Raw genomic sequence first — 114,522 nt, 5'->3', positions numbered from 1 at the left:
GCTCCTTCAGCGCCTCGACGGTGAGGCGGAGCTGCTGCTCCGTCTGGTTCATCGGCTGGTTGTAGAGATCGGCCACACGCGTGTGCAGGCGCAGCACGGTCTGGGCGATGCTCAGTTCGTACTCGCGCGGCGCCGCCTCGTAGTCCACGAAGGTGCCGGGGATGTCCTCCTCCCCGGTGTGGCCGGCCGCGAGGTCGATCTCCTTCTCGCCGTACTTGTTGGTGCGCTGCTCCGGAATCGCGCGCAACGACGTGAGGTGCTCGCGCAGGAAGTCGGAGCGCTCGGCGACCTGCTCGAGGTCCTGGCGGGCCAGCGCGAGCACGGTGACCGCGGTGACGGCGCGGGCCGTGTACTCCCAGATGGCGTCCGGGTCGATGAGCGCCTGCTCGCCGAAGTACGCGCCGTCGGCGAGGACGCCGAGGACCGCGTCGCCGCCGTACGGGCCGGTGCCGATCTTCTGCACCTTGCCGTGCGCGAGCAGGAACACCTCGTCGGACGGGCTGCCGAACGAGGCGAGCACTTCGCCCGGTGCGAACTCCCGCTGCTGGCACCGCCGGGCGAGCTCGCCGAGCACCTCCTGATCCTCGAACGAGCGGAGCACGGACAGCTCGCCGAGCTCCGCGGGGATGACCTGCACACGGTCACCGGTCTTCACGAACGTCACGCGGCCGTCGCCCACGGAGTAGCTGAGCCGCCGGTTCACGCGGTACGTGCCACCCTGCACGTTCACCCACGGCAGCATGCGCAGCAGCCACCGTGAGCTGATCTCCTGCATCTGGGGTGCGGACTTGGTGGTGGTGGCCAGGTTCCGCGCGGCCGATGTGCCGAGACTCTGCTGCGGCTTGCCCTGACCCGCACGGACCTCTTCGCCTACCGACATGAAAATTGCCCTCCCGGTCGTGCACTGATCTGCGCCGACCAGCCTTCCATCACGGAGCGTGCCGGTGCTATTACACAAATGAGCGGGAATGGATCACGGGGGATTGGGCAGAGGATCCGCTTTTGTCGATCGATCGAACAGACGGTGCCGTCGTCCTCGAACAGCCGCAGCCGTCGCCTTCGAACAGCGCGGAGCCGTTGCGAGCGGGAACTCCGAGATCAGGCCAACCGTTTGACGCGGTGACGGACGACGACAGGAGACGGCAATGGCAGGCTTCCTGGACCGCGCCAAGGAACAGGCGCAGCGAGGGCTCACTCAGGGCAAGCAGAAGCTCGACGAGGTGCAGGCGCAGCGTGCGGGCGGCGACCTCCTGAAGAAACTGGGCGCGGCGTACTACGCGGAGCGGCGCGGCAGCGGCTCCCCCGAGGCGACCCAGCAGGCCCTGCAGGCGCTGGAGAGCCACATCGCCGTGAACGGGGACGCGTTCCTGCGCTCCTGACGGGCCTCGCGGACGCCCCGCAGACACACTCGGGACGCCCCGCGAACGCGCCGTGCACGCGCCGGTCAGACGCGCCCGCGCCCCTGACCGGATCGACTCGCACGCCGTACGAACGGCTGGGCCGGAGCCCCGGGTTCCGGGTACAAGCTGCGGTACGAGACGGCCGCGACCGGTGGCCGCCGCGCAGTGCGAAGGGGGCGGTCATGGCCCCACCCATGTCCGCGGGCGGTTTCCTGAACCGGCTCAGGGAGGAAGGCGTCACCGTCGTCGAGGTCGGCGACTGGGAGCATCACAACCGCAACCACAAGGGGCCCTGGGGTCCGGTGTACGGCGTGATGATCCACCACTCGGTGACCTCGGGCAACGAGCACACCGTCGAGATCTGCCGTGCGGGCCGCCCGGACCTGCCCGGTCCGCTGTGCCACGGCGTCATCACCAAGGACGGTGTCCTGCACCTCGTGGGCTACGGCCGGGCCAACCACGCGGGTCTGGGTGACGACGACGTGCTGCGCGCCGTGATCGCGGAGAAGGCGCTCCCGCCGGACAACGAGGCGAACACCGACGGCAACCGCCACTTCTACGGCTTCGAGTGCGAGAACCTCGGCGACGGAAGGGATCCGTGGCCCGAGGTGCAGCTGGAGGCCATCGAGAAGGTCGCGGCCGCGATCTGCCGCCACCACGGCTGGACGGAGCGTTCGGTCATCGGCCACCTGGAGTGGCAGCCGGGCAAGGTCGACCCGCGCGGCTTCATGATGGCCACGATGAGAGAGCGCGTCCGCGACCGCCTCAAGTGACGGACGGGCACGGGGTGGCCGCCCGTATACCGGACAGGTGTCCGACAATGGTGGGGTGCCCAGCCCCACAACCCCGGACGGCCCGACCACCCCGGCCACTCCGGACGTCCCCGAAGCGCTCGACCCGACCATGCTGCGGCCGAGGCTGCCCTCGCCGCTGTGTCAGGTCGAGGACGAGCGCTTCACGCGCCGTGGCGTACGGCTGCTGCTCAAGCGGGACGATCTGATCCACCCGGAGCTGATCGGCAACAAGTGGCGCAAGCTCGCCCCGAACCTCCGCGCGGCGGCGGGCCGCACGGTGGTCACGTTCGGCGGCGCGTACTCCAACCATCTGCGCGCCACCGCCGCCGCGGGCCGCCTCCTAGGGCTGACGACCGTGGGGGTGGTCCGCGGCCAGGAGCTGGCCGACCGCCCCCTCAACCCCTCACTGACCCGCTGCGCGGCCGACGGCATGCGACTGCACTTCGTCGACAGATCGACGTATCGCCGCAAGGGCGAACCGGAGACGCTGGCCGCCCTGCTGCGCTCGGTGGACGCCGAGGACGCGTACGTCGTCCCGGAGGGCGGCAGCAATTCCCTTGCCGTACGCGGCTGCCGGGAACTCGGCGCGGAGCTGCGGGGCCATGACGGTGTCGACATGGCCGCCCTGGCCTGCGGCACCGGCGGCACCCTCGCCGGCCTGGCCGCCGGCCTCGCCCCCGACCAGCGGGCCCTGGGGATCCCCGTCCTCAAGGGCGGCTTCCTGGGGAGTGACATAAGCGCCTTCCAGGAAGCCGCCTTCGGTGGCCGGCGCGGCACCTGGTCACTCGACGACCGCTTCCACTTCGGCGGCTACGCCCGCACCACGCCCGAACTCGACACCTTCGCCGCGGACTTCGAACAGCGCCACGGCCTGCCCCTGGAACGTCTCTATGTCGCCAAGATGCTCTACGGACTTGTCACCCTGGTGGAAGAGGGGGCGTTCACACGGGGGACGACGGTGGCGGCGGTGATCACGGGGGCACCGCTCTGAGCCCTCGTCCGGCGCCTCACGCCGCTTCCCGGTAGGCCGCCGCCTCCTCCAGGTCGAGTCTGCGCAGGAGCGTGCGGAGCATTTCGTCGTCGATGTAGCGGTGGTCGCGGAGTTTCACGAACATCTCGCGTTCGGCGCTGATCATCTCGCGGGACAGGCGGCGGTAGGTGTCGTCGGCGGTCTCCCCGGTCACCGGGTTGACGGCGCCGAGCCGTTCCCAGACGGCGTTGCGGCGGCGTTCCAGGACCGAGCGGAGCCGGTCGGCGAGCGGCGGGGGCAGGGCGTTGCGCTCGTCGGTGAGGAGCGCGTCGAGGCGCTCCTCGGCGACCCGGGACGCCTGCGCCTGGGCGTTCGCCTCGGCGAGCGTCTCGGCCTGGACGTCGCGCCCCGGCAGCTTCAGTAGGCGGATGAGAGGGGGCAGGGTCAGCCCCTGGACGACCAGGGTCCCGATCACGGTGGTGAAGGTGAGGAAGAGGAGCAGGTTGCGATCGGGGAAGGAGGCGCCACCGTGCACGGTGAGCGGGATGGAGAAGGCGATGGCGAGCGAGACCACCCCGCGCATGCCGGCCCAGCCGATGACGAACGGGCCCTTCCAGGTGGGGGCCCCCTCGCGCGCCCGGATGCGCGCCGACAGGAGCCGGGGCAGGAAGGTGGCCGGATAGACCCACAGGAACCGGGCGGCGACCACGACCAGGAAGACGGCCACCGCGTACCAGGCGGCCTGGGCTCCCTGGTACTGGCCGAGGCCTTTGAGGACGACCGGCAGTTGCAGTCCGATCAGGGCGAACACCGCCGACTCCAGGACGAACGCGACCATCTTCCACACCGCCTCCTCCTGGAGCCGGGTCGCGAAGTCCACCTCCCAGGCACGGTGCCCGAGGTAGAGCGCGACGACGACCACCGCGAGCACTCCGGAGGCGTGCACCTGCTCGGCGATCCCGTAGGCGACGAAGGGGATCAACAAGGAGAGGGTGTTTTGGAGAAGCGCCTCATTCAGGTGCGTGCGCAACCAGTGGATCGGAACCATCAGGACGAGACCGACGACCACACCCCCGACCGCCGCGAGGAGGAACTCACGGATACCGCCCGCCCAGGTCGCGCCCTCGCCGACCGCGGCGGCGAGGGCCACCTTGTAGGCGGTGATCGCGGTCGCGTCGTTCACCAGGGACTCGCCCTGAAGGATCGTGGTGATCCGCGAGGGCAGCCCCACCCGGCGCGCCACCGCCGTGGCCGCCACCGCGTCCGGCGGCGCCACCACCGCTCCGAAGACCAGCGCCGCGGGCAGCGGCAGGCTCGGCACGATCAGATAGGCGGCCCAGCCGACGGCCAGCGTCGCGAAGAGCACGTACCCCACCGACAGCAGCGCGATGGGCCGCATGTGCGCCCGAAGATCGAGGTACGAGCTGTCGGTGGCCGCCGTGTACAGCAGCGGGGGCAGCACCAGCGGGAGCACGATCTCCGGGTCGAGTTCGTATCCGGGCACTCCAGGGACGTACGAGACGACCAGGCCCGCCGCGACGAGCAACAGCGGCGCCGGCACCGGGGTACGACGGGCGAGCCCGGCGACCGCGGCGCTCCCCGCGACCAGCAACAGCAGTGGCAATACGTCCATCGTCTTCCGCCCGCCCTCGTTTTCGCGCGACATGCCGCACGCCCGACGTAACCTGGCAATCATGAAACAGTGCACGCACGCCGACGAGCTGCCGCACCCCGAACCCGGACCGCTGAGCGAGACCTGCCTGGAGTGCCAGGCCGCCGGTACACATCCGGTGCAGTTGCGGCTGTGTCTGAGCTGCGGGCACCTCGGCTGCTGCGACTCCTCGCCGCTGCGGCACGCGACGGAGCATTTCAAGGAGACCGGACATCCCGTGATGCGGACCTTCGAACCCGGTGAGAGCTGGCGCTGGTGCTTCGTCGACCACGTACTGGCGTGACCCACGGCTCGGACGGTTCGACCGTCTGACGCCTGGGTACGTCAACCCGGCGCGCGCTCTTCCTATTTGGGCCCGCAGACCCCTAGCCACTGTGCGTACTCGTAGGCTTACTATGAGTGACAGCAAGGGGCGGGGTCCCCAGGACAGGAAAGTTGGGAGCGCGGTAGCGTCACCGCTGAACCACCTAGCGCGTTACCCCGGGGGGCGACCCTCGGCCCCCGAAAAGAGCTCGAAAGAGCTTGTACCACCTTGGAGGTGAGGGTGTCCCAGATCGCAGGCGAGCCCGCGACTAAGGACTTCGTGGAAGTCCGGCTGCCGGCCGCGGGTGCCTACCTGTCGGTGCTGCGTACGGCTACGGCCGGTCTCGCGGCCCGTTTGGACTTCACCCTCGACGAGATCGAGGACCTCCGCATCGCGGTGGACGAGGCCTGCGCGATTCTGCTGCAGCAGGCCGTCCCCGGATCGGTGCTCAGCTGTGTCTTCCGGCTCATCGACGACTCGCTCGAGGTGACGGTCTCCGCTCCGACCACCGATGGTCACGCTCCGTCACGGGACACGTTCGCGTGGACCGTCCTGTCGGCGCTCGCGGGCAAGGTCGACTCCACCGTCGCCGAGGACAAGACCGTTTCGATCAGCCTCTACAAACAGCGCGGCGCGGGACCCGGGCCGGCGTGAGGAACGGGGACGGGCCGGTGCGGGACGAAGAGCGCGGCACACGGGAGCTTCCCGCCGGACGCGTCGACGGCCTCGACGGGCCGCGGCGCGCGGTGGAAGGCGTCGACGGCATCCCCGAACAGGCCCGGCCGCACCCGGAGGACGCACAGGAGAGCCTCTCCGGCCAGGACGACGGGCAACGGGATCCGGAGGGTGCCGCGCCGAGCACGTCCTCGGAAGGGCGGCGGCTGGTGACGGGCGGGACTATGAGCGAGCACGAGCGACACGACAAGCCAGGGGTGCAGAGCGTGCAGGGCACGCAGCAAGGGCCGAGCGCCCAGCACATCCAGCACGACCCGCAGGACCGCAGCGGCGCGCGGGCGATGTTCATCGAGCTGCGCAAGCTGCAGGACGGCAGTGCGGAGTACGCGGAGCTGCGCAATCAGCTGGTCCGCATGCACCTCCCGCTCGTCGAGCACCTCGCGCGCCGCTTCCGCAACCGCGGTGAGCCGCTGGACGACCTCACCCAGGTCGCGACCATCGGCCTGATCAAGTCGGTCGACCGCTTCGACCCGGAGCGCGGCGTCGAGTTCTCCACGTACGCGACTCCGACGGTCGTCGGCGAGATCAAGCGGCACTTCCGCGACAAGGGCTGGGCGGTGCGGGTGCCGCGGCGCCTGCAGGAACTGCGCCTGGCCCTGACGACGGCTACGGCCGAGCTGTCGCAACAGCACGGGCGCTCTCCCACCGTCCACGAGCTGGCCGAGAAGCTGGCCATCTCGGAGGAGGAGGTCCTGGAGGGACTGGAGTCCGCCAACGCGTACTCCACGCTGTCGCTGGACGTCCCCGACACGGACGACGAGTCCCCGGCGGTCGCGGACACGCTGGGCGCGGAGGACGAGGCCCTGGAGGGCGTCGAGTACCGGGAGTCGTTGAAGCCCCTGCTCGAGGACCTCCCCCCGAGAGAGAAGCGGATCCTGCTCCTTCGCTTCTTCGGCAACATGACCCAGTCGCAGATCGCACAGGAGGTCGGCATCTCCCAGATGCACGTCTCCCGCCTGCTGGCCCGCACCCTCGCCCAGCTCCGCGAAAAGCTCCTGGTCGAGGAGTAGTCGAGGAGTAACCGGGCAACCGCCGAGCGGGGGCGTCGCCACGGAGTCCCCGATGGGCGGACGAGCCCGGCCCTCCGGGCGCGGATCCCGCCTTTTCAGCGGGCGCGCAACCGGTGCGGACCCCGCCGACAGGCCGAAGCTACTTGGTTTCCTCGGCGGCCCCGGGGCCGCGGATGCCCAGCGCCCGGGTGGTCTCGGAATTGACGAGCAGGACCAGCGCCGTGATCGCGACCGCCGCGAGGGCGATTCCGGCGGGGATCGCCACGCTGTCCGCCTGGAGCAGGCTGTAGGCGACGGGCAGCGCCATGATCTGGGTGATGACCGCGGGCCCCCGGCTCCAGCTGCGGCGCAGCAGCAGGCCCCGGGCGGCCAGCAGGGGCAGCAGCGCGAGCACGATCAGCGTCACACCCAGGGTCACGCCCTGCTGCCGGTCTCCCGAGTCACTCGTGGCCCCCAGGACGAGCATCCACACGCCCCCCACGGCGAGGACCAACCCCTCCAGCGCGGCCAGCGCGGCCGCGGCGGTCAGCCGTCCGGGACGGGGCTCTGCGGAGGGGGCGTCAGGGGTGGGGATCTGCTCAGCGCTCACCCCCGAAGGGTATCCCTCGGGCCCCGGCGCGCGGCCCGACCCCGCCCGCCACCCCACCGCGTCCCGCACCTGACCGTGTCGAGACTCACGTCCCTATCTCTTACCGGATCCCTAACTCTGTCTGGGACCAGTACCCCTCGGTAGGTACGCTGCATCGCATGCGTGCACTTCTCGTGGTCAATCCGGCAGCTACCACCACAAGTGCGCGCACGCGCGATGTCTTGATCCACGCGCTGGCGAGCGAGATGAAGCTCGAGGTGGTCACGACCGAGTACCGCGGGCACGCCCGGGACCTCGGCCGGCAGGCCGGGGAGAGCGACGACATAGAACTGGTGGTCGCACTCGGCGGCGACGGCACCGTCAACGAGGTCGTGAACGGTCTCCTGCACAACGGCCCCGACCTGGACCGCCTGCCCCGCCTCGCGGTGGTCCCCGGCGGCTCCACCAATGTCTTCGCCCGCGCCCTGGGCCTGCCCAACGACGCCGTGGAGGCCACCGGCGCCCTGCTGGACGCGCTCAGAGAGGACCGCGAGCGCGCGATCGGCCTCGGTCTCGCCGCGGGTACCCCGGGCACCGAGGACGAAGCCGTCCCCTCCCGCTGGTTCACCTTCTGCGCGGGACTCGGCTTCGACGCGGGGGTGATCGGTCGGGTCGAACAGCAGCGCGAGCGCGGCAAGCGTTCCACCCACGCCCTCTATTTGCGCCAAGTGGCACGTCAGTTTTTGGACGAACCTCACCGCAGGCACGGAACGATCACGCTGGAGCAGCCCGGCCAGGACCCGGTCACCGATCTTGTGATGTCCATAATCTGCAACACCTCGCCCTGGACGTTTCTCGGCAATCGTCCGGTGTACGCGTCACCTAAGGCTTCGTTCGATACCGGACTCGACGTACTCGCTCTCAACCGCATGTCGACGGCCTCGGCTGCCCGGTATGCCACCCAGTTGCTCACTTCGTCCCCCGAGCGCGGACCCCACGGCAAGCACGCCCTGTCCCTGCACGACCTGACCGACTTCACCTTGCATTCGAAGGCGCCACTCCCCCTCCAGATGGACGGCGACCACCTGGGACTGCGCACTAGCGTGACGTTCACAGGCGTACGCCGTGCACTGCGTGTGATTGTGTGAGCGGAAGGGCCCAAAGTCCTTTCACTCGAACGTTTAGACCAGGGTCCACCCCATGGAAGTACGGCTGTGACCTAGTCGACACCGAGGAATCAAAAAAAACTTTCCAGAAGGGGTTGTATCCGCCGCTGAGGTTTGCGAGTCTCTACGTGGCGATCGGGACGGCCCGCAACATCGGCCCCACAGAGAGCCAGAACCCCTCCTCAAATCACAGGACCACGTCAGGGAATCCTGGCAGTCGGCCCTTCACTTGTTGAGGGATTCGTGAAAGCGTTCACATTCACAAGCAACGTGCATGTAATACCAAGGAGAGGTAGCAGCCATGGACTGGCGTCACAACGCCGTTTGCCGCGAGGAAGACCCCGAGCTCTTCTTCCCCATCGGCAACACCGGTCCTGCGCTGCTGCAGATCGAGGAAGCCAAGGCCGTCTGCCGCCGCTGCCCCGTCATGGAGCAGTGCCTGCAGTGGGCGCTCGAGTCCGGCCAGGACTCCGGCGTCTGGGGTGGCCTCAGCGAGGACGAGCGCCGCGCGATGAAGCGCCGTGCCGCCCGCAACCGGGCCCGTCAGGCCACCGCCTGACACCCCACCCCGTAACGAGCCTGAGCCCGGCGGCGCGTACAGCGAGTACGCATCTCCCGCCCCCGAGCCGCAGCGCGCAGTACCCCCGATGCGCATAGCAACGTAAGCAGTGGCCCCGGACCTTCTGGTCCGGGGCCACTGTCATGCGCGATCTGTGGGTGCGTCAGATACTTCCGCTTGTACTTCCGCTTGTACTTCCGCTTGTACTTCCGCTTGTACTTCCGCTTGTACTTCTGCTCGCGCCCCTACGTGTACTCCTACTTGTGCGCCCGCACCGGAATGTCCAGGATGACCTGCGTGCCGCGCTCCGGGGCCGCCACCATGTCGAAGCTGCCCCCCAACTCGCCCTCCACCAGCGTCCGTACGATTTGCAGCCCGAGATTGCCCGAGCGGTGCGGGTCGAAACCCTCCGGGAGACCGACCCCGTCGTCCTGGACGGTGACCAGCAGGCGGGCCTCCTTGCTGGTGCCGCCGCGCACCGCCGAGACCTCGACCGTGCCCCGGTCGCCCTCGCGGAAGCCGTGCTCCAGCGCGTTCTGCAGGATCTCGGTGAGCACCATGGAGAGCGGGGTGGCGACCTCGGCGTCGAGTATGCCGAAGCGGCCGGTACGGCGGCCGGTGACCTTGCCGGGCGAGATCTCGGCGACCATGGCGAGCACCCGGTCGGCGATCTCGTCGAACTCCACCCGCTCGTCCAGGTTCTGAGACAGCGTCTCATGCACGATGGCGATCGAGCCGACCCGCCGGACGGCCTCCTCCAGGGCCTCACGGCCGCGCTCCGACTCGATGCGCCGGGCCTGGAGCCGCAGCAGCGCCGCCACCGTCTGGAGGTTGTTCTTGACCCGGTGGTGGATCTCCCGGATGGTCGCGTCCTTGGTGATCAACTCGCGTTCGCGGCGGCGCAGTTCGGTCACATCGCGCAGCAGGACGAGCGAACCCACCCGGGTGCCCTTGGGCTTGAGCGGGATCGCGCGCAGCTGGATCACCCCGTCGGCGCTCTCGATCTCGAACTCGCGGGGTGCCCAGCCGCTGGCGACCTTGGACAGGGCCTCGTCCACCGGACCGCGGGACGGGGCGAGTTCGGCGGTGGTCACTCCGAGGTGGTGGCCCACCAGGTCGGAGGCGAGGCCGAGGCGGTGGTACGCGGACAGTGCGTTCGGGGACGCGTACTGGACGATGCCGTCGGCGTCGAGGCGGATCAGTCCGTCGCCGACCCGCGGGGAGGCGTCCATGTCGACCTGCTGGCCGGAGAACGGGAAGGAGCCGGCGGCGATCATCTGGGCGAGGTCGGACGCGCTCTGGAGGTACGTGAGCTCCAGCCGGCTCGGGGTGCGCACGGTGAGGAGATTGGTGTTGCGCGCGATGACACCGAGGACGCGCCCCTCCCGCCGTACCGGAATGGACTCGACCCGTACCGGCACCTCCTCGCGCCACTCGGGATCGCCCTCGCGCACGATCCGGCCCTCGTCCAGCGCGGCGTCCAGCAGCGGACGGCGACCGCGTGGGACGAGGTGGCCGACCATGTCGTCCTGGTACGAGGTCGGGCCGGTGTTGGGCCGCATCTGCGCGACGGAGACATAGCGGGTGCCGTCGCGGGTGGGAACCCACAGCACGAGGTCGGCGAAGGAGAGGTCGGAGAGCAACTGCCACTCCGAGACCAGCAGATGCAACCACTCGAGATCGGAGTCACCGAGAGCGGTGTGCTGGCGGACGAGGTCGTTCATGGAGGGCACATCTGCGAGCGTACCTGGGGCTTTGGCCCGGCTCCGAAAACACCCGCGGGCCGCGGCGCCTGGGAGGGACCCTCAACCCTCCCGGCACCGCAGCCCGGAGCAGCAACGGCCGCGGGGTGTGCGGTCCCGGTCGGCCGAAGGAGAGGACCCGGAGCAGTCAGGGCAGAGAGCGCCGGTTCCTCGGTCCGCCTTCCTGTGCGGGGAAGACGGATGTTTTTGTGGATCAACGCCTCGCCGTAAGCGACGCTTCGTCGATCGAAGGCTTTACCTGCACATTGTGGACTAGACCACGTGCCGCGTCCATGCGCCGGCGGATGTTTGTTGTTGTCTCTTTTTCGAACTTCCAACAGCATCCACCACGCAGACTAGCCCGGTTCGGCCCCCGGTGGGGGCCGGATCGGCTCATGAACGGGGCCGGATCACCTCGGCCCCGTCCACCCGTCCGGGGGCGCGTCGGTCAGCGGGTCTCGGTCACCTTCGCCAGGGCGCGCGGCGCGTCCGGGTCCTGACCGCGGGCGATGGTGACCTCGTAGGCCAGGAGCTGGAGCGGAAGGATCTCAAGGATCGGCTGGAGCTCCTCGGCCACCCCCTCGGTGGGCAGGACGAACCCGGCCGAGGCCTGCTCCACCTGGGCCCGGGGGCCGATGACGACCAGGTCGGCGCCGCGCCCGCGCAGCCGGTCGAGCACGGGCTGGAGCGCCTCGCCGCCCTTGCCGTCGGTGACGACCGCGATGACCGGGGAGATGTTGTCGACCATGGCGAGGGGGCCGTGCAGCAGATCGGCGCCGGAGTACGAGAGGGCGGGGATGTAGCTGGTCTCCATCAGCTTCAGGGCGGCTTCCTTGGCCGTGGGGTAGCCGTAGCCGCGCGAGGTGATCACCATGCGCTCGGCGAAGCGGTAGCGGGAGGCGAGCGTGCGGATCTCGTCCTGGCGGGTGAGGAGGTGCGCGGCGAGATCGGGCAGCGCCTTGGCCGCGGCGCCGTCGCCGCCGCGCAGTCCTTCGACGAAGAGATAGAGGGTGAGGAGCGAGGCCGTGTAGGTCTTGGTGGCGGGCAGGGCCCTCTCGGGTCCGGCCATGACGTCGAGGTGGTACTCGGAGACGGCCGCCAGCGGTGAGTCCGGGTTGTTGGTCACCGCGAGCGTGATGGCGCCGGCCTCACGGGCGGCCCGGGTCGAGGCGACCAGGTCCGGGGAGCCGCCGGACTGGCTGACGGTGATGACCAGGACGTCGGTGAGATCGGGCCGCGCGCCGTACGCCGTGGTCGTCGACATCGAGGTGAGCCCGCACGGCAGGCCCAGCTGGATCTCCAGCAGGTACTTCGCGTACAGGGCGGCGTTGTCGGAGGTGCCGCGGGCGGTGAGCAGTACGAAGCGGGGCTCGCGGGCCGCGATCTGCCGGGCCACTTCCTGGATCCGCGGCGCGCCCGCCTCCAGGATCCGGCGCAGCACGTCGGGCTGCTCGGCCATCTCGCGGGCCATGATCCGGCCCGGGCGGTCGTCGTCGGTCCGGGGGTCCGGGGTAGGGGCGGACATGGGGCCTCCTGGGGACGTTCCGGTCGTACGCGTCGACCGTGGCCGATACGGGGTGGTGCGTGCGGTACGGGGTGGTACGTGCGGTTCGAGGTGGTGCGCGCGGTGCGGATCTCGAGGATCGATATCAGCATCTCATCGCCCGTGGGCAGGGTTTTGTCGGGTGTGCCGTTACTCATGGGGGTGTCGAGCGGGCGTCCGGGCGGCGGGCCTGGACGCGTCGTGAAACCGTGACGGGCCGCGGAGGGGACTCCTTTGCTAGATTGGTCTACACCACATGTGTTCCCTCGCGGTTCCCGGCGAGCCACTCTCCAGATCGGCAGGCCCAGCGTGGAAGTTGTCATCGTTCCCGGCGCCAAGGCGGGCGGCGAGCTGATCGCCGAGGCCATGGCGGAGCTGCTCCGGCGCAAGCCCGACGCTCTGCTCGGCGTGGCCACCGGCTCGACGCCGCTGCCCATCTACCAGGCGCTGGCGGCGAAGGTCGGCTCCGGTGCCGTGGACGCCTCGCGGGCGCGGGTCGCCCAACTCGACGAGTACGTGGGACTGCCGGCCGAGCACCCCGAGTCGTACCGGTCGGTGCTGCGACGCGAGGTGCTCGAACCGCTGGGGCTGGGCATGGACGCGTTCCTGGGCCCGGACGGCACCGCCGAGGACGTGCAGGCCGCGTGCCAGGCGTACGACAGGGCGCTGGCCACGGCCGGTGGCGTCGACCTCCAGCTGCTCGGGATCGGCACCGACGGGCACATCGGGTTCAACGAGCCCTGCTCCTCACTCGCCTCGCGAACCCGGATCAAGACGCTGACCGAGCAGACCAGGGTCGACAACGCGCGGTTCTTCGAGGGCGACATCGAGCAGGTGCCGCACCACGTCATCACCCAGGGCATCGGCACGATCCTGGAGGCGCGGCATCTCGTCCTGCTGGCCACGGGTGAGGGCAAGGCGGACGCGGTCGCGGCGACCGTGGAGGGGCCGGTGGCCGCGGTGTGCCCCGCCTCCGCGCTCCAGCTCCACCCGCACGCGACGGTCGTCGTGGACGAGGCCGCCGCGTCCAAGCTGAAGCTGGCGGACTACTTCCGGCACACGTTCGCGAACAAGCCGGACTGGCAGGGGATCTGACCCCGAGGGCGCGAAGAAGAGCACGCAAGGGAAGAAAGAAGGAAGGTGCCGGGCCCCTGGGGTCCGGCACCTTCCTTCTTGCCTGTGTGCTCCTCCTCGCGGGCCGTCACTCCCCCGCGATGACCTCCGCCGCCGCCCGGCCGCACACCCTCGCCGCGCCGTGCGTGGCGATGTGGAGGGCGCCCCGGGGCGGGGCCTGGGGGATGCCCATCTCGACCACGATCGTGTCGGGGCGTTCCCTCAACAGCGTGTCCAGGGCGGCCGCCATCCAGGGGTGCCGGTGTTCGTCGCGGACGACGGCGACGACGCGGCGGCTGCCCGCGGCGGCCAGGGCCGCCGTTGCCGCCCCCTCCCCCGCGAAGCTGCCCGTCTCCGTGCCGGGCAGCAGCCGGGCCAGTTCCGCGGCCACGCCCCAGGGGGTCTCGTCACCGACGGCGATGTTCGCCGCGGGGGTGAAGGCGGCGACGAACGGCGCCGCGCCCACCGGCTCGTACGACGGCGCGCGTGTCACCGTCAGCGCGCGCCGGGCGGCGACGAGCCCCACGTCGGCCGGCTCCCGCTCGACGGCGGGCGGAGCCGCGGAGGCCGCCGCCGTCCATCGGGCCAGCGCCCGTACCCGCTCCGCCGCGTCCGCGAGGCGCTCCTCGGGGAGTTCACCGGTGCGCACCGCCGTGACGAGGGCGTCGCGCAGGCGCCGTACCGTCTCGTCGTCCGCGAGGCCGCCGCCCACGCAGATCGCGTCCGCGCCGGCCGCGATGGCGAGGACGCTGCCCCGCTCGATGCCGTACGTCCCGGCGATGGCCTGCATCTCCATGCCGTCGGTCACGATGAGGCCGTCGTAGCCGAGTTCCTCGCGGAGCAGGCCGGTGAGGATGCGGCGGGAGAGGGTGGCCGGGCGGTCCGGGTCCAGCGCCGGGACCAGGATGTGCGCGCTCATCACGGCGCGTGTGCCCGCGGCGATCGCGGCGCGGAACGGGGTGAGTTCGCGGGCCTCGATGACCGACAGGTCGGCGTCGATGCGCGGCAGCGCGTGGTGCGAGTCGACCGCCGTGTCGCCGTGGCCGGGGAAGTGCTTGGTGCAGGCCGCGACGCCCGCGGACTGGAGCCCGGTGACGTAGGCGGCGGTGTGCCGGGCCACCAGGTCGGTGTCGGCGCCGAAGGACCGTACGCCGATGACCGGGTTGTCGGGATTGGAGTTCACGTCCGCGGAGGGGGCCCAGTTCAGGTTCACCCCGCAGGCCGCGAGGCGGTGGCCGAGTGCCGAGGCCACCTCGCGCGTCAGCTCCACGTCGTCGACCGCGCCCAGCGCGTGGTTGCCCGGGTAGGAGGAGCCGGCGCGGACCTCGAGGCGGGTGACGTCGCCGCCCTCCTCGTCGATGGCGACCAGGACGTCGTCGCGCTCCGCGCGCAACTGGGCGGTCAGGGCCGCGAGCTGTTCGGGGGAGGCGATGTTCCGGCCGAACAGGCCGACGGCGGCGAGCCCTTCGCCGAGGCGGCGCAGCAGCCAGTCGGGGGCGGTGGTTCCGGTGAAGCCGGGCTGGAGGACGGTGAGCGCGTCGCGTGCCAAGCCGTTCTGGCCGGAAGAGGACGCGGTCGTACCACTGGCGAGTGTCGTCATCGGGTGGCGTTATCCCTTCACGGCGCCCGCGGTCAGCCCCGCGGCCATCTTGCGCTGGACGATGAGGAAGAGCACGACGATCGGCACGGCCATCATCGTGGCGCCGGCCATCATCGGGGCGTACTCGGTGCCGTGCTTGGTGGTGAAGTTGCCGAGCCAGACGGTGGCGGTCTGGTGCTCCTGGCTCATGAGCATCAGGGCGTAGATGTACTCGTTCCAGGCCTGGATGAACGCGTACACGGACGTGGCGACCATGCCGGGCGCGAGCAGCGGGAAGACCACCCGTATGAAGGCTCCGGTGCGCGAGCAGCCGTCGACCATGGCCGCCTCCTCCAGCTCCTTCGGGATGTTGACGATGAAGCCGCGCAGCGTCCACACCGTGAAGGGGAGGATGAAGGTCAGGTACGTGATGATCAGGCCGGTGAGCTTGTCGTACTGGTTCAGGTCGTTGAGCAGCAGGAAGACCGGGATGATCATGGCGACCAGCGGGATCATCTGGACCGCGAGGATGCCGACGATCACGATCTTGCGGCCGCGGAAGGCGAAGCGGGAGATGGCCAGCGCGGCCAGCATCCCCACCACGACGCCGATCACGACGACCGACAGGGAGACGATCAGGCTGCGGCCGACGGGGCCCCAGAAGTCCGCGATGTCCAGCGCGCGACGGAAGTTGTCGAGCGTGAGCCCCGTGGGGAACAGGCTCGGGTCCGGGTCGATGGCGTCCTTCGCCGGCTTGAACGCCGTGTTCAGCATCCAGTAGACGGGGAAGCCCGCGGTGACGAAGACGAGGAGGCCGAGGAGGTTCCAGCCGAGCTTGGACTTCCCCCGGCGCCGGCCCGCCGTGGCGAGGGTGCTCATTCGACCTCTCCGATCTGCAGCATCTGACGCATGTACACGGCGACCACGCCCAGCAGCAACAGCACGGTCAGCAGGGCGATCGCCGACCCCTGCGCGTAGTCGTTGACGACGAAGGCGCGGTCGTAGGAGTACGTGGTGAGCAGTTGGAACTCCGCCTCCGGGTGGCCGCCCCGCATCACGAAGACCTGCGGGAAGACGCCCATGTCCCAGATGACGGAGAGCGTCGTGAGCATCACGACGATGGGCTTGAGGATCGGGAGCGTGACGTAACGGAAGACGCCCCAGGCGCCGGCGCCGTCCAGCCGGGCCGCCTCCTCCAGTTCGCTCGGCACCTGGGTCAGGCCCGCGCTGAGCGTGATGACGACGAAGGGCACCGCGCCCCACACCACCAGGAGCATGATCACGGCCAGCCCCTGGGGGCCGCTGGCGAACCAGTTGTGGCCGATCATGTCCACGCCCGGCAGCTTGCTCAGCAGCGCGTTGAAGACGCCGTAGTCGGAGTCGAAGAGCCACTTGAAGACGGTGGTGGCCACGATGATGGGCATGCCCCAGCTGGCCACCAGCGCGATGTTGATCAGCGTCTTCACCCAGCCCGAGACGCGCTGGAGGAGCAGCGCGATCAGCATGCCGATGACCATGGTGAAGACGACGGACCCGACGGCGAAGACGATCGTGCGGACGACGACCGCCCAGAACTCGCTGTCGCCCAGCACCTTGCCGAAGTTGTCGAAGCCGACCGACTCGGCCGGCTGGAAGCCCCACAGCTGGGACTGTCCGAACTTCTGGAAGGAGAGGGTGACCAGGCGGACCAGGGGATAGCCCATGACCAGCGCGAGGATCAGCAGACAGGGCGCGAGCAGGGCCCAGGGGACCGCCCCTCCGCCCGAGGTCCGCCTTCTGCGTGGCGCCTTGGGGACGGCCGGTGGCGGTGCCTGCCGCGGCGGCGGCACCTTGGCGGGGGTGGTCGTGTCTGCGGCACTCATCGCGCGCTCCTCAGCGGTCCCTCAGGTCGTACGTGGTCGAAGCCCCGCACGGGGTCGTACGCGGGGCAGGCCCCACACGGTCGAACACAGGCGAAACACGCCCGGGCCGTACGCGGCCGGCGCCTCGCACGGTCGTACGCGGCCCGGCTCCGCACGGTCTGCGCGGGGGCGGACCCTCGCGATCCCACACGGGGCGGACCTTCGCGGTCGTACAGGGTCCAAGACCCGGTGCGGTCGTATCCGGGCGAAAGCCGCCCGGGACGCACACGCCCCGAACCCCGGACGGTGGTGCACAGTCCGAGCCCCGCACGGTGGTGCGCAGTCCGAGCCTCGCGCGGGTCGCACGCGGCCCGCCCCGAGCAGGTCGCCCACCGGGGCCGACCCTCTCGGTCGTACGCGGCCCGAACCCCGCACGGTCGTGCACGGGGGCGGACCCCCGCGGTCGTACGCGGGCCGAGCCCGCGCAGGTCATGCATGGGGGCGGGCCCCCGCGGTCGTACGCGGGGCGCTCGCCGGGGCGGGCTCTCGGTCGTGCGTGAGGCGGCCCGGCCGGTCCTGCCCCGCCCTGTCCCGCCCTGGTCGGTCCAGTTCGGTCCGAGTCCGGGGCGGGTCGTGCGTGGTCCGAACCTGGTGCGGTCGGTTCCGGTCGGGGCCGCCCGGGTCGTGGACCGGCCGGACCCACCCGGCCGTACGCGGCCCGGCCTCGCACGGTCGTACGCGGCCTGGGCCCCGCGCGGTCGTACGTCTCCGGGTCCCGCGCGTCGTGCGGGAAGCGGCTGGAACCCGGGCCCGAAGAGGACCCCGGCAGGCGTGCCCAGGAACACCCCTGGAACGTCCCGGGATCGCCCCCGACGTACTCGGACGTACCCCCAGAGGCACACCCCGGGCGGACCCGGGGCGGACCCTGGGCGCGCCCCGGGTGAAGCCCCGGACGCGCCCCGGGGTCCCACCACGCCCCGCGCTCACGTCACTTGGTGTTGATGACCTTGTCGATCGCGGCGTCCGCATCCTTCGCGGCGGCCTCGACCGACTTCTTGCCGGTGCCGATGTTCTGCAGCATGGTCTGCAGGACCTGGGCCTTCTCGACCTGGCCCCAGCCGGGAGCCATCGGCACGAACCAGTTGGACTCGGCCGCGGTGGCCGGAACCACGGTCGCCGGGTCGTTCTTGAGGGTGGCGAGGTCGGTCTTGTTGTTGGGCAGGTTGCCCTTGGCCATCAGACCCTTCTGACCGGCGGAGCCCGTGAAGGCGTTGATCCACTCGGCGGCGAGCGCCTGCGCCTTGGACTTCACCGGGACGGCGAGGTCGGAACCGCCGAGGAAGACGGGGATGTTCTTGCCGGACGGGCCGGGCATCACGAAGTTCTCGAGGTTGCCCTTGAGCTTGCCGGTCTTGTCGTTCTTCGGGTCCTCGGAGGTCGCACCCTCCCACGCGGCGCCGAAGATCATGGCGGACTTGCCCTGGCCGTAGACGATGTAACGGTCGGACTCGTCCTTGGTCTTGTCGCCGTGCATGTACTTGTCGACGATGGTCTTCCAGTCGTTGAGTCCCTTGATGGACTCCGGAGACGACAGGTTGGCCTTCCACTGGCCGCCGTCCTGCTTGGCGATGGAGCCGCCGGCGTCGTAGACGAAGGACATCGCGGCGTACCAGTCACGCGTCGGCTGGTACCAGGCGCTGAACTTGCTCCCCTCCTTCTTCTGGATCTTGTCCAGGTCGGAGATGAGCTCCGTGTACGTCTTCGGGGGCGTCTTGACACCGACCGAAGCCGCCACGTCCTTGCGCCAGTTGCCGACGCGGCCACCGGCGTAGTACGGCACGCCGTAGGTCTTGCCGTCGTAGGTGACGGAGGCCTTCAGGCCGTCCAGCCACGCGGACGAGTTGTCGAGCTTCGACGCGTCGATGGGAGCGAAGGCGCCCTTGACCATGTAGCCGAGCATCTCGGTGTTGCCCATCTCGACCACGTCGGGCGCCTTGTCGGTGGCGAGGACCGCGTCGAGCTTGGTGTTCTTGTCCGGCCAGCCGTAGTACTCGTGGTTGATCTTGACGCCGGGGTGCGCCTTCTGCACCGCCGCGTCGGCGGCCTTGACCAGCTCGGGCCAGTTGTTCTGCGCGTCCACCGTGAGCCAGACGGTCAGTGCCTTCGCGTCCGCGCCCTTGTCCGACCCCCCGGACTTGTTGTCGCTGCTCCCGCACGCCGCGATGGAGACCATCATGCCCGCGATACCGATCGCGGCTGCCAGCTTCCGCTTCACGCCACCCTCCTCAGGGATGCCATAAACCCCCCTGCCCACCGCGGTGACACATGCCGAAGCGCTGCCGAGTACTGCCCGTGGGACTGGGACTGGACCAATGGTGTAGACCAGTACGGGGAGCTTGGCCTAGACCTAGAGGGGTGTCAAGGGTGTGTAAGCCCGACTGGTCGTCCGTTATGGGACCTACATATGCAAGGACCTTTAAGTAGGTAAGTGGCATAAACGGCGGGGCCGTTCACCGGCCCCACATGCCTCTCCACCGACCCGAGTCCACACTATGGACTAGACCAACGGGTACGCCGACGGTATATAGAGGGGATCACGGAGCGTGCGGGGGGACACTCGCACACGAAGCCGTGCCACGATGTGAGCCGTGGCCGACGGGATGTCGGTCGCTTCGGCACCCGGAGCCGGGAAGGCAGAGCATGAGCACCGACGTCAGCAGTGCGGAGAACGAGGGTGGGGCCCCCATCCGTACCGCGCGCGTGCCCAAGTACTACCGCCTCAAGAAGCACCTGCTCGACATGACGGAGACCTTGCCGCCCGGCACGCCCGTACCGCCCGAGCGCACCCTCGCCGCCGAGTTCGACACCTCGCGCACGACCGTGCGCCAGGCCCTCCAGGAACTGGTCGTCGAGGGCCGCCTCGAACGCATCCAGGGCAAGGGCACGTTCGTCGCGAAGCCCAAGGTCTCCCAGGCGCTCCAGCTCACCTCGTACACCGAGGACATGCGCGCCCAGGGCCTTGAACCCACCTCGCAGCTCCTGGACATCGGCTACATCACCGCCGACGACACCCTCGCCGAGCTGCTCGACATCTCGGCCGGCGGCCGGGTGCTGCGCATCGAGCGGCTGCGCCTCGCGAGCGGCGAGCCGATGGCCATCGAGACGACCCACCTCTCCGCGAAGCGCTTCCCCGCCCTGCGCCGCAGCCTGGTGAAGTACACGTCCCTCTACACCGCGCTCGCCGAGGTGTACGACGTCCATCTCGCCGAGGCCGAGGAGACCATCGAGACCTCGCTGGCCACCCCGCGCGAGGCCGGCCTGCTCGGCACCGACGTCGGTCTGCCCATGCTGATGCTCTCCCGGCACTCGCTGGACCGGCAGGGCGAGCCGGTGGAGTGGGTGCGGTCGGTGTACCGGGGCGACCGGTACAAGTTCGTGGCACGGCTCAAGCGCCCGCAGGAGTAGCGCACCTGCCGCGTTGCCCGGACCGAGATACGGACGAGGGGTTCCGCATGGCTGACGCCGTCGCCTAGATTGCCTGCGCATTGCACAGGTGAACAGCGAGGGGACGGAGTCGCCGTATGTCAGACGTGTCGGACGTGTCAGACGCGCCGAAGGTCGAGCCGCCGGTGGTGACACCGATCCGGGTGGTCATCGCCCTGTGCCTGATAGCCCCGTTCGTGGCGATGCTGTGGGTCGGTTCCTACGCCAAGACCGACCCGGCGTTCATCGGCATCCCCTTCTTCTACTGGTACCAGATGCTGTGGGTGCTCGTGTCCACGGCGCTCACCGTGACCGCGTACCAGCTGTGGCAGCGTGACCAGCGCGCCCGCGCGTCCCAGGTCGGGGGTGCGGCGAAGTGAAGGACGGCGTGAACGGCGTCGCGCTCGGCGTCTTCATCTTCTTCTTCCTGGCCGTCACGGTCATGGGCTTCCTGGCCGCGCGCTGGCGCAGGGCGGACGACGAGCACAGCCTCGACGAATGGGGCCTGGGCGGACGGTCGTTCGGCACCTGGGTCACCTGGTTCCTGCTCGGCGGCGACCTCTACACGGCGTACACCTTCGTCGCCGTACCGGCGGCGATCTACGCGGCGGGCGCGGCCGGCTTCTTCGCCGTTCCGTACACGATCCTCGTCTACCCGCTGATCTTCACGTTCCTCCCCCGCCTGTGGTCGGTCTCCCACAAGCACGGGTACGTGACGACCTCGGACTTCGTGCGCGGGCGCTTCGGTTCGAAGGGCCTGTCCCTCGCCGTGGCCGTGACCGGCATCCTCGCGACCATGCCGTACATCGCACTCCAGCTGGTCGGCATCCAGGCCGTCCTGGACGTGATGGGCGTGGGCGGCGGCGAGAACACCAACTGGTTCGTGAAGGACCTTCCGCTCCTCATCGCGTTCGGCGTGCTGGCCGCGTACACCTACTCCTCGGGGCTGCGGGCCCCCGCCCTGATCGCGTTCGTGAAGGACACCCTGATCTACATCGTGATCGCGGTGGCCATCATCTACATCCCGATCAAACTGGGCGGGTTCGACGAGATCTTCAAGGCGGCGAGCGACAAGTACACGGCGGCCGGGGCGGGCGGGCTCGTGCCCGCCGAAGCGGGCCAGTGGACGTACGCCACGCTCGCGCTCGGATCGGCGCTCGCGCTGTTCATGTACCCGCACTCGATCACGGCGACGCTCTCCAGCCGCAGCCGTGAGGTGATCCGCCGCAACACCACGATCCTTCCGCTCTACTCCCTGATGCTGGGGCTGCTCGCCCTGCTCGGGTTCATGGCGATCGCGGCCGGGGTCAAGGTCACCAACGGCCAGCTCGCCATACCCCAGCTCTTCGAGAACATGTTCCCGGACTGGTTCGCGGGGGTGGCCTTCGCGGCGATCGGCATCGGAGCGCTCGTACCGGCGGCCATCATGTCCATCGCGGCCGCGAACCTCTTCACCCGCAACATCTACAAGGACTTCATCAAGCCGGACGCGACCCCGCAGCAGGAGACCAGGGTCTCCAAGCTGGTGTCGCTCTTCGTGAAGGTGGGCGCGCTGGTATTCGTCCTGACGATGGACAAGACGGTCGCGATCAACTTCCAGCTCCTGGGCGGCATCTGGATCCTCCAGACCTTCCCGGCGCTGGTCGGTGGCCTGTTCACCCGCTGGTTCCACCGCTGGGCGCTGCTCGGGGGCTGGGCGGTGGGCATGCTGTACGGCACGTTCGCCGCGTACGGGGTCGCCTCTCCCACCCAGAAGCACTTCGGCGGCAGCTCGAAGGAGATCCCGGGCATCGGGGAGATCGGCTACATCGGTCTGACGGCCTTCGTCCTGAACGTCGTGGTCAGCGTGGTCCTCACCTTCGCCCTCCGCGCCTTCAACGCGCCGGACGGCGTCGACGAGACGTCTCCGGAGGACTACACGGCGGACGCGGGCGATCCGGGCGTCGAGACGGAGCTTCCCCCGGCCACGGCCGGTTCCACCCACTGACCCCGGGGGCTCCGCCCCCAGACCCCCGGGTGGATGCGTTGCCTGCGGGTGGGTGGGGGCTGGTCGCGCAGTTCCCCGCGCCCCTAAAAGGCTGGGGCACCGGGGCGCAGCCCCGTGCCCCAGGGGCGCGGGGAACTGCGCGCCAAGCCCCCACCCACCCGCAGCCGAAGAACCGCGCCAACAACCCCCACGGGCCGTCGGACATAAATCCGGCGGCCCGTTCGCGCGCCGTGTTGCACACTCACCGGCATGGACATCCGCATCCGACACGCCCACCCCCACGAATACGACCGCATCGGCGAGATCACCGCACAGGCCTACCTCGGCGACGGCCTGCTCGACTTCGGGGAGAGCGACGAGTACCTCGACGAACTGCGAGACGTGGCGAAACGGGCCACCGCCGCGGAGGTCCTCGTCGCCGTGGACCACGACCACGTCCTCGGCGCCGTGACCTTCGTACCGCGCGGCGGCCCCATGGCCGACATAGCCCGCCCCGGCGAAGCCGAGATCCGGATGCTCGCCGTCGCACACGAGTCCCGCGGCCGAGGCGTCGGCGAGACCCTCGTCCGCGCCTGCGTCGACCACGCACGCGCCACCCCCGGCTGCGTACGCGTCGTGCTCTCCACCCAGCGCACCATGCACGCCGCCCACCGCATCTACGAACGCCTCGGCTTCACCCGCACCCCCGACCGCGACTGGAACCCGCTCCCGGAACTCGACGACATCACTCTCCTCACCTATGAGTTGACACTCTGACACCGGCACGACACAACATGTGGGGGTGTCACCTCAGCCCGGCACAAGATGTATGCTCATGCTCGCTGTCGCCGCAGGGGAATCCGGTGCAAATCCGGAACTGTCCCGCAACGGTGTACTTGTACGTGTTCGCACACCCGTGCTCATGTACTCGCGTCAGTCCGAGGACCTGCCGACAGCGCGCCCGGCCATCCGGCCCGGGTGCATGACGTCCGGGCCTCGCGGAATGGGCCGGTGGACGCGACGCCGTGTGCGCTCGTGAGCTGCCCTGCCCTCCGCCAGGCCCCGTGCCGAGCGAGGGAGAGCCCCAAGTGACCATCGCGCCAGCCGATCCGGCTTCAGCTACCGCTTTCGCACAGCAGAAGCAGGAGCAGCAGCGGAAGCAGGCCCCGGTGGAGACGGACGGTCCCGGTACCACGCTGCTGCGTACCCTGACCGACCTCACCGCCGACCTCCCCGACGCCGACCCCGGCCGGGTCGCCGCCGCCGCGCTGCGCGGCCGGTCCACGCACGCGGACGACACGGAGCTGCGCGAACTGGCCACCGAGGCGGCCGCGGGCCTCATCTCCGAGGACCCCGTCTACTCCCGACTGGCGGCCAGGCTGCTGACGATCAGCATCGCGGCGGAGGCCGCCTCGCAGGGCGTCACGTCCTTCTCCGGGTCGATCGCCGCGGGTCACCGCGAGGGCCTGATCGCCGACCGCACGGCGGAGTTCGTCCGGCTGCACACGGCCCGGCTGGACGCGCTGATCGACACCGAAGGCGACGACCGCTTCGGCTACTTCGGCCTGCGCACCCTGCACAGCCGCTATCTGCTCCGGCACCCGATCACCCGCAAGGTCATCGAGACGCCCCAGCACTTCATGCTGCGCGTGGCGTCGGGCCTGGCCGAGGACGACACGAACCGTGCCCTGGACGAGGTCGCGGCGCTCTACGGGCTCATGAGCCGCCTCGACTACCTCCCCTCCTCCCCCACGCTGTTCAACTCCGGTACGCGGCACCCGCAGATGTCGTCCTGCTACCTCCTCGACTCCCCGCTGGACGAGCTGGACTCCATCTACGACCGCTACCACCAGGTGGCCCGCCTCTCGAAGCACGCGGGTGGCATCGGCCTTTCGTACTCCCGGATCCGTTCGCGCGGTTCGCTGATCCGCGGTACGAACGGGCACTCCAACGGGATCGTCCCGTTCCTGAAGACCCTCGACGCCTCGGTCGCCGCGGTGAACCAGGGCGGCCGGCGCAAGGGCGCGGCCGCGGTCTACCTGGAGACCTGGCACTCCGACATCGAGGAGTTCCTGGAGCTGCGCGACAACACCGGTGAGGACGCCCGCCGTACGCACAACCTGAACCTCGCGCACTGGATCCCGGACGAGTTCATGCGCCGGGTCGACACCGACGGGCAGTGGTCCCTCTTCTCGCCCTCCGACGTGCCCGAGCTGGTCGACCTGTGGGGCGACGAGTTCGACGCGGCGTACCGCAGGGCGGAGGCGGCCGGCCTCGCCAAGAAGACCATCCCGGCCCGTGACCTCTACGGCCGCATGATGCGTACCCTCGCGCAGACCGGCAACGGCTGGATGACCTTCAAGGACGCCGCCAACCGCACCGCCAACCAGACGGCGGAGCCGGGCCACACCGTCCACTCCTCGAACCTCTGCACCGAGATCCTGGAGGTCACGGACGACGGGGAGACGGCGGTCTGCAACCTCGGCTCGGTCAACCTCGGCGCCTTCGTGGTCGACGGGGACATCGACTGGGAGCGGCTGGACGAGACGGTCCGTACCGCCGTCACCTTCCTCGACCGTGTCGTCGACATCAACTTCTACCCGACCGAGCAGGCCGGCCGGTCGAACGCGAAGTGGCGGCCCGTCGGCCTCGGCGCGATGGGCCTGCAGGACGTCTTCTTCAAGCTGCGCGTCCCCTTCGACTCCCCGCGGGCCAAGGCCCTCTCCACCCGGATCGCCGAGCGGATCATGCTCGCCGCGTACGAGGCCTCGGCCGACCTCGCGGAGCGCAGCGGCCCGCTCCCGGCCTGGGAGAAGACCCGTACGGCCCGTGGCGTCCTGCACCCCGACCACTACGGCGTGGAGCTGACCTGGCCGGAGCGCTGGGCGGCGCTGCGGGAACGTATCGCCGCGGTCGGCATGCGCAACTCCCTCCTCCTCGCCATCGCCCCCACCGCCACCATCGCGTCCATCGCGGGTGTGTACGAGTGCATCGAGCCCCAGGTGTCCAACCTGTTCAAGCGCGAAACGCTCTCCGGTGAGTTCCTCCAGGTCAACTCCTACCTGGTGGACGAGCTGAAGAAGCTCGGCGTGTGGGACGCGCAGACCCGCGAGGCGCTGCGGGAGTCCAACGGTTCGGTGCAGGGCTTCACCTGGGTGCCGCAGGACGTCCGCGACCTGTACCGCACGGCCTGGGAGATCCCGCAGCGCGGCCTGATCGACATGGCCGCCGCCCGCACCCCGTTCCTGGACCAGGCGCAGTCCCTGAACCTCTTCCTGGAGACGCCGACCATCGGCAAGCTCTCCTCGATGTACGCGTACGCCTGGAAGTCGGGTCTGAAGACGACGTACTACCTGCGCTCGCGCCCGGCGACCCGTATCGCCCGTGCCGCCCAGGCGCAGGCCCAGCCCGAGAAGACCATCCCCGTGCAGGCGATCCCCGACGAGGACGCCGTCGCCTGCTCCCTTGAGAACCCCGAGTCCTGCGAGGCCTGCCAGTAATGAGCTCCACCGAAAAGAACCTGCTCGACCCGGGCTTCGAACTCACGCTCCGCCCCATGCGCTACCCCGATTTCTACGAGCGCTACCGGGACGCCATCAAGAACACCTGGACCGTGGAGGAGGTCGACCTCCACTCGGACGTGGCCGACCTGGCGAAGCTCTCGCAGGGCGAGCAGCACATGATCGGCCGGCTGGTCGCGTTCTTCGCGACGGGCGACTCGATCGTGTCGAACAACCTCGTGCTGACCCTCTACAAGCACATCAACTCCCCCGAGGCGCGCCTGTATCTCTCCAGGCAGCTGTTCGAGGAAGCGGTCCACGTCCAGTTCTATCTGACCCTGCTGGACACCTACCTTCCCGACCCGGAGGACCGCGCCGCGGCCTTCGACGCCGTCGAGAGCATCCCCTCGATCCGCGAGAAGGCCGAGTTCTGCTTCAAGTGGATGGACTCGGTGGAGAAGCTGGACCGTCTGGAGACCAAGGCGGACCGGCGTCGCTTCCTGCTCAACCTCATCTGCTTCGCCGCGTGCATCGAGGGCCTCTTCTTCTACGGCGCCTTCGCGTACGTCTACTGGTTCCGCAGCCGGGGTCTGCTGCACGGTCTCGCCACCGGCACCAACTGGGTGTTCCGCGACGAGACGATGCACATGTCCTTCGCCTTCGAGGTGGTGGACACCGTGCGCAAGGAGGAGCCGGAGCTCTTCGACGACCAGCTCCAGCAGCAGGTCACCGACATGCTGAGGGAGGCCGTCGAGGCCGAGCTGCAGTTCGCGCGCGACCTGTGCGGTGAGGGTCTGCCGGGCATGAACACCGACTCGATGCGCCAGTACCTGGAGTGCGTGGCCGACCAGCGTCTCCAGCGCCTCGGCTTCGCCCCGGTGTACGGCTCCGAGAATCCCTTCTCCTTCATGGAGCTCCAGGGCGTCCAGGAGCTGACCAACTTCTTCGAGCGCCGCCCCTCGGCGTACCAGGTGGCGGTGGAGGGCTCGGTCGGCTTCGACGAGGACTTCTGACGGACGGGAACTTCCGGCGGTACGAGGACTTCTGACGGTACGACACCGGTGATGCCGGGCCGCATGTCGCGGCCCGGCATCACCGCGTCTCGTCCATGGGCCGTCCATGCACCGTCCATGGACCCCCTATGGGGCGGCAAAGTTCTTCGGGCGTGGCTATCCGGGCGTCATCGGCCCCGGCTAGGTTCTGGCCGTCCTGACATGTCACGTACAGCGGCACGACAGGGCGATCAAATTGGCATGCCCATGGCACATCTGCACTTCTCTCACGCTACGCGCGTCACGGGCCTGCCACGCAACGCCGAGAACCCCCACTTCCGGCTGTGGAGCCGTGCGCGGCCCTACCCCGGCCCGCACGGCACCCGCCTCAAACCGATGGAGGCAGCACCCATGCGTGAGACACCCCCCAGCAGGCCCGCCCGGCGACTGCGAAGACTTCTGACCGCCGCCGCGCCCGCCCTCGCCCTCACGGTCGCCGGACTCATGGCGGCCCCGGCCGCGAACGCGCAGCCGGCGCCGACCACCGCCAAGCCCTCCCGGACTGCCCAGAACGCGAAGGCCCTGACCGCCCCGGCCGCGCAGGCCGTGCACTCCACGGGCAAGGCGGGCCAGAAGGTGCCGACCACGCACCTGTGCGGCGCCCCGACGGCCGGTCACGCGGCCTGTTTCGCGCAGCGCCGCACCGACATCAAGCAGAAGCTGGCCGCCGCGATCTCGCCGAACGCCGCCGCCGCGGTGTCCGGTCTGAGCCCGGCCAACCTGCACAGCGCCTACAACCTGCCCTCCACCGGCGGCTCCGGCCTGACCGTCGCCGTGGTCGACGCGTACAACGACCCCAACGCGGAGTCGGACCTCGCGACCTACCGTTCGCAGTTCGGCCTGTCGGCCTGCACCAAGGCCAACGGCTGCTTCAAGCAGGTCAGCCAGACCGGCTCGACCAGCTCCCTGCCGACCAACGACACCGGCTGGGCGGGTGAGGAAGCGCTCGACATCGACATGGTCAGCGCGGTCTGCCCGAACTGCAACATCGTCCTCGTCGAGGCCAACTCGGCCACCGACTCCGACCTCGGCACCGCCGAGAACGAGGCCGTGGCGCTGGGCGCGAAGTTCGTCTCCAACAGCTGGGGCGGCTCCGAGTCCTCCTCGCAGACCAGCGAGGACACCTCGTACTTCAAGCACCCGGGCGTCGCCATCACCGTCTCCTCCGGTGACTCCGCCTACGGTGCCGAGTACCCGGCCACGTCCCAGTACGTGACGGCCGTCGGCGGCACCGCGCTGTCCACCAGCTCCAACAGCCGCGGCTGGACCGAGTCCGTGTGGAAGACCAGCAGCACCGAGGGCACCGGCTCCGGCTGCTCCGCCTACGACGCGAAGCCGACCTGGCAGACCGACACCGGCTGCTCCAAGCGCATGGAGGCCGACGTCTCCGCGGTCGCCGACCCCGCCACCGGCGTGGCCGTCTACGACACCTACGGCGGCTCCGGCTGGGCGGTCTACGGCGGTACGAGTGCCTCCTCGCCGATCATCGCGGGTGTGTACGCCCTCGCGGGCACCCCGGGCTCCAGCGACTACCCGGCGAAGTACCCGTACTCCCACACCTCGAACCTGTACGACGTGACCAGCGGCAACAACGGCTCCTGCTCGCCCTCGTACTTCTGCACCGCGGCCACCGGCTACGACGGCCCGACCGGCTGGGGCACCCCGAACGGCACCACCGCCTTCGCCTCGGGCACCAGCACCGGCAACACGGTGACCGTCACCAACCCGGGCAGCCAGTCCACCACCACCGGCGGTTCGGTCAGCCTGCAGATCTCGGCGAGCGACAGCGCGGGCGCGACCCTCACCTACAGCGCGAGCGGTCTGCCGACCGGTCTTTCGATCAGCAGCTCCACCGGTCTGATCTCCGGCACCGCGAGCACGGCCGGTACGTACAGCGTCACCGTCTCCGCCTCCGACAGCACGGGCGCCTCCGGCTCCGCCTCCTTCACCTGGACCGTCAGCACCTCCGGCGGCGGCACCTGCACCTCGGCGCAGCTGCTCGGCAACCCGGGCTTCGAGTCGGGCAACACCACCTGGAGTGCCAGCAGTGGCGTGATCACCAACTCCAGCAGTGAGGCCGCGCACGCCGGTTCGTACAAGGCATGGCTGGACGGCTACGGCTCGACGCACACCGACACGCTCTCCCAGTCGGTGACGATCCCGTCCGGCTGCAAGGCCAGCTTCACCTTCTACCTGCACATCGACACCGCGGAGACCACCACGAGCAGCCAGTACGACAAGCTGACGGTCACCGCCGGATCGACCACCCTGGCGACGTACTCGAACCTCAACGCCGCCTCCGGCTACGCCCAGAAGACCTTCGACCTGTCCTCGTTCGCCGGGTCCACGGTCACCCTGAAGTTCAGCGGGGTCGAGGACTCCTCGCTCCAGACCAGCTTCGTCGTCGACGACACCGCCGTCACGACCAGCTGACCAGTGGGGCCCTGGCCGGCGTCGCGGCCAGGGCCCTGTGTCCCTGTGTGGATCCTGATGCGGGGGTGGCACGTCCAAGCGACAAGGAGGTGCCACCCCATGCGCCGTACGACCCACCATCGGATCCTCGCCCTCACGGCCCTGACACTGCTCCTCGCGGGCTGCGGCACACAGGGCGGCGGTGACGCGGGCGGCAGCCGCTCCGTGTCGCCGTCCCCCACGACGAGCCACCCGAGCTGCGACACGGCTCCCGCGGAACTCGGCGCCGCCGACACCGGCCACACGTACTGCCTCACGGCCGGCGGCGTACTCCGCCTCACCCTGGACGGCACCACCAGTCGGCCCTGGACACCCGTCAAGGTCAGCGGCACCGGGCTAGAGGCCACCAACAGCGGCATCGTCCTCCAGGCGGGCGACGCGAGCTCCGCCTTCAAGGCGGTCTCGGCGGGAACCGTCCACCTCACCTCGTCCCGGCCGCTCTGCGCGACCGCCCCGGGCAAGGTGTCGTGCAAGGGCATTCAGGAGTGGACGGTCACGGTGCTGGTCACGAAGTCCTAGCTGACGGTCGATGCGCCGCTCGTGGGCCGCGCCGATCAGCGCGGGCAGGGCCACGACCACGAAGAGCGCGAGGACGGTCAGGATTCCGGCGGTGGTGTCCGCGTTGTCGATGAGCATCTTCATGAACACCACTGTCGTACCGCTCACCCTTCGGCGTCAGTGGCAGGACTGCCGTACACCCTCGATTTCCTGCCACCGACGAGGCACACTGGCGGGCATGCTGAAAAACGTGGCCGCGGTCCTGCTCGACGGTGTGCACCCCTTCGAACTCGGGGTCGTCTGCGAGGTGTTCGGCATCGACCGCAGCGACGACGGCCTGCCCACTTACGACTTCGCGGTCGCCTCAGCCGAGGGCCCGACCCTGAGCACCCACGCGGGGTTCTCGCTGACCACGGAGCACGGCCTGGAGCGACTGGAGAGCGCCGACCTCATCGCTCTGCCCGCCGGGAACTCCTATGTGTCCCGGTCCTATCCGACCGAGCTGCTCGACGCCCTGCACCGCGCCACGGACCGCGGCGCCCGGGTGCTCAGCGTCTGCTCCGGAGTCTTCGTGCTCGGCGCGGCCGGGCTCCTCGACGGGCGGCGCTGCGCCGTGCACTGGCACCACGCCGAGGAGCTCACCCGGCAGTACCCGAAGGCGATCGTCGAACCGGACGTGCTGTACGTGGACGAGGACCCGGTGATCACCTCGGCCGGCACCGCCGCCGGAATCGACGCCTGCCTGCACATCGTCCGCAAGGAACAGGGCCCCGAGGTCGCCAACGCCATCGCCCGCCGCATGGTGGTGCCCCCGCACCGGGACGGCGGGCAGGCCCAGTACATCGAGCGCCCGCTGCCCCGCTCCACCTGCGACACGGTCGGCGAGGTGCTGGTGTGGATGGAGCGCCACCTCGACCGGGAGGTGACCGTCGAGCAGCTCGCGGCCCGCGCCCACATGTCACCGCGGACCTTCGCACGCCGCTTCCAGCAGGAGACCGGCACCACCCCGTACCGCTGGATCCTGCGCCAAAGGGTGCTGCTGGCACAGGAGTTGCTGGAGGCGTCGGACGAGACGATGGACGCGATCGCGGGCCGCACCGGTTTCGGCACCGCGGCCGCGCTGCGCCACCAGTTCGTCCGGAGCCTGGGGACGACCCCGCAGGCGTACCGGCGCACGTTCAGGGGCCCGCGGGCTGCCTGAACGCGCACCGGTACGGACACGGGGTCACCGCGGACGACACCGCGCGGTCACCGCGGCAGGGCCCTCAGCAGCAGCCGGTACGGACGCAGGGTGATGCCGACGCGGGTCGCGTCATTGGACCCGGAGACCTGCTCGAACCGCCACCGGGACGCCACCGTCGCCGTGATCAGGCTGAGCTGCGCCATCGAGAAGTGGTCGCTCGGGCACTTCCGGTTGCCCACACTGAAGGGGCTCATGGCGTGCTTCGGGACGTCCTTGGCGCGTTCCGGAAGCCAGCGGTCGGGGTCGAAATCCAGATGCCCGTCGTACGAGCGCGGATCACGCTGGATGGCGAACGGACTGTAGACGATGTCCGCACCGGCCGGTATCCGATAGCCGCCGAGTTCGGTTTCGGTCACCGCCCGCCGGGTCAAAATCCATACGGCAGGGCGCAGCCGCATCGACTCGACAACGACATGACTCTGTTGGTGATCTTCGGCGAGTGCTGACAGTCGCTTCGGTCGGTGCTTCAGTGGAGGCAGCGGGGTGGTGCCGAGGTCGGGGCGGGCCTGATGTCGTTGCAGCCGAGGGACTACCAGCGGATTCCGGCGCGGACGGTGCGCACGGCGTGGGCGGCGTGCCCGAAGGGAACCCCCGCGATGCTGGTGCGGGATCGCCTCGATGTGCTGTTCGAGGACGAGGAGTTCGTGGATCTCTATCCCGCTGATGGGCGGCCGGGGTTCTCGCCGGGGCAGCTCGCGCTGGTGTCGGTGCTCCAGTTCGCCGAGGACCTGTCGGACCGGGCGGCTGCTCAGGCGGTGCGCACTCGGATCGACTGGAAGTACGCCCTGGGGCTGGAGTTGGAGGACACCGGGTTCGACTACTCGCTGCTGAGCGATTTCCGAGCCCGCCTGGTGCAAGGCGACGCGGCGGACCGGATGTTGCGTGTGATGCTCAAGCGGTTGACCGAGGCGGGATTGCTGAGGGCTGGCGGGCGGCAGCGTACCGATGCGACGTATGTCCTGGCCGCCGTGCGACGGCTCAGCCGCCTGGAGCTGGCCGGGGAGAGTCTGCGGGCCGCCCTTGAGGGACTGGCTGAGATCGCGCCGGAGTGGCTGCAGCCACTGATCGAACCCGAGTGGGACAAGCGGTACGGGCGGAAGATCGAGATCAGGAAGGTGCCCGGTGGACCGGAGGCCGTGATCGCGCGGGCGGAGACTTTCGGACGGGACGGGCAGAAGGTGCTGGCCGCCCTGTGGTCCCCCGACGCACCGGGCCGGCTGCGAACTCTGCCCCAGGTGGAGGTTCTGCGGCAGGTGTGGGTTCACCACTACTACTGGGACGAACAAGGACAGCTCCGCTGGCGCGACGGGCACGCGCTGCCACCGGCGAGCCTGCGCTTCGATTCCCCCTACGACACCGACGCGCACTACTGCACCAAGAACGGCACCGAGTGGAGCGGCTACCGCGTGCACTACACCGAGACCTGCGAGGAACAGCGGCCCGAGATCGTGGTGCACGTGGCCACCACGATCGCCCCGGTCCAGGACGGCCAGCTCACCGAGCAGATCCACGACGACCTGGCCCAGGCCGCCCTGGTCCCGGCCGAGCACGTGGTCGATGCCGCCTACATCACCCCGGCCCGCGTCCAACGCGCCCAGCAGACCCATGGGATCACGCTGCTCGGCCCGATCGTCGCCGACCACAGCCAGCAGGCCAAGAGCGGCGAGGGCTTCGGAAAGTCCGCCTTCACGATCGACTGGGATCTACGGCAGGCAACGTGCCCCCGCGGAAAGACCAGCACCCCGGCGAGGACGCTCCGCATCAAGGGCCACGAATACCTCCAGTTCCGCTTCGCCAAGGCCGACTGCCTGGCCTGCCCGGACCGCCACCCGTGCACCGCCTCGGCCACCAGGCCCCGCTCGATCGCCCTGCTCCCACGGCCGCTGCACGAGATCCAGGTCCAAAACCGCCTCGACCAGCAGACCGAGCAATGGCAACGACGCTATGCCATCCGCGCCGGCATCGAGGCGACGCTCTCCCAGACCGTCCGGAGCAACGGCCTACGCCGCACCCGCTATCGAGGGCTCGCCAAGACGCACGTCCAGCACGTACTCACCGCCATAGCCTGCAACCTCACCCGCACCGCCGACTGGATCGCCGAAACACCCCGTGGACGCACACGATCAAGCCGATTCCACACCCTCTGCACCGCAGCCGCCGGATGACTCCTGAAGATCACCAACAGAGTCACGACATTGTTGGTGTACGACAGCTTCCGGACGTCGTCGAATGCGACGGGTCGGTCCCCGACGACGGATTTGACCTCCTCGGCCACCCGCGCGGCGTGTTCCGGGTGTTCGGTGAGGACTTGCAGCAGCCACATGATCGTGGACGCCACGGTTTCGCTGCCGGGCGTGAGTATCGCTACGACTTGGTCGTGGATCTCCTGTTCGCCGATCGGCTCGCCGTTCTCGTCCTTCGCTTCCAGCAATGCCGTCAGCAAATCGTCCGGCTTTTGACCGGATGCGCGGCGCTCGGCGACGATCTCGTCGACGAGGAGATGCAAATCGGCCAATGCGCGGTCGAATTTGCGGTTGGCCGGAAGCGGCAGCCGATAGAGCGGGCCCGCCGGGATCACCATGCGCCGGTACATGCCGCGGAACACGGTGGCGAGCGCGACGCTCAGCCGCTCGGCGCGCTCGTCCATGAACTCGCCGCGCAGCAGACAGCGGGCCGCGATGCGCACGGCGACACGGAACGACTCGGAGGTGCAGTCGACGGGCTCGCCCGACCCCATGCGCTCGGCGAGCGCACGCGCCTCCTCCTCCATGATCGGTCCGTACTCGGGGATGACGTCGAGCCGGAACGCGGGCTGGATGGTGCGGCGTTGGCGACGGTGCCTCGGCCCGTTCGCGGTGGCGACGCCCTCCTTGCCGAGCAGGCCTTCCAGGGACTCCCAGAGGGGTCCGTCGATCTTGAAGTCGGTGCTGAGCGCCATCGCTCCGGTGAGGGCCGGCGAGGTGAGCGCGTACACCGTCTTGGGGCCCAGCTTGAGCCGTACGACGTCGCCGTGGTCGCGGAGCCGGACGAGGAAGCCCAGCGGGTCGCGGACCAGTTTCCAGCCGTGGCCCAGGACGGGTACGCCGCCCCCGGCCAGGGGCGGGACGGGCAACTGTGGTGCCGCGGGTTGCGCGGGCTTCACGGACTCGACGGTCATGACTCACCTGCCGCTTCGTTGTTGACGTACGGGGGTGTGGAGCGGTCGTCCCAGCTGTCGACGGTGTACCGGCCGGACTCGTGGTGGAACCAGTACACGGAGCTGAACCAGTTCCTCATGTTGCCGAGGCACGCTTTCACGGCGAGACTCAATTCCTTGCCGTGCACGGTGCCGTCCGCGAGGGTGTCGGCGAACCGGTTGAGGTCGTTTTCCGCGTCGAGGAATTCGGTGATGCATTCCTCGATCCGCCGCCGGGTGTCCTGGACCGCTTCTTCGAGTGTCAGCCCCTCGTGATGAATGAGGCTGATTCCGAGATTGTGGACCTCGTCGCCCGCGATTTCTTTCGGGAGCGAGCAGAGATCGTTGTACCAGGCGGCGAATTCCTGGCTCAGCAGCGCCGCCCGCCGATATGCGAAATGGTTCCGCACGGCGGTGGGAAGTTCACAGCCCGCGCTCGGCTCCAGCAGGTCGGTCCAGATCCAGTGCGCGAAGGTGAGCCGCCGCAGTTCCAGATACTCCTCGACCGTGGGCACGGTGCCGTTGACACGGTTGCGGAATTCCCGGTCGTACGCCTCGATCACCGCGTGGAAATGCCGGGCGAAGCGCGCGTTCCACTTCTTGGTCAGGAACGAGTACAGGCGCACCATGCTGTCCGCGAACCCCGCGACCAGTGGATCCCGGTGGTGCAGGTGCTCCCTGGGGGAGTCCAGAGCCGCGTGCAGCTGGAACCTGAGCCTGCGCCAGGCGCCGGGCCTGGCGTGGATGACATCGCGGTCGTGGCGGTCGTCCCAGACGAAGAACCACGCGCTGTAGTCCGCTATCGCCTGCAGGACCTCGTCGGGAGCGCCAATGTAGTAGCCCGCCATCAGGTCCGTATAGCAAAGGCCGTCGGCATATTCGTCGACCTTGTCCGCCGGCATGAGGCGTTTTTCCCTCAGCCACGAACGTGTGTTCTCCTGAAGCCTCGGCCAATACGGGTGCAGTTGACGGGGAAACGCGGACTCGATCACCGGGAGAGAGAGCGCCGGTGGAACCGCGACCACGGTCGGTGTCGATGAAGTGCCGTGTGAGAATGCATGCACGAACAAACCCCTCTCAGCCGCCAGTTGACGCTGCGCCCCTCCCGCTGTGCCGGGCGTGCGCCGTTGCGTATCCCCGCACTTCCCATTCAGCACCACAACTGACCGTTCTGGGAACGGATTTACTCCACTCACTACCTCACAGTGCTGAGAATCTCCCCTTGTGTGACTGAATATGGATCACTTGAGGAGCACAGGGGATCGAACGTGCGACGCACATACGAACGGCGCCTGGTCAGGGAGTTCCCCCTGACCAGACGCCGCTCGGGCCGACCCGCGTGTGCGCGCGAGCCCCAACCGTCCTGCCGCGACTCAGTCGTTCGCGACGATCGGGTAGCGGGGCTCGTTCTCGGCCATCTGCCGCAGGGCTTCCTTGCGCTCGCGCTTGGAGAGCCGGTCGATGTAGAGGTAGCCGTACAGGTGGTCGGTCTCGTGCTGGAGGCAGCGCGCGAAGTAGCCGGTGCCGCGCACCTTGATCGGGTTGCCCTTCTCGTCCTGCCCGGTGACCTCCGCGTAGTCGGGGCGGGCCAGCGGCGCGTACGCGGTCGGCACCGAGAGGCAGCCCTCGTTGCTGTCGTCGAGGCGGCGCTGCTCGGCGGGCAGCTCGACGAGGACGGGGTTGCAGACGACACCGACGTGCCGCTTGCCCTCGTCGTCCTGGCAGTCGTAGACGAAGACCTTCAGGTCGACGCCGATCTGGTTGGCCGCCAGGCCCACGCCCTCGGCGGTGCGCTGGCTGGCGAACATGTCGGCGACCAGCTGGTCGAGCTCGGGCCCGAACTCGGTGACGTCCTTGCACTCCTTGTGCAGCACCGGGTTGCCGACGACCGTGATCGGCCGCGAGGTACCGCGCTCACGGTAGGCCGCCTCGCGCTCCTCACCGTCCTCGGTGTCGTTGACGAAGCCCTCGTCGTCCACGGGGAGCACTCCAGAGTGCTGCTGCTCGGTGTCCTGCTGCGCCATGACCGACGTACGCCTTCCTCGAAACCAGGGGTGTGGTGCTCATACAGGGTACGGGGGTGGCACCCCGCGAAGGCGCGGGACCGTGTTGATCTGCGGCTCCGCCGCGTGGGCGCGACAAGCCCCCACCGGCCCGCGGTGAACCCGCGGCACTCAGCAGACCTCTTCGAGATCCCGCCAGTCCCGGGAGTCGGGACTGTCCGCGACCCACCCGTCCAGCAGCCCCCTGACCAGCGGAGCCGGCGCAGCCACCCCGCACTCCCGCTCCGGCACCCACAGCTGCCCGTCGGTGCGGTGACCGAGCGGCCCCGGATGCCCGGGCTCGCTGTGGTCGTGCGGGTCGAGATGCTCACCGTCGCCCTCGTCGGACGGCATCCGCGACTCGGAACACATCCGGCACAGCAGCCGTACGGACGAGGACCAGTCCTCCGCGGCGAAGCCGGCGTCCGCCGCGAGCTGCTCCAGGGCGTCCCGGTCCTCCTCGGTGGCGGCCTCCAGGAGGACCACCCAGGTGGGCACCGGGGAGGGCGCCCACAGCTCGATCTCGTCGAAGACGGGATAGGCGTGCCCGGCGGCCGTCGTTCGCTCCCCGTGCGGCACACCGTCGTGCAGAACGACCTCGCCCCAGCGCCGCCCCGAGGACGGCAGCGGAATGGACAGGACCTCCACCCGGGCCGGATCGAGCCTGCGCCCCCACACGACCTCGGCCTCGCCCTCCGGCGACAGCCGTACGGCCGCACTGCCGAGGTCCATGCCCACCGGTTCCCCGGAGACGGCGGCCCCGCCGGGCACCCGCAGCCCGTACGCCTGCCAGGCGCGGCGGGCCAGCGGCCAGTCCTGCAGGGCGGTGGCGGCGATCCCGACGTTCCACCAGTCGGGGGCGCCCGCCTCCCGGTCGAGAAGAGCGACGGCCCTGAGGCCCGCGGCCCGCGCCTGCTCCCAGTCGTGCCGGAACTTGTGCAGCAGGGCCAGGTTGAACCAGGACTCCGACAGCCAGGGCTCCAGGTCCGCGGCGCGCGTCAGCAGCGCTCCCGCGTCCTCGTACCGGCCGTCGCCGATCAGCGTGAACGCGCGATCGGTGGCCTGCCGCCATGAGGCGGAGGGCCGGTGCCGTCCCTTGCCGAAGATCCTCACGATTCCCGCCTGCCAGTTCCTTGCGTTTCCCGCCTGCCGGTCCCTTGAAGAGTTTCTTGAAGACAGCGCGGCCCCGGGCCGGCCCGTGCCCCCGAACACCCTCTTCCTCGCATCCAACCACGGACCGTTGGACGGGCGCTCATTACCCATGGGTTACCCAGCCTGGGGCAGGGTAAGGGTGCCCCGCAACAGGACCCTGGCCAGCGACTCCACCACCTCGGGCTGATAGTCGCGGGCGGTGGCCAGGCGCAGCTTCTCCAGGGCGGTGAGGGGCCCTCCCGGGCCTGCTTCCCTGGCCATCTCCTCATACGCGTTGACGGCCCGCACGATCCGTGCCGTGACCGGCTGTTCCCGGTACGGATCGGCCTGCCGCTCCACGACCACGGCGACCTCGGCGTCCACGCCGGTCTGGCGTACGACGGCGCCGCCGAGGAGGGCGATGCGCCGCTGCTCGTCGGCGGAGAGCACGGAGGTGGCGCCGGCCGGCACCGGGTCGACGAGGCTGAGCTGTCCGATGTCGTGCATGAGCGCCGCGTACTCCAGGACGGTCAGATCGGGCTCGGACAGACCCAGCTCACGGCCGACGGCCCGGCTGAGCGCGGCGACCCGCCGGGCGTGCCCGGTGGGGGTGTACCCCGCGATCTCGGTGGCCCGCGCGAGTGAGGCGATCGTCTGCCGATAGGTGACGCGCACGGCGGCGTACCGCCGGACGGAGAGCTGGGTGAGCAGCAGGGGCAGCGAGAACACGGGCAGCGCCCACAGCCCGACGACCGCCACCGCGAGCGACATCACGGCCCCGGTCGCGCAGACCGCCGACCCGATGCCGAGCGTGGCCCGCAGCTCGTCCCGCAGCAGCGGTCCGAAGGGCCAGCGGGTCCGGGCGTGCGCCATCGCCGCCGCGAGCACGGCGTCGCACAGCGCGGTGAGCACCAGCAGGGAGACCAGCAGCAAGGCGTACGAGGGGCCGCCCCAGCCCATCAACCTTCCCTGGTTGTAGAGGGGTTGGAAGCAGACGGCGGCGAAGCCGACGGTGAGGACGCGCCGGGTGAGGTGGTCCGCGGTGGGCCCGCGGCCCCGGGCGACGTGCGGTACGCAGCCGATGAGGGCCGCGGCCACGACGACGGCGACGATCTCGAGGACGCCGTGATCGGTGCGGTGTCCGGCGTTCTCGCCGAGCAGCGCGTAGGCGAGGGCTCCGGCGGCGGCGAGGGGCGCCGGCTCCCGCTCCTCGGCCCCGCTCCAGCGGGTCAGCTCCCCCACGGCGATGAGGATCCCGAAGGCGAGCGCGACACCTCGTTCGTCGAGACCGTGCCAGAGGACGACGGCCAGCGAGACGACGGCGAGGAGCAGGGCGACCGCGTGAACGAGGGTGAGGGTGAACGGGGCTCGCCCGCCGATCCCGTACCCGGCACTCATGGACGCCTCCGCCCGACGACGCCGCTCGCCGAAGGATCGACACCGTCCGGGTCCCGCCCCGCGCCACACTCGTCGGCACCCGTCGGGGCCGGGTCTTTGTCTGTCGGGTTCCCCTCTGTCCGACTGGAAACGGCCGGAGTGGGTGGGTAAACCCCTGCCGTAACCGCAGGATGCCACCCGTGTCGGTTCAGCGCTCGCACCAGGGCCCGTACCATCCCCGGATCGAACTGCGCCCCCGCACACCGTTCCAGTTCCTCCAGCGCCACCGGCACCGGCCGGGCCCGCCGGTAGGACCGGGTCGACGTCATCGCGTCGAACGCGTCGGCGACCGCCACCACGCGCGCGAACTCCGGGATCTGGCGTCCCACCAGCCCGTACGGATACCCGCTGCCGTCGATCCGCTCATGGTGGTGCAGGATCGCCGAGCGCGCCTCCCCGAGGAAGCCGATGCCGCGCACCATCTCGTGCCCGTACTCGGGATGCAGCTCGATGATCCGCCGTTCCTCCGGCGTCAGCGGCCCGTCCTTGCGCAGGAGCCGCGTGGGCACGCCCAGCTTCCCCACGTCGTGCAGGATCCCGGCGAACCGCAGCACTTCGACGCGCTCGTCGTCCATGCCCAGCTCACGGGCGATCATCATGGACGCCTGCCCGACCCGCTCACTGTGCCCGCGCGTGTACCCGTCCTTGATGTCGACGGCCTGCACGAGGGCCCGGATGGTGGCCTGGTGGGCGGCCCGCTCCCGGTGGTACTGGGCGAACGCCCAGCAGGACACGTACATCGGCAGCAGCACGAGCAACGCGGCGACGGGACCGTACTGACTGCGCCACAGCACCGCCATCATCAGGCCGGCGAGCCCGTGCACGGCGACGGAGGCGAGGGAGCGCGAGAAGAGCCCGCGCCAGGCACCCCGCACCGGCACCCGCTCGGCGAGCGCCAGGATTCCGCCGTCGAGCGCGGTCAGGACCAGGCAGAAGGTGAGCACCGCGGCCCCGGCGGGCACGAGCGCGTACGGGAAGTGGGCCAGGGCGATCGCGTCCCGGCCGCCCAGCGCCCAGTGCACCCGGGACGCCGCCCAGACCGCGACGGCGAGCTGGGCCGCGCGCCAGACCCGGCGCAGCCACCGCGGCCGCTGCTCCACACGGGCGAGCAGCGCGCCCGGCAGCGCCACGAGCGCGGCGGCCGACGGCGGCAGCAGAAAGGCCCCGGCGAGCAGCACGGGCAGGAAGGTGCCCAGCCCTCTGGGGGCACCTCGCTCGGCTACGCGGGCGGCGGCACCCTTGGGGCTGTGCGGGAAGGGGATCCGCTCGCAGCCGGCGTACAGCGCGGCGAGGACGGCGACGATCCACCAGGGTGCGTGAACGACGGGCAGCGGAGCCAGGCAGGCCACGGCGGCCAGGACGACACAGACGACGTAGACACGGGCCCACGTCGGAATCGACCCCATCGCCTCGTTCCCTCCCCCGGACGTCCCCTGTCCCGGTCAGGATCCGGAGCCTAGGGCGGTGGGAACGGTACGGGGGCGGCAATGGCCGAATCCGCGGGCTCGGAGCCCGCGGATTAGCACGTTCGGGTGATAACCGGACGATCTCCCCGGGGAGTTCAGGACTCCTGGGGCGTCGCGGTGACGTCGTGCTCGGGCACGGTCTGACCGGACCGGATCAGGTCGATGCGACCCATGACCTTGGCGCGCAGATCGGTCGGCACGTCGTCCTGGCCGCAGCACCGCTTGACCAGCTTCTTCACGGCCTGCTCGAGTCCGTACTTCTCGAGACACGGGGAGCACTCCTCGAAGTGCACCTCGAACTTGGTGCAGTCCGAGTCCGGCATCTCATGGTCGAGGAACTCGTACAGGTGGTCGAGTACCTCACTGCAATCCGTCTCGTGCGGCTCTCCGCAGCTCATGAGCCCGAGCCTTTCGCTTCGTTCGACTCTCCGGCGCCGGCCGGGACCAGCCCGCGGTCACGGGCGTAGTCCTCGAGCATGCCGCGCAGTTGGCGACGGCCCCGGTGCAGCCGGGACATCACCGTACCGATGGGTGTCCCCATGATGTCCGCGATCTCCTTGTACGCAAAGCCTTCTACATCAGCGAGATAGACCGCGATGCGGAATTCCTCGGGGATCGCCTGCAGCGCAGCCTTGACGTCCGAGTCGGGCAGGTGGTCGAGCGCCTGCGACTCCGCGGAGCGCAGACCGGTCGACATGTGCGACTCGGCACGCGCGAGCTGCCAGTCCTCGATCTCCTCGGCCGCACTGCGCTGGGGTTCGCGCTGCTTCTTGCGGTACGAGTTGATGAAGGTGTTGGTGAGAATGCGATACAGCCAAGCCTTGAGGTTGGTGCCCTCGCGGAACTGGTGGAAGGACGCGTACGCCTTCGCGTACGTCTCCTGCACCAGGTCCTCGGCGTCGGCCGGGTTGCGCGTCATGCGCAGGGCGGCCGAGTACATCTGGTCGAGGAATTCGAGCGCGTCCCGCTCGAAGCGCGCGGTGCGCTCGGCGGACGACTCCGTGCTCGTGCCCTGGCCCTCGGGCTGCTCCGCCTGGCCGTGATCGGTCCCTGCGTCGGTCCCAGTGACCGGACCCACCTCCTCCAGCGACGTGGCAGGACCGAAACCGGTCCCACTCGAATCGGAGGATAGACGAACATCCACACCCGCCGCCGCTCGAACGGGGGCGGTCTTCGCCGCGTGCAGCACCGTCCAGTCCAGCTCAGGGCTACTGCTGCGGTTCGGGCAGATGGTCGAACCCATGCGGCGGACTTCCTCTCGTTCGAACGGTTCAGCACGCTCCGTGCTGTCTGCTCGACACAACAGTGGTCCACCGCCCGACATTCCCGTGCGTCACCCGAGTGACGCGATCCACCTCACGACGCCCTCGGTGATGATCCCCAGGGCCGCATCCTGGTCGATCGGTGCCCGTTTCGGGACGGCGAATCCATGATCGCCGTACGGCACCTCGATCAGCTCGTGCGAGCCGTTCGGGAACTCCGCGGGCTTGCCGAACGGGTCGTTGCCGCCCTGGACGACGAGGGTGGGCACCCCGGCGCCGAGGAGTTCTTCGGCGCGGGACTTCTCGGGCCTGCCGGGCGGATGCAGCGGGAAACTGAGGGCGAGGACGGCGGTGGCGCCGAGTTCCGTCGCCGTACGGCAGGCGACGCGGGCTCCGGCGCTGCGTCCGCCCGCGACCACCGGCAGTCCGGGCTTCGCGACCGTGGGCCACAGGCCCCGCCATCCCACGTCCAGGGTCTTGGGCGCGGGCGCCACCTTCTTTCCGGCCACCCGCCAGGGCTGCTCGACGAGCGCGACGCTCACGCCGTGCCCGGGCAGCACCGCGGCCAGCGCCTGGAGATCGCGCGCCTCGATACCGCCGCCCGCGCCGTGACTCACAGCGAGCACGAGGCGTGGCTTCTTGGCCCGGTGCCACGTGACGCGGGCTGGACCGGCGTCCGTCTCGACCGTCTCGATCGCGTCCATGATCTCCGTCACGTCGGACTTCCATGGTCTCTGTCACGGAAGGCTTCCATGGTCTGTGTCACGGAAGGCTTCCGTGCGTCTCTGTCACAGAAGGCTTCCATGACCTCCGTCACGTCAGAAGAGTGTGCCCTCTTCGGGGCCTTCCAGCTCCTTCAGCAGCTCCGGCCCGTTGTTGCGGACGTTGCTGACGGCCGTGGAGACGGGATAGGCGCGCATCAGCCCGGCGGGCGGCGGCGCGAGCAGCTCGCGCAGGCCGTCGACATCCGTACGGGCCGGGTCGAGCCAGGCGTCCCAGCGGTCCGGGGTGAGCATCAGGGGCATCCGGGGGTGGATGTCGGCGAGGGCGTACGGCCCCTCGGCGGGCGCGACCGCGAGCGGCGAGGTCTCCGCCTCGGTCGTGATCACCGAGCACGTCACCCACCAGGCCCGGGGGTGGTCGTCGGGGAGCGTCCGGTCGCGCCAGAACTCGTACAGCCCCGCCATCGCGAAGACCGAGCCGTCCGCGGGCAGCACGAAGTACGGCTGCTTGCGCGGCCGCTTCTTCTTGCCCTCGACCTCGAGATCGCGCTCGCCGGACCCGGTGACCCACTCGTAGTAGCCGTCGGCGGGGACGATGCAGCGCCGGGCGGCGAAGGCACGGCGGTACGAGGGCTTCTCGTGCACGGTCTCCGCGCGGGCGTTGATCATCCGGGCGCCGCCCTCGGGCGTCTTGGCCCAGGACGGGACGAGCCCCCACTTGAGTCTGCGCAGCTGGCGAACCGGCTTCGGGCTCTGGGCGTCCTTAAGGGGGCGGTCGAGGACGGCATAGACGTCCTTGGTCGGAGCCACGTTGTAGTCGGGGTCCAAGGTCTCCTCGGGCTCCCACTTCTCGACCTCAAAGATTCCTGCGAGATCCTCGGGCCTACGACTCGCTGCATACCGTCCGCACATACGTGCCACACTGCCAGATTCCGCGACACCAGAGGGAGCCACCGCAGACAATGGACAGCACCGCAGCCACCTCGCTGGCCTCGCTCTGGGACCAGGTCTCCGGCACCCAGCCGGACCCCGACCTGTGGGTGGTGATAGCCACCATGGTCGCCGCTCTCGCGGTGATCGTCCCGCACGGCGTCTGGCGTGTCTCCCGCAACGCCATCACCATCGCGCACGAGGGCGGCCACGGGCTGGTGGCGCTGCTGACCGGGCGGAGCCTCAGTGGTATCCGGCTGCACTCCGACACCAGCGGCCTCACCGTCAGTCGCGGCAAGCCCACCGGCCTCGGCATGATCCTCACCGCGTCGGCCGGCTACACCGCTCCCCCGCTGCTCGGCCTCGGCGGCGCCGCGCTGCTGGGCCTGGGCCGCATCACCCTGCTGCTGTGGCTGGCCACAGCCCTGCTCGTCGCGATGCTGGTGATGATCCGCAACGCCTACGGCGCGCTCACGGTGGTCCTCACCGGCGGCACGTTCCTGGTGGTGTCCTGGCTCGCCGGACCCCAGGTGCAGGCGGCGTTCGCGTACGCCGTGGTGTGGTTCCTGCTGCTCGGCGGCGTCCGTCCGGCCTTCGAGCTCCAGGCCAAGTGCAGCCGGGGCGGCGCCGGCGACTCCGACGCCGACCAGCTCTCCCGCCTCACCCACGTCCCGGCGGGGCTGTGGCTGTTCCTGTTCCACGCGGTGTCCCTGTGCTCTCTGCTGGGCGGCGGCCGCTGGCTGCTGGGGCGTTGAGGTACCCCTGAAACTTTCGCTCACATTGCGTCACTTTTGATCAAGATCTACCCCCACCCCCACCCACTAAAGTGGGCGCATGACCGCGAACCCCGCCCACACCGCCCTCTGGCCCGCCCCGCACGCGAGCGGAGCCGTCGACGCGACGGTCCACGTGCCGGGGTCCAAGTCGGTCACCAACCGCGCCCTGGTCCTCGCCGCGCTCGCCTCGGAGCCGGGCTGGCTGCGCCGCCCGCTGCGCTCCCGGGACACGCTGCTGATGGCGGGCGCGCTGCGCGCGATGGGCGTCGGCATCGAGGAAACGGTGGCGTCCAGCTCCACGGTCGCCGCCGGCCCGGACGCCTCCGGCGAGGCCTGGCGGGTCATCCCCTCGGGTCTCCAGGGTCCGGCCACGGTCGATGTCGGCAACGCCGGCACCGTGATGCGCTTCCTGCCCCCGGTCGCCGCCCTCGCGGACGGCCCCATCCGCTTCGACGGCGACCCCCGGTCGTACGAGCGCCCGCTGAACGGTGTGATCGACGCGCTGCGTCTGCTCGGCGCCCGCATCGACGACGACGGCCGCGGCGCGCTGCCGCTGACCGTGCACGGCGGCGGCGCCCTGGACGGCGGCCCGGTGGAGATCGACGCGTCCTCGTCGTCCCAGTTCGTGAGCGCCCTTCTCCTGTCCGGCCCCCGCTTCAACCAGGGGGTGGAGGTCCGCCACATCGGCTCGACGCTGCCCTCGATGCCGCACATCCGGATGACGGTCGACATGCTGCGCGCGGTCGGCGCGCAGGTGGACACCCCGGAGTCGGGCGGCGAGCCCAACGTCTGGCGGGTCACGCCCGGCGCGCTGCTCGGCCGCGACCTGATCATCGAGCCGGACCTGTCGAACGCCCAGCCGTTCCTGGCGGCGGCCCTGGTGACCGGCGGCACGGTCGTCGTCCCCGACTGGCCCGCGCACACCACCCAGCCCGGTGACCGGCTGCGGGAGATCTTCACCGAGATGGGCGGTTCCTGCGAACTGAACGACAGCGGTCTGGAGTTCACCGGTTCGGGTGCGATCCACGGCATCGACGTGGACCTGAGCGAGGTCGGCGAGCTGACCCCGGGCATCGCGGCGGTCGCGGCCCTCGCCGACTCCCCGTCCACCCTGCGGGGCGTGGCCCATCTGCGCCTGCACGAGACGGACCGGCTGGCCGCGCTCACCAAGGAGATCAACGAACTCGGCGGTGACGTCACCGAGACCGCCGACGGCCTGCACATCCGCCCGCGCCGACTGCACGGCGGCATCTTCCACACCTACGACGACCACCGCATGGCGACCGCCGGCGCGATCATCGGGCTGGCGGTGGAGGGCGTACAGATCGAGAACGTGGCGACGACGGCGAAGACCCTGCCGGACTTCCCCGATCTGTGGACCGGAATGCTCGGGAACTGACGGGCGGACCGGGATCATGCGCCGCTACGGCAAGCACACCGACGAGGACGACATCCGCCAGCGCCCCAACCGCAAGGGCAACCGTCCGCGTACGAACATCCGCCCCAAGCACGAGGAGGCGGTCGAGGGCATGGTCGTCACCGTCGACCGGGGCCGTCTGACCTGCCTCGTCGAGGACCGCCTCGTGATGGCGATGAAGGCCCGCGAGCTGGGCCGCAAGGCCGCCGTCGTCGGGGACCGCGTCGCGATCGTCGGTGACCTGTCCGGCGAGAAGGACACCCTCGCCCGCATCGTCCGCATCGAGCCGCGCAGCTCGGTGCTGCGCCGCACGGCCGACGACGACGATCCCTACGAGCGCGTGGTCGTCGCCAACGCCGACCAGCTCGCGATCGTCACCGCCCTCGCCGACCCCGAGCCGCGCCCCCGCCTGATCGACCGCTGCCTGGTCGCGGCGTACGACGCCGGCCTGGAGCCCCTGCTGGTGCTGACCAAGTCGGACCTCGCCCCGCCCGACGAACTCCTCGAGCTGTACGGGGCCTTGGGCGTCCCCTACGTCGTGACGAGCCGTGCGGAGCTGGAGAGCGGCGCGGCGGTGGACCGGGTGCGCAAACAGCTGGACGGCAAGATCACGGCGTTCGTCGGGCACTCCGGCGTCGGCAAGACGACCCTGGTCAACGCGCTGGTCTCGCTGGAGCGCCGGCGCAGCACCGGCCACGTGAACGCCGTCACGGGCCGCGGCCGGCACACCACGACCTCGGCGCGCGCGATCCCGCTGCCGGGCAGTGAGGGCTGGGTCATCGACACCCCCGGCGTCCGCTCCTTCGGCCTGCACCACGTCGACCCGTCCCGGGTCATCCACGCCTTCCCCGACCTCGAACCCGGTACCGAGGGCTGTCCGCGCGCGTGCAGCCACGACGAGCCGGACTGCGCGCTGGACCAGTGGGTGGCGGACGGACACGCGGACCCGCAGCGGCTCTACTCCCTGCGCCGGCTGCTGGCGACGCGGGAACGCACGGAGGGTGACTGAGTCCCCTGAGCCCCCTTGTGACCTCCGCGTTGTTTGCGTGGGCGGCCCGTCGGTAAGTGCTTAGCCGGTCGGCAAATGCATAATCGCACCAAGCCGGACCCAGGCCAGGCGAAGCAGTCGACGTGCTTACACGGGAGGACGAGACATGGCGTGGCTGCTGGTCGTTGTGGCGGGACTGCTCGAAACCGGCTTCGCCGTCTGTCTGAAACTCTCGCACGGCTTCAGCAGACTTTGGCCGACTGTCGCCTTCTGCGTCTTCGCGCTGGGCAGTTTCGGCCTGCTGACCCTCTCGCTGAAGAAGCTCGACGTCGGCCCGGCGTACGCGGTGTGGACCGGCATCGGCGCGGCGGGCACCGCCATCTACGGCATGATCTTCCTCGGCGACCTGGTGTCGACGCTCAAGATCGTCTCCATCAGCTTCGTCATCATCGGCGTCATCGGCCTCCAGCTCTCGGGCTCCGCCCACTGAAAGCGCCCCCAAGGGGCGCGGGGAACTGCGCGACAAGCCACAACGACGCCGCACCCGCCGACGCACGCTCCCCGGCGTCCCGGTGGGCGAGTCAGGTCCACTGCCGCGGCAGCGCACCTCGCACCAGCTCCGTCACTCCCCCCTCCCCCGGCGGAGCCGCCACGCACGACAACGACAACCGCACCACCAACTCGCACGCCCCCGCCAACTCCCCCAGGTCCCCCCGCATCGCCCCGGGCCCGGACAACGCCGCGACGGCCCGATCCCGTACGAGCGCCACGAAGTCCGCCGGCGAGGGCAACGGCCCGTCAGCCCTGCGCTGCGCGGGCACCGCGGACGACGACGGCACCGCCGAGAGCGTCGGCGACGGCAGTCGCTCACTCCAGCACCCGGTCAGCATGGCCCGTACGAGCGCGTTGCCCCGGGCCGCCAACGTGGTCCACTCGGCGGTCGCGACCAGCCGCTCGCGCGCGTCCGCGTGGGTGGCCAGCGCGCGCTCGACACCGGCGAGAAAGCCGTCGGCCTCCCTCCGCACGAGGGCGCGTGCGAGCCCCTCCTTGCTTCCGAACTCGTTGTAGAGCGTCTGGCGGGACACACCGGCCACGGCGGCGACGTCGACCATCCGCACCGTGGACCACGGGCGGTGTGCGAGCGCCGTATAGGCGGCATCCAGAAGGGATTCCCGCGCTGCAGGCATCTTTCGCCTCCCTGGGGGCGAGCGGGCGGCACTGCAGCTCAGATTTGACGCGCGCGGGGGCACTGTCAAGGGTTCGCGGCGGCGTCGAGGGGCGTACGTCGACCCCCGCACGCCGCGGTGATCAATCAGGCCGTGCGGCCCGCGCCCCGGAGGCGCCCCGAGCCCCATGACCGTGCCCGATGATCCCCCAGGCCGTATGGCTGTGGCCCGAGTGGGCCATATACGGTGCAGTCATGCCCGACTATCGCGATGACCTGCGCCTGGCCCATGTCCTGGCGGACGCCGCCGACGCGGCGACGATGGACCGGTTCAAGGCGCTCGACCTCAAGGTCGAGACCAAGCCGGACATGACACCGGTCAGCGAGGCGGACAAGGCCGCCGAGGAGCTGATCCGCGGCCACCTCCAGCGGGCACGGCCGCGCGACGCGATCCTCGGCGAGGAGTACGGCATCGAGGGCACCGGCCCGCGCCGCTGGGTGATCGACCCGATCGACGGCACCAAGAACTACGTCCGCGGGGTGCCCGTCTGGGCCACGCTGATCTCCCTGATGGAAGCCGCCGAGGGCGGCTACCAGCCGGTGGTCGGAGTGGTCTCCGCACCCGCGCTGGGCCGCCGCTGGTGGGCGGCGAAGGGGCACGGCGCGTTCACCGGTCGCAGCCTGTCCTCGGCCACGCGCCTGAAGGTCTCCCAGGTCTCACGGATGGCCGACGCGTCCTTCGCGTACTCCTCGCTGTCCGGCTGGGAGGACCAGGGCCGCCTCGACGGCTTCCTGGACCTGACGAAGGCGGTCTGGCGCACGCGCGGGTACGGCGACTTCTGGCCGTACATGATGGTGGCGGAAGGCTCGGTGGACATCTGCGCGGAGCCCGAGCTGTCGCTGTGGGACATGGCGGCGAACGCGATCGTGGTGACCGAGGCGGGCGGATCCTTCACGGGCCTCGACGGCCGCCCGGGCCCGCACAGTGGCAACGCGGCCGCGTCGAACGGCATCCTCCACGACGAGCTGCTGGGTTATCTGAACCAGCGCTACTGAGCCGACGGGCTGCCGGGACCAGCGGTACTGAAGAGCCGTTGGCGCGCCCTTGTGACCCATGGGCGCCCCCGAAACTCACCGCACGCCCCCTTGTTGACCCTCCCTTTAACTGCGACTCTGAGAGTCCCCCCACTTGTGAACTTGTGAATCGCTTCTCTTGGCGCTTCACCAAGGAGGTGGCTCCAGCCCATGCTCGTCCGCGACGCCATGAGCACGGTGGTCCTCACCATCGGCCCGGCACACACACTCCGCCAGGCGGCCTGCCTGATGTCCTCCCGCCGCGTAGGCGCGGCCGTCGTCCACGACGAGGACTCCTCCGGCCTCGGCATCCTCACCGAACGCGACATCCTCAACTCGATCGCCCTCGGTCAGAACCCGGACACCGAGACCGCGGGCACCCACACCACGACCGACGTCGTCTTCGCCGCCCCCGTCTGGACCCTGGAGGAAGCCGCGGCGGCGATGGCACACGGCGGTTTCCGACACCTGATCGTGCTCGACGACAACGGCCCGGTCGGCATCGTCTCGGTCCGCGACATCATCCGCTGCTGGGCCCCGACGCGGCAGCGGGTACCCGCGTAGACGCCCCGGCACCCCTCCCGGGCACCACTGCCGGGCCCGCTCATGCCGACGGGCCGGACCCCTCATCACTCAGAGGGATCCGGCCCACCGCCCACGACAAGCGATCCAGTGCTGGTTGTCAGCCGCGCAGGGCCTGGACCGCGGCCTCCAGCCGCTTGCCGAAGTCTTCGTCAGCCTGACGGAAGTTGTTGATCGCGCGCTCGGCGATGTCGTCACGGGAGACCTTGGCGATGAAACCCGCCAGATTCGCGATCAGACACCCCTGCTCGTCCTCCGACATCAGGCGGTACAGACTGCCCGCCTGCACGAAGTCGTCGTCCTCGGAGTGGGACGGCGCCTCGGTCTCACCGGTGTGGCCGGTCACCGCGATCGGCTGCCACAGCGGGCGGTCCGTCTGGAACGGACCGCCGAAGCTGTTCGGCTCGTAGTTCTTCGCCCCCTTGTGGCGACCGTCGTACAGGGAGCCGTCACGGGAGTTCGTGCGCGCCTCGGCGGCGTGCGGGCGGTTCACCGGCAGGTGGTCGGCGTTGATGCCGACGCGGTAGCGGTGCGCGTCGCCGTAGGCGAAGAGCCGCCCCTGAAGCATCTTGTCGGGCGAAGGCCCGATACCCGGCACGAAGTGTGCCGGCGAGAAGATCGACTGCTCGACCTCGGCGAAGATGTTCTCCGGGTTGCGGTTGAGCTCCAGCCTGCCGATCTCGATCGGCGGGTAGTCCTCGTGCGGCCACACCTTGGTGAGGTCGAACGGGTTGAACCGGTAGGTCGCCGCGTCGGCCGCCGGCATGATCTGCACCTGCACGGTCCAGGACGGGAACTCACCGCGCTCGATGGCCTCGCGCAGGTCGCGCTGGTGGGAGTCGGGGTCCTCACCGGCGAGCCTGTCGGCCTCCGCCTGGGTGAGGTTCTTGATGCCCTGGTCGGTCTTGAAGTGGTACTTGACCCAGAAGACCTCGCCGGCCTCGTTGTTCCACTGGTACGTGTGCGAGCCGTACCCGTTGAGATGCCGGTAGGAGGCGGGAATCCCCCGGTCGCCGAAGAGCCAGGTGACCTGGTGCGTGCTCTCGGGGCTGAGGCCCCAGAAATCCCACACGTTGTCGGCCTCCTGCGAACCGGTGTACGGGTCGCGCTTCTGCGTGTGGATGAAGTCGGGGAACTTGATGGCGTCCTTGATGAAGAACACCGGGGTGTTGTTGCCGACGAGGTCGTAGTTGCCCTCCTCGGTGTAGAACTTCAGCGCGAAGCCGCGGGGGTCACGGACCGCGTCCGCGGAGCCGAGGTTGCCGGCGACCGTCGAGAACCGCAGAAAGGTCTCGGTCTGCTTGCCGACCTCGGAGAGGAACGTGGCGCGGGTGTACGGGGTGACATCCGCGGTGACCGTGAAGGTGCCATAGGCGGCGGCGCCACGGGCGTGCACGACACGCTCCGGGATGCGCTCACGGTTGAAGTGGGCGAGCTTCTCGAGAAGCAGCTGGTCCTGAACGAGCACCGGGCCGCCTACGCCCGCGGTCTCGCTGTTCTGGTTGTCGGCCACCGGCGCACCGGCCTCCGTCGTAAGCGGTCCCTGCGTCACGTGCGCCTCCTGCGTCATTCCGGACCGGTCCTGCCCGGTCCCACCCAACATCCAATGCCGAACCGATCCTACATTAGACAAAATCCAAATCAAGCACTCATCCAAATTCACACCTATTCGGGATCTGGTCACCTTGCTGTTAAGCTGACGTGTATGAGTGACCTGTTGGAACGACTGCGCGGACGCGGATGGCGAATGACCGCGCAGCGGCGTGTCGTGGCCGAGGTCCTCGACGGCGATCACGTCCATCTGACGGCCGACGAGGTGCATGCCCGGGCCGTCGCCAAGCTGCCCGAGATCTCCCGGGCGACCGTCTACAACACGTTGGGTGAGCTGGTCTCGCTCGGTGAGGTGCTGGAAGTCGCGACGGACAAGCGCGCCAAGCGCTACGACCCGAACGCGCACCGTCCGCACCACCACCTGGTCTGCGCCCAGTGCGGATCGATCCGCGACGTCCACCCGAGCGGCAACCCGCTCGCCGACCTCCCCGACTCGGAGCGTTTCGGCTTCACGGTCTCGGACGTAGAGGTGACATACCGGGGCCTGTGCCCCACCTGCGCCTCAGCCTGACTCCCCCGAAGCCCCGGCCTCCACGGACGCCGGGGCTTCGCCGTGCCCGCCGCACCCCGAAAACGCCGAAGGGCCCAGATCTCAATGATCTGGGCCCTTCGTCTTCAAGTAGCGGGGACAGGATTTGAACCTGCGACCTCTGGGTTATGAGCCCAGCGAGCTACCGAGCTGCTCCACCCCGCGTCGATGAACTGAACATTACGTCAACCAGGTGGACCAGTGCAAATCCCATAGACGCCACCTTGAACACGGGGTGAGGAGAGCCTCCAGGCTCCGCGAGATACAGAGCCTCTGAGCCCCGCGAGATACGACGAGAAGAGAACCACCCACGGGGCCCTCGGCCCCCGCCGGGGTTGCAGGGGCGCAGCCCCGCCGGGGGCCGAGGGCCCGGTCCGGCGGCGTGCAGGGACGCAACCCCGCAGAGATCCCGGGGGCAGGGCCCCACAGGAGCCCAGGCCCCTGGGCGCAGCCCAGGCCCCTGGGCGCAGCCCAGGGGAAGCCAGGGCCAGCCCGGCGGGGCGCAGGGGCGCCGCCCAGCAGGGGTCCAGCGTCAGCGTGGTGAGACGCAGCCCCACGAAGGTCCAGGGGCACGGCCCGGCGGGGTCCAGGGGCGCAGCCCCGCGAAGGTCCAGGGGCGCAGCCCGGCGGGGTCCAGGGGCGCAGCCCCGCGAAGGTCCAGGGGCACAGCCCCGCAGGAGGCCAGGGGGCTCGCCCCGGCGGGGCACAGGGGCGCAGCCCCGCCAGGGTTCGGGGGCGGAGCCCCCGCCGGGGTTCAGGGGCGGAGCCCCTGGTGGGGTTCGGGGCGGAGCCCCGGGGATGGGTCGGGTAGGGGCGGCGGGGGCGAGAACAACCCGAGACCAGCCCCCACCCACCGCCACAAACTCACGCAGACAACTCCTGCCGCAACGCATCCCGCAACCGAGCCGCCCGCTCAGCCACCTCCGCAGGCCCCAGCGCAACCGCCCGATCAGCCCACCGCTGCCCCTCCGCCAACTCCCCCCGCCGCGCGTACACGAGCGCGAGCCGAAGCGCCGCCCGCCCATGCCCCGCATCCGCCGCCCGGGTCCACCACAACGCGGCCTCCGGCTCACTCCCCTCCCGAGCCAACAGCAGCCCCAGATTGAAGGCCCCGTTCCGAGACCCGGCCTCCGCGGCCGACCGGTACCACCGAGCCGCCTCCACCACATCACCCCGAGCCGCGGCGAGCATCCCGACCCGCACCTGCGCCCGCCGATGCCCGAGGGAGGCAGCCCGCTCGTACCACTCCTCGCACTCGCTCTTCTCCTGCGTCGGCTCCCCGAGCTCGTGCGCGGGCGCCGGCGGCCGCCGAGCGTCGAGCACGGCGGCCAGCCGGTACGCGGCCTCCGCGCTACCGCCCCCCGCCGCACACCTCAGATGCCGCTCCGCCTCCAGCTCGTCCCCGTCCCGCAGCCGCGCGATACCGACCTGCAGCGCCGCCTCGGTGTGCCCGGCGGATGCCGCCCGCTCGTACCACCGCAGCGCCGCCTCCTCGTCGTCCTCGCTCCCCCGCCCGGCATGCAGGATCCCGAGGTTGAACGCGGCGTCCACACTCCCGGCCTCCGCGGCCTTGGAGAACCACGGCTCGGCCCCGGCCGAGTCCCCGACCTGAAGCAACAGGATCGCGAGCGCGTTCGCGGCCTCACGGTGCCCCGCGTACGCGGCCCGCCGGTACCACTGCTCGGCCTGCGCGGTCCGCCCCTGCTCGGCGCAGAGCAGCCCGAGGTTGTAGGCGCCGTTCACATCACCGGCGTCCATGGCGGCCCGGTACCACCGCTCCGCGGTCTGCGTCTCGCCGCGCTCGGCGTGCAGCGCCCCCAGCGCGTTCGCGGCGTTCCCGTCCCCGTCCTGCGCGGCCCGCAGCCACCACACGGCCGCGCTCTCCGTGTCCCCCGCGTCCCGCAGCAGGAACCCGAGCGCGCAGGCGGCCCGCGCCTCGCCGTCCTTGGCGGACGTCAGATACCAGCGCCCCGCCTCCTTGAGGTGCCCCCGCTTCTCCAGGATCGCCCCGAGGTGCAGCGCGGCCCGCCGGTGCCCCCGCGCGGCGGCCTGCCGGTACCACTGTTCGGCCTCTTCACCGGCGGCTCCTATGACCCCGATGACACCGTTGTCGCCCCTGCCCTCGCCCGCGTCCGCGGCCTTGCGGTCGAGCGTGCGCGCGAGCCGGTACGCCGCCTCGCGGTGCCCCCGCTCGGCGGCCGCCCGCATCCACTGCTCCGCGCCGACGTCACTACGGTGCTCCAGCAGATCGGCGAGCGCGTACGCCCCGAGGGCGTGCCCCTGCTCGGCGGACTGGCGCAGCCAGTACTCGGCGGCGGGCTCGTCTCCCCGCTCCCGGTGATACCGCCCGAGCGCGTGCGCGGCGGCCGCCGACCCGGCGACGGCGGCGATCCGCCACCACCCGGCGGCCTCGTCGGTGTACCCGCGCTGGTGCAGGAGGACACCAAGGTTGTTGGCGGCGGCGCGGTCACCGGCGGCGGTGGCCGCGCGCAACTGAGGCTCGGCTCCGTCGAGATCGCCACGGCGCAGCAGCATCGCCCCGAGGACACTCATCGCCTCGACGTCGCCGGCCTCGGCGGCGACCCGCTGACGTGCTTCCTCGGCAGCCTCGCCGGTTTCGTCCCGGTCTGAAGGCTGCACAAAACGCCCTGTATCCAACAGAGTTGCCTTGTCCCCCATAACGTCCATCGTCGCACCACCTGCAACCTGGGTACACCTGGTATACCGCAGTCAGTGAGGTCACTTCAGCGTTTTGTCGACATGCCCACAGAGAGACAAGTCAAACACAGTTCTCCCAACTCCCCACGGATGGCGCAGTCTTCGGCGCGTCGCCCATGGTCGTCGCACGCACCCCGCGCACGCGTCCTGCTCAGGTCGTCATACGGGTGCAGTACACGTGTGCGCACACAGCGAAGGCCCGGATCCTGTGAGGATCCGGGCCTTCGCTTTTCAGTAGCGGGGACAGGATTTGAACCTGCGACCTCTGGGTTATGAGCCCAGCGAGCTACCGAGCTGCTCCACCCCGCGCCGTTGTGTTGCAACCGTACCACGACGCGGAGGGGGCCTCTGACCAGCGGCGAAAGGGGCCTCCGACCAGCGGCTGACCCAGGAACCGGACCAGCCGCCGACCGGCCCGTACCGCCGCCCTAGGTCGTACCGCCGCTGGGACTACTGCTGCCGCTGGGGCTCGGACTGCTGCTGCCACTGGGGCTCGGACTACTGCTCGGGCTGCTGCCCTTGCCGTTGCTCTTGCTGCCGCCGCTGCCACCGGTGGCGCTCTTGTCGGCCTTGGCCTGAGCGTCCTCGGCCCGCTTCAGCGCGTCCTGAAGATCCTTCTGCGCCTGCCCGTACGCCGTCCAGTCGCCCTTCTTGAGGGCGTCCTGGCCCTCGTTGAAGGCCTTCTGGGCGTCGGTGAGCGCCTGTTGGACCGTCGGGTTGCTCGACGTCGGCGGTGGGGTGGTCCCCGTGTCGGCCGGTGGACTGGTCGTACTGTCCGTCCCGAAGATCTTGTTGAGCGCCTGGTCGAGCGTGTCCTCGAAGGCGGTGTTGCCTCCGTAGGTCACCAACACCTTGCGCAACAAGGGGTACTTGAGGTCGCCACCGCGTACGTAGACGGGCTCCACGTAGAGCAGTCCTCCGTCGAGCGGCACCGTCAGCAGATTGCCGTACTCGACTTCCGAGTCCCCGCCCTTGAGAAGTCTGATCGACTCGGCGATGTCCTGTTGGGAGTTGAACTGGCTCTGGACCTGTTTGGGCCCGTCGACGGGTTCACTGGTCGGCAGTTTCAGGATTCTGATCTTGCCGTAGTCACTGGTGCCCGCCTCGGAGTCGACCGACATGAAGGCGCTCAGGTTGTCCCGGCCGTTCGGCGTGAACGTCGTCGTCAGTGAGAACGTCTGCGCCTGCTGGTCGGGCATCCGCATGCTCAGGTAGTACGGCGGCACCGCGTTGCCCGACTTGTTGGTCGGGTCGTCCGGGACCTGCCACACCTCGCTGCCGCTGAGGAACGTCTGCGCGTCCTTCACGTGGTAGCGGGTGAGCAGCTCGCGCTGGACCTTGAACAGGTCCTGCGGGTACCGCAGATGGTCCATGAGCGACTGGGAGATGGCCGTCTTCGGCTCCACCGTGTTCGGGAACGCCTTCATCCAGGTCTTGAGGACCGGGTCCTTGGTGTCCCACTGGTAGAGCTTGACCTCGCCGGTGTACGCGTCGACGGTCGCCTTCACCGAGTTGCGGATGTAGTTGACCTGGTTCTGCTGGGCCACCACCGCGCGCTGGTTGTTGGTCGCGGTGAGCGAGTCCGCCGTCGTGTCACCGAGGGTGGTGCGGGAGGCGTACGGGTAGCCGTTGGTCGTGGTGTAGGCGTCGACGATCCACTGGATCTTGCCGTCGACCACGGCCGGGTAGGCGTCGCCGTCGATGGTCAGCCAGGGAGCCACCGCCTCGACGCGGTCCTTGGGGGTGCGGTTGTAGAGGATCCGGGAACCCTCGCCGATCGCGCCCGAGTAGAGGATCTGCGGCTCGCCGAACGCCACCGCGTACGCGGCACGGTTGATCGGGTTGGAGAGGCTGACCCCGCTCTTGCCCTGGTAGCTGGTGGTCTTCTCACCGCTGTCGTCGGAGTAGTCGATCTCCTTCTGGGGACCGCCGACGATCGAGTACTGCGTGGTCTTCTCGCCGTAGTAGACCCGCTGCTCGTACGTCCCCAGGTCGCCCTTGGACGGCAGGTCGGACTCGGTGAAGACGGGCCGGCCGCCGGAGGTCGCCGTGGTGCCCTTGGCGGCCACCACGCCGTATCCGTGCGTGTAGCGGAAGTGGTCGTTGATCCAGTTGTTCTTCGGAATGCCGTTCAGGTTCAGCTCGCGCAGTCCGATGACCGTGTCCTGGTCCTTGCCGTCCTTGCTGTACCGGTCGACGTCCAGGTTGGTCGGGAACGCGTAGTAGTTCTTCATCTGCTGCAACTGCTGGAACGTCGGCGAGACGATGTTCGGGTCCAGCAGACGGATACTCGCCGTGGTGTTGGCGTCGTCGCGCTGCTTGGTCTTGTCCTTGGTGTCACTCTTGCCCGCGTACTCCGAGACCTGGGTGCCGTCGATGCCGTAGGCCTCGCGGGTCGCCTTCAGGTTCTTCTCGACGTACGGCGCTTCCTTGGCCTGCTCGTTCGGCTGGACCTGGAACTTCTGCACGATCGCCGGGTAGAGACCGCCGATGAGGATCGCCGAGAGGACCATCAGGCCGAAGCCGATGACGGGCAGCTGCCAGGTGCGCCGCCACAGGGTGGCGAAGAACAGCAGCGCGCAGATGACGGCGATGCAGAACAGGATCGTCTTGGCGGGCAGATACGCGTTGGCGTCGACGTACCTGAGACCCGTCCAGTTGCCGGTCGCCTTGAAGTCGCTGGACTTCACGGCGAGTCCGTAGCGGTCGAGCCAGTAGGCGACCGCCTTCAGGGCGACGAAGATGCCCAGCAGCACCGACAGGTGCCCGGTCGCCGCGGCCGTGGCACGCGCGCCCGGGGAGGTGATCCTGAGCCCTCCGTAGAGGTAGTGCGTGAGCGCGGCGGCGATCAGCGAGAGCACGGCGGCGGCGAAGCCGAAGCCGAGCAGGAACCGATACCAGGGCAGGTCGAAGGCATAGAAGGAGACGTCGAGGTGGAACTGGGGGTCCTTCTGGTCGAAGGGAACCCCATTCACCCACATCAGCCATGTACGCCACTGGCCCGACGCCGACGCGCCGGCGATCAGCCCCACCAGGGAGGTGATGCCGACCAGCAGCCACCTCTTGTAGGGCGCGATCCCCATCCGGTACCGATCGAGGCTCTGCTGCTCCATCGACATCGCGCTCAGCGGCGGTCGCAGCCGGTGGGCCAGCCAGATGTTCACGCCGACCGAGGCCGCCATGATCAGGCCGAAGACGAAGAAGAGCCCGATCTTGGTCCACAGGGTGGTCGTGAAGACGGACGAGTAGTGAACCGACCGGTACCAGAGCCAGTCCGTCCAGAACCCCGCGAACATGACGAACGCCATGGCCAGCACGGCCAGCACGCCCAGTGTCATGAGCAGGGTCCGGACACGCCGGGACGGTCGGCCCACTCTGATCCGTGGCCCCGTCGGGCCTCCGCCGCGGTCCGGCATCTGGAAAGCCAAGGTGCGCACCTCGAAGTTCGCTGTTGATCCGTCAGGTCCCCGTGAAGCGGACCATCCGTCAGGCTCCGTGATCGTGGAGCCTCATCTATGCAACTTACTCACGCTTTACTCGGTTCCCGGATCCGGGTACTAACGAGGCAGGATTGTGACCATGTCCAACACTCCCATGGCAGCGAGCCCGCTCACCCGGGCCGTACTCGAGATCGACGAGTACGCCTCCGGCCTCGGCTGGGACCAGCCCGCTCGCCTTTTCGCCCTCGTAGACACCGCGCGACTGCGGGCCCAGGAGCCCGGCCTCGCGGCCCAGCTCGGCCTGCAGGACGAGCCCGAGACCACCGGTCTCACCCCCATCGAGCAGGACGAGATCCCTGCCGACAAGCCGCTGGACGAGTTCCTCGGCACCATCGCCTGGCCCGACGCCGTGGTCGGCTGCGCGCTCACCGTGGAGCGGCTGATGCTTCCGCCGTCCGCGGAGGCCTCCGTCCCGGAGGGCCTGAGTGACAAGAAGCTCGCGAAGTGGGTCGCCGAGCACCCGGACCGCCAGGAGGTCCGTATGACGGTCGGCGTCCTGCGCGACGGCACCCGAGACTCCGCACTGCGTCTGCGCGAGAAGGACACGCCGACCGAGGTCCTCACGGGCGCGAGCCTGGTGCCGGGCCTGGCCGAGGCGCTGTCGGCGACGTTCGCGGACTGACGTCCTGGTGTACGTGATGGGGCGCCCCCGGACTTCCGGGGGCGCCCCATCACGCCGTACGGCCCATGCGTACCGTCGCCGGTCGGTCCCTCAGCCCTTGGTGGTGCACTTCGGCAGGTCGGCGGTCTTGCCGGAGCTGATGTCCTTCAGGGCGTTCATCGCGTCGTCGATGGTGTTGACCTTGACGAGGGTGAGCCCCTTGGGGGTGTCCTTGGCGGCGGCCGCGCAGTTGTCCTTGGGCGTCAGGAAGTACTGGGCGCCCTTCTCGCGCGCTCCGATCGTCTTCAGCTCGATGCCGCCGATCGGACCCACGGTTCCGCTGTCGTCGATGGTGCCGGTGCCGGCCACGAACTTGCCGCCGGTGAGGTCGCCCGGGGTCAGCTTGTCCACGATGCCCAGCGCGAACATCAGCCCGGCGCTCGGACCGCCGACGTCGGCGAGCTTGATGTCGATGCTGAACGGGAACGTGTGATCGGTCCCGGCCGAGATGCCGACGATGGCGCGGGACGCTCCGCTGTCGCTGGACTTCGCCGTGGTGATGGTCACGTCCGTGGTCGCGGTGGCCGTCTTGCCCGCCTTCTCGGCGGCGGCCTGCTCCTTGGCGGGCACCACCGTGAAGACGACCTTCTCGCCGGGCTTGTGCTTGGTGACCAGCTTGGCGACGTCCTCGGGTGCCTTGACGGCCGTACCGTCGACGTTCTTGATCACGTCACCGGCGTGCAGCCGACCCTCGGCCGGGGAGCCCTTGACGACGGTCGACACGATCACCCAGGACTTCACCGGGATGCCCATCTCCTTCAGAGCGGCCACCTTGGCGCTCTCCTGGGACTGGCTGAACTCCTCGGCGTTCTCCTGCGTCGACTGCTGCTCGGTCTTGCCGTCCGGGTAGAGCGTGTCGTGCGGCACGACCTTGTTGTCATGCGCGAGCCACCCGTACACGGCCTCTACGAGGTTCATGTTGTAGTTGGCGCTGGTGACCCGGACAGTGGTCATGTTCAGGTGCCCGGTGGCCGGGTACGTCTTGCGTCCGGAGATCTGCAGCACCGGCTCGCCGTCGTGCTCGCCCAGGGTGTTCACCGTCGGCCCCGGTGACATCTCCGAGTACGGCACTTTGATGAACACTCCCGCGCACAGGAGCGCGATCAGGATCAGGGTGGAGGCGAGCATCGTCGCGGTGCGGCGTGGCATGCCACGACAGTACGGGACGGTGCTGTCAGCGCACTGTCGGGGCCGTCCGTACGGGGCCCGGGCGGCCCCTGCGGGGCCCTGACCTCAGACCACGTCGGAGTGCGGCTTCTCCCCGGCACCGGGCCGCACCATGACGGCCTCGGAGCGCTCCATGGCCGCGCGGAAGCGCGCGTACCCCTCGAGCTCGACGCCGTCGCCCACCGTCTTGCGGTTCCGGCTGGCCCAACCGCCCCACAGTCCGGCACCGATCGCAGCCAAAAGCGGAATCAACAACCAGGCGAGCGACGCCATGCCGACCTCCCAACCCCACGAGCGACCGCAACTGACTGATCAGCAGATTAACCATCCGCCTTGTTAACGCTCATACCAGGGGGTCGGTTACGCAACCGGAGCAAGGGTGAGAACTCGGTGAGGCCGGACTCACACGTCCGGCCGACTCCCTCAACAGGCTCCGACCCACTCCTCCGTGCCGTCGGAGAACTTCTGGTGCTTCCAGATGGGCACCTCGTGCTTGAGGTCGTCGATCAGCTTGCGACACGCCTCGAAGGCCTCACCGCGGTGCGGACACGACACCGCGACGATCACCGCGAGATCACCGACGGCCAGATCACCGACCCGGTGCACGGCGGCCAGCGCCCGCACCGGATACTCGGCGACCACCTTCTCGGCGATCCGCCGCATCTCGGCCTCCGCGCTGGGATGACACGAATACCCCAGCCCGTCGACGTCGGCGCCCCCGTCGTGATTGCGCACGGTCCCCACGAAGAGCGCGGTCCCCCCGGCGGCGTCGTCCCCGACGGCCCGGAAGACCTCGTCCAAGGAGAGCGGCTCGTCCCGAATCGCCAACAGCCGAATCGGATCCTGCGCGCCCAACTCACCCGGATGCTCAAAGGTAGGTGCCATGGCCCCATCGTGCCGCACCCCACGGCACCCACGAAATACGCCGTTCCCCCCGCACACACACCTGACCTCTTGGAGCCTCCTACAGATCGAACAAGCCCGTACCCACCCACCCCGCCGAGCCCGTTCACTCCCCCACCGGCGTCCGGGGCGAAGCCCCGAGGCCATCGGGACCACGAACCCACCGAGATACAGGGGCGCACCCCCACCGGGCCCACCGAGATACCGGGGCGGAGCCCCGCCGGGGTACAGGGGCGGAGCCACGCCAGGGGCCCGGGGGCGGAACCCCGCCGAAGTCCAGAAGCGCACCCCCACCGGGGTGCAGGGGCGCAGCTCCACCGGGATGGAGGGGCGGAGCCCCGTCGGAGGTCCAGGGGCGCAGCCTTGCCAGGGGCCCAGAGGCAGAGCCCCGCGGAAGTCCAGAGGCGCACCCCCACCGAGTGGTGCAGGGGCGGAGCCCCACCAGGGGTCCGGGGGCGCACCCCCACCGGGGTGCAGGGGCAGAGCCCCGCCGGGGGTCCGGGGCGCAGCCCCACCGGGGTGCAGGGGCGCAGCCCCGCCGGGGGTCCGGGGGCGGAGCCTCCGGGGAGGGGACGGGTAGGGGCGGCGGGGGCGGAACACCGGCCCCCAGCCACGACTCACCCGCAAACGACCGCCCCCAGGACTCAGATCCGCCGGCGAGCCTTCCGAGCCCGCCGAACCAACGCGGCCGTACCCAGAAGAGCAACCGTCGCCCCCGCGGCCCCCGCCGCAGTCGCATCCTTCCGCCCCAGCCGCCGCCCAGCCACGGTGTGCCGCCCGGCAACCTCCTCCAGCAGCTCCGCGAGAACCTCCTCGTTGGTCCACTGCGGCCGCCACCCGGCGTCATGCATCCGGCTCCCACTCACCACCCAGGGGTACATCGTGTATGCCAGATCCCCGGCGGGCGAAGGAGTGAGCCCAATCCGGTGAAGTCGCGCGGCAGCCCCCAGCGCGACGGCGGACGGCAACTCCATCCGCCGAATCCCGCTGAGCTCCTCGACCTCCTCCTGCTCCAGCCAACCGTCGCACCCGACGGCCAGCTCCCCCTCCACCTTCTCCAGGACGGCGTACTCCAGAGCACTGCACAGATCCTCGACGTGGCAGAACTGCCAGGCAGGCCGTGACCCCGCCACCACAAGGAGCCGAGGAGACTCGAAGTACCTGGTCAGGGCGGTGTCGGTACCACCGCCGACCAGGACCCCCGGCCGTACGACGGTGACATTGAGCCCCGGATGCGCACGCGGCGCCCGCCGGGCGAGCCGCTCGATCTCCAGCAGGTCCCCGACCCCCGTGGCCTCGGCGGTCGCCCGCAGTTCGGCGTCTTCGGAGAGGGGCAGTTCGTTGTCGGGCAGCGCCCCGTAGACCATCGCGGAGGTGCACAGCACAACCCGGTGCACCCCGGCCGCGGCGGCAGCCGTCAGCACGGTCTGCGTCCCCCGGACGTTGTACGCCGTGCGCGCCGCCGCGTCCGTCTCCAGGTCGAGGTCGAGCGCGAGATGCACCACGACGTCCGCGCCACGCAGCTTCTCGGCGATCGCCGGGTCCCGCACGTCGAGGATCTGCCACTGGGCGCCCTCGCACTCGCCGCGACGCTCGTCGATGGCGATGACCTGCTTGATCTCCTCGCTGGCGGCAAGCCGCTCCGTCAGCATCGCGCCCACGCCGGACGCGGCGCCGGTGACCGCGACGACGGGCCCGCGCAAGGGCGGACTGGTTGAGTGGTTTCGCGCTGCGCGAACCTGTGGATCTGGGGAACTCACCGGGCGTCTCCAGCGGTTGTCTTCAGTAACGGACACGCGTGACGCGTCCGTACCAGGTGGCATCCATCCTGCCGCAGGCCAAGAGTCGGCGAAGCACCGAGGCCCGATCGGGTTCGGGTGTCTACGCTGGGTGGTGTTGTCGGGCAGTCGCCGTCGGAACGAACCGGCGGCCTTACCAGCCGAGGAATCCCGTGAGTGACACCCCATTCGGATTCGGCCTTCCGCCGGAGGAGCCGGAGAACGGCGACGAGGGCAAGAAGAAGGACCAGCAGAGCGGCGGTGGACAGGGACCGTTCGGTTTCGGGCCGCCCGGCGCCGGCGGCCCCGGTGCCGACAATCCGCTCGCAGCGATGTTCGGTTCCATGAACCCCAACGATCTGGGGGCCGCGTTCCAGCAGCTGGGCCAGATGCTCTCGTACGAGGGCGGCCCGGTGAATTGGGACATGGCCAAACAGATCGCCCGCCAGACGGTCTCCCAGGGCACTTCTGACGGCACCAAGGACGCGAGCGTCGGTCCCGCCGAGCGCACCGCCGTTCAGGATGCCGTGCGCCTGGCCGACCTGTGGCTGGACGACGCGACGTCCCTGCCGTCCGGCGCCGCCTCCGCCGTGGCCTGGAGCCGCGCGGAGTGGGTCGAGGCGACCCTGCCGGTGTGGAAGGAGCTCGTCGACCCGGTCGCCGAGCGCGTCGGCGCGGCCATGGGCGATGTCCTGCCGGAGGAGATGCAGGCCATGGCGGGCCCGCTCATCGGCATGATGCGCTCCATGGGCGGCGCCATGTTCGGTACGCAGATCGGGCAGGCCGTCGGCGTGCTCGCGGGCGAGGTCGTCGGCTCCACCGACATCGGCCTGCCGCTCGGCCCGGCCGGCAAGGCCGCGCTGCTGCCGCTGAACATCGCGTCGTTCGGCAAGGACCTGGGCATCCCCCTGGAGGAGGTGCGGCTCTACCTCGCCCTGCGCGAGGCCGCCCACCAGCGTCTCTTCTCGCACGTGCCGTGGCTGCGCTCGCACCTGTTCGGCGCGGTCGAGGGCTACGCGCGCGGGATCAAGGTCGACACGGCCAAGCTGGAGGACGTGGTCGGCCAGCTCGACCCGCAGAACCCCGAGCAGTTGCAGGACGCCCTCCAGCAGGGCATGTTCCAGCCGGAGGACACGCCGGAGCAGAAGGCGGCGCTGGCCCGTCTGGAGACGGCGCTCGCGCTCGTGGAGGGCTGGGTGGACGCGGTCGTGCACGCGGCCGCGAAGCCGCGTCTTTCCTCCGCGGACGCGCTGCGCGAGACGCTGCGCCGGCGCCGCGCCACGGGCGGTCCCGCCGAGCAGACGTTCGCCACGCTGATCGGCCTGGAGCTGCGCCCGCGCCGGCTGCGGGACGCCTCGCGCCTGTGGGCCTCGCTCACCGACGCGCGCGGTGTCGACGGCCGCGACGGCCTGTGGGCCCACCCGGACATGCTGCCGACCGCGTCCGACCTCGACGACCCGGACGGCTTCGTGCACCGTGAGCAGCTGGACTTCTCCGAGCTCGACAAGATGCTCGGCGAGGCGGCGAGCGGCTCCGCCGAGAAGACGAACCTGAAGAAGGACGACGCTCCCGCGGACGAAAACAAGGACGACGACAAGGGCGACGGCACCGAGTGACCCTTCACGACGACGCCGTCCTCGTACTGAAGCAGTACGAGGACCAGGAAGAGCTGCGCCAGGTCTATCTGGACCATCTGTCCGAGCATCCCGACGGCATGTGGAAGGCCTGCACGGCGGGGCACGTCACGGCCAGCGCCCTGGTCATCGACCCGGCCGGCGGCCGCGTCCTGCTGACGCTGCACCGCAAGCTGCAGATGTGGCTGCAGATGGGCGGCCACTGCGAGCCGGGCGATCCGACGCTGGCGGCGGCCGCGCTGCGCGAGGCGACCGAGGAGTCCGGCATCGCGGGTCTGATCCTGCTGCCGGGTGGCCCCGTGACCCTCGACCGGCACGCCATCCCGGCGCCGTGCAACTGGCACCTGGACGTCCAGTACGCCGCGCTCGCCCCGGCCGAGGCCGTGGCGGCGATCAGCGACGAGTCCCTGGACCTGCGCTGGTTCCCCTACGAGGAGGTCGCGGACGTGGCGGACGCCTCGGTCGTACGGCTCCTGGAAGCAACCCGCGCACGACTCGCGGCCTGAGGCACGAGTGGCCTGAGGCACGAGTAAGGGGCGACCGCCATGGCGATCGCCCCTTACGTTCGTTTCCCGGACCGTCACCCGGTCAACTGACCGCCGGTCGATCAACCGACCTCGGGTCCGGCCGATCGACCGATCATCGGCGGGTCAGCTCCAGACGTTGCCCTGGTTCTGCGCCCGGGCCCCCTGCTGCCCCATGCCGTACTGGGCGCGCAGCCCCTGTCCGATCACCGCGTTCTGGGGCGGCAGCAGCTCGCTGGGCTGGACGAGCGCGAAGCCCTGGCCCAGGAAGCTGAGCTCCCAGCCCTCACCGGTGTTGCCCCGCCGCCGCCACACGCCGGAGGAGTGCGTCTGGGCCTGCATCTGGACACGCAGGCCGGTGGACCAGGCGACGATCGCGTCGGCGTCACAGTTGACGTACTTGTCCGGCGTGACCTGCATCATCAGCGGCATGCCCGAGGTCATCAGGGCGACCTTGCCACGGCCGGTGATGTTGAGCTGGTACTTGCCGGAGCCGGAGATGCCGTACTGGCTGTCCACGGCGATGACCTCGTGGTGCAGCGAGGAGTCCATGGCCAGGACGTAGCTGCTGTCGACGGTCAGCCCGTCCTGCTCCACGTCGACCACGTGCACGTGCTGGGCGAGGTTGGCCAGATAGACCGTCCCCTGCCCGTGGCACCGCATGAGGTCGAGGCCTTCACCGGTGTACGCGCGTGCGCGGTGCTGGCTGTTGTTCTGGTACTCGGCGTCGAACTCCACGAGCCCCTGATACGCGACCATGGTTCCCTTGCGGGCCAGGATGTCGTCGTGCCCCTCCATGACGACTCGCAGCATCTGCGAGTTCTGGAGGCTGTAGCGCTCCTGGGTCTGCTGCTCGTTGTAGCCGAAAAGCGGGCTCTGCATGATGTGGTGCTCCCCCTCAGCCCCGGATCCGGAGGCGGTCGGTGCTGTCCTCGCTGGGCTGGACGACGACGATGCCCTGTCCGGAGAACGCCATCTGGTACGCCTCGCCGCTGCCGCGTCCGATCAGCGACTGCGCCTTGAAGCTGCGCTTGCCCTTCACCTTGAGGTTCGGGGACCAGGCGACGAGCGCGTCCGGGTCGACGTACGTCTCGTCCTCACCGCCGCCGCAGTCGACCACGATCGGCTTGCCGCGCGAGGTCAGCGCGACCCAGCCCTGACCGGAGATCTTGGTGTTCCACAGGCCCTGTCCGGCGAACTTGGCGAGCCCCTTCACCCGCTCGACGCCCCACTGGAGATGGGCGTCGAAGGCGAGCAGGTTGGTGGCGTTGACGGAGATCGCGTCCCCGTTGAGGTTGATGACGACGACGTTCGCCCCGTAGTCGGCCAGGTAGAGCAGGCCGTCGCCGGTGCACTTCATGAGGGGCGCGCCCTCACCGGTCATCCAGTCCCGCGCGATCTGGCGTACGGCGGGCGGGTTGGGCTCGTACTGGACGAACCCTTCGTAGGCGACCATCGAGCCCACGCGCGCGAAGAGGTCGTTTCCGGTCTGCATGGCGACCTTGAGCATGTGGTTGCCGTGGTTCTCCATGCGGGCGGTGACGGGTGCCGGGGCGAAGCCCGCGAGTGGCTGGTTCATGACGGGCTCCCTCAGACCTCGTACGGCTGGACGACGATGAAATTGCCGGGCGCGCCGCGGAACTGGAGGTTCACACTCTCCCCGGTGTCGCCGGGGTAGGCGTTGCGGCGCATCCGCACCTGGCTGGAGACGATCACCTGGGAGGCCGCGGACCAGGCGACGACGGCGTTGCAGTCGGCGAAGGTCGTCGGTGTCACGGGCAGCACTACGGGAGCGCCGTGCGTCTTGACGACGATCGTTCCGGTCCCCTGGAACTGCATGGTGAACAGCGCGCCTCCGGGGATGCCGTGCCCCTCGATACGCCGGACCTCGTGCTGGAGGGACTCGTCGAAGGCGAGCACGCTCTCCGCGGAGACGCAGATCGCGTCGCCCTGGAGTTCGATGGGATGCACGTGGCTGGCGTTCTCGGCGAGGAACACCTGTCCCTGGCCGGTACAACGCATGAGCTGCATCTCCTGGCCGGTCGCGTTGCCCACGATCCGCCCGGCGAAGCCGGCGCCCTTGTAGCTGAAGTCGACCTTGCCCTGGTAGAGCACCATGCTGCCCTGGCGGGCCAGCACGGGCTGGCCGCCGATACCGAGGTCGACGCGGATGAGCTTCTTGTTCTGCTGGGTCCACCGCTGACCGGTGGGCGTCTCCTTGTAGGCCCCCAGCGCGGCGGCCACACCGGCACCGCCCTGCGGGGCGCCCTGAGGAACGCCGTACGGGGACGGCGCGCCGGGCTGACCCGGCGCCTGGCCAGGAACCTGGCCGTACGGCGGCTGCTGGCCGTAGCCCGGAGGCGCCGTCGGGGCCTGCTGCCCGTAGCCGGGGGGCGCGGGCGGTGCCTGCTGGCCGTAACCGGGCGGCATGGGAGCCGTCTGACCGGGAGGCTGCTGTCCGTACCCCGGCGGCGGACCGGGCGGACCGGGCGGACCGGGCGGCTGGATGTACGGAGCGGGACCCGGCGGCGGCACGGTGCCGCCCGGCGGGGTGTGCAGCGGGGCGATGATGGTCGGCGCGGCGTGCACCGAGGGGGCGGCGGGCGGCGGCGCGAATCCCTGCGCGGCGGGCTGCGGCGCGGGGGCCGGAGCCGGGGCGCCGAACGCGGGGGGTACGGTGGCCTGGGCCGGCGGAGCGAAGGACGGTGCGGCAGTGGCCTGCGGCTCCTGCGCGGCGGGCTGCTCGTCGGCGACCTCACCACCGAAGTTCTTGAGCAGCGCGTCGAGGCCGCCGTCGAATCCCTGCCCCACGGCGGCGAACCGCCAGACGTCCTTCAGGTAGAAGTCGCCCAGCATCACGGCACGCTCGGTGGAGAACTCCGCGCCACTGAACGAGTACCGGGCCACCTCCTCGCCGCCCGCGACAACACGGAGGTATCCGGGGGCGATCTGCGACATCTGTCCGGCGCCGTCGATCGTCGCCGTGAACGACAGTTTCTGGATCTGCGCCGGGATCCGGTCGAGCGTGACGCGGAAGGACTCCGTGTCACCCGACTGGGCGCCGAGGAGCTGGATGGATTCTTCGGGGGTCTTCGGCTGGTTGAAGAAGACGAAGTACCGGTCGTCCGAAAGCCTTTCGTCGGCGTCCAGACCGAAGCAGCTGATGTCGAAGGTCAGTCCGGGACCGGTGATCTGCACACCTACGTACAGATCCGTGCCCGCGGTGAGGTCACTGATCCTGGCCTTGTGGCCGCGTTGGAATTCCCTGGCCATGCGTAACGACCGTCCCCCATCCCGAGTGCGATTGCGTCGCGTCAGGCTAACGGGAAACTCTGGGAGTGAACGCCGCCGGTACAGACCCGGTACACAATCACCTCCCGGCAGGGACGGTCCGCCGCCGCCCGCCCGCTACTCGTCGCTCGCCACGGGCAGATGCGGCAGCCGTTCGGCCGCGACCACCCCTTCGAGATAGCCGCGGGCACGCTCCGTACGCGGGTACGCCTCCAGCAGCCGCCAGAAACGGGGCCCGTGACCGGGCACCAGAAGGTGCGCGAGTTCGTGGACGAGGACGTAGTCGACGACATACTCGGGCATGCCCTGCAGGCGATGCGAAAGACGGATACTGCCCTCGGCCGGGGTGCAGGACCCCCAGCGCGTGTTCTGATTGGTGACCCAGCGGACCGAGGCTGGGCGGGCCCGGCCGTCGAAGTACTGCTCCGACAGCCGCGCGGCGCGCTCGGTCAGCTCGGCGTCGCCGAGCACCCGTTTGCTCTCCTGGGCGGCCAGCTTGTCGAGCATGACGGTGACCCAGCGCTGTTCCTCCGCCTCGGACATACGGGCGGGGATGAGCACGACGGTGCGATCGCCCTCGCGGTACGCGGAGACCGTTCTGCGCCGGCGCGCGCTCCTGCGAACCTCGATCGCGCTCGCCCCCGAGCCGCTTGGCGGCGGGCTCGTCGTGCTGCGCTGTGGCTTTCCGGCGCGGTGCAGTGGGTCGGCGGGCACGCCCCGACGTTACCCGCTGCACATGGGGGAAGTCCCGTCCCCTGGACGGTTCGATGCCGATCCGCACCCCGTGCGCTTGATTTATACGACGAACACCACCGCCTGTGGACAACTTTCGGCACGGTTCGGCCGGGCGGGGCATGCTGGCATTCGATCGGCGGGCCCGGGACGGACCCCGCCGGCACACGGGGATGCTCTACGGGTACGGGGGTCGGTCATGCATCCGATGGTGAAGCCCGCGCTGCGGCGCGGCTGGCGGGATCTCAACACCGTGCAGTTCGGGATGGCGCCCGCGCACGCGATGGTCCTGGGCCCGGTGGACACGGCGACAGGCAGCTTTCTCGACCTGCTCAACGGAACACGCGGGCTGCCGCTCCTTCGCGACCTGGGTCGCGCGATGGGCCTGCCCGACGGTCATGTCGACGCACTCGTGGAGCGACTGGCCCGCTCGGGTCTGCTGGACGACGCGACGGGCGGCGGCCGGCCCGCGGACGCCCTGCGCGAGAAGAAGGAGGTCCTGGACCGGCTCCGCCCCGACCTCGCGTCCCTGTCCCTCGTCGCCCGCGCGCCGGGCGACGCCCTGAAGCATCTGGCCGCCCGCCGCTCCCTGCGGGTGCAGGTGCGGGGCGCCGGCCGGGTGGGAGTCGTCCTGGCCTCCCTGCTCGCCGGCGCCGGTGTCGGCCAGGTCGAGGTGCGCGACATCGGCAGCGTCGAACCCTGGGACGTGGCACCGGGCGGACTGCCCTCGGCGTCCATCGGCGAGCGCCGGGAGGAAGCCGCCCGGCGCGCGGTGCGCCGAGCGGCACCGGATCGGCCACCACGGCCCACGGCCGAGGGCGAGGAACTCGGTCTCTCCCTGGTGATCCTCGCGCCCCGGGACGGCCTGGCGGTGCACGCCCCCGATCCCGCCGTCGCCGAGCCCCTGATCGCCTCCGGCACACCTCATCTGTACGCGGGGGTCGTGGAGGGAACAGGTGTCGTCGGTCCCCTGGTGCTGCCCGGCGACACCGGCTGCGCGGGCTGCCTGGACCAGCAGCGCATCGACCGGGACCCGACCTGGCCACGCCTGATCGCCCAGTGGCGCTCCGGAGCCTCGCACCAGGTCCCGGCCTGCGACCTCGCGCTGGCGACCGGCGTCGCCGGACTCGCGGCGGGGCACGCCCTCGCCTTCCTCGACGGACGGCTGCCCTCCAGCGCCGGAGCACGCTGGGAGTCCTCCGTGCCGGGCTTCGACTGGCATGCGAAGCCGGTGTGGTCGCATCCCGCATGCCCGTGCGGCGCGGCGGAGAAAAGTAAGAAGGGGGAGCGCGCCGTCGAGGACGGGCAGCCGCACGAGACAATGGCCGGGCAACAGCCGCACGCGGCACGGCTGTCTGGGACTTGGAGGGCGCATGTCTGATCTTCCCCGGAAGGCAGTCACCCGAACTGCCAAACTCGCCGCACTACCGCTCGGCTTCGCCGGGCGAGCGACCTGGGGGCTGGGCAAGAGGATCGGCGGGAAGTCCGCGGAGATCGTCGGCCGCGAGCTGCAGCAGCGCACGGCGGAGCAGCTCTTCAAGGTCCTCGGCGAGTTGAAGGGGGGCGCCATGAAGTTCGGACAAGCACTGTCGGTCTTCGAGTCGGCGCTGCCCGAGGAGGTCGCGGGACCCTATCGCGCGGCGCTGACGAAGCTCCAGGAGGCGGCGCCGCCGATGCCGACGCGCACGGTGCACTCCGTTCTGCGGGAGCGCCTCGGCGAGGACTGGTCCGAGCTGTTCCAGAAGTTCGAGGACAAGCCGTCCGCGGCGGCCTCGATCGGCCAGGTGCACCGGGCTGTGTGGCACGACGGACGCGAGGTCGCCGTCAAGGTGCAGTACCCGGGGGCGGGCGAGGCTCTGCTGTCCGATCTGACCCAGCTCAGCCGATTCGCCAGGCTCCTGGGTCCCCTGATCCCCGGCATGGACATCAAGCCGCTCATCGCGGAGCTGCGCGACCGGGTGTCCGAGGAGCTCGACTACGCGCTGGAGGCAGAGGCCCAGGAGACGCATGCCACGGAGTTCGCGGGCGATCCGGACGTGCTCGTCCCTGCGGTGGTCCACCAGTGCGACCAGGTCCTGGTGACCGAGTGGATCGACGGGATACCGATGTCGGAGGTGATCGCCGAGGGCACCCAGGAGCAGCGGGACCGCGCGGGCCAGCTGCTGGCCCGGTTCCTCTTCTCGGGTCCCGCCCGTACCGGACTGCTGCACGCCGATCCGCACCCGGGCAACTTCCGCCTCCTGCCGGACGAGAAGAGCGGCTGGCGGCTGGGCGTCCTGGACTTCGGCACGGTCGACCGTCTTCCCGGCGGTCTGCCCTCGACGATCGGCTACTCCCTCCGGATGACTCTCGAGGGCGAGGCCGAAGCGGTCTACGAGCTGCTGCGTGAGGAAGGCTTCGTCAAGGAGTCCATAGAGCTCGAACCCGACGCGGTCCTGGACTACCTCCTGCCGATCATCGAACCGGCCCAGGTCGACGAGTTCACGTTCACCCGTGGCTGGATGCGGAGTCAGGCCGCCCGCATCGCCGACCCCCGCTCCCCCGCACACCAGTTGGGCAGGCTGCTCAACCTGCCGCCGTCGTATCTCCTGATACACCGTGTGACGTTGAGCACCATCGGAGTCCTGTGCCAGCTGGGCGCGACGGTGCGGCTGCGCGACGAACTGGAGGAGTGGTTGCCGGGTTTCGTGCCGGGAGAGGACCCGACGGAGGAACTGCTGGACGAGGAGGAATCAGCGGCCGGAGCATGACTCGGGCCGCCTTCGGCCAGCGGGCCTGCCTGGGCGTGACCCGGGCCGGCCTGGCGTGGCCTACCACCAGGCCGAGTCCAGCCGTCCCTCGATCGCCCTGAGGTTGCTGCGGGCGCAGTTGTCGCAGAAGTAGTGGCGGGTGCCGTTCTCCATGGAGCAGGTCCACGTCAGCGGAGGGCCGTCGGCCGGGGTGCCGCAACGGGCGCACACGATGTGCCGGGCCTCGGCCGTGTCGGGCCGCGGCATGGAGCCGGTGCTGTCACTGTCCCCGGGAAGACTCGTCACTCGGCGACGATAACGCCGTGGTCGGCGGTTCGCCCGGCACAACGCACCGCGGGGGCTGGTCCGTTCGGACCGACCCCCGCGGAGAGCTGCTTACTGATACTTCAGCGACTGCCTTCGGCTAGTGCATGACCGCCATGGCCAGCGCGCGCCGGGCGCGCATGGAGGCGCGCTCGGCCCGACGCTGCATCCGACGGGCGGAGGCCAGGCGCACGGCCAGGCGTTCCCGCTCGGCCTCGTGCAGTCGCTCGTGCATATGCGCACGAGCCAGGGCTTCTGGGATGAGTTGCATCTCGCGGGTCCTGTTCTGACGCGAGTCGTTCGCGCCGGTGGTGGTGAAGTCTGGGATGGCGGAGCCTGCGGGCTCGCTGGTGGACGGCTTCATCGGGGCCTGTTTCTTGGGGTCGTGCGTCAGGGGGCGATCGATCGTTCCTACGGTGTTCATGCCGCAACCGGGTTCTTGCGCGGGCGGCCACGCGGCCGCTTGCGGGCCACGACGACACCCTGGACGAAGAGCTCGCCGCCCCAGACACCCCAGGGCTCGCGCCGCTCCTTGGCGCCGGCGAGGCAGGCCTCGATCAGCGGGCAGGTGCGGCAGAGGGACTTGGCGTACTCGACGTCGGCCGGCGACTCGGCGAAGAAGACCTCCGGGTCGTAGGAGCGGCAGGGGACGGGTACGCCGAGGTTCTCGATGGCGTCGTCGAGCGCGGTGAGCGCAGTGAGCGGGATCAAGGTGGAGTCCTCCGTGAGGCCGGGCGGGGGGATCGTTTCGGAAGGCGGTACGGACGGGGCGTGCGCTTCGAGTTGCACGGTTGGTCTTCCTCGTCTGGTCGTGCCGGCCGGGTTGGCCGGTTGGCGGCTGGTACCGGGTTCTTTTCTTGTCCCGAGGCCCCTTCGCTCTGCCGTCCCCGGTCGGGGACAAACAGAAGGGCCGCGGATCCCGGGTGGGGTTCCGCGGCCCTGAAGGCGCCGGCCTGATCGAGATCAGGCTGGATCACTCCAGGGTTCAGGCCCACGGAAGGCCCACATCGTGTGGTGCTGCTTCGTCTGCTTCAGGGATCCGGCACCGGCTGCCGCAAAGGCATAGGCCTGGGCCTCTGCCACTACTGCCGCTTCCAGTGCCTTCATCGGTCGCTCATTGCGCTCACGGATGGGAAGAACCGCGAGAGACAGAGGGGAGGCCGGCCGGACGGCAGCGATGCCGGACAGACCGGTGCCCAGGTTCGAGACGCCGAGCAGGCACGTGGAGACGACCGAGCGATCGGTCATTTTGGCGGTGCTGATGGAGCTGATGTTGATGCTGATCACTGGAATCGCCTCCTCTCGGCGTCTTGGGGGACTGGGGTGAGCCAGTCCGACGGCTATTAAGTACAGCACGGAACCAGGGCCTTGGAGAAGGCCGCTGCTGCCGTGGTTAAGAACCTATGGGGATTGCTGGGGCATGCGCAAACTATTTTTTCGACGAGTTTGCATCAGTCACCCTCGCGGCCCTCCGTAGGTTCTTGACCTGCACAGATGGCCAGAACATCGGCCCCGAAGCGGTTGAACTTGCGCACGCCGACCCCGGGGATCCGCGCCAACTCGCCCTCGTCGTCCGGCGCGGCCTCGGCGATCGCCATGAGTGTCTTGTCGGTGAAGACGCAGAACGCGGGCTGCCCACTGCGCTGCGCCTGTACCGCCCGCCACTCCCGCAGCCGCTCGTAGAGGCCTTCGTCCATGTCGGAGGGGCAGTCCTCACAACGCATCAGTTTCATCTCGCCGGCGTCGGTCAGCGTGCGCCCGCAGACCCGGCAGCGGGCCGGGGTCCGGCTCGTCCGCCGTACGACCGTGCCTCCGCTGCTTCCGATGCCGCGCTCGATGCCTCCTGGGCCGCCGCCGGCGCTGCGGCCCGCGGTGGCGACGGAGCCGGGGCGCAGCCCGTCGAGGAAGCGGCTGGGCCGGCGGTTGGGTCTGCCGCCGGGTGAGCGGGACAGGGCCCAGGAGACGAGGAGGTGTTCTCTGGCGCGGGTGACTCCGACGTAGAGGAGTCGGCGTTCTTCCTCGATCTGCTCGTCGGTCTTTGCGTAGGTGATCGGCATCATCCCCTCCGCGACGCCGACCAGGAAGACCACGTCCCACTCCAGCCCCTTGGCGGAGTGCAGGGAGGCGAGGGTGACGCCCTGGACGGTCGGGGCGTGCTGGGCACTCGCGCGCTCGTCGAGTTCGGCCACCAGGTCACCGAGGGTGGCGCCCTGTTTGGCGGCGGCGAAGTCCTGGGCGAGATGGACGAGGGCGGCCAGTGATTCCCAGCGCTCTCTTACGGCGCCGGATCCTGCCGGGGGTTGGCTGGTCCAGCCCTCGCCGGAGAGCACTGCTCGGACCTGGGAGGGCAGGTCGACGACGTCGTCGAGGAGGGAGTCGTTGGCGCCGAAGCGGGCGGCCGCGCGCAGGGCGGCGCCTGCTTTGCGCACCTCAGGGCGGTCGAAGAACCGCTCGGCGCCACGCAGCTGGTAGGGCACTCCGGCGTCGGCGAGGGCCTGTTCATAGATCTCGGACTGGGAGTTCGTGCGGAAGAGGATGGCGATCTCGCCCGCGGGGATGCCGGAGGCGATGAGGTCGCGGATGCGGCGGGCGGCGCCCTCGGCCTCGGCGGGTTCGTCCGTGTATTCGGCGTAGACGGGCTCGGGGCCCGGGGCGCGCTGGGAGATCAGTTCCAGGCGGTGGTCGGCGGCCCGGCCGCGGGCCTGGGAGAGCAGGCCGTTGGCGAGGTGCACCACTTGGGGTGAGGAGCGGTAGTCGCGGACGAGCTTGACGACGGTGGCCCCGGGGTGGCGGGTGCGGAAGTCGAGCAGGTGGTCGGGAGTTGCACCGGTGAACGAATAGATCGTCTGGCTGGCGTCGCCGACGACGCAGAGGCTGTCGCGCTCGCCGAGCCACAGTTCCAGGAGACGCTGCTGCAGGGGGCTGACGTCCTGGTACTCGTCGACCACGAAGTGCTGGTACTGGGAGCGGACCTGCTCGGCGATGTCGTGACGGTCCTGGAGGATCGCGACGGTCAGCAGCAGGACGTCCTCGAAGTCGATGACGGCGCGGTCGCGCTTGAGGTCCTCGTACGTGGCGTAGAGCTGGGCGATCTCGGCCGGGTCGCGGGGCGAGAGACGGCCGGTCTTGGCCGCTGCGGCCGCGTAGTCGGCGGGTACGGTCTGGGTGACCTTGGACCATTCGATCTCGGCCGTGACATCGCGCAGCTCGCCCCGGTCGAGGCGGATGCGGCAGGCGGCAGCCGCGTCGGCGACGAGCTGGATCTTGCGGTCGATGAGCCGGGGCAGGCCGCCACCGACCGCTTTCGGCCAGAAGTACTGGAGTTGGCGCAGCGCGGCGGAGTGGAACGTGCGGGCCTGGACACCACCGGCGCCGAGCTGACGGAGCCGGCCGCGCATCTCGCCCGCGGCCCTGTTGGTGAAGGTGACGGCGAGCACACTGGAGGGCTGGAGGATCCCGGCACGCACCCCGTAAGCGATGCGGTGGGTGATCGCTCGTGTCTTGCCCGTGCCGGCGCCTGCCAGCACGCACACCGGACCGTGCAGGGCGGTGGCGACCTCGCGCTGCTCGGGGTCGAGCCCGTCGAGCACCGCGTCGGCCGTGTCCGGTGCCTGCGGGAAGAGGGTGGAGTGCGTTGCTGCTGTCACCCCGCCATGCTGCCAGGTCGGCGGGGACGCATGAGCCGGTTGTCCACAGGGAGGCCCTTGCAGTCGTACTAATGCGGCAGGCGCTGGGCGTGCTCTTGCTCACCCGTCCGCCGTGAGGTGCGCGCGTGTACCGGGCCGGGGTACCCGGGCACGGGAATGGTGGCCCGCTCGCGTACGTTCCACCTCTGCGACAACGCACCCCCAGCAGCAAAGGAGCGCGAGACACATGCCGGGCACTGTGACGATGTACAGCACCACGTGGTGCGGCTACTGCACGCGACTGAAGGGCCAGATGGACCGCGCGGGCATCGCGTACAACGAGATCAACATCGAGCAGGACCCGGAGTCCGCGGCCTTCGTGGAGAAGGCGAATGGCGGAAACCAGACGGTTCCGACCGTGCTGTTCGCGGACGGCTCGACGCTCACCAACCCTTCGCTGGCGCAGGTCAAGCAGAAGATCGGCGCGTAAGCGGCTCACCATCGGTGCGCCCCCGGCGGTTGCCGCGGGCAGTGACAGGGGCGGTCCTTGAGTCTGACTCAAGGACCGCCCCTGTTGTGTGACTTGCGCCACGCGCCCGAGTGGCGTGGTGTGGTGTGTCGGTCAGGCGGCTACCGCTCCCGGGCGGGGCAGGGGCTTGCCGTACCAGAGCTCGATCAGGCGGGCGGCGATGGAGATGCCGAACGGAGGCAGTACCTCGCCGGACTCGAAGGCGGTGCGCAGGTCCTCGCGGGAGAACCAGCGGGCCTCGTGGATCTCCTCGCCGTCGACGTTGATCTCGGACGAGGTGGCGCGGGCCATGAAGCCGAGCATGAGGCTGGAGGGGAACGGCCAGGGCTGGCTGGCGACGTAGTCGACCTCGCCGACCGTGACGCCCGCCTCCTCGAAGACCTCGCGGCGCACGGACTGCTCGATGGACTCGCCGGGTTCGACGAAGCCGGCGAGCGTGGAGAAGCGGCCCTCGGGCCAGTGCACCTGGCGGCCGAGCAGGATGCGGTCCTCGTCGTCCGTCACCGCCATGATTACGGCCGGGTCGGTGCGCGGGTAGTGCTCGGCGCCGCAGGCGGGGCAGCGGCGGATGTGTCCGGCCGCCGCGATCACGGTGCGCTCGCCGCAGCGTGAGCAGAAGCGGTGCAGCCGCTGCCAGTTCTCCAGGGCGACGGCGTGCACCATCAGACCCGCGTCGCGGGGTGAGAGCAGGAGTCCCGCCTCGCGCAGGCCCGCCGCGCGGGCGGACTGGTCGATGCGGCCGGGCAGTGCGTCCTTCTGAAGTGCGAAATAGCTCACACCGTCGTCGTCCGTGCCGAGGAAGTAGCGGTGCGCCTCGGTGAGCGGGGCCTCGAAGGAGGGGGTCATGACGAGTTCGGTGGTGCCGTCCGCCGTCTCGTCGATGAGCACCTGACCGCCGGAGACCACGAAGACGCGGGTGGTGGGGTGGCTCCAGGCCGCCGCGAGCCAGGCCTCGTCGAGCCGGTGGTGGGCGGCCCTGTCGATGCCGCTCGGGGCGGTGAGCGAGATGGGTCGGTCGGCGGTTCGGTCGGTCCAGGTGGTCACGGGTGCTTCCAACTCCCCCGGTGGAACGGTTATTTCGGCGGGCGGTTCAGCAGGGCGGGTGCGAAGGGCGCTGTTCGGGGTGGGGACGGACTTTTCAAGAAGGGTGGAGACGGGCTCTTTCAGTGTGCCTCGCGCCAGTTCTCGGCCAGGTCGCCCCACAGGTAGGCGCTGGTTTCGACGCCCTTCATGAGGAGGTCGAGTTCGACCTTCTCGTTGGGGGCGTGCCAGCCGTCGGAGGGGACGGAGATGCCCAGGAAGAGCACAGGGGCGCCGAGGACTTCCTGGAGGTCGGCCGCGGGTCCCGAGCCACCCTCGCGGGTGAAGCGGATCGGCTGTTCGAAGGCGCGGCCCATGGCGCGTACGACGGACTGCAGGGCGGGGTGGTCCAGCGGTGTGAGGCAGGGGCGGGTGGCGGCGCCGAACGTGATCTCGTGCCGGATTCCGGCGGGCAGCCGGTCGGCGGCCCAGGCGCGGACCGCCTTCTCGATGTGGTCCGGGTCCTGGCCCGCCACCAGCCGGAACGAGAGTTTCACGGTGGCCGAGGACGGGATGATCGTCTTGCTGCCGGGGCCCTGGTAACCGCCGCCGATGCCGTTGACCTCGGCGGTGGGGCGGGCCCAGATGCGCTCCAGGGTGGTGTGTCCGGCCTCTCCGTAGGTGGCCGTCGACTTGGCCGTGTTGAGCCAGCGCTCCTCGTCGAAGGGCAGTTCGGCGAAGAGCTCACGCTCGCGTTCGGTGAGTTCGGTGATGCCTTCGTAGAAGCCGGGGACGGCTACGCGCGCATGCTCGTCGTGGAGGGCCGCCACAAGGCGGGCGGCGGCGGTGGCCGGGTTGGGCACGGCACCGCCGAAGGAGCCGGAGTGGACGTCCTGCCGCGGCCCGTACAGCTCGATCTCGCACTCGGCGAGGCCACGCATGCCGGTGCACACGGTGGGGGTGTCCTCGGACCACATGCCGGTGTCGGAGACGATCACCGCGTCGGCGGTGAGCCGGTCGGCGTGGCTTTCGACGAGGTCGCGGAAGTGCGGAGAGCCGGACTCCTCCTCGCCCTCGATCAGGAGCTTGAGGTTCACGGCCGGTGCGCCGCGCCCGGTGGCGGCGAGGTGGGCGCGGACGCCGAGTGTGTGGAAGAACACCTGACCCTTGTCGTCGGCGGCACCGCGCGCGTGGAGGCGGTTTCCGTGGATCACCGGTTCGAAGGGGTCGGTGTCCCAGCCGTCCTCGCGGGCTGCGGGCTGCACGTCGTGGTGTCCGTAGACGAGGACCGTGGGGGCCCCGGGGTCCTCGGCGGGCCATTCGGCGAAGACGGCGGGGGCGCCCTCGGTAGCCCAGACCTCGGTGGTCGGGAAACCGGTCTCCTGCAGCTTGGCGGCGAGCCAGTCGGCGCTGCGTGCCACGTCCGCGGCATGGTCGGGCTGGGCCGACACCGAAGGGATGCGCAGCCACTCCGCGAGGTCGTCGAGGAAGGCCGTGCGGTGGTTCTGGATGTACGTGCGGACGGTGCTGACGGCGTTGTCAACGGGCTTGCTCATGCTCACGAGCCTATCCGCCCACGGAGGCGTGTTCGTCCGGCGGATCCCCGGCGGACGCTTGCTGTGGGTCCGCCGGGTCCTGTGTGAGCAGTCGTTCCAGTGCCGCGCGGTCCGGGAGCTCGTCCGGATGGATCACCTCACCGCTGCGGACGTACAGGAACGCGGCCTTGACGGACTCCAGGGGCACGCCTTGCTGTTCGGCCCACGCGAGGCGGTACAGGGCGAGCTGGAGGGGGTCGGCGGTACCGGTGCGGCTGGTCTTCCAGTCGACGATCTCGTACGTCGTGCCGGCGTCGTCCTGCGCCCGGTAGACGGCGTCGATCCGGCCCCGTACGACGCGTCCCGCGATGGCGAGCTGGAACGGTGCCTCGACGCGGTGCGGGGTGCGGTGCGCGTAGGGAGTGCGCTCGAAGGCGTCCTTGAGCTCCTCCAGGTCGCGTTCGTCGGCGATCTCGGCGTCGCTGCCGGGGAGCTCCTCCGGTTCCAGCATCGGCAGCCGCAGCTCTTCGAAGCGGGACTCCAGCCAGGCGTGGAAGCGTGTTCCGCGGCGCGCGGCGGGCTGTGGGGGGCGTGGCATGGGGCGTGCGAGCTCCTGCGCGAAGCCGTCCGGGTCGGTGGCCAGGCGCATGAGCTGCGTCACGGTGAGCGAGGCCGGCAGGGGGACGTCGGTGACGCTCGCGCGGGCGCGCAGGAGCTCTCCGGTCAGGGCGTCGAGGTCGCGGTCCCAGGAGGCGAGGGTGCGGGCCTCCTCCGGGGTGAGGTGCGCAGGTTCCTCAAGGTGCGGTTCCTCAGGGTGCGGTTTCGCAGGGTGCGGTTCCTCAGGGTGCTGGCGAGCCCCCCGAGCCGGTGCCTGGTGCGGGATCGTCGGGCGGTCCTGCGCGGGTCGCGTCGGCCGGTCCTCTGGGCGGTCGGCCGACCAGGAGTCCCAGTCGGAGTCGTCCCCGTCGGGGAAGCCGTCGTCGGGGAAGCCGTCGTCCCCGTAGGGCACGTCGTCGTACGCGGGATCGTCGTCCTCGGGCGGGGGTGGCCAGTCCGGATCGTCGTACGAGGTGGGGTCGTGGTCGGCCGTGTGCCGGGCTCCCTCCGCCCCGGGGTGGGGCTCGTCGTGGGACGCCACGCGCTCCAGGTGGGCGAGAACGGTCTCGGCGGCGGCACGGCGGCGGGCCAGTGCCGCGTCGTCGAGCGGGAGCGGCCACGCGTGGTCGGCGGCCGCCTCGCGCAGGGCGGGGTTCTCCTCGTCCTCGGCGGGCTCCTCGGCCCAGACCTCGATCTCGCCGTGTCCGGCGGCGCAGTGCTCGTAGAGGGCGTCCAGGAAGTCCGAGGGACCGCGCGGCTTCTTCTGGGAGGGGCCCCACCAGTGACCGGAACCGAGCAGGAGCGAGCGGGGGCGGGTGAAGGTGACGTAGCCGAGTCGGAGCTCCTCGGTGTGCTGGTGGTCCTTCATGGCCTCGTGGAAGGCCTTGATGCCCTTGGCGTCCCAGGTGGCGATCTCGGGGAGCGTGTCGGCGTCGCCGCGCAGCTCGTGCGGCAGGACCTTGCCCTGGGCGGTCCACTTCTCGCGGCCCTGGCCGCTGGGAAAGGTGCCGGTGACGAGTCCGGGGACCACGACGACGTCCCACTCCAGGCCCTTGGACTTGTGCGCGGTGAGCACCTTCACGGTGTTCTCGCCGCCGGGCAGGGCGTTGTCGAGTCCCTTCTCGTACTGGGCGGCGGTGCGCAGGAAGCCGAGGAAGGCCAGCAGCGTGGCCTCGCCGTCGCCCGCGGCGAAGGACGCGGCGACGTCGAGGAAGTTCGACAGGGTCTCTCGGCGGCGGGCCGCCAGCGCGTGCGGGGACGCGGAGAGCTCGACCTCGAGGCCGGTGACGGCGAGCACCCGGTGCAGGACGTCCATCAGGGGGTCGGCGAGCGAGCGGCGCAGGTCGCGCAGCTCGGCGGCCAGCCGCGCGAACCGCACCCGCGCGTCCGGCGAGAACGGCAGCCCGTCGTCGTCCCCTTCGGCCTCGATGGGCATCTCCAGGAACGTGTCGAGGGCGTCGGCGAGCGATATCACCTCGGCCGGGTCGACCCCCTCCACGGCCGCCGCGAGCCGGCGGTCCGGGTCCTCGTCGGCGCCCACGCGCGCGTGGGACACGAGCAGGCGGGCGCGCCGCCCCAGAAGGGCGAGGTCGCGCGGACCGATCCGCCAGCGGGGGCCGGTGAGCAGACGGACCAGGGAGGCGTTCGCCCCGGGGTCCTGGAGGACTTCGCAGACGGCGACGAGGTCGGCGACCTCGGGCAGGTGCAGCAGCCCGGAGAGGCCCACCACCTCGACCGGGATGTCCCGGGCGACGAGCGCGCCCTGGATCTCGGCGAAGTCGCCCGCCGTACGGCACAGCACGGCGATCTCGCCGGGTGCCTTTCCGGTGCGCACCAGGTGGGCGATGGAATCGGCGAGCCAGTCGATCTCCTCGGCGTGGGTGCGCAGCAGCGCGCAGCGGACCTGGCCGTCGTGCTCGGCTCCTGGGGCCGGGCGCAGGGCCTCCACGCCCTCGTGCATGGCGCGCAGGGGCTCCGCGAGGCCGTTGGCGAGGTCGAGGAGGCGGCCGCCGCTGCGACGGTTCTCGCTGAGAGCCTGGCGGGCCGCGGGGCGGCCGTCGGCGTGTGCGAAGTGTTCGGGGAAGTCGTCGAGGTTGGCGACAGAGGCGCCGCGCCAGCCGTAGATGGCCTGGCAGGGGTCGCCGACCGCGGTCACGGGATGGCCGGTGCCGCCGCCGAAGAGTCCGGCGAGCAGGATGCGCTGGGCCACCGAGGTGTCCTGGTACTCGTCCAGCAGCACCACCCGGAACTCGTCGCGGAGGATTTCCCCGACCTCGGGGCGGGTGCGGGCCAGGGTGGCCGAGAGGGCGATCTGGTCGCCGAAGTCGAGGAGGTCGCGCTCGCGCTTGGCCGATCGGTAGCGGCCCACCAGCTCGGCCAGTTCACGCCGGGCCGCGGCCGCCTCGGGGACCTTCCGCAGGTCGGCGTTGGTGAGTTTGGCGCCCTCCAGGGAGCGCAGCAGCTCGGCGTCGTGGGCGCGCAGGTCCTCGGGCCGTACGAGGTGTTCGGCGAGCTCGGAGTCGAGTGTGAGGAGATCACCGACGAGGTCCGGGAAGGAGCGGGTCAGCGCCGGGTACGGTCCCGGGGCCTCGCGCAGTACGCGGGCGGCGAGCTGGTAGCGGGTGGCGTCGGCGAGCAGGCGGGAGGTCGGTTCGAGTCCGATGCGCAGGCCGTGGTCGGTCAGCAGGCGGCCCGCGAAGGCGTGGTACGTGGAGATCACCGGCTCGCCCGGCGGGTTGTCGGGGTCGATCACGTCCGGGTCGGTGACTCCGGCCTTGATCAGCGCCTTGCGGACGCGCTCGGCGAGTTCGCCCGCCGCCTTGTTGGTGAACGTGAGACCGAGGACCTGTTCGGGGGCGACCTGTCCGGTACCGACGAGCCACACCACACGAGCCGCCATCACCGTGGTCTTGCCCGATCCGGCTCCGGCCACGATCACCTGCGGGGCGGGCGGTGCGGTGATGCAGACCGTCTGCTCCGGGGTGAACGGGATGCCGAGGAGCTCCTTGAGCTGCTCGGGGTCGGTGATACGGGCGGGCATGTCGGAGAGGCTAGCGGCGCCCACTGACAGCGGAGGCCACATCGGCCGCCGGGACGGACGAAGTGCTGGTCAACACGTGTGGTGCCGTACGTCACTCGCTGACGTGACGTCCCCTTGGGCCCCTCACTCGACCACGTGGCGTCCCTCGGGCCGAGCGCTGCACGATGCCCGGAAAGCGCAGTGTGTGCAGTGTTGTCCCGTGGTCGGGGAGAACCGTTCGTCGAGGACCTTCCCGGCCGCGGTGGCCAGCAGGTCGCCGACCCACTCGCCCTCGAGGGGCTCCTGGGCCTGCACCTTGGGGAGGGTCTCGCCGCCGTTCTTCTTGGCGGCGCCCTGGCGCAGCTGGACGAGTTCCGCGCCGCCCGGCTCGGGGCGTACGCCGTCGAAGGAGTCGTCGACGGCCCCCTCGCGGACGGCGAGCTGGTAGACGGCGAGCTGCGGGTGGTGCGCCACCTCCGCGGCGCTGGGCGCGTGTTTGCCGGTCTTGAAGTCGACCACGTAGGCGCGGCCCTCGGTGTCCGTCTCGACGCGGTCCATGGAGCCCCGGATGCGCACCTCGTAGTCGCCCGCCTCCAGGGTCACGTCGAAGTCGTGCTCACTGGCCACCGGCACGCGTCCCGCACGGACGCCGTTGGAGTCGACGTGCCACTTCAGGAAGCGTTCGAGCGCCACACGCGCGTGCTCCTTCTCCTGCGCGGACTTCCAGGGCGCGTCGAAGGCGAGCGCGTTCCACACGGAGTCCAGACGTTCCATGAGGACGGCGAGGTCGGCGGGGGTGCGTCCGGAGGCGACCTCGTCGGCGAGGACGTGCACCACGTTGCCGAAGCCCTGGGCGGCGGTCGCGGGCGCGTCGGCCTTGACCTCGCGGCCCAGGAACCACTGCAGGGCGCAGGTGTTGGCGAGTTGGTCGAGGGCGCTTCCGGAGAGCACGACGGGCTGGTCGCGGTCGCGCAGCGGCACCTTGCTCTCGGTCGGCTCGTACATGCCCCACCAGCGGTAGGGGTGCGCGGACGGCACGAGGGGGCGGCCGTCCTCGTCGCCGAGGGCGGCGAGCTTGGCCAGGCGGTGGGCCGCGGCCTGCCGGAGGGTGTCCGAGACCCGCGGGTCGACCGTGGTGGCGCGCAGTTCGGCGACCAGGGCGGCGACGGACAGCGGGCGGCGGGGGCGGCCGGTGACGTCCCTGGGTTCGACGCCGAGTTCGGTGAGGAAGCGGGAGGGCTGGTCGCCGTCGTCGGCGGGGGACTTCACGGCGGTGACGATCAGGCGTTCACGCGCGCGTGTGGCGGCCACGTAGAACAGACGGCGCTCTTCGGAGAGGAGCGCTCCGGGGGTGAGGGGTTCGGCGAGGCCGTCGCGTCCGATGCGGTCGGCCTCCAGCAGGGAGCCGCGGCGGCGCAGGTCCGGCCACAGGCCCTCCTGGACGCCCGCGACGACGACGAGGCGCCACTCCAGGCCCTTGGAGCGGTGCGCGGTCATCAGGCGTACGGCTGCGGGGCGCACCGCCCTGCGGGTGAGCGTGTCGGCGGCGATGTCCTGGGCCTCGATCTCCTCCAGGAAGTTGAGGGCGCCGCGCCCGCCCGTGCGTTCCTCGGCGCGGGCCGCGGTCGCGAACAGCGCGCAGACGGCGTCGAGGTCGCGGTCGGCGTTGCGTCCGGCCGCGCCACCACGCCGGGCGGCCCGCTCCAGGCGCTGCGGCCACGGTGTTCCCTCCCAGAGGTCCCAGAGCGCCTCCTCGGCCGTCCCGCCGCCCGCCAGGCGCTCCCGTGCCTTGCGCAGCAGCGCGCCGAGGCGCTGGGCTCCCCGGGCGTACGCCGGGTCGTGCGCGACGAGCCGCTCCGGCTCGGCCAGCGCGCGCGTGAGCAGTTCGTCGGAGGGCTGCGGTACGTGGTTGCCCGCGGCGCGCTCCTCCTCGCGCAGCGCGCGCCCCAGACGCCGCAGATCGGCCGCGTCCATGCTCGCGAGCGGCGAGGCGAGCAGGGTGAGCGCGGTTTCGGTGTCGAGCCAGGGCGCGGCTTGCGCGTCGGCATCCTCAGGTGCGTCGGCATCGTCAGGTACGTCGGCAACCTCAGGTACGTCGACGTCTTCAGGTACGTCGACGTCGCCGCCGGACGGCGCGGCCGTACCCGACTCCGCGCGCGCCACCGCCCGCAGTGCCGTCAGCAAGGGCGTCACCGCCGGTTCGTGCCGCAGCGGCAGGTCGTCGCCGTCGATGTCGAGCGGCACACCCGCCGCGGTGAGCGCCCGCCTGATCGTCGGGATCGTGCGGGAGCCGGCGCGCACCAGGACGGCCATGTCGCCCCAGGGAACGCCGTCCTCCAGATGGGCGCGACGCAGGATGTCCGCGATGTTGTCCAGCTCCGTGCCCGCCGTCGGGTACGTGTAGACCTCGACGGCGCCGCCGTCCCGTACCGGAGACAACTGGCGGTGGGCGCGTACCTTCTCCGCCGGAAGGCGGGTCAGCGGCATGCGCTGGGTGATCAGACGCGTGGCGGTCAGCAGGGCGGCGCCGGAGCGGCGGGAGGTGCGCAGCACCTCGACCGGCGCGGGGCGGCCGTCCGCACGCGGGAAGGCGTCGGGGAAGTCCAGGATGCCGTTCACGTCCGCGCCCCGGAAGGCGTAGATCGACTGGTCGGGGTCACCGAAGGCGACCAGGTTGCGGCCGCCGCCGGCGAGGGCGCGCAGCAGCCGGACCTGCGCGGGATCGGTGTCCTGGTACTCGTCCACATAGACGGCGTCGTACTGCGCGGCGAGGCGTTCGGCGACGCCCGGACGCCCGGCGAGCAGGACCGCGCGGTGGACGAGTTCCGCGTAGTCGAGCACTCCTTGGAGGTCGAGAACGTCCAGGTACTCGGCGAGGAAGGCCGCTGCCGCGCCCCAGTCGGGGCGGCCGATGCGCCGGGCGAAGGCGGTGAGGGCGTCGGGGCTCAGGCCCAGTTCGCGGCTGCGCGCCAGTACCGCGCGGACCTCGTCGGCGAAGCCGCGCGTGGTCAGGCAGGCGCGCAGCTCGTCCGGCCAGCGGACATGGGCGAGGCCGAGCCGCTCCAGGTCGGGCTGGCCGGCGAGCAGTTCGCGCACCGCCACGTCCTGTTCGGGTCCGGACAGCAGCCGCAGGGGCTCCACGAACAGGTCGCTGTCCTGGTGGGCGCGGACCAGGGCGTAGCAGAACGAGTGGAAGGTGGTCGCCCGGGGAGCGCGGGCGGCCCCTATGCGCAGCGCCATGCGGTCGCGCAGTTCGACGGCCGCCTTGCGGCTGAACGTCAGCACCAGGATGCGTTCCGGGTCGCCGCCCCGCGTGATCCGCGCCGCGACGGACTCGACGAGCGTGGTCGTCTTGCCGGTGCCGGGGCCGGCCAGCACGAGCAGCGGTCCCGTGTCATGGTCAACCACCGCGCGCTGCTCTGCGTCCAGACGAGGGGGCCCCACTCGGACCGGCGCGGTACGTACCAGTCGGTACGCGCCGCGGGTCCCCTGCCGCACCTGGGGGTGCGACAGGCGCCTGGTGGAAGAAGAGGAGCTCACGTGGTTCGCCGGTCCTGGAGGTTGTGCGGGATATCACTGCCGGCGCGGAGCGCCGTCGTTGAGGGGTGGTGGTCGGGCGACGGGTGGGAGGAGCGCCGCGCGTTCAGGGCGGTGGTCGCGGGGTGAGGGGGATGCGTGCCGTCGACGCTACGCCGGTGAGCATCATGGAAGGAGGGCTTCCCCTTCTTCCCTCACACCACGTGCGTCCCCCGGCTCTCGAACGTACGGCATGTCACGGGCGTGCCCCGTTTCCCCCGTACGGGCCACAGGTTCCCCATCGCCCCGTCCGATGCCGGAAGCTGTCAGGTGTGACCCTGCGCGCGTTCGCCGCCGTCCCATCGTGCCCGTCTCATGTCGATGCGCGGCAGATGCCCCTCGGAGGCCCTGCTCGCCTCCTTCAGGGGCGTGCCCTCGTCGCGGTAGTGGCCCAGCGCATCGAGTTCGTGGCCCGGGAGCAGCGCGCCGTCCGCGCGGACGACCCGCCACCACGGGACCGCTCCTCCATAGAGGGCCATCACCCGGCCCACCTGGCGCGGTCCGCCCTCCTCCAGCCACTCGGCGACGTCCCCGTACGTCATCACGCGACCGGGCGGGATCGACTCGGCGACCTCAAGGACCCGCTCCGCGTACTCCGGCAGGGCATCCGTCGGAAGGCTCTCCTCGCTCATCCGCCCCATCCTGCCCCACCCCACCGACAGTGCGACGATGCGGTGACTGTGCGTATCCCTCGCCACGGAGGCGCACTTGGGGCAGACTGTGCGCCCCCGTATTTGCACCCTGATGCCCCCGTGTGTCGGTGGGGCATGCCACCATCGTGCGGGCGGTGACTGGTGATACGAGATCAAGAAGAGACGATGAGGCAGCAGGGCGTGCACCCCGAAGACGCGGAGAGCACCTCCGCGGCCTCGTCGCGTCCGGACACCGGCGACAGCGGCCCGAAGGACCCGGGCGAGGCGGCGGACGAGCCCACCACGACGGTGGACGAAGAACCCGTTCCTGACACCCACGGACGAGCCCCGAAGCGACTCGATCCGGCGGACGACTGCGGCGACGAGGTCCACAACGACGAGGTCGAGGGCGACGAACCGCTGCTGCCCGCGCGTGTGCACCGTCCGTCCGATCTGATGCGGCTCATGGTCGGCGTCCTCGCCATCGTCGTGCTGCTGGCCATCGCCGCGTTCGCGCACGGCACCACCTCAGGGCTCGAACAGGACATCAACAAGGGCACCGGCCAGGCACCCGATCTGCTGATCAAGATCGCGGGTCTGGCATCGAGCATCGCGATCCTCCTGGTGCCGGTCGCCTTCGCGATCGAGCGGCTGATCAAGCGGGACGGGCTGCGCATCGCCGACGGCGTGCTGGCCGCGGTCCTCGCGCACGGAGTGACACTCGCCACGGACCTGTGGGTCGCCAAGGGTGCCCCGAGCTCCATCCAGGAGGCACTCACCCAGCCCTCGCCGGGTGACATCCACGCCCTGACCGATCCGGTGCACGGCTATCTGGCGCCGGTCATCGCGTACATGACTGCCGTCGGGATGTCCCGCAGACCGCGCTGGCGCGCGGTGCTGTGGGTGGTGCTGCTCCTCGACGCCTTCTCCATGCTGGTCACCGGCTACACCACGCCGTTCTCGATCATCCTGACGGTGCTGATCGGCTGGAGCGTCGCGTACGGGACGCTGTACGCGGTCGGCTCACCGAATGTGCGTCCGACCGGGCGGACACTGATGGCGGGCCTGCGGCACGTCGGCTTCCACCCCGTCAGCGCGGCCCGCGAGGACACGCCCGACACCACGGAGAACGGCGACCGCGGGCGGCGCTACTTCGTCACCCTGGAGGACGGTCCGCCGCTGGACGTCACAGTGGTCGACCGTGAGCAGCAGGCACAGGGCTTCTTCTACCGAGTGTGGCGCAACCTGACGCTGCGCGGTCTCGCCACCCGTCGCAGTCTCCAGTCGCTGCGCCAGGCCCTGGAGCAGGAGGCGCTCCTCGCGTACGCGGCCATCGCGGCCGGGGCCAACGCCCCGAAGCTGATCGCGACCTCCGAGCTCGGCCCGGACGCCGTGATGCTCGTCTACGAGCACACCGGCGGGCGCACACTGGACTCGCTGCCCGACGAACTCATCACCGACGATCTCCTGCGCGACACCTGGCATCAGGTGCAGGCCTTGCAGTCGCGACGCATCGCACACCGCAGGCTCGCGGGTGACGCGATCTTGGTGGATCGTTCCGGCATGGTGATCCTCACCGACCTTCGCGGCGGTGAGATCGCGGCCGGCGATCTGCTGCTGCGCATGGACATCGCCCAGTTGCTGACCACGCTGGGGCTGCGCGTAGGCGCCGAGCGCACGGTGGCGTCGGCCGTCGGTGTGCTCGGCCCGGACGCGATCGCCGACTGCCTGCCGCTGCTGCAGCCCATCGCGCTGACCCGCTCCACGCGCGCGACGCTGCGCAAGCTGGCCCGGGAGCGCGCCCAGCGAGAACGCGACGCCGTCCTGGACGCCTCCCGGCAGAACAAGCTCGCCCGCGCGGAACAGACCCAGCACGCCGAGGCCGCGGTGGAAAAGCCCGGCAAGAAGGCCGTTCGCGCGGAGCAGCGGGCCGAGAAGCGGGCGATCGACGAGGCACTGGACGAAGCACGCGAGGAGGATCTCCTCACCCAGATCCGTCACCAGGTGCTGCTGATCCGCCCGCAGGCGCCGGTCGAACCGGCCCGCCTGGAGCGGGTGCGACCACGCACACTGATCAGTTTCATCGCCGGTGCCATCGGCGGGTACTTCCTGCTGACGCAGCTCACCCACATCGAGTTCGGGCCCCTCTTCGACAACGCCCAGTGGGGATGGGTCGCCGCGGCCGTGCTGTTCTCCGCGGTGAGCTACTTCGCGGCGGCGATGGCGCTGCTCGGCTTCGTACCGGAGCGGGTGCCGTTCATGCGGGCCGTCGGGGCGCAGGTCGCCGGCTCGTTCGTGAAGATCGTGGCGCCCGCCGCGGTCGGCGGTGTGGCCCTCAACACGCGCTTCCTGCAGCGTGCGGGGGTGCGGCCGGGGCTCGCGGTGGCGAGTGTCGGCGCGTCCCAGTTGTTCGGGCTCGGCTGCCACATCCTGATGCTGCTGTCCTTCGGTTATCTGACCGGCACCGAGAAGACGCCGTCCCTGTCGCCCTCCCGCACGGTCATCGCCGGTCTGCTGACGGTGGCCGTGCTCGTGCTCGTCGTGACCTCGGTGCCGTTCATGCGCAAATTCGTCAGCACGCGCGTGAGGTCGCTGTTCGCGGGCGTCGTACCGCGCATGCTCGACGTTCTCCAGCGACCCCAGAAGCTGATCACCGGCATCGGCGGCATGCTGCTGCTGACCGCCTGCTTCGTGATGTGCCTGGACGCGTCGATCCGCGCCTTCGGCCACCAGCAGCCCACCACGCTCAGTCTCGCCAGCGTCGCCGTCGTCTTCCTCGCCGGTAACGCGCTCGGCTCCGCGGCGCCGACCCCCGGCGGCGTCGGTGCCGTCGAGGCGACCCTCACGGTCGGCCTGATCGCCGTGGGGCTCCCCAAGGAGGTCGCCGCTCCCGCGGTGCTGCTGTACCGGCTGCTGACACTGTGGCTTCCGGTGCTTCCGGGCTGGCTGTTCTTCAATCACCTGACCCGCAAGGGCGCCCTCTAGAACCCCGCGCCGACCCTCCCGTACGAGCCCCTCGCGCGCCCTCACCCGCACGGCCCGCGCCCCGAGCGCCCCGCCCCGCGCGACCGCAGGATGGGGAGCATGCCGAACCCGTCTCCGCCGCGCGCCGCTGCGCTGGCGCTCTCCGCCGCTGTGCTGTCCACCGTGCTGACGGGCTGCAGCGACAACTCGAAGAGCGAGGACCTGCCGGCCCAGAAGCTGAGCTGGAAGGACTGCCCGGCCCCCGCCGAGTCCGAGGGCGGCGGCAACGCCCCCTCTCCCCTGCCGGGCGGCACACAGTGGCAGTGCGCCACCATGAAGGCACCCCTCGACTGGGCCGACCCCAAGGGCGACACCATCGGGATCGCGCTGATCCGGGCGCGGACGAGCGGCGACCAGAGCAAACGCATCGGCTCCCTCATCTTCAACTTCGGCGGCCCCGGCGGCTCCGGCGTCACCACGCTGCCCGCCTTCGGCGAGGACTACGCGAAGCTGCGCACCCGCTACGACCTGGTGAGCTTCGACCCGCGTGGGGTCGGCCGCAGCGCGGGCGTGAAGTGCGAGGACGACAGCAGGCTCGACGTGTTCTTCCAGCAGGACGCCACCCCCGACGACACCGCCGAGCAGAAGAACCTCCTCAACACCACGAAGACGTTCAACGCGGCCTGCGAGAAGAACTCCGGGCGGACCCTCCCCCACGTGCGCACCACCGACGCGGCCCGTGACATCGACCTCATGCGCCAGGTGCTCGGCGACGCCAAACTGCACTACTTCGGCATCTCGTACGGCACCGAACTCGGCGGCGTCTACGCCCACTTGTTCCCCAAGAAGGTGGGGCGCGCCGTCTTCGACGCGGTCGTCGACCCGACGCAGAACCCGGAACAGAGCGCGCTCGGGCAGGCCAGGGGCTTCCAGCTCGCGCTCGACAACTTCGCCACCGACTGCACCTCGAAGACCGAGCCCTGCCCGATCGGGGACACCCCACAGGACGTCAAGAACCGCATCGCCAAACTCCTCAAGGACCTGGACAGCAAGCCCATCCCCGGCGTCTTCCCACGCCAGCTCACCCAGACCGAGGCCACCAACGGCATCGCGCAGGCCCTGTACTCCAAGGACTTCTGGGAGTACCTGACGGAGGGTCTGGACCAGGCGTACAGCGGTGACGGCAAGGTATTGATGCTGCTGTCCGACTCGATGAACGGGCGCAGCCAGAACGGCCAGTACAGCAACCTCTACGCGGCCAACGTCTCCATCAACTGCGCCGACGAGAAACCGCGGTACACGATCTCCGACGTGCAAGCCGCTCTGCCGGCGTTCCGGGCCGCCTCACCGCTCTTCGGCGACTATCTGGCCTGGGGCATGCTCAGCTGCACCAACTGGGCCGTCCCGGGCGCCGCCGACCACCCGGACGTCAGCGCCACCGGTGCGGCGCCGATCCTCGTGGTCGGCAACACCGGCGACCCGGCCACGCCGTACCAGGGCGCGAAGAAGATGGTGGACGCGCTGGGCAAGGGCGTCGGCGTCGAGGTGACCTACAAGGGCCAGGGGCACGGCGCGTACGACAGCGGGAACAAGTGCGTGCACAACGCGGTGAACGGCTATCTGCTGGACGGGACCGTACCGCCCGCGGGAACCGTCTGCACCTAGAACCAACGCCATCCCACCGAGAAAAGAGCAGGTCAAAGGGTTATCCACAGGCCTCCGCGGCGTCGGCCGCGGACGCCTACCATGGCCTGCATGTGATCCGCGACATCCGGCGGACCACGGGCGAGGGGGGAAGTTCATGACGCGTTTCGCACGGTGGACGGCCGCGGCGGCCGCCGCGTTGCTGGTGGCAGGCTGCGGCAGCGGCTCGTCGGGGGACGGCAAGGACGAGGGGAAGAACAGCGGCCGGCCGTCGACCGGGGCGCCTTCCTCCGGCACCGCCTCGGGGCTGCCCGCCTCGCTCACCTCGCAGAAGCTCGACTGGGGCCACTGCAAGAGTTCCTCCGCGCCGGGCAGCGGCTGGCAGTGCGCGACACTCAAGGTGCCGCTGGACTACGCGAAGCCGGACGGCGAGACGATCGGCCTGGCGCTGATCCGCTCGAAGGCGACCGGCGGCCAGAACAAGCGCCTCGGCTCACTCCTGTTCAACTTCGGCGGCCCCGGCGGCTCGGGCGTCGACACGATGCCGTCGTACGAGAGCGCCGTCGGCCCGCTCCACGAGCGCTACGACCTGGTGAGCTGGGACCCGCGCGGCGTCGCCGCCAGCGAGGGCGTGCGCTGCCGCAGTGACAAGGCGATCCAGGCAGCCGAGTCCGTGGACGCCACCCCGGACGACGCGGCCGAGGAGACCGCGTACTTCAAGGACGCCGCCGACTTCGGCAAGGGCTGCGCGAAGGCCGCCGGAAAGCTGCTGTCACACGTCTCCACGACCGACACGGCCCGCGACATGGACCTGATGCGCCAGGTCCTCGGCGACGGGACGATGCACTACCTCGGCTTTTCGTACGGGACCGAACTCGGCGGCGTGTACGCCCACTTGTTCCCCAAGAACGTGGGCCGTCTGGTGCTGGACGCCGTCGTCGACCCGAGCGCCGACACGGTCGGCCACGCCAAGAACCAGACCCTGGGCTTCCAGCGCGCCCTGGACGACTACCTCAAGTCCACCGGCCAGGACCCCAAGCAGGGCTCCCGGAAGATCGTGGACCTGCTGAAGCGCATCGACGCGAACCCCCTGCCGACGGCCGACGGCCGCAAGCTCACCCAGACGCTGGCGCTCACCGGCATCGTCCTGCCCCTGTACAGCAAGGAGGGCTGGCCCCGCCTGACCAGCGCTCTCAAGGGCGCCGAGGGCGGTGACGGTTCGGGACTGCTGGCCCTCGCCGACGGCTACAACGACCGCGACTCCTCGGGGCACTACGGCACGACGACCCACTCCCAACGGGTCATATCGTGCTTGGACGACAAGCAGCGGCCGACTCCCGCGGAGACGAAGAAGCTGCTGCCCGAGTTCGAGAAGATCTCGCCCGTCTTCGGGGACTTCATGGGCTGGGACACCGCGGGCTGGTGCCACGACTGGCCGGTCGCCGGCCAGTACGACAACCCGGAGGTCAGCGCACCCGGCGCCGCGCCCATCCTGATCGTCGGCAACACCGGGGACCCCGCGACTCCTTACGAGGGCGCCCGCAGAATGGCCGACGAGCTGGGCAAGGGCGTCGGAGTGGAGCTCACCTGGAAGGGCGAGGGCCATGGCGCCTATGGGAGTGGGAGCGAGTGCGTCGACTCCACGGTGAACAGCTATCTGCTGGACGGGACGGTGCCGAAGGACGGGAAGGTCTGCGCGTCGTAGTGGCGGGTGCGGCCGACGGGCGCGGGCCCGTGCCCGAGCCCACCCGGCCGACGAGCCCTCGGCAGGCGAACCCCCGGCCGACGAGCATCCGGCGGGCGAACCCCCAGCCGGCGAAGACCCGGCTCACGGAGGCCCGGTCGGCGAACCCCCGGCTCACAAGTGACCGGTCAACGAAAAGGGGCCCGGCACGCACGGTGCCGAGCCCCTCCCGAAAAGCCGTTCGCGTGGTGCGTCGGCGCCTAGTACACCGGCTTCTCCGGCTCGATCTGGTTGACCCAGCCGATCACACCGCCGCCGACGTGCACCGCGTCCGAGAAGCCCGCGGACTTCAGCACGGCGAGCACCTCCGCACTGCGGACGCCCGTCTTGCAGTGCAGGACGATCTTCTTGTCCTGCGGAAGGGTCTCCAGGGCGGTGCCCATGAGGAACTCGTTCTTCGGGATCAGCTTGGCGCCGGGGATCGAGACGATCTCGTACTCGTTGATCTCGCGGACGTCGATGATCTCGATGTTCTCGCCGTCGTCGATCCACTCCTTGAGCTGCTTGGGAGTGATCGTCGAGCCGGCCGCCGCCTCCTGGGCCTCCTCGGACACGACACCACAGAAGGCCTCGTAGTCGATGAGCTCGGTGACGGTCGGGTTCTCGCCGCAGACCGCGCAGTCCGGGTCCTTGCGGACCTTGACCTGGCGGTACTGCATCTCGAGGGCGTCGTAGATCATCAGGCGGCCGACAAGCGGCTCACCGATGCCCGCGAGAAGCTTGATGGCCTCGTTGACCTGGATGGAGCCGATGGACGCGCACAGCACGCCCAGCACGCCGCCCTCGGCGCAGGAGGGGACCATGCCCGGCGGCGGGGGCTCCGGGTAGAGGCAGCGGTAGCAGGGACCGTGCTCGGACCAGAAGACGGAGGCCTGGCCGTCGAAGCGGTAGATCGAGCCCCACACGTACGGCTTGTTGAGCAGGACGCACGCGTCGTTGACCAGGTAGCGGGTCGCGAAGTTGTCCGTGCCGTCGACGATCAGGTCGTACTGGCTGAAGATGTCCATCACGTTCTCGGCCTCGAGCCGCTCTTCGTGAAGGACCACGTTCACGTACGGGTTGATGCCCAGCACGGAGTCACGGGCCGACTGGGCCTTGGAGCGGCCGATGTCCGCCTGACTGTGGATGATCTGGCGCTGCAGGTTCGACTCGTCGACCTCGTCGAACTCCACGATGCCGAGCGTGCCCACGCCCGCGGCGGCGAGGTACATCAGGGCCGGCGATCCGAGGCCGCCGGCGCCCACACACAGCACCTTGGCGTTCTTCAGCCGCTTCTGCCCGTCCATGCCCACGTCGGGGATGATCAGGTGGCGGGAGTACCTGCGGACCTCGTCTACGGTGAGCTCAGCAGCTGGCTCAACCAGGGGTGGCAGCGACACGGGGACTCCGTTGGTCGGTCAATCACTACAGTTGTTCTCCCCGTAACACTGCCACGCCCTTCTTCATTCCGAGACACCCGTTCCGATCCGCGAGACGATCTCGTCCCAGTAGCCGGGCATCGACTCCCAGGGGTCGGCCCGTCCACCGTGATCCGTGCGGTCGGTGAAGTAGATCGTGGCGGCACCCTGCCAGCGGGCGATGCGCAGCGCTTCGTCGAGATGACCGCGCGGTACCCCGTGCACGAAGTGGCAGAAGCGCTCGGGCGGATAGTCGGCGGTCCACTCGGCCACCTGCGACCAGCGGTAGTCGCTCCAGGTGCCGGAGAAGGTCACCAGCTGGTCGGCGCTTTCGGCATAGCCGGGGTAGGGGTGGGTGCCGTGGCCGAAGACGAGGTGCGCGTCGTCGAGGAGCGTGCGCAGCGCGGTGGCCGCCCGGCGGACCTCGGGGAGCGCGGCGCGCTCGGTGGGGCAGCGGTGCAGGAGGAAGCCACCGACCCGGTACCAGTCGAGATACCGGTGTGCGTCGGAGATCACCTCGGCGAAGGCGCGTGCGCCGTACGTCACGTCCAGGTGCCCCAGGACGCGCACGCCCGCGTTGCGGAGTCGGCCGGCGGCCTCCAGGCAGTGCGGGTCGGGGCGGGTGCCGGGACCATTGGCCACGTTCAGGACGGCCCAGTGCACGGGGGCGCCGGGGCGGGTGAGTTCGCCCCACTCGGCCGGAGCGACGAGGGGGTGCGCATAGCCGGGGACGCCGAGGCCGACCCTTAAGTCCGTGCTCGCGATGTCCGTCGCGGCGCTGGTCAGATGCGGCATGCCGCCTCCATCCAGATATCGGCGAGGGATTCCTCGAGGTTGATCCGGGGCCGCCAGCCGAGCCGGTCGCGTGCGGTGCGCACATCGGCCTGCTGCCAGCTGCCGCAGCCGTCCGGGTAGGGGTACGCGACCGGCGCCCCGTGATCCGCTTCGGTGCGGGGATGGCCGATGGCCGACCTCATCGGTCCGGGTGGGCCGTCGAGTTCGTGCAGCGTGCCTCCGTAGCCGGCCACACGGGCGAGGACGGCGGCGGCGTCACGCAGGCGGACGGCGCGGCCCGAGCCGATGTTGATGACGCCCTGCGCGGCGGAGAGCGAGGCGGCGTGCACGGCGCGGGCGACATCACGGACGTCGATGAAATCGCGCTGGACGCCGAGTCCGCCGAGTTTGAGTTCGCCGTCGCCGGACTGCATGGCGCGGCGCAGGGCCTCGGCGAGGCGGCCGAGCGGGGATCCGGCGGGGGTGCCGGGACCCGCGGGCGAGAAGACGCGCAGGACGACGGCGTCGAGGCCGGAACCGAGGACCAGTTCGGTGGCGGCGAGCTTGCTGACGCCGTAGGGGCCGCCGGGGCGCGGTACGGCGTCCTCGGCCGTGGAGGAGCCGGGCTGGCTGGGCCCGTACTCGGCGCCGCAGCCGATCTGCACCAGGCGGGCGCCGCAGCCGCTGCGGCGCAGGGCCTCGCAGACGGTGGCGACGGCGACGGTGTTGTGCCGGGTCAGTTCGCGGGCTCCGCCGCGGGTGGCGCCCGCGCAGTTGATGACGACCCCGGGGTGCACCGCGTCCAGGAAGCGGGTGAGGGCGCCGGGGCTGCCCGAGGCGAGGTCGAACCGTACGTCGGCGTCGTCGCCCCGGCCGAGCGCGGTGAGCTGCACGGCCGGATCGGCGAGCAGTCTGTCGGCGACGAAACGGCCGAGGTATCCGTTGGCTCCGATCAGCAGGACCCTCATCGGGCGGCTCCCGGGGCGGATTCTCCGGTTCGGGAGGTGATCATCTGGCGTTCTCCTTCGGGGTGGTGCCGTGTGTCGGACGGAGCGCCCGCGGTGTCGGCCCCGCGGGAGGGTGCGCCCGGCACGAGGGCTGGACCCTCGGGCGCCGGTCGCGGCTCATGGCGTCCCGCCCGGTGTGGCGTGGGCCGAGGCCCGGGTCAGGGTGCGGGTCGCGTGAATCAGGAGGACGAGCGCCGCCGCGCCGCACACCAGGGCCGGGACGGCACCCGGACCCCAGGCGTCGGCGACGGTCTCGACGGGGGTGGCGACGAACGAGCAGCCGGGCAGGCGGGCCGCGAAGACCGTGGTGAGGGCGGTCACTTCGGCCGCGCCCGCGGCGCCGAGGACGACGGCCGGGGCGTGGGTGAAGCCGCGCGTCGTGAGCAGGCGCGCGAGCAGGAGCAGCGCGCCGAGAGCGCCCGCTCCGGCGTACGCGCCGGGCCCGTTGTAGGCACCGGGCTCGCTCGGCGCCGCCCGGCACAGTGCGAGCAGCGCGCCCAGGGCGCAGAGGAACAGGGCGAAGACTCCCAGGAGCAGGGGCCGCACGGAGACGGCGAACTCCTCCAGTCCTCGGCTCGTGGTCAGTTTGCGGCGGGCGCCCGCGGTGAAGAGGTGGGCGCACCAGACCGCGGGGGCGCACGCCAGGGCGAGGGCCAGCACGGGTGCGGTGGCGGGGGGCCAGGGGCCGTCGGGGCCGCCTTCGATGCCGACGCTCAGCAGTCCGTCGCCGAGCAGGGCGTACGCGATCAGCCAGCAGGTCCAGGCAAGGGTGCCGCTCGTCGTGCGGTGCGTGGTGCCGAGGGGACCTCGGCGCACCGCGGCGCGCAGGCCGAGCGTCACCGCGAGGGTGCCGCCGGCGGCGACCGCGAGGCGCGGCTGCCCCTGGGTGAGCCGCAGCCCGGCCACGGTCGCCGCGCACAGCGCGCCCGGCAGCAGGGACAGGACGGCCCAGTCGGCGCGCGCGCCGGGGTGTTCGGGGGCCGCGGGCCGCGGCGCCGGGTCCGAGTCGCGGGCCACGCGCGCGTACATCTCCTCGGCGAGCGAGAACACGTCCCGGTGCCGGAACCGTGCGGCCGTGCGGTCGGTCACCCCGTGTGCCTCCAGGCCCGCCGCGATCTCCAGGGGGTCGACGGCACGCTCGCAGAGTTCACGATGCCGGTGCATCAGCGCCTTCACGGGGTCCACGGCACCGCGGCGACCACCGCCGAGGGACGTGCGCGCGCCCCCCGAGTCGCCCCCCGAGGCGCTCCCCGGATCACCCCCGGCGTCGCCGCGCGCACCACCCGAGCCGTCCCGTACGAGTTCGCTCATCACGCGCCCTCCCCCGCGGGCAGCGGAGCTGTGGCACGCACCGGCGCCCCCGCCGCCCAGCGCGGGCGTCCCGTGACCATGAGGCGGGCCTCGGTCCAGCGACCGGGTACGTGGGCCTCGGCCGGCACGCCGAACGGCAGGGGATCCCCCGCGTCGTCCACGACGAGCCGCCGGACCGGGGACCGCGAGACGATCTCCAGGTAAATGCTGTGAAATGCCGTGATGTTCTGCTCGACCGTGAAGAGTTCGAGGGCTCGCGCGCGGGCCGCCGCGCCCAGGCGCGCACGCCGTTCGGGGTCGCGCAGCAGTGCCACGCACGCCTCGGCGAGCGCCCGCGGATTGCGCGGCGGCACCACCAGCCCCGTACCGCCGATGACTTCGACGACCGCGCCGACGTCCGTGGACACGGTGGCACGGCCGCAGAACATGGCCTCGACCAGGCTGATCGGGAAGCCTTCGACGACGCTGGAGAGGACGACCACGGCGCCGGACGCGTACGCCTCCGCGAGGCTCGGGACCTCCGGGCCGCCGATCTCCTCGAAGGACACCGGGTTGTCGCCGACCGCGTGCACGCCCTCCGCCTCGTCGGGGAAGAGCTGAGCGGCCAGCGCCTTGCAGTGGGCCAAGTAGAGCGCGCCCTCCGGCCCGTCGGCGGGCGCGCCGACGATCCGCAGCCGCGTCTTCGGTGCCTCCTTGCGGACCTCGGCGAAGGAGTGCAGCAGTGAGATCAGGTCCTTGGCCGGTTCGATGCGGCCGACCCAGACCAGGGTGTCCGGGTCCACGCATCCGGAGCCGTCGGCCCGCTCGCCCACCTCCGCGAAGCGGGCGGCCTCCATGCCGGGGTAGACGGTGCGCAGTTTGGCGCGGTCGGCGCCGCAGCGCTCCTGCCAGCGGCGCGCGTGGGTGTTGCCGGGCGTGATGAGCGCGGCCCGGCGGTAGACCTCGGCGGCCAGCGCGCCGTGGAAGGCCGCGAGCAGCGCCCGTACTGCGGGGGACTCCTCGGCGGCGGAGGACGCGAGGTAGTGCGCCCGCAGCTGCACGCCGTACTCCGTCACCAGCAGGGGCACCCCGGCGAAGTGCAGGGCGAGCAGGCCGGGCAGAGCGGCCTCGCCGCCGGCCGCCGCGTGGCAGAGGTCGACCGAGCCGAGCCCGTCGTCCTCGTACCAGTCCAGCGAGAGGGGGCGCAGCGCGCGTTCGACGTGAGCGGCGACGCACAGCAGGTCGGGCACACGCGCGGTACGCGCGGCGCGCAGTGCTCCGGGCGCACGGCAGGCGCGCTCCAGGGCGCGCACGGCCCCCTCGGAGCGCAGCGCCCCGACCAGCCCGCCCTCGTCGCGGGCCAGTTCCGCGAGCCCGTACAGCGCACTGCCGAAACGGTCCGCCACCACTCCGCGAGAGGCCTCCGACGCCGTCACACCGCCAGAGACCTCCGATCCGTCGAGGACCGCGGGCGCGGCACACATCGCCGCCGCCAGCTCCCCGAAGCACTCGGCGAACCGCCGGCGCGCCCGTCGCCCGTGTACCACGCCGTCGTCCTCGGCCGTCCACAGCGGAGCCGTGCGCACCCGGCTGACCTGCGGCGGCAGCTGGATCCAGCCCTCGTCCTCCTGCCGCTCGCTGCGACTGAGCGCGTAGATGTCGAACTCGTGCTGCCCGAGCCCGCGTACGAGCCGGTCGCACCAGAGTCTGGCGTCACCGCTCACATACGGATAGCCACCCTCCGTAAGCAGTCCGATGCGCACCAGTGCACCCCCGATCTCCCTATGGGGAGCCGCCGTTGACCCGGCGGCTCGCAGCGGGAAGAACGTATGCGCACATGGCGGTGGCGCGACGGACGGTTGTCCATCGCGCCACCAAAAGGGGTGAACGGTCGTAACTTTCCCGTGCGGGTCGCGTTCTGTCGCGCTACGAGATCAACCAGTCACGTTGCATCACACCACCGTCAGCTGCCTCCGGGCCGTCCGTCGCCGCGCCGCGACCTCCGGGTCCAGCGCCGGTACGGCGGCCAGCAGCTGCTTGGTGTACGGGTCGCGCGGCGACTCGTACACCTCGTCGGCGGGCCCGTACTCGACGATCCGACCGCGTCGCATCACCGCGACCCGGTCGCTGACCTGGCGGACCACCGCGAGGTCGTGCGCCACGAACACGAGCGCGAGCCCGAGTTCCCGCTGCAGTTCGGCGAGCAGGGCGATCACCTGGGCCTGGGTGGTGACGTCGAGCGCGGAGACCGGTTCGTCACAGACGATGACGCGTGGATCGGCGGCGAGCGCCCGGGCGATGCCGACGCGCTGGCGCTGTCCGCCGCTGAACTCGTGCGGGTAGCGGTCGTAGTGCGCCGCTTCGAGCCCCACACGCTTCAACAGTTCCCGTACGCGCCCCCGAATGCGCCCCTCGTCCCGTTCCCCCTGCGCGCGCAGCGGATCGGCGATCGACTCGCCCACGCTGCGGCGCGGGTTGAGGGAGGAGACGGGGTCCTGGAAGACCATCTGGGCGTCCGGGCGCACGCCTCCGCCGGGCTTGATCTCCCCCGCCGTGGGCTCCAGCAGCCCCACGAGCATCCGTCCCAGGGTGGTCTTGCCGCTGCCGCTCTCGCCCACGATCCCGAGGGTCTCGCCCCGGTGGATCGTCAGCGACACGTCGTCGACGGCCGCGAACGCCTTCTTCCCGCGTCCGAACTCGCGCCGCAGGCCGCTCGCCTCGAGAACGACCTCCTCCGTCACCGCCGAGGCGGTGCGCGGCGCGTCCACACGGGGCACCGCACCGAGGAGTTCCTGGGTGTACGCCTGCGCGGGCGCCCCCAGGACGGCACCGACGAGGCCGTGCTCGACGGCCCGCCCGTGCCGCATGACCAGGATCTCGTCGACGCTCTCGGCGGCGACGCCCACGTCGTGCGTGACGAGGAGCAGGCCCATTCCGGTCTCCTCGCGCAGGGTGTGCAGCAGGTCGAGGATCTGGGCCTGGACGGTCACGTCGAGGGCCGTGGTCGGCTCGTCGGCGATCAGCAGGTCGGGTTCGCAGGCCAGCGCCATCGCGATCAGCGCGCGCTGGCGCATGCCGCCGCTGAACTCGTGCGGGCGGGAGCGCGCCCGGCGCGCGGCGTCCGGGATGCCGACGCGGTCGAGCACCTCGACGGCACGCGCGCGTGCGGCACGCCGGGAGGCCTTCACGTGCACCCGGTACACCTCGGCGATCTGGTCGCCGACCGCGTAGTACGGGTCGAGGGACGACAGGGGGTCCTGGAAGACCATGGCGGCCTTCCCGCCGCGCAGCCGCCGCAGTTCGGTGTCGGACGCCTCCTGTACGTCGATGCCGGCCACGCGCACCGAGCCGCCGACGTCGGCTCCCGTGCCCCGGTGCAGCCCCAGGAGGGCCGAGGCGACCGTGGACTTGCCCGAGCCGGACTCGCCGACCAGGCCCAGCGCGGCGCCCTTCGCCAGCCGGAAGGACAGGCCGTCGACGGCGCGCAGCGATCCGAACCCGACCGTCAGGTCGGTGACTTCCACCAAGCTCATACGAGCACCACCCGTCGGTCGGCCACCGCGTACAGCACGTCCGCGACGGCGTTGGCGATGACCACGAAGAAGCCGATGACCAGGACCATGCCGACGACCACCGGCAGGTCGACGACGTTCACCGCGTGCACCAGCTCCTGTCCGATGCCGGGCAGTCCGAAGAGCGTCTCGGTGAGCACCGCGCCGCCGACCGCCGAGCCGACGTTGTTGGCGTTCAGCGCGATGATCGGCGCGAACGCCCCGCGCAGCGCGTGCCGCCCGATGATCGACCGCTCGCCGACGCCGTACGCCCGGAAGGTCCGGATGTGGTCCTCGGCGAGGGTCTCCAGCATCGCGGCCCTGGTCAGCCGGGCGAACGCGGCGGCTTCGATGAGGGCGAGGGAGAGCCAGGGCAGCAGCAGGTTCCAGGCCCACTGTTCGGGATCGTCGGTGAGGCCGACGTACTGCGGGAAGGGCAGCAGTTGCAGCTGGCCGCAGACGACGATCATGAGCACCAGGCCGATCACGAAGACCGGTGTGGCGACGCCCGCGAGGGTGATGCCGGTCAGCACGCGCTCGGTGAGCCGACCGCGCCGCCACGCGGAGAGGATGCCGGTGCCGACACCGAGGATCAGCCACAGCACCATCGCGCCGAACACCAGGGACAGGCTGACCGGCAGCTTCGCCAGGATCAGCTGGGTGACCTGGGTGTCGCCCTGGTACGACTGGCCGAGGCAGGGCGCCGAGCAGTGCTCGACCGAGGTGCCGGTGGAGAAGTCCTGCCCGACGAGGATGCCCTGCAGGAAGTGCCAGTAGCGCACGTACAGCGGGTCGTCGAGCCTCAACTGCTGGGCGACCTGGTGCACTTGTTCCGGAGAGCAGCGCGGGCCGCAGGTGATCTGGGCGACGTTGCCGGGGGTGGCGTAGAAGACCACGTAGACGATCACCGAGATGGCGAGCAGGGTGATCACGGTGCCGACGGCACGGCGCAGGACGAATCCTCCGAAGCCGCTCATGCCTTGGCCTCCTTATTGGCGCTCGCGTCCGCATTGACGCTCGCGTCCGCTGCGGCCTTCTTGGCGCTCGCGTCCGCCGCGCCCTTCTTGGAGTCCACGTCCGTCGCGGCCTTCTCGGAGTACGCGTCCGCCGCGGCCTTCTTGGAGTCCGCGTCCGCCTTGGCCTCCCGTTTGCGGCCCGTGCCGACGCGCAGGCGCGAGGCGGCGCGCGGGTCCAGGGCCGTGCGGACGCCGTCGCCGAGGACGGTCAGGGCCAGTACGGTCACCAAGAGCGCCCCGGCGGGCAGCAGCAGGTACTGCGGGGCCGCCTGGTACCAGACATTGGCGGCCGTGAGCATCTGCCCCCAGGACGGCGTCGGGGGCTTCACTCCGACGCCGAGGAAGGACAGCGCGGCCTCGGCGGAGATGTTCATCGGCACGAGGAGCGCGGCGTAGGTGATGACGGGGGCGGCCAGTCCGGGCAGGAGTTCACGGCGGGCGATGCGCCACGTGTTCCAGCCGCTGAGCCGCGCGGCGGAGACGTAGTCCAGCCCCTTGAGGGTGAGGGTCTGGGCGCGCACGATCTTCGCGGTGTTGCCCCAGGCGATCAGGCCGATGACGAGTGCGACCAGCAAGGGCCGCGGGAAGCTGCTGGGCACGATCGCCAGCAGGGCCAGCGACATGATCATCAAGGGCATCGCGACGAAGATGTCGGTGATCCGGCTCAACAGTTGATCGATCCATCGGTTGCCGAGTGCGGCCGCGACGCCCACCACGACACCGACGAGGACCTGCACGACGGTCGCCCCCAGCGCGACTCCCAGCGAGACCCGGGCGCCGTACACGAGCCGGGCGAAGAGGTCGCGGCCGGTCTGCGGTTCGACGCCGAGCCAGTGGTCGCCGCTGACGCCGCCGAACGAGCCCACGGGCACACCGCCGCGCGCCGAGTCGATGAGGGACGGGTGGTAGGTGGTCGGGTCCTGGCCCTCGATCGCGGTGAGCAGCGGGGCGGCGAGCGCGAGCAGGACGAGCAGCGCGACGACGCCCGCCGCGACGAGGGCGGCGCGCTGCGTGCGCAGCCGCCGCCAGAACTGACGGGCCCCCGAGGCCCCCGGGACGGACGCGAGGTCCGTCCCGGGGGCCTGAGAGGCGACGATTGCCTCGCTCACGGCGCTACTTCACCGCGACCTGGGAGATGTCCAGCACGCCGGTCCAGTCGCTGATCACGATGTTCTTGACCGCGCTGCCGTACAGGCGCTTGTAGACCGGGTGGAACAGCGGCACGGTCAGGGCCTGCTCGCCGATCTTCTTGTCCAGTGCGCCCCAGCGCTTGGCGGCCTCGTCGAGATTCGTCAACTTGTTGATCGCGTCGATCTCGTCATTGACGGACTTGTCGTCGAGGAAGCCGGTGTTGAAGTTCGCGCCGTCCTTGACGATCTGGCGGCCGTCGAAGATCGGGGCCAGGAAGGGGCCGCCGGAAGGCCAGTCGGCACCCCAGTGGGCGAGGAAGAAGCCGGGCTCGGTCTTCACGCCGTGGATCTTGTCCCGGTAGTCGTTGTCCTCCAGGCCCTGGAGCTTGACCGTGATGCCGGCCTTCTTCAGGGCGTCCTGGAGGGCGGTCGCGATCTCCGGGCTGGTCTCGAAGTTCTTGTCGTTGGAGTGCGTGAGGGTGACGGTGATCCCGTTCGGGTGACCGGCTTCCTTCAGCAGTTCCTTGGCCTTCGCCGGGTTGCCGGACGCGCCCGCCGGGAAGTGGTCGTAGGGCGTGTAGCCGAAGGACTTCTGGTTCGGCAGATACGTGGTCGCGGCCTCGGCCAGCGACGAACCACCGGCCGCGTTGATCACCGACGAACGGTCGACGGCGTACGCGATCGCCTGCCGCACCTTCGGGTCGTCGAACGGCTTCACCTTCGGGTTGAAGGCGATGTAGTTGGTGTAGCCGAAGTGGCCGGTGCCGACGCGTGCCGCCAGCGCCTTGTCCCCCGTCACCTTGGCGAGCTCGGCCGGGCCGAGGTTGGTGTCCGTGGTGACGGCGGCGGCGTCCGCGCCCTGGGACGCGGACAGCCGCTGGTTGATCACGGAGGAGTCCAGGCCCGACCGTACGTCGATCTTGTCCGGGTAGGCCTTGCGCTCGGCGTCGGTCGCCGCGGACCAGTACGGGTTGCGCTCCAGGGTGATCCGCTCGCCGTCGTTCTCGTTCTTGACGACCTTGTACGGACCGGAGGAGACCGGGTGCTCCTCGTACTTCGTGCCGTTGTCCTTGGCCTTCGGGACGGGCGTGAACTGGGTCTGCGTGGCGAGGTAGGGGAACTCGCCCTCGGGCTTGTTCAGGTGGAAGACGAGGGTCAGGTCGTCCGGGGTCTCGATCGAGGCGAGGCCCTTCTTGTCCTTGTACGGCCCCTGGTAGTCGGCTCCGCCGATGAGCCAGTCCCGCAGGTAGGGCGCGCCGCCGGAGAGCTCGGCCGCGAAGGAACGCTCGATGCCGTACTTGATGTCGGCGGAGGTGATCGGCGTACCGTCCTCGTACTTGAGGCCCTTCTTCAGGGTGTACGTCCACACGGTCGCGTTCTCGCTCGGGCGGCCGGTGTCGGTGGCGAGGTCGGGGACGACCTTGGCGCCGGCGGCCCCGCTCTCGCGGTTGCGCGTGGTCAGCGTACGGAAGACGAGGGAGGGGACGTTGCCGCCGCCGGAGGTGTAGAGGCGCGCCGGGTCGAAGTCCTCCTGCGGACTCGCGTTGAGGACGGTGAGCGTGCCTCCCTTCTGCGGCTTGGAGTCGCCACCGGCGCCCTTGGCATCGTTGTCCTTCGGCCCGCAGGCGGCCGCGCCCGCTGCCACGACCAGGGTGACGGATGCCGCGGCCACGCGGCGGGCTATGACGGACGGTTGACGCATCGGAAGACGACCTCTCGAATGATGAGACAGATTGACGAGGAGTGAGACGGAAGTGAACGGACGTCTGCCCCGGCGTCAGGTCGTCAAAAAAGGTCGCGGAGTCGAAAACCCAGGGACCAAAAAAGGTCACCCACGGTCACGACGGAAGCGGAAGCACGACGCACACGCCAAGGGCGGGCGTCAGCGACAGTGGATGTCTGCGACGCAGAGCGCGGTCACGCCGATCAGCGCCAGCTCGATGGCGGCGCGACGGACGGCATGACTAGACCACATGCGCAGAAATATGAACGAACTTTCGGAGCATGTCAACGTGGCCCCAGTGGCCCCCCGCGAACCCTCCGTCAACTCCCTGGATAGGGCCAGGGGTTGGCCAGGCAGTGGATTCCGTCATGGTCGAGGAACTTGGTCTGCTGCTGCATGACGGGCGCGAGCTCGCCGTCCTTGTCGCAGGTGACATGGCCGTATCCGAGGCGGTGGCCGACCTCGTGGTTGATGAGCATCTGCCGGTACGGGTGAATCGCGTCACCGTAGGTCTTGGAGCCCTGCGCCCAGCGGTACGCGTTGATCATCACGCGCTCGGTGGAGGCCGAGTCGCACGACACGTTGTCCTCGGTCGTGTCCAGCCCGGACTTGGCGCACCACTCGGCGGTGGTGCCGGGGCTGGCCAGCGTGATCACGAAGTCGGGCGTGCCGGAGGAGATCCGCTCGAAGGTACGGGCGCCGTTGTGGGCCCAACTCCGTTTGTCGTTCAGCGTCTTCTGGACGGCCTGCGCGAAGAGGGCGACGTCGAGGCCGAGACCCTTCTCCACGTCCACCCGGTATGTGTACTTCTGACCCTTTCCGGGCGCCTTGTCGAACCCGGGGACGGCGTCGAACTTCCCCGAGGCCTTGAGGGTGGCACTGAGCGGGTACCTCACCCCCATCTTCTGGTCGTACGTCAGCGGTGCCGCGCTCGGCGCCACGGACGGGGTCGACCCGGTGTCCCCGGGCGAGGCGGACGCGCGGGCGTCCAGTCCACCACCGGCGGCGGACTGCGTCTGCGCGGTGGCGTCGTGCCGCCCGGCGGCCACCTGTCCGGCCACCACGACGGCGAGCACGGTGGTGACGGCGGCCGCGGCGATTCCGGTGAACGCCCGCCCCTTGGCGCCCTTGCCCTTCTCCGCCTCCTCGGTCCCCGACTCGTCGGTCCCCGGCCTCTCGCCGCTGCCCTCGCTCTCGTCGAAGGCGTCGACGTAGGCCTGCCGGAGCCCCGGGCCGGGCCCGAGCCCGGCGTCGGCCTCCTGCCGCTGCCGGGGGATGCGCGGTCCGGGTGCCCCCTGGGGCATGCCTTGCGGCGCCCCCTGCGGCCCGCCGTCCGTGGCCCCCGCCGTCCGCGGGCCACCCGTGAACGCGCCCCAGCCACCGCCGGGTTCACGCTGCTCGGGGTGCCCCGCACGCGCCTGGGGCACACCACGCGCGGGGGTCCCATCGGCGAACCGCGGAACACCGTGCGCCGGCGTGCCGTCGGGAAGACGCGGAAAACCGTGCGCCGGAGTCCCGTCGGGTAGGCGCGGGAAACCGTGCGCCGGAGTCCCGTCCGGATAACGCGGCACACCCTGCGCCGGAGTCCCGTCCTGGGGACGCGGCACACCCTGCGCCGGGGCCCCGCTCGCCATCCGCGGGAAGCCATGCGCCGGCGTGCCATCGGGAAGACGCGGGAAACCGTGCGCCGGAGTCCCGTCCTGGGGGCGGGGAGTGCCGGTCGGTGTGGGGCGTCGAGGTCCCGGTGGTTGTGGGCCCAGGGGGCCGCGCGTGGCCCCCTGTGGCGAGGTCGCCGCAGGGCCCGTACCCGGCGCCACCCCTTGAGCCGTGCCCGGCGCGGCACCGGGTGCCGGAACCCTCGGCAGCTCCCCCGTGTCGCTCTTACCGGCCCGCCCCCGGCGACTGTGACGTCCCACGCCCCGCCTCAGCTCCCCGCGTCCGCACCGGCCGGGGAGGTCAACTCGCCCGTTTCCGCAAGGAGTTCACGGAACGCCGAGGCCACCGTCTCCGGGTACTCCATCATCGCCACATGCCCCGCGTCCGGCAGCGACAGCAGCCGGGAGTCGCGGAAGGCGCGCGCCGCGCGCCGGGCCATACGGTACGCGACGAGCTGGTCACGGCCGCCGTAGACGAGCAGCGTCGGCGCGAGCACCCGCTCGGCCTGGCGCCACAGCCCGTGCTGACCGCCCAGCGTGTACGCGTTCACCAGACCGCGCGACGAACGCGCCATGGCATCCCAGAAGTAGGGCAGCGCGAGCCGCCGCTCCATCTCCTCGACCGCGTCGCGGAACCCCTCGGGCGTCACCATGCCGGGATCGCCGTAACAGAGCGCCATGACCCCGCGGACGCGCTGCTCGGCACTCCAGTCCTTGGTGAGCCGGGTGAACAGCCGCGCCACACCCGGCACCGAGAGCAGCGCCGTCGGCCACGCGGTGCGCTGCGCGCGGATCTCCGGGAGCGCGGGCGAGATCAGGGTGAGCGTCTCGACCAGGTCGGGCCGTACCGCGGCGACACGCGTCGCGACCGCTCCGCCGAGCGAGTTCCCGAAGAGGTGCACGGGGCCGCGCTCGGCCGCGTCGAGATAACGGATGACCGCGCGCGCGTGCCCGGTCACCGAGTAGTTGCCGTCGTCGGGCGGCGGCGAGTCCCCGAAGCCGGGCAGATCGAGCGCCTCGCTGTCCACGAGCCCGTCGAGCAGCGGCATCAGCGCCGACCAGTTCTGCGACGAACCGCCCAGCCCATGGACGTACAGGGCGGGCGGCAGTCCCTCGCGCACGGGCGGTCTCGAACGCACGGTCAGGGTGATCCCGGGCAGCCCGACCGATCGCAGACGCTCCCCCTCCGCGACCCGGACGGTCCCGACCCTCGGCGTGACGGTGGTGGCCAGCACGGCGGGCAGCTCGGTCGAAGACATGCGGCAATGTTACGAGACGATCACGCAGTGGTTCATGTGTTCGCTGTCACAGATCGTGCGCGGATCATCTAGCGCCTCGATCGGGTGTCTCCTAGGCTTCGATCGAGGGCACTCGTACGTACACCAGGATCCCCACCCAGGGATCCGCACCCAGGGATCCGTACATCAGGAGCGCACTCGCACCGCTCGGGAAGAGGAATCATGACAGTCGACCCGACAGACCCCGAGACCTTCAACGACCGGTTCCGGGAGATCCTTGACCCGGAAGCCCCGGAGGCGGACCTCGCCGAGCAGCTCAGCGAGCTGGATCCGGTGGACGACATCGACCCCGAACCCCCCGGTGACCCCTTCAACGCCAACGAGGCCGACCTCGCCGAGCAGGCCAGGGTCGTCCGACTCAACGAGGACGACTACAGGGGATGACCCCATGTGACCGGACCCCGCCGACCAGCGGTATCCGGCGCGACTTCACGCCCTTCTCACCCCGTTCGTCACCCTCTGTGTCGTTATCGCACGCGTCCGGTCCGTGAAATTCTGCGCTCGCACCGCGCACAGTGGGGTTACCGAAAAGTACGATGGCGGCGCGGCGCACACCGCATGTGGACAATTTTGGGAGGCGGCGTGACAGCCATCGAGCAGACAGAGGCGGCACGCCCGCGGGGCACTCGCCTGCCGCGCCGTGCCCGACGCAACCAGCTCCTCGGCGCCGCCCAGGAAGTATTCGTTGCGCAGGGGTATCACTCGGCCGCCATGGACGACATCGCCGAGCGCGCGGGCGTCAGCAAGCCGGTTCTCTACCAGCACTTCCCGGGCAAGCTCGACCTCTACCTCGCGCTGCTGGACCAGCACTGCGAGTCCCTGCTGCATGCGGTACGGACGGCGCTCGCGTCCACCACGGACAACTCGCTGCGCGTCCGCGCCACGATGGACGCCTACTTCGCGTACGTCGAGGACGACGGCGGTGCCTTCCGGCTCGTCTTCGAGTCCGACCTGACGAACGAGCCCGCGGTCCGCGAGCGCGTCGACAAGGTCACGCACGAGTGCGCGGAGGCGATCTGCGAGGTCATCGCGGAGGACACCGGTCTCTCGCGCGCCGAGTCGATGCTCCTCGCCTCGGGCCTGGGCGGCCTCGCACAGGTGGTGGCCCGCTCCTGGCTGCACAGCGACCGCAGCGTCCCGCGCGACCAGGCGGTGCAGCTGCTGACGTCACTGGCCTGGCGGGGTATCGCGGGATTCCCGCTGCACGGCACCGATCACCACTGACTCACGCCCGGCGCCTCACGCCCGACCGCCCCGACCGTCTCTTTGTTCCCGTCCGCTGTTCGCTCTTGGCGTTCTCGGCCGGAACGTGCACGTCCCCTCACCGGGCTAATGTGTGCAGCGTACGGCGCGGAGAGACGCGCACATGACTGACCGTCGGAGGGACAAAGCCGTGGAGGTCAAGATCGGCGTGCAGCACGCGCCCCGCGAGATCGTTCTGGAGAGCGGTCAGACCCCGGAAGAGGTCGAGCGCGCGGTGTCCGAGGCGCTGGCCGGCAAGTCGCAGCTGCTGAGCCTCGTGGACGACCACGGCCGCAAGGTCCTGGTTCCGGCCGACCGCCTCGCGTACGTGGAGCTCGGCGAGCCCACGCAGCGCAAGGTGGGATTCAGCGCGCTGTAGTTCAGGCGAGCGAAAGGGGGCCCGGTGACACTGTCGCCGGGCCCCCTTCGCGTGCACGGAACCGCATCCTCCGCGCGCGTCGCGCCGGGCCCCTACCCCTGGTCTCACCACCACGGATGGAGCACAGAACGTCCACAGGGGAGGATTGCGTTCCGCACCTCGGGGGTAGACCCGCTACGACCGATTTGCACCGGCCGTGCGGGAGGGACCCCCACCATGTTCTTGGAAGCGCTCGGCGCCGCGATGCTCGGTCTCGCGCTGGCATGGGGGGCGGCGTACCGACTGCCGCACCGTCTGCCGAGCCGCGGCCTGGTCCTGTCGACCGGTGTCGCCGGAGCCCTGTTCGGGGCCTTCCTGACGCACACGGCGCTGGGCTCCGGCCACTTCCTGGTCATCCTCGCCGGCGCCGTGATCGTCTCCGCCGCGCTGCTGTCGCTTCTGCTGCGCCCCGCGGAAAGATTTCGCCGCCGCTCGGCGACGGCGTGACCGAAGCGGGCGACGGCGAAACTCCTGAGGCCGACAAGCACCGAGGGAACCAAGGAAACCAAGGGAACCGAGGAAACCGGGTCTAGGCCGCCAGGCCCAGTGCCGCCATCCGCTTGGTGTGGGCCTCGGTGATCCGCGAGAACATCCGGCCGACCTCCGCGAGGTCGAACCCGTCCGCCACACCGCCCACGAGCATCGTCGACAGCGCGTCACGGTCCGCGACGACCCGCTGCGACTGCGACAGCGCCTCGCCCATCAGCCGCCGCGCCCACAGCGCGAGCCGGCCGCCCACGCGCGGGTCCGCGTCGATGGCGGCGCGCACCTTCTCGACGGCGAAGCTCGCGTGCCCGGTGTCGTCGAGGACGCTGAGCACGAGCCCGCGCGTGTCGGCGTCGAGGCGCGCGGCGACCTCACGGTAGAAGTCGCTGGCGATCGAGTCGCCGACGAACGCCTTGACGAGGCCCTCCAGCCAGTCCGAGGGAGCCGTCTGCCGGTGGAAGCCGTCGAGCGCGGCGACGAACGGTTCCATCGCCTCGGTCGGCTCCGCGCCGACCGAGGCGAGCCGGTCCCGCAGCCGCTCGAAGTGGTGGAACTCGGCCGACGCCATCTTCGCCAGCTCGGCCTTGTCACTGAGCGTCGGGGCCAGCTTGGCGTCCTCCGCGAGCCGCTCGAACGCCGCCAACTCGCCGTACGCGAGCGCTCCGAGCAGGTCCACGACCGCGGCGCGGTACTGGGGGTCGGCGGCGGCCGTGTCCCAGTTCTGCGCGGCGACTCCGGTGGCCGCGGGGGTGGTCTTGTCGGTGGCCTCGGCGGACCGGTCAGCGGCGTTGTCAGGCGTCGTCATGAAGCGCACAATAGCCCGCTCAACGCAACAGGGAAGTCCCTGGTCAATCAGTGTGACGACGACTACGTGACCAAATCGGCCATCGCATGTGCGCGATTCCGGGGTATGGTGGTAATGCGCCCGGCGAGTATTCGACGGGCCGCACGAATGAGGATGCCCGGTCGGTGGCCCGATCGGCTCCGACCCGACAGCCCTCCTCGTCCGTACGGCACATTGCGTACGACATCCGGAGGGAACCCTCAGCGGTACGAGAGCTCGAGCGTCGGCAGTGGTCCCATGCCACTCGGCCCGCCCGTCAAGAGCGGCCGACGTCCCCGGCACGGTCCCCGACACGACCCCCGCGCTCGCCTCGCGCCGCGTACACAGAAGAGGCAGCACCCTGACTACGACTTTCCGAGAGCTCGGAATCCTTCCCGAGACGGCCGAAGCCCTTGAAGCCGTCGGCATCATCACCCCCTTCCCCATCCAGGAGATGACGCTCCCCGTAGCCCTCTCGGGCTCCGACGTCATCGGCCAGGCCAAGACCGGCACCGGCAAGACGCTCGGCTTCGGCCTCCCGCTCCTCGAGCGTGTCACCGTCCCCGCGGACGTCGAGGCGGGCCGGGCCCAGCCCGAACAGCTCACCGACGCCCCGCAGGCCCTCGTCGTCGTCCCGACGCGCGAGCTGTGCACCCAGGTGACCAACGACCTGCTGACCGCCGGCAAGGTCCGCAACGTACGCGTTCTCGCCATCTACGGCGGCCGGGCGTACGAGCCGCAGGTCGAGGCCCTCAAGAAGGGCGTCGACGTCATCGTCGGCACCCCGGGCCGACTGCTGGACCTCGCGGGCCAGAAGAAGCTCAACCTCAAGCACATCAAGGCGCTCGTCCTCGACGAGGCCGACGAGATGCTCGACCTGGGCTTCCTGCCCGACGTCGAGAAGATCATGAACATGCTGCCGGCCCGCCGTCAGACCATGCTGTTCTCGGCGACCATGCCGGGTGCGGTCATCGGTCTCGCGCGCCGCTACATGTCACAGCCCACGCACATCCGCGCCACGGCGCCGGACGACGAGGGCGCGACGGTCCGCAACACCGCGCAGTTCATCTACCGCGCGCACAACATGGACAAGCCCGAGCTGGTCGCACGCATACTGCAGGCCGACGGTCGCGGGCTCGCGATGGTGTTCTGCCGCACCAAGCGGACGGCGGCGGACCTCGCCGACCAGCTCCAGCAGCGCGGCTTCGCCTCCGGCGCGGTCCACGGCGACCTCGGCCAGGGCGCCCGCGAGCAGGCACTGCGCGCGTTCCGCAACGGCAAGGTGGACGTCCTCGTCTGCACCGACGTCGCCGCCCGCGGCATCGACGTCGAGGGTGTCACCCACGTCATCAACTACCAGTCCCCCGAGGACGAGAAGACGTACCTGCACCGCATCGGCCGTACGGGTCGCGCGGGCGCCAAGGGCATCGCGATCACCCTCGTCGACTGGGACGACATCCCGCGCTGGCAGCTCATCAACAAGGCGCTGGACCTCGGCTTCGGCAACCCGCCGGAGACGTACTCCACGTCCCCGCACCTCTTCGAGGAACTGAACATCCCGGCCGGCACCAAGGGTGTCCTGCCGCGGTCCGAGCGCACCCGCGCCGGCCTCGCGGCCGAAGAGGTCGAGGACCTCGGCGAGACCGGCGGGCGTGGCGGTCCGCGCGGTCGCGGTGGCCGTTCGTCGGCGCCGGCGCCCGTGGAGCGCGAGCGTGAGCGCCCGGCGCGCACGCCCCGCCGCCGTCGCCGTACGCGCAACGGTGCCGCGCTGGAGGAGACGTCCACGACGCCGACTCCGCAGGCGACCACCGAGCCCGCCGCCGCGGAGGCCACCGAGCCCCGCACCCCGCGTCGCCGTCGCCGTACGCGCGCCGGGGGTACGGAGGAGACGGTGGCGGCTGCCGCCACGGTCTCCGAGCCGTCGGTGAGCGAGACCCCGCAGGCCGCGGAGACCGCGGTCGACACGGCCGAGGGCGTGGTCGAGGCCACGCCGGAGGACGCGGTCGCGAAGCAGCGTCGACGTCGGACCCGTAAGACGGCGGAGGCCGCTCCTGCCCCGGTCGAGACCGTGGCCGTGGTCGCGGAATCCGCGCCCGTCGTGGAAGCCGTCACCGAGGCCGTCGTCGAGGCCGTCGCGGAGGCTCCGGCCAAGCCGGTTCGTCGCCGTACCCGCAAGGCCGCCGAGGCCGTCGTCGACACGGCCGAGGGCGTGGTCGAGGCCGCTCCGGAGGCCCCCGCCACCAAGCCGCGGCGTACGCGGGCCAAGGCCACGGCCGAGGCGCCCGCAGAAGCGGCCGTGGACAGCGCCGAAGCCACCGCCAAGCCCGTCCGTCGCCGCACCCGCAAGGCCGTCGCGGAGACCGTCGCGACTGTCGAGGTCGTGGCGCCCATAGAGGCCGAGATTCCGGCGCAGACCGCCGCCGTCGAGGCCGTCGCGGAGGCTCCGGCCAAGCCGGTTCGTCGCCGTACCCGCAAGGTCGCGGAGGCCGCGGAGGCCGCGGTCGACACGGCGGAGGGTGTCGCCGAGGCGCCGGTCGCCAAGCCGCGGCGTACGCGCAAGGCGGCGGTGGCCGTGGTGGACGCGGTCGAGGCCGCTCCGGAGGCCCCCGCCACCAAGCCGCGGCGTACGCGGGCCAAGGCCACGGCCGAGGCGCCCGCCGAAGCCGCCGTGGACAGCGCCGAAGCCACCGCCAAGCCCGTCCGTCGCCGGACCCGCAAGGCCGTCGCGGAGCCCGTCGAGGCGGCGATTCCCGCTCAGTCGGCCGCCGTTGACGAGCCGGAGGCCAAGCCGCGTCGGCGTGCCCGCAAGGTCGTGGAGCCCGCGGTCGCCACGGAGGCCGCGCCCGAGGCGGCAGCGCCGCGTCGGCGTACGCGCAAGGCGGCGGCTGCCGCGGAGCCCGCGGAGAGCTGATCCTCAGCCCGATGGCCCGGTCCCACGCACAGTGGGACCGGGCCATCGGCGTTCTCCAGACCCCCTGGGTGGGTTCATCGACTGCGGGTGGCTGGGGGCTGGGCGCGCAGTTCCCCGCGCCCCTGGGGCACGGGGCTGCGCCCCGGTGCCCCGTCGGCCTGACGGCCTCGTCCTCACACGCCGGACGAGCTGGGGGCTTTCAGGGGCGCGGGGAACTGCGCGCTCAGCCCCCACCGGCCGTCAGCCGGACAACTACGGGCGGGCGGGGAGCCGGGGCGCAGCCCCGCCCGATAGCCTCGGAGCATGAGCAGGCCCCCCTCCTTCGCGCCGCCCGCCGGTGTCCGTGCCTACCGTCTCCGCACCGCCCGCGGCGAGTTCGCCGCGCTCGACGCCGCGCCGCAGGCGCGGCTGAAGGGAACCGTGCTGCTGCTGCCGGGTTTCACCGGCAGCAAGGAAGACTTCATCGCGCTGCACGAGCCGCTCGCGGCGCGCGGGTACCGTACCGTCGCCGTGGACGGCCGCGGGCAGTACGAGAGCGACGGTCCCGAGCACGACGAATCGGCGTACGCGCAGGCCGAGTTGGCGAAGGACGTGCTCGCCCAGGCGGCAGCCGTCGGCACCCCCGTGCACATGGTCGGCCACTCCCTCGGCGGACTGGTCGCCCGCGCCGCCGTCCTCCTCGACCCGACCCCCTTCGCCTCACTCACCCTCATGGCCTCGGGCCCCGCCCAGATCTCCGCCTCCCAGCAACAGCGCGTCAAACTGCTCCGGGACGCCCTCGCCGTGATGGACATGGCCCAGGTGTGGGACGCCATCCAGGCGATGGAACCGCCGGAGGAGATCGACACCGCCGATCTCGACGGTGGGCTGGACGACCGCGAGGACCTGCGGCGCCGCTGGCTGCTCACCCGACCGGCCCAGCTGATCGCGACCGGCCGTCAGCTGTGCACGGAGCCCGACCGCGTCGCCGAGCTGGCCGCCGTACGCCTGCCCAAGCATGTGCTGTCGGGTGCGTTCGACGACACCTGGCCGGTGCCGCTCCTGGACGACATGGCCGTACGTCTCAAGGCCCGGCGCACGGTCGTACGGGGAGCCGAGCACTCCCCGAACACGGACCAGCCCGAGCAGACGGCCCTCGCCCTCGCCAAGTTCTGGGATCAGACGCAGGAGTGATCCGGGGGCGGACCGGTAGCAGCTAGTACTGCGCCTGCAAGTGCTCCCAGAAGCCGTCCCGGAGCGCGCGGCGCAGGTCCGCCTGGCCCCGCAGGGAGTACTGCAGCAGCCCCTCGGCCTCGACCAGCAGATCCTGGTCGACCGAACCGGGCAGGTAGGGGTGGCCGGGCAGCAGTTCCACCAGCGCCTCGCGACCCCGAGCGGCCAGCCACTTCGCGGCGATCTGGGCGCCCACGAACCGCACGTCCTCGCGGGAGGGCCGGC

The 114,522-nt window shown here is 70.6% G+C and carries 95 protein-coding genes, 2 tRNA genes, 2 pseudogenes and 1 riboswitch (2 of these 100 cut by a window edge); of the genes and pseudogenes, 41 read left to right on the top strand and 58 right to left on the bottom strand.

The features are described from left to right. Positions 1–880, bottom strand: partial view of a family 2B encapsulin nanocompartment shell protein gene (locus FNV62_RS33435; protein WP_060898651.1) — the 5' portion only. 527 nt of this gene lie to the left of the window's left edge; 880 of the gene's 1,407 nt are visible here — the first part of the coding sequence; it begins with the start codon at positions 878–880; its stop codon lies off the left edge, out of view. 265 nt (positions 881–1,145) lie between these two features. Here FNV62_RS33435 and FNV62_RS33430 point away from each other — a divergent pair, with 265 nt between their 5' ends. The 3 genes from FNV62_RS33430 (at position 1,146) to FNV62_RS33420 (ending at position 3,185) form a co-directional block, all read left to right on the top strand. Then, positions 1,146–1,379, top strand: a complete 234-nt coding sequence (locus tag FNV62_RS33430) for a hypothetical protein (RefSeq protein ID WP_054228125.1) — start codon at positions 1,146–1,148, stop codon at positions 1,377–1,379. 203 nt (positions 1,380–1,582) lie between these two features. Then, the gene (locus FNV62_RS33425) at positions 1,583–2,173 is read left to right on the top strand and encodes an N-acetylmuramoyl-L-alanine amidase (RefSeq protein ID WP_143602856.1); all 591 of its coding nucleotides are present in this window, start codon (positions 1,583–1,585) and stop codon (positions 2,171–2,173) included. A 130-nt stretch (positions 2,174–2,303) separates the two neighbouring features. Further along, positions 2,304–3,185, top strand: a complete 882-nt coding sequence (locus FNV62_RS33420; protein ID WP_143605641.1) for a 1-aminocyclopropane-1-carboxylate deaminase/D-cysteine desulfhydrase — start codon at positions 2,304–2,306, stop codon at positions 3,183–3,185. Positions 3,186–3,201: 16 nt separating this feature from the next. On the opposite strand, the gene FNV62_RS33415 is transcribed toward FNV62_RS33420, so the two are convergent. Next, the gene (locus FNV62_RS33415; protein ID WP_143605639.1) at positions 3,202–4,797 is read right to left on the bottom strand and encodes a Na+/H+ antiporter; all 1,596 of its coding nucleotides are present in this window, start codon (positions 4,795–4,797) and stop codon (positions 3,202–3,204) included. Positions 4,798–4,858: 61 nt separating this feature from the next. Between FNV62_RS33415 and FNV62_RS33410 the strand changes: the two genes are divergently transcribed. The 3 genes from FNV62_RS33410 to FNV62_RS33400 all read left to right on the top strand — a co-directional run bounded on the left by FNV62_RS33410 (position 4,859) and on the right by FNV62_RS33400 (position 6,885). Beyond that, entirely contained in the window at positions 4,859–5,119 is a 261-nt protein-coding gene (locus tag FNV62_RS33410; RefSeq protein WP_054228128.1) for a UBP-type zinc finger domain-containing protein, read from the top strand. A gap of 261 nt (positions 5,120–5,380) precedes the next feature. After that, complete coding sequence (locus FNV62_RS33405) at positions 5,381–5,794, top strand: anti-sigma regulatory factor (protein WP_054228129.1); 414 nt, start codon at positions 5,381–5,383, stop codon at positions 5,792–5,794. A 17-nt stretch (positions 5,795–5,811) separates the two neighbouring features. Beyond that, positions 5,812–6,885 carry an RNA polymerase sigma factor SigF gene (locus FNV62_RS33400; RefSeq protein ID WP_371645104.1) on the top strand — a complete coding sequence of 358 codons (1,074 nt, stop codon included), beginning with the start codon at positions 5,812–5,814 and terminating at the stop codon, positions 6,883–6,885. Positions 6,886–7,024: 139 nt separating this feature from the next. Here the strand turns inward: FNV62_RS33400 and FNV62_RS33395 are convergent, their stop codons facing one another. Then, positions 7,025–7,474: a hypothetical protein gene (locus FNV62_RS33395; RefSeq protein ID WP_060898654.1), complete on the bottom strand. Its 450-nt coding sequence runs from the start codon at positions 7,472–7,474 to the stop codon at positions 7,025–7,027. A gap of 158 nt (positions 7,475–7,632) precedes the next feature. On the opposite strand from FNV62_RS33395, the gene FNV62_RS33390 reads away from it, so the two are divergent. Together FNV62_RS33390 and FNV62_RS33385 are read left to right on the top strand one after the other, a co-directional pair. Further along, the gene (locus tag FNV62_RS33390) at positions 7,633–8,601 is read left to right on the top strand and encodes a diacylglycerol/lipid kinase family protein (protein WP_054228132.1); all 969 of its coding nucleotides are present in this window, start codon (positions 7,633–7,635) and stop codon (positions 8,599–8,601) included. Positions 8,602–8,920: 319 nt separating this feature from the next. After that, positions 8,921–9,178, top strand: a complete 258-nt coding sequence (locus FNV62_RS33385) for a WhiB family transcriptional regulator (RefSeq protein WP_006380970.1) — start codon at positions 8,921–8,923, stop codon at positions 9,176–9,178. Between the two features lie 257 nt (positions 9,179–9,435). On the opposite strand, the gene FNV62_RS33380 is transcribed toward FNV62_RS33385, so the two are convergent. Further along, complete coding sequence (locus FNV62_RS33380; protein WP_054228133.1) at positions 9,436–10,902, bottom strand: sensor histidine kinase; 1,467 nt, start codon at positions 10,900–10,902, stop codon at positions 9,436–9,438. A 466-nt stretch (positions 10,903–11,368) separates the two neighbouring features. Further along, positions 11,369–12,445, bottom strand: coding sequence for an SIS domain-containing protein (locus tag FNV62_RS33375; RefSeq protein ID WP_143609175.1), 1,077 nt, complete (start codon positions 12,443–12,445; stop codon positions 11,369–11,371). A gap of 327 nt (positions 12,446–12,772) precedes the next feature. On the opposite strand from FNV62_RS33375, the gene nagB reads away from it, so the two are divergent. After that, positions 12,773–13,558, top strand: a complete 786-nt coding sequence (nagB, locus tag FNV62_RS33370) for a glucosamine-6-phosphate deaminase (RefSeq protein ID WP_143609174.1) — start codon at positions 12,773–12,775, stop codon at positions 13,556–13,558. A 106-nt stretch (positions 13,559–13,664) separates the two neighbouring features. Here the strand turns inward: nagB and FNV62_RS33365 are convergent, their stop codons facing one another. The 4 genes from FNV62_RS33365 to FNV62_RS33350 form a co-directional block, all read right to left on the bottom strand. Then, on the bottom strand, positions 13,665–15,176 hold the full coding sequence (locus tag FNV62_RS33365; protein ID WP_144315725.1) for a glycoside hydrolase family 3 protein: 1,512 nt from the start codon (positions 15,174–15,176) through the stop codon (positions 13,665–13,667). A gap of 9 nt (positions 15,177–15,185) precedes the next feature. Beyond that, positions 15,186–16,034, bottom strand: a complete 849-nt coding sequence (locus tag FNV62_RS33360) for a carbohydrate ABC transporter permease (protein WP_060901326.1) — start codon at positions 16,032–16,034, stop codon at positions 15,186–15,188. Then, positions 16,031–17,017, bottom strand: coding sequence for a carbohydrate ABC transporter permease (locus FNV62_RS33355; RefSeq protein ID WP_097286194.1), 987 nt, complete (start codon positions 17,015–17,017; stop codon positions 16,031–16,033). The genes FNV62_RS33360 and FNV62_RS33355 overlap by 4 nt, the downstream gene beginning before the upstream one ends. A gap of 967 nt (positions 17,018–17,984) precedes the next feature. After that, a complete protein-coding gene (locus FNV62_RS33350) occupies positions 17,985–19,271 on the bottom strand; it encodes an extracellular solute-binding protein (RefSeq protein WP_097286193.1) in 1,287 nt (428 codons plus the stop codon). A gap of 425 nt (positions 19,272–19,696) precedes the next feature. Between FNV62_RS33350 and FNV62_RS33345 the strand changes: the two genes are divergently transcribed. The 9 genes from FNV62_RS33345 (at position 19,697) to FNV62_RS33305 (ending at position 31,168) form a co-directional block, all read left to right on the top strand. Continuing rightward, the gene (locus tag FNV62_RS33345; protein ID WP_054228140.1) at positions 19,697–20,461 is read left to right on the top strand and encodes a GntR family transcriptional regulator; all 765 of its coding nucleotides are present in this window, start codon (positions 19,697–19,699) and stop codon (positions 20,459–20,461) included. A 116-nt stretch (positions 20,462–20,577) separates the two neighbouring features. Then, positions 20,578–20,859 carry a DUF3311 domain-containing protein gene (locus FNV62_RS33340; protein ID WP_097286192.1) on the top strand — a complete coding sequence of 94 codons (282 nt, stop codon included), beginning with the start codon at positions 20,578–20,580 and terminating at the stop codon, positions 20,857–20,859. Beyond that, a complete protein-coding gene (mctP, locus tag FNV62_RS33335; protein WP_164331808.1) occupies positions 20,856–22,466 on the top strand; it encodes a monocarboxylate uptake permease MctP in 1,611 nt (536 codons plus the stop codon). Before FNV62_RS33340 ends, mctP begins: the two co-directional genes overlap by 4 nt. Before the next feature lie 249 nt (positions 22,467–22,715). Next, positions 22,716–23,222 (top strand): GNAT family N-acetyltransferase, encoded by a 507-nt coding sequence (locus FNV62_RS33330; protein WP_097286190.1) that lies wholly within the window; start codon positions 22,716–22,718, stop codon positions 23,220–23,222. Between the two features lie 77 nt (positions 23,223–23,299). Beyond that, a riboswitch (cobalamin riboswitch) is annotated at positions 23,300–23,392 on the top strand. Positions 23,393–23,533: 141 nt separating this feature from the next. Next, positions 23,534–25,945, top strand: coding sequence for a ribonucleoside-diphosphate reductase subunit alpha (locus FNV62_RS33325; protein WP_373559515.1), 2,412 nt, complete (start codon positions 23,534–23,536; stop codon positions 25,943–25,945). Beyond that, entirely contained in the window at positions 25,945–26,958 is a 1,014-nt protein-coding gene (locus FNV62_RS33320; RefSeq protein WP_054228144.1) for a ribonucleotide-diphosphate reductase subunit beta, read from the top strand. Before FNV62_RS33325 ends, FNV62_RS33320 begins: the two co-directional genes overlap by 1 nt. A gap of 390 nt (positions 26,959–27,348) precedes the next feature. Then, a complete protein-coding gene (locus FNV62_RS33315) occupies positions 27,349–29,430 on the top strand; it encodes a putative Ig domain-containing protein (RefSeq protein ID WP_097289194.1) in 2,082 nt (693 codons plus the stop codon). A 99-nt stretch (positions 29,431–29,529) separates the two neighbouring features. Continuing rightward, a complete protein-coding gene (locus FNV62_RS33310) occupies positions 29,530–29,988 on the top strand; it encodes a hypothetical protein (RefSeq protein ID WP_143602851.1) in 459 nt (152 codons plus the stop codon). Positions 29,989–30,205: 217 nt separating this feature from the next. Then, complete coding sequence (locus FNV62_RS33305) at positions 30,206–31,168, top strand: GlxA family transcriptional regulator (protein WP_054228277.1); 963 nt, start codon at positions 30,206–30,208, stop codon at positions 31,166–31,168. A 47-nt stretch (positions 31,169–31,215) separates the two neighbouring features. Here the strand turns inward: FNV62_RS33305 and FNV62_RS33300 are convergent. Then, positions 31,216–31,629 (bottom strand): annotated as a pseudogene (locus tag FNV62_RS33300) (cytochrome P450); the annotation flags it as partial. Positions 31,630–31,719: 90 nt separating this feature from the next. Here FNV62_RS33300 and FNV62_RS33295 point away from each other — a divergent pair. Beyond that, positions 31,720–33,243: pseudogene (locus FNV62_RS33295) on the top strand (IS1182 family transposase); the annotation flags it as partial. On the opposite strand, the gene FNV62_RS33290 reads toward FNV62_RS33295, so the two are convergent. The 10 genes from FNV62_RS33290 to FNV62_RS33245 all read right to left on the bottom strand — a co-directional run bounded on the left by FNV62_RS33290 (position 33,225) and on the right by FNV62_RS33245 (position 43,357). After that, on the bottom strand, positions 33,225–34,367 hold the full coding sequence (locus FNV62_RS33290; RefSeq protein WP_225900458.1) for a cytochrome P450: 1,143 nt from the start codon (positions 34,365–34,367) through the stop codon (positions 33,225–33,227). The pseudogene FNV62_RS33295 and the gene FNV62_RS33290 sit on opposite strands and share 19 nt — an antisense overlap. Then, the gene (gene cyc1, locus FNV62_RS33285; protein WP_097289192.1) at positions 34,364–35,449 is read right to left on the bottom strand and encodes an epi-isozizaene synthase; all 1,086 of its coding nucleotides are present in this window, start codon (positions 35,447–35,449) and stop codon (positions 34,364–34,366) included. Before cyc1 ends, FNV62_RS33290 begins: the two co-directional genes overlap by 4 nt. 309 nt (positions 35,450–35,758) lie before the next feature. After that, positions 35,759–36,409 carry a peptide deformylase gene (gene def, locus FNV62_RS33280; RefSeq protein WP_054228148.1) on the bottom strand — a complete coding sequence of 217 codons (651 nt, stop codon included), beginning with the start codon at positions 36,407–36,409 and terminating at the stop codon, positions 35,759–35,761. A gap of 150 nt (positions 36,410–36,559) precedes the next feature. Next, complete coding sequence (locus FNV62_RS33275) at positions 36,560–37,540, bottom strand: tetratricopeptide repeat protein (RefSeq protein ID WP_060897921.1); 981 nt, start codon at positions 37,538–37,540, stop codon at positions 36,560–36,562. A 153-nt stretch (positions 37,541–37,693) separates the two neighbouring features. Beyond that, entirely contained in the window at positions 37,694–38,956 is a 1,263-nt protein-coding gene (locus FNV62_RS33270; protein WP_143602850.1) for an HD-GYP domain-containing protein, read from the bottom strand. Next, the gene (locus FNV62_RS33265) at positions 38,953–40,401 is read right to left on the bottom strand and encodes an HD-GYP domain-containing protein (protein ID WP_143602849.1); all 1,449 of its coding nucleotides are present in this window, start codon (positions 40,399–40,401) and stop codon (positions 38,953–38,955) included. Before FNV62_RS33265 ends, FNV62_RS33270 begins: the two co-directional genes overlap by 4 nt. Before the next feature lie 155 nt (positions 40,402–40,556). Further along, positions 40,557–40,859: a mycothiol system anti-sigma-R factor gene (gene rsrA, locus FNV62_RS33260; protein ID WP_054228151.1), complete on the bottom strand. Its 303-nt coding sequence runs from the start codon at positions 40,857–40,859 to the stop codon at positions 40,557–40,559. Further along, the gene (sigR, locus tag FNV62_RS33255) at positions 40,856–41,539 is read right to left on the bottom strand and encodes an RNA polymerase sigma factor SigR (RefSeq protein ID WP_054228152.1); all 684 of its coding nucleotides are present in this window, start codon (positions 41,537–41,539) and stop codon (positions 40,856–40,858) included. The genes rsrA and sigR overlap by 4 nt, the downstream gene beginning before the upstream one ends. Positions 41,540–41,794: 255 nt before the next feature. Then, on the bottom strand, positions 41,795–42,427 hold the full coding sequence (locus FNV62_RS33250; protein ID WP_143605637.1) for an alpha/beta family hydrolase: 633 nt from the start codon (positions 42,425–42,427) through the stop codon (positions 41,795–41,797). A 114-nt stretch (positions 42,428–42,541) separates the two neighbouring features. Beyond that, the gene (locus tag FNV62_RS33245) at positions 42,542–43,357 is read right to left on the bottom strand and encodes an SOS response-associated peptidase (RefSeq protein ID WP_060901332.1); all 816 of its coding nucleotides are present in this window, start codon (positions 43,355–43,357) and stop codon (positions 42,542–42,544) included. 50 nt (positions 43,358–43,407) lie between these two features. Between FNV62_RS33245 and FNV62_RS33240 the strand changes: the two genes are divergently transcribed. From FNV62_RS33240 to FNV62_RS33225, 4 genes are all read left to right on the top strand, one after another. Then, a complete protein-coding gene (locus tag FNV62_RS33240) occupies positions 43,408–44,130 on the top strand; it encodes a M50 family metallopeptidase (protein ID WP_144315724.1) in 723 nt (240 codons plus the stop codon). A 79-nt stretch (positions 44,131–44,209) separates the two neighbouring features. Further along, positions 44,210–45,550 (top strand): 3-phosphoshikimate 1-carboxyvinyltransferase, encoded by a 1,341-nt coding sequence (gene aroA / locus FNV62_RS33235; protein ID WP_054228155.1) that lies wholly within the window; start codon positions 44,210–44,212, stop codon positions 45,548–45,550. Positions 45,551–45,566: 16 nt separating this feature from the next. Next, on the top strand, positions 45,567–46,577 hold the full coding sequence (rsgA, locus tag FNV62_RS33230; protein WP_060901334.1) for a ribosome small subunit-dependent GTPase A: 1,011 nt from the start codon (positions 45,567–45,569) through the stop codon (positions 46,575–46,577). Positions 46,578–46,722: 145 nt separating this feature from the next. Further along, positions 46,723–47,046, top strand: coding sequence for a DMT family transporter (locus FNV62_RS33225; protein WP_054228157.1), 324 nt, complete (start codon positions 46,723–46,725; stop codon positions 47,044–47,046). A gap of 91 nt (positions 47,047–47,137) precedes the next feature. Here FNV62_RS33225 and FNV62_RS33220 read toward each other — a convergent pair whose 3' ends face one another. Next, positions 47,138–47,743, bottom strand: coding sequence for a TetR/AcrR family transcriptional regulator (locus FNV62_RS33220; protein ID WP_143609169.1), 606 nt, complete (start codon positions 47,741–47,743; stop codon positions 47,138–47,140). Between the two features lie 233 nt (positions 47,744–47,976). Between FNV62_RS33220 and hisN the strand changes: the two genes are divergently transcribed. Further along, entirely contained in the window at positions 47,977–48,777 is an 801-nt protein-coding gene (hisN, locus tag FNV62_RS33215) for a histidinol-phosphatase (RefSeq protein ID WP_054228280.1), read from the top strand. Positions 48,778–48,966: 189 nt separating this feature from the next. Continuing rightward, a complete protein-coding gene (locus tag FNV62_RS33210; RefSeq protein ID WP_054228159.1) occupies positions 48,967–49,359 on the top strand; it encodes a cyclic nucleotide-binding/CBS domain-containing protein in 393 nt (130 codons plus the stop codon). A gap of 118 nt (positions 49,360–49,477) precedes the next feature. Here FNV62_RS33210 and FNV62_RS33205 read toward each other — a convergent pair whose 3' ends face one another. Then, positions 49,478–50,947, bottom strand: a complete 1,470-nt coding sequence (locus FNV62_RS33205; protein ID WP_144315723.1) for a catalase — start codon at positions 50,945–50,947, stop codon at positions 49,478–49,480. A 135-nt stretch (positions 50,948–51,082) separates the two neighbouring features. Between FNV62_RS33205 and FNV62_RS33200 the strand changes: the two genes are divergently transcribed. After that, positions 51,083–51,499 carry a Fur family transcriptional regulator gene (locus FNV62_RS33200; RefSeq protein WP_054228161.1) on the top strand — a complete coding sequence of 139 codons (417 nt, stop codon included), beginning with the start codon at positions 51,083–51,085 and terminating at the stop codon, positions 51,497–51,499. A 109-nt stretch (positions 51,500–51,608) separates the two neighbouring features. Here FNV62_RS33200 and FNV62_RS33195 read toward each other — a convergent pair. The 4 genes from FNV62_RS33195 to FNV62_RS33180 form a co-directional block, all read right to left on the bottom strand. Then, a tRNA-Met gene (locus FNV62_RS33195) sits at positions 51,609–51,682 on the bottom strand. A gap of 699 nt (positions 51,683–52,381) precedes the next feature. Further along, positions 52,382–54,205: a tetratricopeptide repeat protein gene (locus FNV62_RS33190; protein ID WP_097286181.1), complete on the bottom strand. Its 1,824-nt coding sequence runs from the start codon at positions 54,203–54,205 to the stop codon at positions 52,382–52,384. A 265-nt stretch (positions 54,206–54,470) separates the two neighbouring features. Then, positions 54,471–54,544: transfer RNA gene (locus FNV62_RS33185), tRNA-Met, on the bottom strand. A 119-nt stretch (positions 54,545–54,663) separates the two neighbouring features. Further along, positions 54,664–57,651, bottom strand: coding sequence for a UPF0182 family protein (locus tag FNV62_RS33180; protein WP_143652191.1), 2,988 nt, complete (start codon positions 57,649–57,651; stop codon positions 54,664–54,666). A gap of 163 nt (positions 57,652–57,814) precedes the next feature. Between FNV62_RS33180 and FNV62_RS33175 the strand changes: the two genes are divergently transcribed. Next, positions 57,815–58,357, top strand: coding sequence for a PPA1309 family protein (locus FNV62_RS33175; RefSeq protein WP_054228163.1), 543 nt, complete (start codon positions 57,815–57,817; stop codon positions 58,355–58,357). Positions 58,358–58,447: 90 nt separating this feature from the next. Here FNV62_RS33175 and FNV62_RS33170 read toward each other — a convergent pair whose 3' ends face one another. The 4 genes from FNV62_RS33170 to FNV62_RS33155 all read right to left on the bottom strand — a co-directional run bounded on the left by FNV62_RS33170 (position 58,448) and on the right by FNV62_RS33155 (position 62,226). After that, positions 58,448–59,545, bottom strand: a complete 1,098-nt coding sequence (locus tag FNV62_RS33170) for a PDZ domain-containing protein (protein WP_144315722.1) — start codon at positions 59,543–59,545, stop codon at positions 58,448–58,450. An 84-nt stretch (positions 59,546–59,629) separates the two neighbouring features. Further along, positions 59,630–59,836, bottom strand: a complete 207-nt coding sequence (locus tag FNV62_RS33165) for a hypothetical protein (RefSeq protein ID WP_054228165.1) — start codon at positions 59,834–59,836, stop codon at positions 59,630–59,632. 150 nt (positions 59,837–59,986) lie between these two features. After that, positions 59,987–60,448: a molybdenum cofactor biosynthesis protein MoaE gene (locus FNV62_RS33160; protein WP_054228166.1), complete on the bottom strand. Its 462-nt coding sequence runs from the start codon at positions 60,446–60,448 to the stop codon at positions 59,987–59,989. Between the two features lie 662 nt (positions 60,449–61,110). After that, entirely contained in the window at positions 61,111–62,226 is a 1,116-nt protein-coding gene (locus tag FNV62_RS33155) for an SDR family oxidoreductase (protein WP_079065022.1), read from the bottom strand. A gap of 191 nt (positions 62,227–62,417) precedes the next feature. Here FNV62_RS33155 and FNV62_RS33150 point away from each other — a divergent pair, with 191 nt between their 5' ends. Next, positions 62,418–63,860 carry a zinc-dependent metalloprotease gene (locus FNV62_RS33150; RefSeq protein WP_097286180.1) on the top strand — a complete coding sequence of 481 codons (1,443 nt, stop codon included), beginning with the start codon at positions 62,418–62,420 and terminating at the stop codon, positions 63,858–63,860. Further along, on the top strand, positions 63,857–64,384 hold the full coding sequence (locus FNV62_RS33145) for an NUDIX hydrolase (RefSeq protein ID WP_143602845.1): 528 nt from the start codon (positions 63,857–63,859) through the stop codon (positions 64,382–64,384). The genes FNV62_RS33150 and FNV62_RS33145 overlap by 4 nt, the downstream gene beginning before the upstream one ends. Positions 64,385–64,528: 144 nt before the next feature. Here the strand turns inward: FNV62_RS33145 and FNV62_RS33140 are convergent, their stop codons facing one another. The 4 genes from FNV62_RS33140 to FNV62_RS33125 form a co-directional block, all read right to left on the bottom strand. After that, positions 64,529–65,284: an AIM24 family protein gene (locus FNV62_RS33140; RefSeq protein ID WP_060900241.1), complete on the bottom strand. Its 756-nt coding sequence runs from the start codon at positions 65,282–65,284 to the stop codon at positions 64,529–64,531. Positions 65,285–65,300: 16 nt separating this feature from the next. Then, entirely contained in the window at positions 65,301–65,981 is a 681-nt protein-coding gene (locus FNV62_RS33135) for an AIM24 family protein (RefSeq protein WP_054228171.1), read from the bottom strand. A gap of 11 nt (positions 65,982–65,992) precedes the next feature. Continuing rightward, positions 65,993–67,675, bottom strand: a complete 1,683-nt coding sequence (locus FNV62_RS33130; RefSeq protein WP_144315721.1) for a TerD family protein — start codon at positions 67,673–67,675, stop codon at positions 65,993–65,995. Between the two features lie 135 nt (positions 67,676–67,810). After that, a complete protein-coding gene (locus FNV62_RS33125) occupies positions 67,811–68,407 on the bottom strand; it encodes a M48 family metallopeptidase (RefSeq protein WP_075028823.1) in 597 nt (198 codons plus the stop codon). Between the two features lie 217 nt (positions 68,408–68,624). On the opposite strand from FNV62_RS33125, the gene FNV62_RS33120 reads away from it, so the two are divergent. Both FNV62_RS33120 and FNV62_RS33115 read left to right on the top strand, forming a co-directional pair. Beyond that, positions 68,625–69,806 (top strand): TOMM precursor leader peptide-binding protein, encoded by a 1,182-nt coding sequence (locus FNV62_RS33120; protein ID WP_144315720.1) that lies wholly within the window; start codon positions 68,625–68,627, stop codon positions 69,804–69,806. Further along, a complete protein-coding gene (locus FNV62_RS33115) occupies positions 69,799–71,175 on the top strand; it encodes an ABC1 kinase family protein (RefSeq protein WP_097286174.1) in 1,377 nt (458 codons plus the stop codon). Before FNV62_RS33120 ends, FNV62_RS33115 begins: the two co-directional genes overlap by 8 nt. Before the next feature lie 60 nt (positions 71,176–71,235). Here the strand turns inward: FNV62_RS33115 and FNV62_RS33110 are convergent, their stop codons facing one another. From FNV62_RS33110 to FNV62_RS33090, 5 genes are all read right to left on the bottom strand, one after another. Beyond that, a complete protein-coding gene (locus tag FNV62_RS33110; RefSeq protein ID WP_129592095.1) occupies positions 71,236–71,460 on the bottom strand; it encodes a hypothetical protein in 225 nt (74 codons plus the stop codon). A 118-nt stretch (positions 71,461–71,578) separates the two neighbouring features. Next, positions 71,579–71,902, bottom strand: coding sequence for a hypothetical protein (locus FNV62_RS33105; protein ID WP_054228177.1), 324 nt, complete (start codon positions 71,900–71,902; stop codon positions 71,579–71,581). Continuing rightward, on the bottom strand, positions 71,899–72,267 hold the full coding sequence (locus FNV62_RS33100; protein WP_054228178.1) for a WhiB family transcriptional regulator: 369 nt from the start codon (positions 72,265–72,267) through the stop codon (positions 71,899–71,901). The genes FNV62_RS33105 and FNV62_RS33100 overlap by 4 nt, the downstream gene beginning before the upstream one ends. 174 nt (positions 72,268–72,441) lie before the next feature. Continuing rightward, positions 72,442–72,765 (bottom strand): hypothetical protein, encoded by a 324-nt coding sequence (locus FNV62_RS33095; RefSeq protein ID WP_054228179.1) that lies wholly within the window; start codon positions 72,763–72,765, stop codon positions 72,442–72,444. A gap of 164 nt (positions 72,766–72,929) precedes the next feature. Then, positions 72,930–75,125 (bottom strand): ATP-dependent DNA helicase UvrD2, encoded by a 2,196-nt coding sequence (locus FNV62_RS33090; protein ID WP_143609163.1) that lies wholly within the window; start codon positions 75,123–75,125, stop codon positions 72,930–72,932. Positions 75,126–75,351: 226 nt separating this feature from the next. On the opposite strand from FNV62_RS33090, the gene FNV62_RS33085 reads away from it, so the two are divergent. Continuing rightward, entirely contained in the window at positions 75,352–75,594 is a 243-nt protein-coding gene (locus FNV62_RS33085; RefSeq protein WP_054228181.1) for a mycoredoxin, read from the top strand. A gap of 132 nt (positions 75,595–75,726) precedes the next feature. On the opposite strand, the gene nudC is transcribed toward FNV62_RS33085, so the two are convergent. The 5 genes from nudC to FNV62_RS33060 form a co-directional block, all read right to left on the bottom strand. Continuing rightward, the gene (gene nudC / locus FNV62_RS33080) at positions 75,727–76,677 is read right to left on the bottom strand and encodes an NAD(+) diphosphatase (protein WP_179858275.1); all 951 of its coding nucleotides are present in this window, start codon (positions 76,675–76,677) and stop codon (positions 75,727–75,729) included. A gap of 119 nt (positions 76,678–76,796) precedes the next feature. Beyond that, a complete protein-coding gene (locus FNV62_RS33075) occupies positions 76,797–78,209 on the bottom strand; it encodes a dipeptidase (protein WP_144315719.1) in 1,413 nt (470 codons plus the stop codon). Positions 78,210–78,219: 10 nt separating this feature from the next. Next, the gene (locus FNV62_RS33070; protein ID WP_144315718.1) at positions 78,220–81,825 is read right to left on the bottom strand and encodes an ATP-dependent helicase; all 3,606 of its coding nucleotides are present in this window, start codon (positions 81,823–81,825) and stop codon (positions 78,220–78,222) included. A 123-nt stretch (positions 81,826–81,948) separates the two neighbouring features. After that, entirely contained in the window at positions 81,949–85,344 is a 3,396-nt protein-coding gene (locus tag FNV62_RS33065; protein ID WP_144315717.1) for an ATP-dependent helicase, read from the bottom strand. Positions 85,345–85,646: 302 nt separating this feature from the next. Continuing rightward, complete coding sequence (locus FNV62_RS33060) at positions 85,647–86,012, bottom strand: MGMT family protein (RefSeq protein ID WP_054228186.1); 366 nt, start codon at positions 86,010–86,012, stop codon at positions 85,647–85,649. 186 nt (positions 86,013–86,198) lie between these two features. On the opposite strand from FNV62_RS33060, the gene FNV62_RS33055 reads away from it, so the two are divergent. From FNV62_RS33055 to FNV62_RS33045, 3 genes are all read left to right on the top strand, one after another. Beyond that, positions 86,199–88,997 carry a lysylphosphatidylglycerol synthase domain-containing protein gene (locus FNV62_RS33055; protein ID WP_205522287.1) on the top strand — a complete coding sequence of 933 codons (2,799 nt, stop codon included), beginning with the start codon at positions 86,199–86,201 and terminating at the stop codon, positions 88,995–88,997. A gap of 99 nt (positions 88,998–89,096) precedes the next feature. Next, positions 89,097–90,641: an alpha/beta hydrolase gene (locus FNV62_RS33050; protein ID WP_097286167.1), complete on the top strand. Its 1,545-nt coding sequence runs from the start codon at positions 89,097–89,099 to the stop codon at positions 90,639–90,641. A gap of 136 nt (positions 90,642–90,777) precedes the next feature. Then, positions 90,778–92,325 carry an alpha/beta hydrolase gene (locus tag FNV62_RS33045; RefSeq protein WP_143627985.1) on the top strand — a complete coding sequence of 516 codons (1,548 nt, stop codon included), beginning with the start codon at positions 90,778–90,780 and terminating at the stop codon, positions 92,323–92,325. A gap of 239 nt (positions 92,326–92,564) precedes the next feature. Here the strand turns inward: FNV62_RS33045 and moeZ are convergent, their stop codons facing one another. From moeZ to FNV62_RS32990, 12 genes are all read right to left on the bottom strand, one after another. Beyond that, positions 92,565–93,743 (bottom strand): adenylyltransferase/sulfurtransferase MoeZ, encoded by a 1,179-nt coding sequence (gene moeZ, locus FNV62_RS33040; protein ID WP_054228190.1) that lies wholly within the window; start codon positions 93,741–93,743, stop codon positions 92,565–92,567. Positions 93,744–93,806: 63 nt separating this feature from the next. Beyond that, positions 93,807–94,556 (bottom strand): spherulation-specific family 4 protein, encoded by a 750-nt coding sequence (locus FNV62_RS33035; RefSeq protein ID WP_143602837.1) that lies wholly within the window; start codon positions 94,554–94,556, stop codon positions 93,807–93,809. Continuing rightward, positions 94,544–95,503 carry an NAD-dependent epimerase/dehydratase family protein gene (locus FNV62_RS33030; RefSeq protein ID WP_054228192.1) on the bottom strand — a complete coding sequence of 320 codons (960 nt, stop codon included), beginning with the start codon at positions 95,501–95,503 and terminating at the stop codon, positions 94,544–94,546. Before FNV62_RS33030 ends, FNV62_RS33035 begins: the two co-directional genes overlap by 13 nt. 156 nt (positions 95,504–95,659) lie before the next feature. Then, on the bottom strand, positions 95,660–96,853 hold the full coding sequence (locus FNV62_RS33025; RefSeq protein ID WP_225900457.1) for a hypothetical protein: 1,194 nt from the start codon (positions 96,851–96,853) through the stop codon (positions 95,660–95,662). Continuing rightward, positions 96,853–98,595 (bottom strand): DUF3492 domain-containing protein, encoded by a 1,743-nt coding sequence (locus FNV62_RS33020; RefSeq protein ID WP_144315716.1) that lies wholly within the window; start codon positions 98,593–98,595, stop codon positions 96,853–96,855. The genes FNV62_RS33025 and FNV62_RS33020 overlap by 1 nt, the downstream gene beginning before the upstream one ends. A 189-nt stretch (positions 98,596–98,784) precedes the next feature. Next, positions 98,785–100,365, bottom strand: coding sequence for a dipeptide ABC transporter ATP-binding protein (locus FNV62_RS33015; RefSeq protein ID WP_144315715.1), 1,581 nt, complete (start codon positions 100,363–100,365; stop codon positions 98,785–98,787). Next, complete coding sequence (locus tag FNV62_RS33010; RefSeq protein ID WP_054228195.1) at positions 100,362–101,360, bottom strand: ABC transporter permease; 999 nt, start codon at positions 101,358–101,360, stop codon at positions 100,362–100,364. The genes FNV62_RS33015 and FNV62_RS33010 overlap by 4 nt, the downstream gene beginning before the upstream one ends. Then, entirely contained in the window at positions 101,357–102,508 is a 1,152-nt protein-coding gene (locus FNV62_RS33005) for an ABC transporter permease (protein WP_205523166.1), read from the bottom strand. The genes FNV62_RS33010 and FNV62_RS33005 overlap by 4 nt, the downstream gene beginning before the upstream one ends. A gap of 4 nt (positions 102,509–102,512) precedes the next feature. Continuing rightward, positions 102,513–104,231 carry an ABC transporter substrate-binding protein gene (locus FNV62_RS33000; RefSeq protein WP_060900360.1) on the bottom strand — a complete coding sequence of 573 codons (1,719 nt, stop codon included), beginning with the start codon at positions 104,229–104,231 and terminating at the stop codon, positions 102,513–102,515. 180 nt (positions 104,232–104,411) lie between these two features. Further along, positions 104,412–104,504, bottom strand: a complete 93-nt coding sequence (locus tag FNV62_RS57635; protein ID WP_312639156.1) for an Ms4533A family Cys-rich leader peptide — start codon at positions 104,502–104,504, stop codon at positions 104,412–104,414. A gap of 68 nt (positions 104,505–104,572) precedes the next feature. Beyond that, the gene (locus FNV62_RS32995) at positions 104,573–106,168 is read right to left on the bottom strand and encodes a DUF3152 domain-containing protein (RefSeq protein ID WP_144315714.1); all 1,596 of its coding nucleotides are present in this window, start codon (positions 106,166–106,168) and stop codon (positions 104,573–104,575) included. Between the two features lie 8 nt (positions 106,169–106,176). Beyond that, a complete protein-coding gene (locus tag FNV62_RS32990; protein WP_054228198.1) occupies positions 106,177–107,166 on the bottom strand; it encodes an alpha/beta fold hydrolase in 990 nt (329 codons plus the stop codon). A gap of 201 nt (positions 107,167–107,367) precedes the next feature. Between FNV62_RS32990 and FNV62_RS32985 the strand changes: the two genes are divergently transcribed. The 4 genes from FNV62_RS32985 to FNV62_RS32970 all read left to right on the top strand — a co-directional run bounded on the left by FNV62_RS32985 (position 107,368) and on the right by FNV62_RS32970 (position 109,312). Then, positions 107,368–107,589, top strand: coding sequence for a hypothetical protein (locus FNV62_RS32985; protein WP_054228199.1), 222 nt, complete (start codon positions 107,368–107,370; stop codon positions 107,587–107,589). 198 nt (positions 107,590–107,787) lie between these two features. After that, positions 107,788–108,429 carry a TetR/AcrR family transcriptional regulator gene (locus FNV62_RS32980; RefSeq protein ID WP_054228200.1) on the top strand — a complete coding sequence of 214 codons (642 nt, stop codon included), beginning with the start codon at positions 107,788–107,790 and terminating at the stop codon, positions 108,427–108,429. A gap of 169 nt (positions 108,430–108,598) precedes the next feature. Next, positions 108,599–108,826, top strand: a complete 228-nt coding sequence (locus FNV62_RS32975) for a DUF3107 domain-containing protein (protein ID WP_028801993.1) — start codon at positions 108,599–108,601, stop codon at positions 108,824–108,826. 216 nt (positions 108,827–109,042) lie between these two features. Beyond that, positions 109,043–109,312: a hypothetical protein gene (locus FNV62_RS32970; protein WP_054228201.1), complete on the top strand. Its 270-nt coding sequence runs from the start codon at positions 109,043–109,045 to the stop codon at positions 109,310–109,312. 82 nt (positions 109,313–109,394) lie between these two features. Here the strand turns inward: FNV62_RS32970 and FNV62_RS32965 are convergent, their stop codons facing one another. Next, positions 109,395–110,156, bottom strand: coding sequence for a ferritin-like fold-containing protein (locus FNV62_RS32965; protein WP_082416308.1), 762 nt, complete (start codon positions 110,154–110,156; stop codon positions 109,395–109,397). Between the two features lie 472 nt (positions 110,157–110,628). Here FNV62_RS32965 and FNV62_RS32960 point away from each other — a divergent pair, with 472 nt between their 5' ends. After that, positions 110,629–113,085: a DEAD/DEAH box helicase gene (locus tag FNV62_RS32960; protein ID WP_205523165.1), complete on the top strand. Its 2,457-nt coding sequence runs from the start codon at positions 110,629–110,631 to the stop codon at positions 113,083–113,085. A gap of 303 nt (positions 113,086–113,388) precedes the next feature. Next, entirely contained in the window at positions 113,389–114,258 is an 870-nt protein-coding gene (locus tag FNV62_RS32955) for an alpha/beta fold hydrolase (RefSeq protein ID WP_060901357.1), read from the top strand. A gap of 22 nt (positions 114,259–114,280) precedes the next feature. Here the strand turns inward: FNV62_RS32955 and FNV62_RS32950 are convergent, their stop codons facing one another. Next, positions 114,281–114,522, bottom strand: the final stretch of a protein-coding gene (locus FNV62_RS32950) for an NYN domain-containing protein (protein ID WP_179858560.1). It continues 664 nt past the right edge of the window; the window shows 242 of its 906 coding nt (coding positions 665–906); the start codon falls outside the window, past its right edge — the gene reads right to left on this strand; its stop codon occupies positions 114,281–114,283.

The sequence above is a fragment of the Streptomyces sp. RLB3-17 genome, from assembly GCF_007113425.2.
In the GTDB taxonomy this organism is placed as follows: domain Bacteria; phylum Actinomycetota; class Actinomycetes; order Streptomycetales; family Streptomycetaceae; genus Streptomyces; species Streptomyces mirabilis_D.
This window is presented reverse-complemented; position numbering and strand designations above follow the sequence as displayed.

What these genes read in the sequence shown, in the direction of transcription:
- FNV62_RS33025 (WP_225900457.1), bottom strand. Translation starts at nt 96,853, where the DNA reads ATGAGCGAACTCGTACGGGACGGCTCGGGTGGTGCGCGCGGCGACGCC.
- FNV62_RS33315 (WP_097289194.1), top strand. Translation starts at nt 27,349, where the DNA reads ATGCGTGAGACACCCCCCAGCAGGCCCGCCCGGCGACTGCGAAGACTT.
- FNV62_RS33190 (WP_097286181.1), bottom strand. Translation starts at nt 54,205, where the DNA reads ATGGACGTTATGGGGGACAAGGCAACTCTGTTGGATACAGGGCGTTTT.
- FNV62_RS33305 (WP_054228277.1), top strand. Translation starts at nt 30,206, where the DNA reads ATGCTGAAAAACGTGGCCGCGGTCCTGCTCGACGGTGTGCACCCCTTC.
- FNV62_RS33160 (WP_054228166.1), bottom strand. Translation starts at nt 60,448, where the DNA reads ATGGCACCTACCTTTGAGCATCCGGGTGAGTTGGGCGCGCAGGATCCG.
- FNV62_RS33085 (WP_054228181.1), top strand. Translation starts at nt 75,352, where the DNA reads ATGCCGGGCACTGTGACGATGTACAGCACCACGTGGTGCGGCTACTGC.
- FNV62_RS33035 (WP_143602837.1), bottom strand. Translation starts at nt 94,556, where the DNA reads ATGCCGCATCTGACCAGCGCCGCGACGGACATCGCGAGCACGGACTTA.
- FNV62_RS33070 (WP_144315718.1), bottom strand. Translation starts at nt 81,825, where the DNA reads ATGCCCGCCCGTATCACCGACCCCGAGCAGCTCAAGGAGCTCCTCGGC.
- FNV62_RS32970 (WP_054228201.1), top strand. Translation starts at nt 109,043, where the DNA reads ATGTTCTTGGAAGCGCTCGGCGCCGCGATGCTCGGTCTCGCGCTGGCA.
- FNV62_RS33205 (WP_144315723.1), bottom strand. Translation starts at nt 50,947, where the DNA reads ATGACGCAGGAGGCGCACGTGACGCAGGGACCGCTTACGACGGAGGCC.
- FNV62_RS57635 (WP_312639156.1), bottom strand. Translation starts at nt 104,504, where the DNA reads ATGTGGTCTAGTCATGCCGTCCGTCGCGCCGCCATCGAGCTGGCGCTG.
- rsgA (WP_060901334.1), top strand. Translation starts at nt 45,567, where the DNA reads ATGCGCCGCTACGGCAAGCACACCGACGAGGACGACATCCGCCAGCGC.
- FNV62_RS33250 (WP_143605637.1), bottom strand. Translation starts at nt 42,427, where the DNA reads ATGGACGCGATCGAGACGGTCGAGACGGACGCCGGTCCAGCCCGCGTC.
- FNV62_RS33430 (WP_054228125.1), top strand. Translation starts at nt 1,146, where the DNA reads ATGGCAGGCTTCCTGGACCGCGCCAAGGAACAGGCGCAGCGAGGGCTC.
- FNV62_RS33010 (WP_054228195.1), bottom strand. Translation starts at nt 101,360, where the DNA reads ATGAGCGGCTTCGGAGGATTCGTCCTGCGCCGTGCCGTCGGCACCGTG.
- FNV62_RS33000 (WP_060900360.1), bottom strand. Translation starts at nt 104,231, where the DNA reads ATGCGTCAACCGTCCGTCATAGCCCGCCGCGTGGCCGCGGCATCCGTC.
- FNV62_RS33330 (WP_097286190.1), top strand. Translation starts at nt 22,716, where the DNA reads ATGGACATCCGCATCCGACACGCCCACCCCCACGAATACGACCGCATC.
- FNV62_RS33175 (WP_054228163.1), top strand. Translation starts at nt 57,815, where the DNA reads ATGTCCAACACTCCCATGGCAGCGAGCCCGCTCACCCGGGCCGTACTC.
- FNV62_RS33105 (WP_054228177.1), bottom strand. Translation starts at nt 71,902, where the DNA reads ATGAACACCGTAGGAACGATCGATCGCCCCCTGACGCACGACCCCAAG.
- FNV62_RS33320 (WP_054228144.1), top strand. Translation starts at nt 25,945, where the DNA reads ATGAGCTCCACCGAAAAGAACCTGCTCGACCCGGGCTTCGAACTCACG.
- FNV62_RS33060 (WP_054228186.1), bottom strand. Translation starts at nt 86,012, where the DNA reads ATGAGCGAGGAGAGCCTTCCGACGGATGCCCTGCCGGAGTACGCGGAG.
- FNV62_RS33210 (WP_054228159.1), top strand. Translation starts at nt 48,967, where the DNA reads ATGCTCGTCCGCGACGCCATGAGCACGGTGGTCCTCACCATCGGCCCG.
- FNV62_RS33120 (WP_144315720.1), top strand. Translation starts at nt 68,625, where the DNA reads ATGCATCCGATGGTGAAGCCCGCGCTGCGGCGCGGCTGGCGGGATCTC.
- FNV62_RS33375 (WP_143609175.1), bottom strand. Translation starts at nt 12,445, where the DNA reads ATGTCCGCCCCTACCCCGGACCCCCGGACCGACGACGACCGCCCGGGC.
- FNV62_RS33410 (WP_054228128.1), top strand. Translation starts at nt 4,859, where the DNA reads ATGAAACAGTGCACGCACGCCGACGAGCTGCCGCACCCCGAACCCGGA.
- hisN (WP_054228280.1), top strand. Translation starts at nt 47,977, where the DNA reads ATGCCCGACTATCGCGATGACCTGCGCCTGGCCCATGTCCTGGCGGAC.
- FNV62_RS33340 (WP_097286192.1), top strand. Translation starts at nt 20,578, where the DNA reads ATGTCAGACGTGTCGGACGTGTCAGACGCGCCGAAGGTCGAGCCGCCG.
- FNV62_RS33180 (WP_143652191.1), bottom strand. Translation starts at nt 57,651, where the DNA reads ATGCCGGACCGCGGCGGAGGCCCGACGGGGCCACGGATCAGAGTGGGC.
- FNV62_RS33420 (WP_143605641.1), top strand. Translation starts at nt 2,304, where the DNA reads ATGCTGCGGCCGAGGCTGCCCTCGCCGCTGTGTCAGGTCGAGGACGAG.
- FNV62_RS33245 (WP_060901332.1), bottom strand. Translation starts at nt 43,357, where the DNA reads ATGTGCGGACGGTATGCAGCGAGTCGTAGGCCCGAGGATCTCGCAGGA.
- FNV62_RS32985 (WP_054228199.1), top strand. Translation starts at nt 107,368, where the DNA reads ATGACAGTCGACCCGACAGACCCCGAGACCTTCAACGACCGGTTCCGG.
- aroA (WP_054228155.1), top strand. Translation starts at nt 44,210, where the DNA reads ATGACCGCGAACCCCGCCCACACCGCCCTCTGGCCCGCCCCGCACGCG.
- FNV62_RS32955 (WP_060901357.1), top strand. Translation starts at nt 113,389, where the DNA reads ATGAGCAGGCCCCCCTCCTTCGCGCCGCCCGCCGGTGTCCGTGCCTAC.
- FNV62_RS33075 (WP_144315719.1), bottom strand. Translation starts at nt 78,209, where the DNA reads ATGAGCAAGCCCGTTGACAACGCCGTCAGCACCGTCCGCACGTACATC.
- FNV62_RS33360 (WP_060901326.1), bottom strand. Translation starts at nt 16,034, where the DNA reads ATGAGCACCCTCGCCACGGCGGGCCGGCGCCGGGGGAAGTCCAAGCTC.
- FNV62_RS33310 (WP_143602851.1), top strand. Translation starts at nt 29,530, where the DNA reads ATGCGCCGTACGACCCACCATCGGATCCTCGCCCTCACGGCCCTGACA.
- FNV62_RS33390 (WP_054228132.1), top strand. Translation starts at nt 7,633, where the DNA reads ATGCGTGCACTTCTCGTGGTCAATCCGGCAGCTACCACCACAAGTGCG.
- FNV62_RS33270 (WP_143602850.1), bottom strand. Translation starts at nt 38,956, where the DNA reads ATGAGTGCCGGGTACGGGATCGGCGGGCGAGCCCCGTTCACCCTCACC.
- FNV62_RS33045 (WP_143627985.1), top strand. Translation starts at nt 90,778, where the DNA reads ATGACGCGTTTCGCACGGTGGACGGCCGCGGCGGCCGCCGCGTTGCTG.
- FNV62_RS33225 (WP_054228157.1), top strand. Translation starts at nt 46,723, where the DNA reads ATGGCGTGGCTGCTGGTCGTTGTGGCGGGACTGCTCGAAACCGGCTTC.
- FNV62_RS33200 (WP_054228161.1), top strand. Translation starts at nt 51,083, where the DNA reads ATGAGTGACCTGTTGGAACGACTGCGCGGACGCGGATGGCGAATGACC.
- FNV62_RS33015 (WP_144315715.1), bottom strand. Translation starts at nt 100,365, where the DNA reads ATGAGCTTGGTGGAAGTCACCGACCTGACGGTCGGGTTCGGATCGCTG.
- FNV62_RS33345 (WP_054228140.1), top strand. Translation starts at nt 19,697, where the DNA reads ATGAGCACCGACGTCAGCAGTGCGGAGAACGAGGGTGGGGCCCCCATC.
- rsrA (WP_054228151.1), bottom strand. Translation starts at nt 40,859, where the DNA reads ATGAGCTGCGGAGAGCCGCACGAGACGGATTGCAGTGAGGTACTCGAC.
- FNV62_RS33385 (WP_006380970.1), top strand. Translation starts at nt 8,921, where the DNA reads ATGGACTGGCGTCACAACGCCGTTTGCCGCGAGGAAGACCCCGAGCTC.
- FNV62_RS33365 (WP_144315725.1), bottom strand. Translation starts at nt 15,176, where the DNA reads ATGACGACACTCGCCAGTGGTACGACCGCGTCCTCTTCCGGCCAGAAC.
- FNV62_RS32990 (WP_054228198.1), bottom strand. Translation starts at nt 107,166, where the DNA reads ATGTCTTCGACCGAGCTGCCCGCCGTGCTGGCCACCACCGTCACGCCG.
- FNV62_RS33425 (WP_143602856.1), top strand. Translation starts at nt 1,583, where the DNA reads ATGGCCCCACCCATGTCCGCGGGCGGTTTCCTGAACCGGCTCAGGGAG.
- FNV62_RS33135 (WP_054228171.1), bottom strand. Translation starts at nt 65,981, where the DNA reads ATGAACCAGCCACTCGCGGGCTTCGCCCCGGCACCCGTCACCGCCCGC.
- FNV62_RS33165 (WP_054228165.1), bottom strand. Translation starts at nt 59,836, where the DNA reads ATGGCGTCGCTCGCCTGGTTGTTGATTCCGCTTTTGGCTGCGATCGGT.
- FNV62_RS33240 (WP_144315724.1), top strand. Translation starts at nt 43,408, where the DNA reads ATGGACAGCACCGCAGCCACCTCGCTGGCCTCGCTCTGGGACCAGGTC.
- FNV62_RS33265 (WP_143602849.1), bottom strand. Translation starts at nt 40,401, where the DNA reads ATGGGGTCGATTCCGACGTGGGCCCGTGTCTACGTCGTCTGTGTCGTC.
- FNV62_RS33115 (WP_097286174.1), top strand. Translation starts at nt 69,799, where the DNA reads ATGTCTGATCTTCCCCGGAAGGCAGTCACCCGAACTGCCAAACTCGCC.
- FNV62_RS33355 (WP_097286194.1), bottom strand. Translation starts at nt 17,017, where the DNA reads ATGAGTGCCGCAGACACGACCACCCCCGCCAAGGTGCCGCCGCCGCGG.
- FNV62_RS33055 (WP_205522287.1), top strand. Translation starts at nt 86,199, where the DNA reads ATGAGGCAGCAGGGCGTGCACCCCGAAGACGCGGAGAGCACCTCCGCG.
- FNV62_RS33030 (WP_054228192.1), bottom strand. Translation starts at nt 95,503, where the DNA reads ATGAGGGTCCTGCTGATCGGAGCCAACGGATACCTCGGCCGTTTCGTC.
- FNV62_RS33380 (WP_054228133.1), bottom strand. Translation starts at nt 10,902, where the DNA reads ATGAACGACCTCGTCCGCCAGCACACCGCTCTCGGTGACTCCGATCTC.
- FNV62_RS33220 (WP_143609169.1), bottom strand. Translation starts at nt 47,743, where the DNA reads ATGCCTGCAGCGCGGGAATCCCTTCTGGATGCCGCCTATACGGCGCTC.
- FNV62_RS33140 (WP_060900241.1), bottom strand. Translation starts at nt 65,284, where the DNA reads ATGCAGAGCCCGCTTTTCGGCTACAACGAGCAGCAGACCCAGGAGCGC.
- FNV62_RS32960 (WP_205523165.1), top strand. Translation starts at nt 110,629, where the DNA reads ATGACGCTCCCCGTAGCCCTCTCGGGCTCCGACGTCATCGGCCAGGCC.
- FNV62_RS33130 (WP_144315721.1), bottom strand. Translation starts at nt 67,675, where the DNA reads ATGGCCAGGGAATTCCAACGCGGCCACAAGGCCAGGATCAGTGACCTC.
- FNV62_RS33050 (WP_097286167.1), top strand. Translation starts at nt 89,097, where the DNA reads ATGCCGAACCCGTCTCCGCCGCGCGCCGCTGCGCTGGCGCTCTCCGCC.
- FNV62_RS33290 (WP_225900458.1), bottom strand. Translation starts at nt 34,367, where the DNA reads ATGACCGTCGAGTCCGTGAAGCCCGCGCAACCCGCGGCACCACAGTTG.
- FNV62_RS32965 (WP_082416308.1), bottom strand. Translation starts at nt 110,156, where the DNA reads ATGACGACGCCTGACAACGCCGCTGACCGGTCCGCCGAGGCCACCGAC.
- FNV62_RS33170 (WP_144315722.1), bottom strand. Translation starts at nt 59,545, where the DNA reads ATGCCACGCCGCACCGCGACGATGCTCGCCTCCACCCTGATCCTGATC.
- def (WP_054228148.1), bottom strand. Translation starts at nt 36,409, where the DNA reads ATGGCGCAGCAGGACACCGAGCAGCAGCACTCTGGAGTGCTCCCCGTG.
- FNV62_RS33415 (WP_143605639.1), bottom strand. Translation starts at nt 4,797, where the DNA reads ATGGACGTATTGCCACTGCTGTTGCTGGTCGCGGGGAGCGCCGCGGTC.